We start from the raw sequence: 111,974 nt of genomic DNA, 5'->3' as shown, positions 1-111,974 counted from the left end.
CCGCCGAACAGCTGCGCGACACGCTCCGGGAATCGGTCGAGGAAGCCATCAACCGCTTCGCCGGCGCGACCGACGAAATCCGCCGCTCTGCGCAGGATATCCGCCGCGAGCTGGATACGACCCGCACCGAACTCAAGCGCGGCGCCTTCGACCTGCCGGAAGAGGCCAAGGAAAGTGCGGCCGCCATGCGGCGTGCCGTCGCCGAGCAGATCAAGGCGCTGCAGGACATCTCGGCTCTGGTCGGTCGCTCGACGCAGAACTTCGAGATTGCCGAACCTTCGGCACCACGCCAGGCGCCTGCTCCGCAGCCGGCTCCTGCCCGCCAGCAGCCACAGCCTGCCGCCGCAGCCATCCAGCAACCGGCTCCGCCTGCGCCACGCAACGATCCCTATGCTGGAAACGCCCTGCGTGGCACGCTGCCGCTCGATCGGCAGGCACAGGCGCCCGTCGCCCGCGCACCGGAGCCACGCGGCACCGATGGCGGCTGGATCAGCGACCTGCTGCGCGGCGCATCGCGCGACGAGGTGGCGGAGGCACCGCCGGCGCCCCGTCAGCAGCCGCAGCCGGCACCACGTGCCGCCGAACCGGCCCCCGCTCCGCGCGGCAACGGCGACAACCGCAACCCGCGCCATATGGTGGAATCGCTGAATTCGCTGTCGGTCGATATCGCCCGTGCGATCGACCATGACGCCTCGGTCGACCTGTGGCGGCGTTACCAGCGCGGCGAGCGCGACGTGTTTACCCGTCGCCTCTACACGCTGAAGGGTCAGCAGACCTTCGACGAGATCAAGCGCAAGTACGACCGCGAACCGGAATTCCGCACCGCTGTCGACCGCTATATCGCCGATTTCGAAAAGCTGCTCGCCGACGTCGCCCGCACCGACCGCGACAAGACGGTAACCCAGAGCTACCTCACCTCGGACACGGGCAAGGTCTACACGATGCTGGCCCACGCCGCCGGCCGGTTCAACTAAGAACTGGATTGGAACTGCGCGAAGTTTAAAGCCGCCCTTTCAGGGCGGCTTTTTTGCTGGCGGATCGGTGCAGGTTCAGAAATCTTGAGTTGCCGGGACGGGCAGCGTCCCCAAGGACCGGGAAAGCTATCATTCCCGACGGGCTTCTAGGTGGCCGGTCCATCCCTGTGAACGATATGCTTCATCTCTTCCGGAATCGCGGTGAGAAGGCTGCGGAGGGGCAGAGGCTTCAGGTCAAACGCGTCCAAGTTATCGAGCGTCGGCAGCACCCAGCGAAACTCCAGATCGGTTTCACCGTCACGGCTGCGATGGATGATCTCGCGTTCGTCGAAAGCAAGGGGCCGAGACAGTTCAGCCTCGAAATAAAAGCCGATCTCATGAGCTTTTCGACCGCCGAGTTCAAAGAAGTTTTCGATCACGAAGCGAAGTGGCCCGATGCGGGCTTCACAGCCGATTTCTTCTTCGATCTCGCGCGCCAACGCATCGGCACCTGCCTCGTGAAATTCGACGCGTCCGCCGGGCAAAGCCCAAAAGGGATCGCTCACGGCGCGGTGAATCAGGATATGCCGGTTGGACCAGATCAGCGCACCAGCCCTGAATTGGAAGCGCGACGAGCCACGGTCAAGGACTATCATCGTTCTGCCGTGGTCATCCATAACTTCAACACCTGATTTTTTAGATCGCGGAGTCGATTGCCAGCCGGTTCCAAGGCGGATCAGCGACCGCAAGCTGATTCGATGCGAGCCAAGGTATTACCTACCGCCGAAACCAAAACGTCCTGCGAGCATCACATCGACTTCAGCGACCAGTCGACGATCTCGGCGCCGACCTTGGCGAAGGCGCGATCCAGGGCCTCGATGAAATCGCGGTTCTCGGCGCCCGAGACCGGTGCGGTTGCCTTGAACACGCTCTGGGCGCGCACGGTGCCGTTGCGGTCGTTGAGGATCTTTGCCGAGATTTCAACGTTGGCCAGACGCGGGCTGCCGGCCGTGACCTCGAAGGCGCGGATATCGGTCACGACCTGATAGTCGATCGCGAGGCCCTGCCCCGGCTTGCCGACGCCGCCGAGGCGACCGGAATTCTCGAAGGCCTCCACCAGCTTAGACTGGACGAGCGCCGGCAGGCGGTCTCCCCAGCGGGAATCGGCGAGATACTGGATTTCGGAAGCTGAAACGCGCACCACGACCTGTTCGCTGTTCAGCAATTTCAGCGCCGTCGGTTCGGGCACCAGGATCTGTCGGTTGCGGGCAGAGACGCCCTGGCCGGACGGGGTGATCGACAGGTCGAACGTGTCGTTGTTGGCCTTGCTGCCGCAGCCGCCCAACAGCGCCGCGACAAGCGGCAGCGCAAGCAGAACCGGGGCACGGGCCGCGCGTCGCATCAGAACCTCAGAACCGGTCATCAAAATCCCACTCTTTCCATCACTGAAAATGCCCCGCCTACCGCCGCGTTCTGCCGTCATATTCCTTCACCGTCTCGCCGCCGAAAATCAGCCGCTGCGGGTTCTGGTCGAAATTGGTGATCGTCTGGTCGAGCGACTGCACCGTGCGGCGCGCATCGTTGACCAGCGTCTGGATGTCCCTCAGGCCGCCTGCCGAAAAGCGCGACAGGTTGTCGGCGATCGGCCCGACCCTCGCATTGATGTTATCGGCAACGGTGCGGAAGGATTCCAGTGTCTTGCGCGCCTCGGCGAACAGGCCTTGCGAATCGTCGCTGGAAACGAGCCCGTCCACCTTGGCAAGAATGCCGTCGACGCGGCTCGAAGCGTCATTGAGTTTCTTTGCCAGATCGGTGAAATCGCCGATCGCGCGGTCGATATCGTCCTTGCGGTGCGCGAAATTGTCGACCACGCTGCGGGCTGAGCCGATGGTCTGGCGGGCGTCCTCGGAGGCGGCGGTGATATTGCGGATCGTCGTCGCGACCTGGTCGGTATTGACGGCACCCAGCACGGTATCGGCGCGCTTCAGAAGAACCTGGGCGTCCGCTCCCGCCTTCTCGAAATTGGCGGCGGCGTTGCGGACATTGGTCACCAGGTCGTCGAACTTATCCGAGGCCGTGGCGATATTGCGGGTGGCGCGCTCCGTGTTGGAGACCACTGCGTTGATCTTTTCCGCATCGATCGCGCTCACCAGCCGTTCGGCGGCTGCAAGCGTCGAGTTCAGCGTTCCGGAAACCCGGTCGATCGTCGTCGAAAGCGTCGAGAGGCTGTTCAGGAACTTGTCGATGCTGGCGGAATTCTGGGCCAGCGCCGAGGTGAAGGTTTCCACATTGCGGATCGTCTGGGTGAGCGGACCTCTGGCATCGGCGACGAAGCCTTGAATATCGCTGATCGCCGCGTCTGCCCGGTCGAGGATCTTGTCGGCGGTGGCGAGCAGGTTGGTGACGCTCGACTGCTCGGCGATCAACACGGCCGGCCGGCCGCTCTCGATCGATTTCTGGAGGATGTTCTCCTCCCCCTTGGCGCCGCCGGAAAGCTCGATATAGGCGGCCCCCGTCAGGCCCTGCACTTCGAGTGCAGCCTGGGTGGACTGGTAGACGGGCGCATCGGCCCGCACCTCGGTGAAGGCGATCGAATAACGGGGATCGTCCGGGTCGATCGTGAGGCTGCGCACCGAACCGACCGGAATGCCGTTGAAGCGAACCGGAGAGCCGACCGACAAGCCGTTCGCCGAGCCCGGGATGCGGATCGCCAGTTCGGCCGTCGGTCCGCCGCGGCCGGATTGCGCCATCCAGTAGACGAAGCCGAAAGCGGCAGCGATCACCAGCAAGGTGAAGAAACCGACAAGGGCGTAGTTGGCTCTGGTTTCCATAGATTACGTCACTCTTCTACTTCTGCCGCAGGCTGCTTTTCTTGGACCACGACTGACCGCGCCCGCTTGCCGCGGAAATAGGACTTTACCCATGGATCGTCACAGGCAAACATATCCTCTAGCGTACCCTCGACCAAGACCCGTTTCTCTCCAAGCACAGCAATTCTGTCGCAGACCGAGAAGAGACTGTCGAGGTCGTGGGTCACCATGTAGACGGTCAGGCCCAGCGTATCGCGCAGCCTGGCGATCAGCGCGTCGAAATCGGCAGCGCCGATAGGATCGAGGCCGGAGGTCGGCTCATCGAGGAAAACGAGGTCCGGGTCGAGCGCCAGGGCACGGGCAAGCGCAGCGCGCTTGATCATGCCGCCCGACAGTTCGGATGGATATTTGTCGGCGGCGTCAGGCGGCAGGCCGACCATCTCGATCTTCAGGTAGGCGAGCTCGTCCATCAGCGACTGCGGCAGATCGAGATATTCGCGCATCGGCAGTTGAATGTTTTCCTTCACCGTCAGGGCCGAGAACAGCGCTCCGTGCTGGAAGAGCACGCCAAGCCGCGTGTCGAGCGCCATGCGCTCGTCTTCCGAGACGGTGTCGTAATCGGCGCCGAGAATATGGATCGTGCCGGAACGGTGCGGCAGAAGGCTGAGGACGGTGCGCATCAACACCGATTTGCCGGTGCCGGATGCACCGACGAAACCCAGGATTTCGCCGCGATAGATGTCCAGGTTCAGGTGGTCGAGCACCAGCTTTTCGCCGAAGCCGACCGTCAGGTCGCGGACCGACAGCACCACCTGCCGGCCATTCGACTTGTCGTTGATCGTGGTCTGCTGCGCCTTTTCCAAACCGTTCTCCATCAGAAATCGATCGCGGAATAGAAAAGGGCGAACATCGCGTCTATGAAGATGACGGCGAAGATCGATTTCACCACCGAGGTGGTGACGTGCTGGCCGAGCGATTCGGCGCTGCCGCCGACCTTCATGCCCTCGACGGCGGCGACGATGCCGATCGCCAGCGCCATGAACGGCGCCTTGATCATGCCCGAGGCGACGGAGGTATGGTCGATCGCCTCATGGAGGCGCGACAGATAGGTATCGAAGGTGATGCCGGAATAGGCAAGAGCAACGACGGCCGCTCCGAACAGGGCCGAAAAGTTGGCGATGATCGTCAACAGCGGCAGCGCCACGGTCAGGGCCACGAGGCGCGGAAAAATCAGCACGCCGACTGGATTGAGACCGATCACCGTCAATGCGTCGATCTCCTCGCGCATCTTCATCGACCCGATCTCGGCGGTGATGGCGCTGCCCGAACGGCCGGCGATCATGATCGCGGTCAGCAGCACGCCGATCTCGCGAAGCTGCAGGATGCCGACCAGATCGACGACAAAAATCTCGGCCCCGAAATACCGGAGCTGGAAGGCGCCCTGCTGGGCGATGATAGCGCCGATCAGGAAGGACATCAGCACGATGATCGGCACCGCGCGCACGCCCATGCGGTCGATATGGGTGACGACCGAGGCCGGCGACACGCCGGCACCACGGCCGAATTTCATCTGCGCACCGCGAACCGCCGAGCCGAGAATATGCATGGCTGCGTAGAAATCGCCGCCGAGCGAGACCATCACTTGGCCGACCGGAGCAAACAGGCGTTCGAACAGGTTTCCCTTAGCTCCGCCGTCCGCAGGCGGCGCAGGAACGTGTTCCGGCAAGACGCCGATCAGTTCCCGGATGGGGCCTTCGCCGCCCACCAGGGCCGCTTCTCCGCCCTGCCCGCCCTTGGCGGTCATCAGCCGCCGGATAAGCCAGGCACCGGCTGTATCGACGCCGGTGATCCCGGAAAGATCGATCTCCACCTTGCCCCGGTTTGCGGCATTTTCGAACCGCTCGAACTCCTTGAGCACAGGTGCTATCGTCGGGCCGCGCCATTCGCCGGCCAATACGTATCGTTCACCGCCATCGCCGGGCATATTTTCGGCCTTGATTTCGGCTGGCTGGAACGTCACGTGTTTCTTTCGCGCTTAAGCTTGTCAGAAGTTTCAATACGATGCGGTTGATCGCACTTTCGAGACCGGCAATATAGCTGCGTCATAGGGATTTGCCACAACGGGACGCGTAAAACCATGAGCCGTCACCTCGAAGCCACAATAGAGACGTTTCCAATCTCCGGTTCGTTCACGATCTCCCGCGGCTCGAAGACCGAGGCGGAAGTCATCACCTGCGCCGTCCGTGAAAACGGCGTTTCCGGCCGCGGCGAATGTGTGCCTTACAAGCGTTATGGCGAGAGCCTGGACAGCGTGATGGCGGAGCTCGAAGCGGTCTCCGATGCCATCCGCGCCGGTCTGAGCCGTGCAGAACTGCAGAGGCGGATGAAGCCCGGCGCCGCCCGAAATGCCGTCGACTGCGCTCTATGGGACCTCGAGGCGAAGCTAAATGGGCAGCGCGTTGCCGATATGATCGGCGCCATCAGCCGCAAACCCTTCGTCACCGCTTTCACACTGTCGCTGGGCGAACCGGAGGACATGGCGGCCGAAGCTGCAAGGAACGCGCAACGTCCGCTCCTCAAGGTCAAGCTCGGAACGAACAACGACGAGGCGCGGCTGAGGGCTGTTCGCGACGCAGCACCGGCCGCGCGGATCATCGTCGATGCGAACGAAGGATGGACCGAGGAAAACCTCGCCCACCACATGGCGATTGCCGCGGAAACCAATGTGTCGTTGATCGAACAGCCATTGCCTGCCGGCCGGGATGCGGCGCTCGGCCGTATCCGCCGCCTCGTTTCCGTCTGCGCCGATGAAAGCGTGCACGCCACGGAGGACCTGGAAAGCCTTCGCGACCGGTACGACGCGGTCAACATCAAGCTCGACAAGACCGGCGGACTGACCGAGGCGCTGGCGATGAAGGCGGAAGCACAGCGGCTCGGATTTGCCGTGCTGATCGGCTGCATGGTCGGCTCGTCGCTCGCCATGGCGCCGGCCGTGCTGCTGGCCCAGGATGCCGACTATGCGGATCTCGACGGGCCGCTGCTGCTTTCCCGCGACCGGCCGGACGGGCTGCGTTACGAAGGTTCCCTCGTCTATCCGCCGGAAGCGACCCTCTGGGGCTGAATTCTTGCCGCAAGCGCGATGATCGACAGGCCGACCAGCGCCAGAACCGACATCGCCACATAGCTCGTCGGGCCAAACTGGCGGTAGAGTACGCCGGAAAGCACCGTCGCAAGCGCCAAAAAGACGCCGTTGTAAAAGACATAGGCGCCCTGCATCGAGGCTTCCTGGTCTTCGCGCACCGCCTCGACCAGCCGGTGCTGGATGCCGATATGGACGAAGGCGAACGTGAAGGCGTGAGTGGCCTGCAGCGCCAGATATCCCCAGAAATCGAGCGGCATCGGAAAGAGCGTCCAGCGGACCACCGCGACCGCGCATCCGACCCGCATCAGCGTCCAGGGAGAAATCCGTCTGGCGATCCAGCCCGCCGCGAAAAAGACGATGATCTCCGACACGACGGCCGCGCTCCACAGGACGCCGATCGAGCCGCTCGAAAACCCGATCTGCTGCCAGTGGATGGTGCCGAACGTATAGAACATGCCGTGCCCTGCCTGCGCCACCGACGCGCCGATCATCAGCACGTGCAGGTCGAGCCTTCTGAGCGAACTCGGCTGAGGCATCCTGTCCGGGTCCGGCCTTGCAACCGCCCGGCCGAGCTTCGGAGCCGCGAAGGCAACGGCGACGGTCAGGAGAAAACCGACCGCTATCGCCCACGGAATAGCCTGGAAACCCCAGAAGCCGCGCAGTTCGCCGACGAGGAGCGCCACCGCCACGAAGCCGACTGATCCCCAGACGCGCATCGAACCATACTGAAAACCCCAGCGCCGGACCCCGCTGACGGCGATCGATTCGACGATCGGCGCATAGGGCGCGAAGACCGCCGCCTGAACGGCGATGACGATGAGAACCGGCCAGAAGTCGCGGGTGAAGAACATCGCGAATGCCGTCAACAACGACAACGCGCCGGACCAGGCGAGCATCAGGGTCCGTTCCGTCATGCGGTCGGCAAGCAGGCCGGCAACCGGGGCGGCGGCCACCCGCAGGAAAAGCTGGGCTGCGAGCACGAGGCCGATTTCGAATTCGGTAAAGGCAAGCCCGTCGAGCCAGACGGGCAGATAGGGCAGAATCACGCCGTTCACCCCGAGCGGCGCCCCATAGGCGATCGCGCAGCGCAACTGGAAGAACCGGGGCGCTGTCTGCGCCGTATTTGAGGGAATCACGATTTCACGGGTGGGTTGCTGAAGTTTCAGCTTACCTAACACACACCCTTGTGCCTGCCTATGGCAAGATATAGCCCTCTGGCAGGCCGGTCCATCTGTTGCAGGCCGCTCAGGCGGCCCGCATGTCCTCGATGGATTGCGGCGCCGGCAAGGACTTGATTTCCGCCGTGGCGGCCATGTTCTGCCAGGAAATCAATTCCAGCGTGCCGTCGAAATTCTCGGCAATTGCCGTGCAGCTTTCCACCCAGTCGCCGGTATTGACGTAGTGGATGCCGTCGATGTCCTCCATGACGGCGTGATGGATATGGCCGCAGATGACGCCATCGACATTGTTGCGGCGGGCTTCGTCGGCGACGACCCGCTGGAACTCGCCGATGAAATTGACCGCGTGCTTGACCTGCAGCTTGGCCCAGGCGGAGAAGGACCAGTATGGCATGCCGAGGCGGCGGCGGATGGCGGCCAGCCCGATATTGATGACGATCGCCGCGTCATAGGCCCAGTCGCCGAGATAGGCGAGCAGGCGGGCGTTGCGGACCACGACGTCGAATTCGTCGCCATGCAGGACCAGGTATTTCTTGCCGTCGGCCATTTCGTAGATTTCGCGCTCGGCGACTTCGATGCCGCCGAAATGCGTGCCCGGGAAGGAACGCAGGAATTCGTCGTGGTTGCCGGGGATGTAGACGATGCGGGTGCCCTTGCGCGCCTTGCGCAGCAGCTTCTGGACCACGTCGTTGCAGCCCTGCGGCCAATACCAATTGCGCTTCAGCCGCCAGCCGTCGACGATGTCGCCGACCAGGAAAATGGTATCCGCTTCATGATAGCGCAGGAAATCCAGGAGGAAGTCCGTTCGGGCTGCCTTGGAGCCCAGATGAACGTCCGAAATGAAGAGCGTTCTGAAATGTCTTGTATCCATCTCACCGGTCACGAAGTCGTCCTTTCGCTGCCGCTTCTGATGGCTTCAAAACCAGACTCGTGTTTCAGGATGATGACAGGATGCCGCATGACTACCTCATCTCCCGCTTGGCGCGGGTCGCAATCGCGATATCCGGGCGATCGGTGGTGAAGCTCGCCATACCGAGATCGAACATCCGCGTTGCCATCTCGATGTCGTGCGCGGCCCATCCGTGGATGATCACGCCGCGGTCGCTCAACGGGGCAATTGCGAGCGCGGAGATCATTTCGGCACGAATGCCGATCTCGAAAACTCCATAGGCGGCCAAGGCGGCGTCAACGCCGACCCAGCCCACCTGGCGGATGACTGCCGGCGAGCAGAGCCATACGAAGCCGAGAAGCTCCGAAACATTGTGGCCGGCCGCCTCAAGCGCCTTTCGGAAGGCGTCGAGCCGCTCCAGCGAGAAACTCGTCACCATGCAGCGGGAAAACATGCCGCTGGCGACCAGCCGCTCGACAATCGCCTCCTCCATGCCCTCGTATGCGGTCCCGTCCGGCCGTGTCTTGATCTCCAAGCGCAGGTCGACCGGCGACGGCGCGAAGATGTCGATCACTTCGTCGAGGGTCGGAATGATTTCGCCTGCCGCGCCGACGATGACGAATTTCGACAGTTGATCATAGGTGAGCCTGCCGATCTCGCCCTTGCCGTCCGTCATCCGGTCGATCGTCGCATCGTGATGGACGACCAGGACCTTGTCGGCGGTGTGGTGGACGTCGAATTCGACGAGCTCGACCGGCAGCGCGGCGGTCTGGCGGAAGGCGAGCCTGGAATTTTCCGGCCACAGATGGGTGCCGCCGCGATGGGATGCGATCTTGGTCATTCGAAACCTCACTTGATGCCGCCGAGACCCGCGCCCTGCACCAGCTGGCGTTCGGCAAATAGGAAAAATACGATGCTCGGCAGCAGGACTACACAGCTCGCCGCAAGGATGAGAGGCCAGTCGGTAAACGGCTGTTCGCGTACCGATGCCTGAAGATTGGCGAGCGCGATCTGAACGGTCTGCGTGTCGCCGCGCAGCACGATCAGCGGCCAGAGATAGGAATTCCACTGGGCGATGAAGGCAAATAGCGCCATCGAGGCGATCGCCGCCCAGCTGATCGGCACGATGACGTCGACCAGGATCTTGAAATGGCTGGCGCCGTCCAGGCGCGCCGCCTCCTCGTAGACCTTTGGCACGCCCATGAAATGCTGGCGCAGGAAGAAGGTCACGAAACCGGAGGCAAGCTGGGGCAGCACCGCCGCCCAGATGCTCGGCACCAGCTTCATCTTGGCCATCAGCAGGTAGTTGGGAATGATGCAGATCAGTTCCGGAATGGTAAGCGTGCCGAGCACGGCCCAGAACAGCATGTTGCGGCCGCGGAACTCCATGCGGGCAAAGGCATAGGCCGCAAGGATCGAGGTGATCATCGTGCCGACCGTGGTCGACAGCGCGATGATGATCGAATTCATGAAATAGGCGCCGAGCCCCGCCTCCGTGAACACCCGCAGATAATTGTCCGGATGCAGCGACCATTCGGCGACATTGGGATTGAGGAGATCGGATGGGGCGAGCAGCGAGGCGCCGATGCCGATCAGGAAGGGGAAGACTACGCCGAAGCCGAGCAGCGCCGCTCCCGCCCAGCCGAGGAAATGAAGGAGACGATCAGGAAAGGTCATAATTCACCTTGTCCCTGGCAAAGGCGAGCTTCGCGAGCGTGATAGCGACCAGTCCGAGGAACAGCAGCACGGCCAACGCCGATCCGGTCGAGATATCAAACAGGGTAAAGCTCAGGTAATACAGATAGTTCATCAGCACATCGGTGCCGTTGGCCGGACCGCCGCGGGTGATGACGTTGACGAGCGTGAAGATCTGGAAACTGTCGATCACCGAGACCACGAGCAGGAACAGGGTGGTCGGCGCGACCAGCGGAAAGGTGATATCCCTGAACCGGCGCCAGCGCCCTGCCCGGTCGATGCGCGCGGCTTCGTAATAGTCGTCGGGAATGGCGTTGAGCCCGGCGATGAACAGCAGCGTGTCGTAACCGAGCTGCTTCCAGATCGCCACGATGCCGACGGCGACCAGCGCCAGGTTGACGTCCTGCAGCCACGGAACCTTGCCGATGCCGATGGCGCCGAGCGTCAGATTGATGAAGCCGATATCGGTGTTGAACATCCAGCTCCAGATCACCGAAATCGCCACGGAACTGGTGACATAGGGAAGGAAATAGACGCCCCGCAGCAGCCGCGCGAAAGCATGGCTTTCCCTCAGGAGATGGGCGAGCGCCAGCGCCAGGATCAGCCGCGGCGGCACGCTCACCAGCATCAGGAGAAAGGTCACCCAAATGGAATGATGGAACTGGTCCGAGCCGAACAGCTCAAGATAGTTGTCGAAACCCACATATCTCGAGCGGCCATTGAGGATATTGGTCTGATGGATGCTGAGCCAGGCGGAATAGACGATCGGCCAATAGATGAAGAGGCCGAGCAGCCCGACACAGGGCAGAAGATAGAGATAGGGTCTCAGTATCCGCATCGCATTCCAACGTTTTCTCCGTGTCACACTCTGCCTTAGCGGCCCAGTACGAAAGTCTCGTGACGTTCTCCACTGCCCGGCGTCATTCGCCTGTAACGTGCCCTTCCTACCCTTTCGCGATAGCGGTTGCCGGCCGTCAAACCGGCATTTCAACCACAAGGAGAGAATGGGATGTTGAGGAAACTGCTTATCGCGGCAGCCGTCGCGGTGCTTGCGGGCCAGCCGGCTCTTGCCGCCCCCGTCGAAATCACCTTCTGGCATTCGCTCGCCAAAAAGGGCACGGACGCGGTCAATCAGATCGTCGGCAAGTTCAACGCCTCACAGAGCGAATACAAGCTGAAGGCCGAATATACCGGCAATTACGACGACACGACCACCAAGCTGCAGGCCGCCATCCCGGCCGGCCAGGCGCCGGACCTGATGATGCTGGAAGTCACCCGCTACGGCCTGTTCGCCGATTCCGGCGTGCTCGAGCAGCTCGATCCCTATCTCCAGAAGGAAGGCGCCGAGTTCCTCGATCAGTACCAGCCGTTCGCGCTCGAAGGCCCGAAATATCTCGGCAAGTCCTACGTGCTGCCGTTCAACGTCTCGACGCCGGTCATGTACTACAACAAGGACGCCTTCCGCGCTGCGGGTCTCGACCCCAACGCACCGCCGAAGACCTGGGACGAACTGCGCCAGATGTCCGCCAAGCTCACGGTTCGCCAGGGCAATGACGTCAAGCAGTGGGGTGTCATCGGGCTCGGCCAGTTCGTGCGCTGGGCCTTCGTTGCACAGGCCGGCGGCGAGTGGGTCAGCCCCAAGGACAATTCCGTGCTGATGGATAGCGATGCCTCGATCGGTGCCTACACCTACATGGCCGACCTGATCCGCAAGGACAAGGTTTCGCCGGAAGCAGCGGCGATCAACGAAAGCCTGGGCAGCCAATATTTCACCAGCGGTCAGGCTGCGATCAATTTCGACTCGACCGGCGGCTTCGGCGCACTCCGTGGTGCCGTGAAGTTCGATCTCGGCGTTGCCCCGCTGCCTTGCGGCGTCAAATGCGCAGCCCCGATCGGCGGTGCGACGATCGGCATCAACTCGGCCTCCGACGAAGCCCATCGCAAGGGTGCCTGGGCATTCCTGAAATTCATCTCGCGTCCGGAAATCAATGCGATCACCTTCGTCGAGACCGGCTACCTGCCGATTATGAAGAAAACCGCAGACATCGACATCGCCAAAAAAGCGATCGCCGAAGAGCCCGGTTATTCGGTTGCCATCAAGCAACTCGACGTAGCCTTTGTGCGCTCACGCCCGCCGGCAATGCCGGCAATCCGCGCCAAGGAACCGTCGGTCTGGGAAGCGATCGTGCTCGGCAAGACGCCGGAAGCACAGGCCCTGAAGACCTTCGGCGCCGAAATGCGCACCATGCTGTCGAAAAGCGGCGGCTGATACCAAGAGAGTGACTTAAGGGCCTTGACCCAAACGACGAAAAGCCTGGAGAGGCCAAGCGCCTCTCCAGGCTTTGTTTTATTCGGCGAGGCCAAATATCTGGGATGGACCCCCGTTCGATTTGTTGTATTGAGGAACCCATTCCCGAGAAAGACGCCGAGGTCGCAATGACATCGAACATGCCCGTAACTTCCCCAGCCAATGCCGATCTCGACGAGCAGGCGCTGTTCTTCCACCGCTATCCGCGGCCCGGCAAGCTGGAGATCCAGGCGACCAAGCCGCTCGGCAACCAGCGCGACCTGGCGCTTGCCTATTCTCCGGGCGTTGCCGCCCCATGTCTGGCGATCCGCGACAACCCGGATCTGGCCGCGGACTATACCGCCCGCGCCAACCTCGTCGCCGTCGTCTCCAACGGTTCGGCCGTGCTTGGGCTCGGCAATATCGGTCCGCTGGCCTCCAAGCCGGTCATGGAAGGCAAGGCCGTCCTCTTCAAGAAATTCGCCGGCATCGACGTTTTCGACATCGAGATCGACGCGCCCGGCATCGAGGCGATGGTCTCGACCGTTTCGGCGCTCGAGCCGACCTTCGGCGGCATCAACCTCGAAGACATCAAGTCGCCGGAGTGTTTCGAAGTCGAGCGCCGGCTGCGCGAAAAGATGAACATCCCGGTCTTCCACGACGACCAGCACGGCACCGCGATCATCGTTGCCGCCGCAGTCCTGAACGGGCTGGAACTTGCCGGCAAGAACATCGCCGACGTAAAGATCGTGACGTCGGGCGCGGGTGCCGCAGCACTCGCCTGCCTGCATCTCCTCGTTTCGCTCGGTGCGAAGAAAGAAAATATCTGGGTCCACGACATCGAAGGCCTCGTCTATGACGGGCGCAATACGCTGATGGACGAGTGGAAGGAAATCTACACCCAGAAGTCAGACAAGCGTGTGCTTGCCGACAGCATCGGCGGCGCCGACGTATTTCTCGGCCTGTCCGCCGCCGGCGTGCTGAAGCCCGAACTCCTGGCACAGATGGCCGAAAAGCCGCTGATCATGGCGCTTGCCAATCCGACGCCGGAAATCATGCCCGAGCTTGCCCGCGCCGCCCGTCCCGACGCGATGATCTGCACCGGCCGTTCGGACTTCCCGAACCAGGTCAACAACGTGCTGTGCTTCCCCTACATCTTCCGCGGCGCGCTCGATTGCGGCGCCCGGACGATCAACGAAGAAATGAAGATGGCGGCGGTCAAGGCGATCGCAGCGCTTGCCCGCGAGGAAGTTTCCGACGTCGCGGCGCGCGCCTATTCCGGCGAGTCGCCGATTTTTGGCGCAGACTATCTGATCCCCTCGCCCTTCGATCCACGCCTCATCCTGCGCATTGCGCCTGCGGTCGCAAGGGCCGCTGCCGAGACCGGCGTCGCCGCGCGGCCGATCCATGATTTCGAGGCCTATCTCGACCAGCTGAACCGCTTCGTCTGGCGCTCCGGTTTCGTCATGAAGCCGATCTTCAGTGCCGCCAAGGTCTCCGAAAAGAACCGGGTGATCTTCGCCGAGGGCGAGGACGAACGGGTGCTGCGCGCAGCCCAGGTTCTGCTCGAGGAAAAGACCGCGACGCCGATCCTGATCGGCCGCCCGTCGGTTATCGAGGCGCGACTGGCGCGTTTCGGCATCCGTATCCGGCCGAATGTGGATTTCGCGGTGGTCAACCCGGAAGACGATCCGCGCTACCGGGACTATGTCGATGAATATTTCACCCTGGTCGGTCGCGAAGGTATCAATCCGGAAGCGGCACGCACCATCGTGCGCACCAACAATACGGTAATCGGTGCACTGGCGGTCAAGCGCGGTGATGCGGACGCGCTGATCTGCGGCGTCGAGGGCCGTTACGACAAACATCTCAGCGACGTAAACCAGATCATCGGCAAGCGGCCGGGTGTCTGCGCCTTCTCGGGCCTCAGCCTGGTCATCTCCCAGCGCGGCGCGATGTTCTTCACCGACACGTTCGTCAACTACAACCCATCCGCGCAGGAGATCGCCGAGATCACCATTCTGGCGGCAGAGGAAATCCGCCGGTTCGGCATCGCCCCGAAGGCGGCGCTGATCTGCCACTCGAACTTCGGCTCGCGCGATTCCGAAAGCGCCCAGAAGATGCGGGCCGCCCTGAAGCTGGTCCGCCAGCGGGCGCCGGAGCTGGAAGTGGACGGCGAAATGCAGGGTGGCTCGGCATTGTCGGAAACGCTGCGCAAGCGGGCCATGCCGGACAGTTCGCTGACCGGCGAAGCCAACCTGCTGGTTTTCCCGAATCTCGATGCGGCAAACATCTCGCTCGGTCTGGTCCGCAATCTCACGGACGCACTGCATGTCGGCCCGATTCTTCTCGGGGCGGCCGAGCCGGCGCATATCCTGTCGTCCTCGGTGACGTCTCGCGGCGTGGTGAACATGGCGGCGCTTGCCGTCGTGGAAGCCTCGCAGCCAAATCTGCAGATTCAAGCCTGAGTTGCCGATCTTCTCCTGCTTTGGTTCGAGCCCCGTTTAGGGCTCGAACGGCACGCGGGCTTGAATTCACCGTGCGGTGATCGCGGCTTTATGAGATTATCAACCGGCACGTTCCATGATGCCATCTCCCATTAGGAGAGGATGCCGGAATTGCCGATACCGCTTCGCGGCCTGCTGACCATATCGCTCTTGCTTCTGCCTGCCGCAGCGCTGGCGGGGGACCCTGCCGTTTGTGCAGCCCTTTACCGGAAACTTGGAAACAGCCCGCAGATCATCGGCAACACGTCCGCGGCGCGCAGCTACGCCCAGCAGCTTGGCGAATACAATGCCGATATCCGGGAATTGCGGGTCGACATGCGCCGGGCCGGCTGCGGCAATGGCAGCGTCGTGGTTCTGGGTGGCCCGAATGCCGAGGTCTGTGGTCAGATGCGGGATGCGCTGGAAAGAATGGAACAGAGCCGCGACGCGCTGGCGGCGGAACGGAACAGTTCTCGGCAGATGATCCTGCCCTCGGAAGAGCGGAATGCCATTCTCGCCGCCATTCGCGAACAGCGCTGCATCCCCTCCTTCGAGCCGCTGCCGCCTGTTGTCGACGACCGCCGAAAGGTGCCGGGCATCGAACTTCCGAGAGAAGAGCAACCGTATTCCGGGATCACCAAGCTGCCGACCCGCCCGCAAAAGCCGCAGGCCGCGGTCCAGCCGCCGGTGCTCACGCCGCCGCCGGAGCGGCCATACGATCCAAACAAGAAGGTGCGCACCGTTGGGCCGGCTTTCCTGCCCGAAGCGGATATCGACCTCAGCAATCCGAAATCGGCAGGACCACAGCCGCAGCAGTGATCAACGGTTATCCCAGCGATCCTGAAAGATCAGCTCGTCCAGGGCCAAGCGCTGGCGCCAGCCCTTGAGCGCCAATTCCGGCTCGGCGTAGAGCCGGTCGGTATAACCGAGGCAGAGCCAGGCGACGATCTCGACGCGGTCGGGAATGCCCAGCAGTGCACGCACGTCCTCCTCGCGAAAGATGCTGACCCAGCCGACACCGACGCCCTCGGCCCTTGCCGCAAGCCACAGGTTCTGCACGGCGCAGACCGTCGAATAGACGTCCATGCGCGGGTTGTGGGTACGGCCGAGCACGACCGGGCCGGCACGATCCGGATCGCAGGTGACGCAGATCGACAGCGGTGCCTTGACGATGCCTTCGAGCTTGAGGCTGCGATAAAGGTCGCGGCTCTCTTCCGGAAACATCTCCACGGCTTCGTCATTGGCGCGCGAGAAGGCGGCGCGAGCCGCCTCCCGCACCGAGGGATCGCGGATGAGGATGAAATTCCAGGGCTGCATGAAGCCGACCGAGGGTGCCGAATGCGCGGCGCCAAGCAGCCGCCTTACTAGGTCGTCCGGCAGCGGATCGGGCAGGAACTGGTCGCGCGTGTCGCGGCGCGTCTCGATCGCCCTGTAGACGGCCGCGCGCTCGGCCTTCGAAAATTCACCGGCAGGCAGCAAGGCATGCGCGAAAGGATCAGGCTGCATCGTTTGTCCCCAACAATGCCGTCGCTCCCTTGCCTTTCAGAAGCAAGGAGAGGTCAGAAACCTTTCCGCCGTCCGCGCGGGCTGGTCTATCTTGTCAGGCCGGTCTTCTGACTTGGCTTCGTCCGCCTCCACCGCCGCCTTCCCGGTTTCCCAGTGGCTTATCCTGCGGCCGAGCGTCCACCTCACAGCGTTGGGCACGTTCCGGCTCCACCCCGGATTCCCGATTCTCCGGCTTGTGGCCGGCACCTGACAGGATCGGTTATGCCCTTACGCGATCCTCGGCGCAAGGCGCTCATGCGACGGGGAAGTAGCGCACATAGGCAAACTCATCGCCATCCGGCGACCAGTTCGGTGAGTTCATCGTGCCCTGCCCGCCAAAGAGCTCGAACAGCGTTTCGACATTGCCGCCGTCCATGTCCATCAGCCCGACGCGGACGTCGAGATCGCGCGGGTGGTCGAAGACATCGGCGTCGTAGGAGACGAAGACGATCTTGTCACCCCTTGGTGATGGATGCGGAAACCAGTCGCCGTAACCGCTGTCGGTGATCCGCTCGGCCACGCCGCCGGCGGCCGGGACGCGCCAGATCTGCGTCAGCCCGGTGCGACTGGAATTGAAATAGATCCATTTCCCATCCGGCGAATAGTCCGGCCCGTCGTTGCGGCCCTCGCCGAACGTCAGCCGCGTCTCGTTGCCGCCTTCGATGCCGATCGAATAGATATCGAACTCGTCGCCGCGGATGCCGCAATAGGCGAAGCTTTTTCCGTCCGGCGACCAGCCATGCCAGTAGGACGGCAGGTTCCCGGTCACCAGCCGCGGCACGCCGCCGCCCGCGGGCAGCACATAGATCGCCGACTTGCCGAACTCTACCTTGTCGGAAATGGCGATCAGCGAACCGTCCGGCGAAATGCCGTGGTCGTTGTTGCATTGGCGGGCAAAGCCGGTATCGACCAGTTCAGGCCCATCATCACCCGCCGGTGACAGACGATAGATCAGGCCCTCGCTGTTGAGCATCAGGTAGCGCCCGTCGGGCGACCAGTTGGGCGCCTCGAACAAGGCTTCCGTCTGCCAGACCACCCGCATCGTCCTCGTCCGGATATTGAAGATCTCGACCGAGCTGCGCAGGGCCATGATCCTCTCCTACCGATCGCGGAAACGGTTGGTGATCGGATAACGCCGATCGCGGCCGAAGTTCTTCTTGGTGATCTTGACGCCCGGCGCCGATTGGCGCCGCTTGTATTCGGCGAGATAGAGCAGGTGCTCGATCCGGTGAACGGTCGCGATGTCGTGGCCGCGGGCAACGATCTCCTCGGTCCCCATCTCCAGCTCGACCAGGCATTCGAGGATATCGTCGAGCACCGGATAGGGCGGCAGCGAATCCTGGTCGGTCTGGTTGGGCCTGAGTTCCGCGGACGGAGCCTTGGAGATGATGTTCTTCGGGATCACCTCGCCGCTCGGGCCAAGAGCCGTCGGCGGCAGATGATCGTTGCGCCAGGCGGCCAGCGCATAGACCTGCATCTTGTAGAGGTCCTTGATCGGGTTGAAGCCGCCATTCATGTCGCCGTAGAGGGTCGCGTAGCCGACCGACATTTCCGACTTGTTGCCGGTCGTCACCACCATCGAACCGAACTTGTTGGAGATCGCCATCAGGATCGTGCCGCGCGCGCGGCTCTGGAGGTTCTCCTCGGTGATGCCCTCCTCGGTTCCTTCGAACAGCTCGGCCAGCGCCGACGAAAAACCGTCCACCGGCTCGGCGATCTGCACGATGTCGTAGCGGCAGCCGAGCGCCTTGGCGCAATCGGCCGCGTCCTTCAGCGAATCCTCGGAGGTGTAGCGGTAGGGCAGCATCACCGTGCGCACCCTCTCCTCGCCCAGCGCATCGACGGCGATCGCCGCGCAGATGGCACTGTCGATGCCGCCGGACAGGCCGAGCACAACCGACTTGAAGCCGTTCTTGTTGACGTAGTCGCGGAAGCCCAGAAGGCAGGCGCGATAGTCCGCCTCCTCCTTTTCCGGAATGCGCGCCATCGGCCCGCGGGCGCAATGCCAGGTCTCGCCAATCCGTTTCCATTCGGTGACGGCCACGGCCGGCTCGAACTGGCTCATCTGGAAGGCGAGCGACTTGTCGGTGTTGAAGCCGAAGCTTGCGCCGTCGAAGACCAGTTCGTCCTGGCCGCCGAGCTGGGCGGCATAGATCATCGGCAGGCCGGTCTCGATCACCTGCTTCAGAACGACCTGATGGCGGATGTCGACCTTGCCGCGAAAATAGGGCGAACCGTTCGGCACGAGCAGGATTTCCGCCCCGCTCTCCGAGAGCGTCTCGCAGACGCCGAGATCGCCCCAGATATCCTCGCAGATCGGGATGCCGAGCCGGACGCCGCGGAAATTGACGGGGCCAGGCATCTCGCCGGCGATGAAGACCCGCTTCTCGTCGAACTCGCCATAGTTCGGCAGATCAATCTTGTCGCGCACCGCAATCACCTTGCCGCCGTCGAGCACGGCGATCGAATTGTGCCGGCCTTCCGCGCCCTGACGCGGGAAGCCGATGATGACGCCGGGGCCGCCGTCTGCCGTATCGGCCGCAAGCTCCTCCACCGCCTTCAGGCAGGCGTTGAGGAAAGCCGGTTTCAGGACGAGGTCCTCCGGCGGATAACCGGACAGGAAGAGCTCGGTGAACAGGATGAGATCCGCCTCTTCGCGGGCGGCATCCCTTCGGGCTTCTCGGGCCAGCGCCAGGTTGCCGGCGATATCGCCGACGGTCGGGTTGAGCTGGGCAACGGCGATGCGGAGTGTCTGGCTGATGTCCTGGGTCATGGTATCGATTTAACGTTCCGTGCGAGAGGTCGCAACGTTGTTCCCGAGAGATTTTTCGTCCGCATCAAAAATGTTCCCGATTCGCGAACCCGGCCGCCCCCCCCGCAAGAGCATGCAGCGCCCCACCCGAACAGCAGGAAATTGTGGATTGGAAGTGTAACCTATGGGCGTACGTTAAGTATTCTTTAGATTTTCGCGCCGATTATATTAGGGATAACTAACTCAACAATGGGGCGCATCGATGGGGTTTTTATCACTGATAAGATGCAAATCCGGAGGTTCAGCCGTCGAGTTCGCCATCGTCGCTCCCATCCTCTTCCTCACACTGTTCAGCCTGATTGCCTACGGCATCTACCTGAGTGCCGCACATGCGGTGCAGCAGATCGCCGCGGACGCCGCGCGTACTGCGGTGGCTGGCCTGAACGATACCGAACGCAAGCAACTGGTGCGCGACTTCCTCAGCCGTTCCACCCTCAATCACGCGCTGCTCGAGGTGAAGAACTTCACGCTCGACGTCAAGGAGGATCCGAAGAACCCCAATCAGTTCACGGTCTCCGTCGACTACGATGCGAGCCATCTGCCGATCTTCAACCTCTACAGCTACGCCATGCCCGACGCGCATATCCGGCGTTTCTCCACGATGCGGATCGGAGGCATCTGAAATGAACCGGCTCCTTCATCGCCTCTATCACAACAAAGCGGGCAATATCGCCATATCCGCCGCCATTACCATGCCGCTGGTCGTTGTCAGCCTGGCGCTCGGGGTTGACTACGGTCACTTGACGCTGCAGCAGCGCGAACTGCAGAACACCGCAGACTTGGCTGCCATCGCGGCGGCCGGACGCCTGAGCGAGCCGGAAAAGGCGGTACTCGACTATTTCATTCTCAACAGCGAGAACTTCGTGGTGCGGACTGCATCCGGGCTGCTGACGGCAGATGGTGAAATTCCCTTCAACGAGGCAAGCGTCTACCAGGACTACACCGCCTATGCGCAACTGACGAAAGGCCGGTACGTGGCCGATCCGTCACGCCCGGTGGAAACCCGTTTCCAGGCCGGGGCAACACCCACCGATGCGATCCGCGTGACCATGCACCAGAAGGGGCAGATCTTCTTTGCCGGCAGCTTTGCAGAGGCGCCGGAACTTGGCGCCACCGGTACCGCCAGTGCCGACAAGCTCGCCGCCTTCTCGATCGGCTCGCGGCTCGCCAGCCTCAACGACGGCATCGTCAATGCCCTTCTCGGCAAGCTGCTTGGCACGACGATCTCACTGAAAGCCATGGATTATCAGGCGCTCGTCGATGCAAATGTCAACCTTCTGCAGACGCTCGATGTCCTTGCGATCAATCTGGGCGTCACCGCCGGCACCTATTCCGAACTGCTCGACATGGAGATCACCTACGGACAGTTTCTGGATGCACTCGGCAAGACGGCCGGTCTCACGCCCTCCGTCCGTGCCGTCCTCGATACGCTCGAGAAAACCCTCAACCACACCCAGGTCAAACTGAAGCTGGAGGAAATCCTGGCCCTCGGGCCGCTTTCGGAGAACCTGATCGGACAGGGTAACGGTCTTAACGTCAGAGCCAGCGTGATGGACATCGTCTCGGCGGCCGCCGTTGCCGGCAGTGGCGGCAAGCAAATCGCCGTCGATCTCGGCGCGACCATCCCAGGAGTTGCGTCGGTCACGCTTGACATCGCCATCGGCGAGCCTCCGGTCGGCACTCCACCGAACGCGGTCGGGAGGCCTGGCACCATCGTGCGCACCGCCCAGACGCGGGTGGCCCTCCACGTCGTCGTCGATGGCCTCGCCGGGATCGCCGGCCTCAAGGTCGACGTGCCACTCTACCTCGAAGTCGCTCATGCGGAAGGGCGCCTTGCGGATATCCGCTGCGGCGGCGGTTCACGCAGCAACGGCACCGTCGATGTCGAAGTGGTTCCAGGCGTGGCTGCGATCGGGCTCGGCACTGTCAACCAGGCCGCGTTTGAAAATTTCGGTACCACGCCACGCGTCACGGAAGCCAGTCTTCTTGACTCCGCCCTGATCAAGATTTCCGGCAAGGCCGATATCAACGCCGGCAATCTCGCCAAAAAAACGCTGACCTTCTCGGCCAGTGACATCGCCTCCGGCAAGATCAGAAGCGTATCGACGAAGGATACGTTGACCAGCCTGGTCACCTCGCTGCTGAAACGCCTGGAACTCGATATCAAGCTTGGGCCGCTGGCTCTCGGCACGCCGACACTGATCCAGGCGGCTTTGGCCGACACGCTGACCGGCCTGACGAAACCCCTCGACACGGTCCTCTACAATATCCTGCTGACGCTCGGCGTGAGGATCGGCGAAGCGGATGTCCGTGTCGGCGACGTCGCCTGTCGCAACCCCGTTCTCGTCCAATAGGCTCGGTACCTGGACGAGAAACGAAGAAGGCCGGCGTTCCCCCGCCGGCCTTCTTCAATTTCCAACGATCGCGCGCGACGGTTCAGCCGTTGACGACCATCCGCTTTTCGTCGCGGCCGCTCTTCATCCGCTCGGCGAGCAGGAAGGCGAGCTCCAAGGCCTGGTCGGCGTTGAGGCGCGGGTCGCAATGGGTGTGGTAGCGGTCCTGCAGGTCGCCGGCCGAAACCGCACGGGCGCCGCCGGTGCATTCGGTGACGTCCTTGCCGGTCATCTCGATATGGATGCCGCCCGGATGGGTGCCTTCCGCACGATGGATCTGGAAGAAGCTCTCGACCTCCGACAGGATCCGCTCGAACGGCCGGGTCTTGTAGTTGTTGAGGGTGATCGTGTTGCCGTGCATCGGGTCGCAGGACCAGACCACCTTTTTGCCTTCGCGCTCGACGGCGCGGATCAGCTTGGGCAGGTTCTCGGCAACCTTGTCATGGCCGAAACGGCAGATCAGCGTCAGGCGGCCGGCTTCGTTGGCCGGGTTCAGCGCGTCGATCAGCTCGATCAGGTTGTCGGGCTGCAGCGACGGACCACACTTGAGGCCGATCGGGTTTTTGATGCCGCGGAAATATTCGACATGCGCATGGTCGAGCTGACGGGTGCGGTCGCCGATCCACAGCATATGGCCCGACGTCGCGTACCAGTCGCCCGAGGTGGAGTCGACGCGGGTGAACGCTTCTTCGTAACCGAGCAGCAGCGCTTCGTGGCTGGTGAAGAAGTCGGTCTCGCGCAGGCTCGGCTGGTTTTCCGAGGTGATGCCGATCGCCGTCATGAAGTCCATCGTCTCGCTGATACGGTCGGCGAGCTTGCGGTAACGTTCGCCCTGGGGGCTATCCTTGACGAAGCCGAGCATCCATTTGTGGACGTTTTCGAGATTGGCGTAGCCGCCCATCGCGAAGGCGCGCAGCAGGTTGAGGGTCGCCGCCGACTGCCGGTAAGCCATCATCTGGCGCTCCGGATCCGGCGTACGGGCAGCCTCGGTGAACTCGGTGCCGTTGACGATGTCGCCGCGATAGGTGAGCAGCGTTTTGCCGTCCTGGGTCTCGTGCGAATTGCTGCGCGGCTTGGCGAACTGACCGGCGATGCGGCCGACCTTGACGACCGGAAGCTGGGCGCCATAGGTCAGCACAACCGCCATCTGCAGGAACGAACGGAAGAAGTCACGGATATTGTCCGCACCGTGTTCGACGAAGCTTTCTGCGCAGTCGCCGCCCTGCAGCAGGAAGGCATTGCCTTCCGCGACGCTGGCGAGCTGCTTCTTCAGCCGGCGGGCCTCACCGGCAAACACGAGCGGCGGAAAGGTGGCGAGCTGAGCTTCAGTCGCTGCCAACGCAGCCTTGTCCGGGAATTCCGGGAGCTGCTGGATCGGTTTTTGCCGCCAACTGCTCGGGGTCCAATTCTGTGCCATCTCGCTCACCTGTTTCAGCCTCGGCCATCTTCTGCCGGGCAAGTCTTTAAAATCGAGGCGGCTTATAGACCTTAACAGCGGCGTTGCATAGCCGTTTTGCCCGCCTTCACCGCCGGCCCGTCCCCCGCGAAAGGCCACGAATATCAAGCTGACGCCGTACCCGGGCGGATCGTATGCAGTATGAAATCAGGACATGCCTTGAATTTTAATCCCGTTCTTAGCCACAATTTCATGAATTTGCGCGACGTTCCTGCAGGGTTTTCTTGCTGGGGAGCAGGCGATGCATCCGATGACACGTTTCTGGAAGGATCGCGGCGGCAATTTCGGCGTCATGACTGCCTTTCTACTGGTTCCGCTGATCGGAACGGCCGGCCTGGCGCTCGATTTCGGCCACGCGCTGACCGTGAAGCAGCAACTCGTCGGCGCGGCCGATGCGGCCGCCGTCGGCGCGATTGCCGAAAAGTCGAAGGCTGTCGCTCAGGCGATGCAATTGCAAGGCGACGGAAGCGTGGCGCTCGATCCGGCCGAGGCCCGAAGCATCTTCCTCGGTCAGATGTCCGGCGAGCTTTCCACCCTGCCGGTCAACGTCGATATCGCGGTCGCGAAGAACAACGGCATCCTGACCTCGCGCGTATCGTTCAGCGCGACCTTGCCGACCACTTTCATGACGATCCTCGGCAAGGACGACATCACCGTTTCCGGCCAGGCCACCGCGCAATACCAGACGCCGTCGTTCCTCGACTTCTACATGCTGCTGGACAATACGCCTTCGATGGGCGTTGCGGCCAACTCGCAGGCCATCGAACACATGAAATCCGCAACTCGCTACGGTTCGGATGGCAAGGGCAAGGACAAAGAGTGCGCCTTTGCCTGCCATATCGTCGATGAGGACGGCGACGAAGACCCGAACAGCTATTACAACGTCGCCAAGCAGAACCGCATCCCCATTCGTATCGATGTCGTCGCCGAAGCAACCGAAACTTTGATGAAAACGGCAACGGATACCCAGACCGTACCCGGCCAGTTTCGCATGGCGGCCTACACTTTCGGGGAACGGGCGCAGGACGCACAGCTCTTCAAGGTCGCCGAACTGAACGAAAACCTCACTACGGTCGGTGAGGCAACTGAAAAAATCAAGCTGATGAGCATTCCAAAGCAGAACTATAACAGCGATCAACAAACCAGCTTTGATGACGCTCTCACGCGCATTGGGAATGAGATCCTCAGTAAGCCAGCGTATGGCCTACCGGGAAACGGCACGAGTAAGGCCGACCGCCAGAAGATTGTCTTCCTGGTGGCAGACGGTGTGGGAGACAGCTACAAACCGGACGGCTGCACCAGCGTGGAAGGTCTGGTGACGAAGACGGCGGGCCGTTGTATCGAGCCCATCGATACAAAATTCTGTCAGAAGCTGAAGGAAAAGAACATCCGTATTGCGGTTCTCTACACCACCTATCTGCCGCTACACAGCAATAACTTTTGGAAAAAGTGGGTAGAGCCGTTCGATGACAGCATTTCCACGAAGATGAAGGAATGCGCGAGCCCCGGTTATTTCTTCGAGGTCTCGCTCGAACAGGGCATCGCGGACGCCATGAATACCCTTTTCCACAAGATCGTCGCCACGCCACGGATCACCAGTTAGCCCGGCGCCGAAGCCGGGAGCGCGTCAGACGCGCTCGCCGTTCTTCACCCGGTAGCTCGGGTTGTACATGGTCACGAGCTCTTCCGAAGCCGTCGGATGGACGGCCATGGTGCGGTCGAAATCATCCTTGGTGACGCCGGCCTTCAGCGAAATTCCGAGAAGCTGCGCCATCTCGCCAGCATCGTGGCCAAGGATGTGGGCACCGACCACCTTGCGGCTTGCCGCGTCGACGACCAGCTTCATGATCATCTTCTCCGACCGTCCCGAAAGCGTCGCCTTCATCGGCCGGAATTCGGCGCGGTAGACCTCGATCTCCGGATAGCGTTTGGCGGCCTCCTCTTCCGACAGGCCGACCGTGCCGATCTCCGGCTGCGAGAAGACGGCGGTGGCGATCAGGTCGTGGTCCGGAGCGGTCGGATTGCCCTTGTACTCGGTTTCGATGAAGCACATCGCCTCGTGGATCGCCACGGGCGTCAGCTGTACCCGGTCGGTGACATCTCCGAGCGCATAGATATGCGGCACGCTGGTGCGGGAATATCTGTCGACGACGATGGCGCCACGCTCGTTCATCTCGACGCCCGCGGCCTCCAGGCCCAGCCCCTTGGTATTCGGATCGCGCCCAAGCGCCAGCATGATGGTGTCGACGGCAATCGTCTCGCCGTTCAGGGTCCTGGCAACAAGCCCACCGGCCGGCGCCTTGGTGACCTCCTCGATCACATCGGTCAGCACGATGCGGATGCCCTTTTCGACCATCGCCTTGTGCAGCCCCTGGCGCATGTCGTGGTCGAAGCGCGACAGGATTTCCTTGCCGCGATAGATCAGCGTCACGTCGACGCCGAGGCCGTGGAAGATGTTGGCGAATTCCACCGCGATATAACCGCCGCCGGCGATCAGGATGGAGCGCGGCAGCTCGGGCAGATCGAAGGCTTCATTGGACGAGATGCAGAGCTCATGGCCGGGCAGCGCCGCATGCGGGTTGGGCGCGCCGCCGGTGGCGATGACGATCTTTTCGGCGGTCACGGTCCTGCCGGTCTTCATGAGCCGGATCGTATGGGCATCGACCAGCTCGGCGCGGGTCTCGAGGATTTCCGCACCGTTGTTTTCGAGACCCTTGCGATAGAGGCCTTCGAGGCGGGCGATCTCCCTGTCCTTGGCGGCGATCAGCTTCTTCCAGTCGAACGTGCTCGCCCCGACTTCCCAGCCGTAACCAACCGCGTCCTCGAAATGTTCGTGATATTGCGATGCGTAGACGAAGAGCTTCTTCGGCACGCAGCCGCGAATGACGCAGGTGCCGCCGAAACGATATTCCTCGGCGATCGCCACCCGCTTGCCGAGCGATGCCGCCACACGGCCCGCCCTCACGCCGCCCGATCCGCCGCCAATCACGAAGAGATCATAGTCATAGGCGGTCATGGTATTCTCCTTGAGAGCAGGCGGCTGGATGTGGCTCACATATAGGGATGAGAGGCCCAAAAGGAAAAGCCCGGATTGCTCCGGGCTTCCTTAAAATTCGACGGGCCGACGATGTTATCAGGGCTTCGGCGCGGGCGCCGGGGCCGGCTTGGCAGCCGGGGCGGCGGGCTTGGCCGGAGCGGTGGCGGCCGGAGCAGCGGGCTTGGCCGCAGGTGCAGCAGCGGGCTTGGCCGGAGCCGGCGGAGTAGCAGGTTTTGCCGGTGCGGGTGCAGCGGCCTGTGCTTCCGCCGGAGCCGGATCGACGACCGGCGCCTGGATCGGATTTGCGTCGATGATGCCGCGCAGCTTTTCCGAGCTGTGGTTGGTCAGGTCGCGGGAAATCCCGTTTGCCCAGATTTCAGCGGCCTTGGTCAGTTCACGGCTGACGAGCGGCTGGTTGGTCAGCAGCTTCTTGCCGGTCTCGGTGTTGAAGAAGGTAGAAATCGACTTCAGTTCATCGACCGAAAAGCTCTTGGCGTAGATGGTCGCTGCTTCCTTCTCGAGATCGGCGCGGCGCGGCGCGAGCACGAGCGCCTGCTCGTCGACGACGTTGGAGATCTGGCCCTGGAAGTTCGGGGAGGCCTGGATGAACTGGGCCTTCAGACGCTCTGCCAGGTTGGGCAGGATATTGTCGTAACGATCCGTGACGTTGAGCGACGCGATCGCATCGCGCGCAGCGGCAAGCTGGGCTTCCGAAACTTCCTGCGCGCGAGCCGATACCGTGAAGGCGCCGGAGAAGAGGATGGCCACAGCGGCGGCACGGCCGAAAAGCGCGAATCTGATCATGAGTTGGTTGCTCCTAGTTTACTTCGCCTCAAGCGTCCGCGCTCCAGCCTCACCGGCAATGATCGCTAAGGACGCCATATGAATGAACAGCCCGTGTTCCACGACACCGGGAATGAAATTAAGCTCCGCCGACAGTGCGTCTGCATCAGGAATGCGGCCAAAAGATGCGTCGAAAATGTAGTGGCCGCCATCTGTCGTGAAGACTTCAGCCCCCGATTTCCGCAGCTTCAACTCACCGGTCAATCCTAACCGGGAAGCGGCCTTTTCGATGGCAATCTGCGTCGCCGTCTGGCCGAAGGGATTGATCTCGATCGGCAGCGGATAGGCTCCGAGCATATCGACCAGCTTGCTTTCGTCGGCAATCACGATCATGCGGGCAGACGCCGCGGCGACGATCTTTTCGCGCAGCAATGCACCGCCGCCACCCTTGATCAGGGTCAGGTTGGCATCGACTTCATCGGCACCGTCGATCGTCAGATCGAGTTCCGGAAGCTCTTCCAGCGACTTCAGCGGAATGCCGAGTTCTACGCAGAGCCTCGCGGTGCGCTCGGATGTCGGCACGCCTTCGACCTTGAAGCCGCCGTGGACCTTTTCGGCAAGTAGCCTGACGAATTCGTCCGCCGTCGAACCGGTGCCGATACCCAGCCGCATGCCGTCCTCGACATAGGCCAGTGCCGCTTGCGCCGCCTTGACTTTCATTTCCCGGGCGTCCATCCGCCAAAAGCTCCCCGCTGTTTTCGCCGACCCGCTGTTTACACGCCTCTCCCCACAAACGAAAGTCCCCTCGCGGCGGGTTTTACGAAGCCATGGGTTTTACGAAGGTGGGCGAATCTCGCATATTTGCTTTTCACGGCAGCATTGCTTAATCCGGGGCATCTCCCGAACGACGCTCACGAGGTTCCATTGACCGCTCCACTCGTCATTTTCGACCTCGACGGCACGCTGATCGACACCGCACCGGATCTTATCGACAGCCTCAACTATACGATCGAGGACGAAGGTCTCCAGCCGGTGACCTTCGAGGACCTCACGCATCTCGTCGGCCAGGGCGTGCGCGTGATGATCCGCCGCGCCTTCGAACTTCGCAGGGTTCCGCTCGACGAGCCGACGGCGGCCAGGCTGTTCGATCGCTATATGGAGCACTACGAGGCGCAGATGCCGGGCAGAAGCCGCCCCTATGACGGCGTCGTCGCGTGTCTCGATCGCCTGTCGGCAGCCGGGATGCGGCTCGCGGTCTGCACCAACAAGTCCGAACGGCTCGCCTTCCCGCTTCTCGAAAAGCTCGGCCTTTTGGATCGCTTCGTCGCGATGACCTGCGGCGATACCTTCGCCGTCCGCAAGCCGGATGCCCGGCACATTTTCGGTACGATCGAACGGGCCGGCGGAAATCCGGCGACGAGCGTCATGATCGGCGACAGCGTCAACGATATCCTTGCCGCGCAGAATGCCGGCATTGCCTCCGTCGCCGTGACCTTCGGTTATTCCGACGTCGCAGTCGATACGCTCAACCCGGATCGGGTGATCGGCGGTTATGACGAGCTGACCGTGGAGATGGTGGAAACGCTGATTTCCGCCGACGTGACGCGGCTGGCGGCTGCCAAATAAAAAGCGGCCCGGAGGCCGCCTTCTTCTGCAATCCGAAACTCATCCTCAGCTCAAAACTCAGCTCTGGGCCGCCCGGACCTTGGTGGTTGCCACGAAAGCCTTCACCGTCGCATTGTCGCGGCCATAGACGTCGTCGAAATACTCGACCTTGCCGTCCTTGTTCGGCCAGGCGGTGAAATAGGCGACGTAGACCGGGATCCTGACCGGCACCTTGGCCGAGACGTTCTCGCCGGCAGCGATCCGTCCGTTCACATCGTCTATCGTGGTGCCGAGGACGGCAGCCGCCATCTTGCGCGGTTCGGCAAGACGGACGCAACCGTGGCTCAGCGCCCGCATGTCGCGCTGGAAGAAGCTTTTCGAAGGCGTGTCGTGCATGTAGATCGCGTGGCTGTTCGGGAACAGGATCTTCAGGTCGCCGAGCGCGTTGTCACCCGACGGCGGCTGACGCACGGAGATCTTCTCGGTGGAGCCGAACCAGTTGATGCTGCTCGACGAGACCGCCCTGCCGCCGACCGACACCTCATAACCCATCCGGTCGAGGTAGCTCGGATCCTGGCGCAGGTGCGGCAGCATCTCGTTGATGATGATCGACTGCGGCACGCCCCAATAGGGATTGAACTCGACGGTTTCGATTTCGTCCTGGAAGAAATAGGTCTGGTTGGACTTGCTGCCGACCACGACGCGCATCGAAAACTGTTCGGCACCACGGTCATGGTAATAGACCGTGAAGGCCGGCTGGTTGATGAAGACGTAACGCTGGCCGAGATCGTCCGGCAGCCAGCGCGCCTGTTCCATGGCGACTTCGACCTTCTCGATCTTGTCCTTCGACGTATGGCCGACCATCTTGCGCACCGTCGCATTGCCGATGACGCCATCGGCCTTGAGACCGACTTCCGTCTGGAAGGACTTCACGACGTCGACGAGCTCCGGCGTGTAGTCCGGGGTCTGCTGATAGGCCGTCAGCGTCGCCGCATGCTTGGTCTTCAGCGCTTCCGAGCCGGTGTGCTGGATTGCGGCGATGATGCTCGCCATATCCGCGCTGCTCTTGCCCGGCTTCAGGAGAATGTCGCTCGGCAGCGAGATCTGCGGACCGTCATTGGCCGCTGCGGCGCGCAGCGTTGCAAGCTCAGCTTTCAGCGCCTGGAATTGAGGGCTCTGCGGGGCGAGGCCTTCGAGGTAGGCCGCCACATCCGTACCGGTCTGCGCGAAAGGCAGGACGAGCGGGAGCTTGACGTCCTTGCGCTTGAAGTCGTGGTAACCAGACACCTTGTTCGGGTCGATGCGACCACGCATCATGTCCTGGGCGAAGGTCAGCACCTTTTCCGAAAGCGCCAGTTCGAACTGCATCAGCGCGCGATCGTGGCTGTCGGCGGCGGAAACCGGCTCAGATGCCGTTGCGGAGACATTGATGGGGGCCGCCGCATCCGTCGGGGCCGCGACGCTTGCCGTGGTCAGCGCCGGGACCGGCAGGATGTAGTCGGCCGGTTCGAGCCCGTATTCGCCGGCCCGCTCGAAGAGCGATAGCACGCCCCTCGCCTTCTCGTTGACGTCGCCGGCGGTGACCCAGAGAGGCTCCGCGGCCTTGCTGTAGAAGGCTTCGAGCGCGGTCGCGATTTCCGCCGGCGCCGAAACCTTGGCCTCGGCGATGAGGCGCGTGCCGTCCGTCGCGGATGCTGCTGCGAAGGCGGTCGTCTTCACGGCCCGCTCGGCATCCGGCTTGTAGGTGTAATATCGAGGACCGGAGACTTTCGGCAGCGGCTCGGGATCGGCGAGGCTGCGCTCGGTCGGCATGCCGTTATTGCCGCCGACGCCCGGCAGGCCGTTATCGTACCGCCCTGCCCGTTCCGCGCCGGGACCGCCGCGCAGGAGGTCGAGAAGTGTCACGGCATGTGCGGGAACGACCGCACCGGTAAACATCGAGATGCCGGAGACGAGCGCCAATGCGATCGAAGTTCTTTTGTGTTTGTACTGCAATGTCGTCCCCGTCACCTGCATCCGCGTCTTGATCCGCGGGCTCGAATATATATCACGCCATCTAACCGATCGCGTGAGGGATGGAAAGAAACGCCCGAGCGGCCGGCGGGTTTCGGCTCCGCCGGAAACAGCATCGGTGCGCAGCCGGAAGGTTAAGAAACTATTCGTTAAATTTTTACTGACGACCACCGACAAGCACCCGGCCAGAGGGCGGATTCCGCTGTATAATTCCGCTGTCCGTGTCATAAAAGGCACGACGAAAGCCTGCCAAAAAGCCTGTTCGGCCGGCTTGCGGACGTTCACCAATCGTATAGTAATGCCGCCGGCCGGCTCCGACGCGGTAACGCGTTGTTGATCTTTAAGGACACCGGCAGCGACCACGAGCAAAAAGAGGCAGCGAAGATGGCATCGACCCGCACCGAAACCGATACGTTTGGCCCGATCGACGTGGCGAGCGACCGTTATTGGGGGGCCCAGGCGCAGCGCTCGCTCGGCAACTTCAAGATCGGCTGGGAAAAACAACCGCTCGCGGTCGTGCGTGCGCTCGGCATCGTCAAGCAGGCCGCCGCCCGCGCCAATATGGAACTGGGCGGCCTCGACGCTTCGATCGGCAAGGTCATCGTCGAAGCGGCCCAGGAAGTCATTGACGGCAAGCTCGACGACCATTTTCCGCTGGTCGTCTGGCAGACGGGCTCCGGCACCCAGTCGAACATGAACGCCAACGAGGTGATCTCCAACCGCGCGATCGAAATGCTCGGCGGCGTGATGGGCTCCAAGAAGCCCGTGCATCCGAACGACCACGTCAACATGAGCCAGTCGTCGAACGATACCTATCCGACGGCCATGCACATCGCCTGCGTCGAAACCATCGTGCGCCACCTGATCCCGTCGCTGAAGCAGCTGCACGAAGCGCTGGAGGTGAAGGTCAATGCCTTCTCCCACATCATCAAGATCGGCCGCACCCACACGCAGGATGCCACCCCGCTGACGCTCGGCCAGGAATTCTCCGGTTACGCGGCGCAGGTCGGCTCGGCGATCGCTAATATCGAACTGACGCTGCCGGCACTTTCCAAGCTCGCCCAGGGCGGCACGGCGGTCGGCACCGGCCTCAACGCCCCGGTCGGCTTTGCCGAAAAGGTCGCCGAGGAAATCTCGAAGATCACCGGCCTGCCTTTCGTCACGGCCCCAAACAAGTTCGAAGCACTCGCCTCGCACGACTCGATGGTGTTTGCGCACGGCGCGATCAACGCCGCCGCCGCCGCTCTCTTCAAGATCGCCAATGACATCCGTTTCCTGGGCTCCGGCCCGCGTGCGGGCCTTGGCGAACTGTCGCTGCCGGAAAACGAGCCAGGTTCGTCGATCATGCCGGGCAAGGTCAACCCGACCCAGTCGGAAGCGCTCACCCAGGTCTGCGCCCATATCTTCGGAAACCATGCGGCTCTCACCTTCGCCGGCAGCCAGGGCCACTTCGAGCTCAACGTCTACAATCCGATGATGGCCTACAATTTCCTGCAGTCGGTGCAGCTGCTCGGCGACGCCGCGGTCTCCTTCACCGACAATTGCGTGGTCGGCATCGAAGCCCGGGAAGACAATATCAGACGCGGCGTGGAAAACTCGCTGATGCTGGTCACCGCCCTTAACACCAGGCTCGGCTACGACATCTGCGCTAAGATCGCCAAGACAGCCCACAAGAACGGCACGACGCTTCGTGAAGAAGCGGTCGGCGGCGGATACCTGACGAACGAGGAGTTCGACCAGTATGTCCGCCCCGAAAACATGATCGGCCCCAAATAAGGCGACCTGACTTATAATATAACGAGGAAGCCCGCCTCCCGAAAGGCGGGTTTTCTCTGTCGGTCGGCCTAAACTGGTTAATTCCGACAATATATCAACATTCTAGAAGTGAATATCTTTTCGGGCTCGAAGTCTGTAAACCCATTAGTTTTGAGGGAAAATCGGGTATTTCAGAAATGCGAAATAAATTTAAGAATAAGCTCTTCAGTTCGCACCCCTTAATTCTTTTCGAACATTTTTCACATACTACTTCCTTTTATAGCATGCAGGTGGGATCTAGTGGGGATCGTCGATGACGACGGCAGCGGCGCCGAGAGCGCAATCTAGCGATCTGATCGGCCAGATCATCTACGCGGTGCGATCGATGGGCGTCGCCCCGATCCCTCGCAATTATCAGCTTTTTTACGAGGCCTATATCGGTTCCAATCCCGACCTGACCCGTGATCTGGCGGGGCTCGGAAGCCGTGCCACGCAGGAGGAGCTGGACGCGCTTTCGCATCGTTACCTTGGAACCGGCCAGGTGGCGGTCATCGAAGACGCCCATACCAGGATTCTTGGCGAACTCGACGCGCTCCTGAAGCTGCTGCGTCAGGAGCAGAACTCGCTCGAGAGCTACGGCAAACTGCTTGGAGAAACCGCTCAGCGGATCAACTCCAAGAGCAGTTTTTCCAACGACCTGCTGACCAGCGCGCTGGCGCTCTTGAGCGAGGCGACGGGCAGCACCATGGCGCATGGCGAAAAGACCGTCGGCGGCGTCGTCCAGCGCTCGCAGGAAATGGACCAGGTCCGCCGGGAACTCGATGAATACAAGCGTATCGCCAACACCGATTCGTTGACCCGGATCGCCAACCGCCGTGCCTTCGACGAGCGCCTTGCGGCGACTTACGACAATACAGCCCTGCTGCCAGTCACCGCACTGGTACTGGCCGATATCGACAACTTCAAGAAAATCAACGACAGCTACGGCCATCCGGTCGGCGACAAGATCCTCGCGACGGTTGCTTCCGTGATCCGCTCGAACGTCCGCAAGGATGTCTTCGTCGCCCGCTCCGGCGGCGAGGAATTCGCGATCATCGTCGAAGGCAACACGCCGGAAGAGGTGATAATCATCTGCGAGCGGGTCCGCCGCGCGCTGGAAACCCGCATCTTCCGCAATTCGCGCTCCGGCATCGACTACGGCCCGGTCACCATTTCGCTCGGCTTTGCGATGGCCTCGCAGGCGAGCGATCCCGGAGAACTCTACGCCAATGCCGATACGGCCCTCTACAACGCCAAGAACTCCGGCCGGAACCGCTCTGTCATCTTTGATGACAGCATGAAGAAGGACTATGTCGGCAAGAGCTGGCTGATCTACAGGAAGTAGAATTCCTTCAGTCGCAGGCCGAGACGCCTGCGGCGCCAGCGATGGCCAGCAGTTCCGGGCGGTATTCGAAATGCATGGTGTCGTAGTGATACCAGCGACCGCCCCAGATAAAGCCATGGCGCTCGAACGCCGCGACGATCTTCATCGGAAAGCGGTTTTTGTAGTTCGGGACATTGCCGGGCTTGCCACCCGACCACAGCCAGTAATCGGCGTGTTTCGTGTTGAGATCGATCGCCGCGCCAAAACTGTGGACCGAGAGATTGGTCTGTCCGGCAACCTTGCGCCAGTTGAAGACGCCGGCCGACGGCGTCAGGTAGGTCTTCAGGCCCGGGTCGGCGGCAAGCTCATCGCGGACGGCGGCGAGCGCCTTGTCGACCCCGTTACGGCTGGTAACGCGCAACGTCTCCCCGAACCATGCGACCGGCACGAGGCTCGACTGCACGGCATTGGCGCTCGCGCCATAAAGGCGCTTCATCAACTCGTCGCTGCGGATACGGCCCGGATCGGAATCGACCGGCGGGCGGTATTCGCATGCGCCCGGCCGATACGCCTGAGACAGGCTGTCCTCGACGTCGCCCTCGGCCAGCATTTGCGCATGGTTGCGCCTGATCCCGTCGTCGATCGGAATCGGCGCCCCCTCCTTCATGATCAGCCTGCCGTCGCGGCTGGCCGCGATCATGTCGGGATAGGCCTTCACGAGGGCCGCGATCTTTTCCTCCAGGCGCAATTCGCGCGCCTCGCCCGGGCCGCAGACGAGAACCGACAGCATCACGGCTGCGGCCCGGAGGAACGGCCTGTCAGTAGACCAGGACATTGACGTAATCGCCGCGAGGCCCTCGAAAGATCTGCACGTTGATCATGACATTCCCGCGAACGACGGCGTTGCGGGCGGCCCGATCGATGGTGCCACGGCTGATCATGCGCTCGACGAGTTCCCGATTGCCGGCATCGTCGAAGAAGCTGTCGCTCTGGTCGCCGCGCTGCGAGACGCCGAAGCGATGAAAATTCGCGCGATCCTGGCGGACAATCTGCCAGGGCTCCTGCAGGCGCACATTGTTGGAATTGTACAGGTCGTCCTCGCCGATGAAGGCCGTATATTCCTCGATCAACTGGTCCGCACGCGCCGCTTGGGCGCCGAACATCGTCGCAGCCAGGACCACCGCCGCAAAGCCGGTTCCAAACTTCATGAAATCCCCCGTGCCCGTCCCCTATGGCGGGTCGATTCGATTGTCGCCTCGAGCGCTGGAAATGTCCATGAGGACGCCGACTAGGCATGTCTTCTTCACGAAGAAAACGCCGGTACGGCGTCTACCACATGGTCTTGGCGGCGCGCTCCGGCCATTCCCGGTCATAGGTCTCCTTATCGAAGTCGGCCTTGGCCGCCTTCAGCAGCGTTCCGGGCGTCGGCAAGCTCTTCGGATCGGCGAAATGCTCCGGGTTCCAGAGTTCGGCACGCATCAGGGCGCGGGCGCACTGGAAATAGACCTCGTTCACGGTGATCACCGTGACGCTGCGCGGATGCCGGCCGTCCATCTCGAAGCTTTCGAGCAGCGCGGGCTCCACCGAGATCACGGCGCGGCCGTTGATGCGCATCGTCGTGTTCGAGCCAGGCACCAGAAACATCAAAGCCACGCGCGGGTCGCGCACGATATTGATCAGCGAATCGATGCGGTTGTTGCCGCGCCAGTCGGGCAGAAGCAGCGTCGAATCGTCCTCGATACGCACCGCCCCGCCAAGGTCGCCGCGCGGCGAGCAGTCCAGCCCTTCCGGTCCCACGGTCGCGAATGCGAGGAAAGGCGAGGCCTCGATCATCTGCCGGTATTCCGGGGTCAGCGTCTTCGTCACCTTAGCGAGCGAAGCCTCCGAGACGCCGTCATAGATCGCCTTCAGTTCCTCGACGGATGTGATGATGGTCATGGCTCGCCCCTCTGGTATCGGCGGGCCTTAGCCCGCGCGGGCGACACTATGATGACGTCCCCTGTGGATCAAGCAGCAGCGTCGTTGCCGGGCTTGGCGGCGATGGAGGTTTCGCGCAGCGGCCCGCGGTCGTTCGTCAGGAAGGCGGCAATGGTCTCGATCACGCCGCGGTCGCTGACGATGCGGCGATGCCCGAGCCCGTTCGCCCATTCGAGCCGTGCCGTGGCAAGCCCCTCGAAACGGCGGGCGTGGTCGGCGGCAACCTCCTTGTCCTCCTCGGCATGTACGACCAGCAGGGGCGTCCCCAGCCGCGCGGCGCTTGCCACCGTGTCGAAGTCGTCGAGCGAGGCACCAGCTACCTTCTCCGCCTGCCGGATCAGCTGCGCCTTGACGCGCGGCGGCAGGCCGACCATCCGCGAAAAGTCATCGAACAGCCAATGGATATGGCTCGGCGCTCCGATAACCACCAGTTTCGAGGGAGAGATCGCGCCGACTTCCTTCATCACCCCGCCGGCGGCGAGCATCATGCTCGCACCGCCGAACGAATGACCGACCGCCGCATCGAAATGACCGAACCGGTTCTCCGCCGCAACGATCGCCTCGACGGCCTGGCGCATGTTGAGGCTGCGGCCGCTGGAAAGCCCATGGCCGGGAAAATCGAGCACCACGACCTCGGCGCCGGTTTCGGCCAGGCCCGCCGGCAGCGCAGCGATATAGGCGGCATTGGAGCCCCAGCCGTGCACGACCAGGTAACGGGGCCGGCCGGGCTTGCCGTCGCCGTTGAAGCGATAGGCCATCACCGTCGAGCTTCCGACAGTGAGCGGGATCTTCTGGGCGGCCGAGAGCCGCTCCCGTCCCTCATTCTCCATCGCCCTCGCCTTGCCGCCCTTGGGACGTCGCGAGGGCGTCAGGCAGAAGAGCCGAAAGGCGAGCCCGGCTGCGGCATTGGGGAAAGGCCGCCCCATGGCGGCAAATCCGAAACGGATGACCTTGAGTGCAAAGGATGGCATAGTGAGAAAACCCAATAATGTTCAATGCTGAACAATAAAGTACAATGATGAACAAAAATCAATCCCTCCCCTGGGATCATCCGCGTTTTCGCAGTTGGATTGCCGTCGCCCGCGCCTGCCAGTTGATGCAAACCGTGCTGACCCGCGAGCTCACCGAACTCGATATCAAGCCGCCGCATCTCGACATCCTGATCAATCTCTACCGGTTCGAGGGGATCTCCCAGCAGGAGCTCGCCCACAAACTGCTGGTGGGGCGTTCCAACATGAGCATGGCGCTGCCGCAGATGGAAAAGCGCGGGCTGATCGAGCGGCGCGGCGATACGAAGGACAAGCGCGTGCTGCGCCTCTACCTGACCCGGGAAGGCCGCTCGGTGACGGAAAAGGCGATGGCGATCCAGACGGCGCTGATCGAGCGGACGCTCTCCTCCGAGCCGCTGGATCAATGCATGGCGATGGCGGAGTCCATGGAGCGGCTGATCGTCACCCTGCAGTCGGAGATCCGGGAGGACAGCCGCGAGCCGGCCTGACCACCGCTTGACGCCTACCGCGTTCTCTGCGGTGGATCGCGGGAGAGGCCCTTCTCAGTGAGATCGCGCTCATAGTCGGCAAACAGCTCGGCTCCGCGTTCGCCGAGTTCGCGCAAATATGGCCAGGTGAAGATGCCGCTGTCATGGCCGTCGTCGAAGCGGATTCGCACCGCGTAGTTGCCGGCCGGCGTGATCGCCGCAATGCCGACATTGCGCTTGCCGGGCACGGTGACCTTCTGGCCGGGACCATGCCCCTGCACTTCCGCCGAAGGCGACAGCACGCGCATCGTTTCGGCCGGCAATGGAAAAGCCGCGCCGTCGCTGAAGGTGACGTTCAGCGTGTGGCGGTCCTTGGAGACCCTAAGTTCCGTCGGCCAGATGTCGCTCATGCTTTTCAGGCTCCCGATTGTCATATGCCTGGCGGAGGATTATGAGCTACGGCGTTTCGCCGCAAGCGGTTTTGCGTCCGTCGCTGTACTATCTGGATCGATGTCATACACTTGACGCGACGGCTCGAAACCCCCACTTTCCGGGTAAGGGAGATTATCACGTGAACAGTTTCGCAGGACCGGTCGGAGGAGCAGCGCCGATCATCGCCGACCAGGCACCGATGATCGATCCGTTCGGCCGTGCGGTCACCTATCTGCGTGTCTCGGTCACCGACCGCTGCGATTTCCGCTGCACCTATTGCATGGCGGAAAACATGACCTTCCTGCCGAAAAAGGACCTGCTGACGCTGGAGGAGCTGAACCGGCTCTGTTCCGCCTTCATTTCCAAGGGCGTCCGCAAGATTCGCCTCACGGGCGGCGAACCGCTGGTGCGCAAGAACATCATGTTCCTGGTGCGCGAGCTCGGCCAGCACGTCAAGGCCGGCGCTCTCGACGAGCTGACGCTGACAACCAACGGGTCGCAGCTCGCAAAATATGCCGACGAACTTTATGACAGCGGCGTGCGCCGCATCAATGTCTCGCTCGACACGCTGAACCCCGAGAAATTCAAGGCAATCACCCGCTGGGGCGATTACCACAAGGTCATGGAAGGCATCGACGCCGCCCAGAAGGCCGGGCTGAAGATCAAGCTGAATGCCGTGGCGCTGAAGGAATTCAACGAGTTCGAGATCGCCGACATGCTGCGTTTCGCGCATGGCCGCGGCATGGACATGACGGTCATCGAGACCATGCCGATGGGTGAGATCGACGAGGACCGCACCGACCAGTATCTGCCGCTCTCCAAGCTGCGCGCCGATCTCGAAGAACAGTTCACGCTGAACGAAATCCCCTACAAGACCGGCGGCCCCGCCCGCTATGTGGAAGTGAAGGAAACCGGCGGCCGTCTGGGCTTCATCACGCCGATGACCCATAATTTCTGCGAGAGCTGCAACCGCGTGCGTCTCACCTGCACCGGGACGCTCTACATGTGCCTCGGCCAGAACGACGCGGCCGACCTGCGCACCGCGCTGCGCGCCTCCGAAAACGACGGCTACCTGTCGGCCGCGATCGACGAAGCGATCACCCGCAAGCCCAAGGGCCACGATTTCATCATCGATCGCACCCACAAGCGCCCCGCCGTCGCCCGCCACATGAGCGTCACCGGCGGGTGATATCCGCGCCGGCGACCGCTGCTGCCGCCTGGATTATCGCGAAATATCGACATGATGCACTCCGTGCGGCAAAGCCACTCGCCCGATCCATCGCAGCGACGGCGTATCGCCCCTGATCACCTTGAAGACTTCAAGCCCCGCCCCGGTCTCGGGGCCTGCACCCTCATGTCCCTCGAAAACGGTTGCGAGAAGGTGATCACCCGTCAGGTCGAAGGTTCCGCCTTCGGGCAAAACGCCCTCGAACGTATAGTCGCCAACCTTGTGCAGCCTGCCCGCGGCCGGATCGAACGTCAGGAGCAATACGGCCGCCTCGCGGCCATGACGCGGCGACCCGGGCGGAAAGGACGTGCCGCGCATATTGATCGTCGCGACAAGCCGGCCATCCGGGCTCACCGCCATTCCTTCGGCCGAAACGCCGGTGTCGACCGTCATCAACCGCTCGTGCCGGGCTTCGGACGCCTCGGGATCTGCCAGCCGGACCACGCTCATGGTGGAGGACGCATTCGGGATGCGGCCTTCAAGGCTGGTCGCGGTGAAATCGCGCCCCCAGTTCGATGTCAGATAGTGGCGGCCATCCGGCGTGAAGCGGCCGACAAAGGAATCCCTACCCACCTCCACGGTGTTTCCCCAGGGCTGCAAGGCAGGCTTCTGATCGCTATCGGCAAATTCGAAGAACGCGACACGGTTCTGCGTGTTGATATTGGCCGCCAGAAACCGCCCGGAAGGATGCCATTGAACATTGGTCGCCGTCACGCCACCCCGCGGAGCGTCCAGCGATCCGGTTATGCCGAGTTCGGCCAGATCGAAGCGGGCGACCTCACTGAATTGCCCATCGGCAAATTCGACGATCTGAAGCAGGGCCGCATCGGCGGTGTTGGAGATGACCGCCACCCGCTGCCCGTCCGGGCTGACGGCCAATGCCTCCGGATTGATGCCGATCTCCACCGTATCGGCAAGCTTCGGCGTGGATGGGTCGGAGAGATCGACGGCAAACAGCCGTCTGCCGGGCGGCAGATCCCTGACCGTTCCGCCGCCATCCGGCCGCTCGCCCAATCGTTCGGTCACGAATGCCGTGCGCCCATCCGGCGTCAGTTCCAGGATTTCGGGCGCCGCGGTCACCGAGTTCGAGACGGGGAGTGAACCTCTCGTCACGCGGCCATTGGCTATCGAAAGAATGGTGAGCACGTCCCTGTGCCCGGCCTCCTTCGGAGCCAGTACGGAATCGGCATAGGTGCGCGCCAGATAGTCGCCGTCGGAGATGACGGCGACGCGACCGGCCGATATCGCGCCGAGGATATCGGCCGATTGTGCAGCAGCAGTACCAGACGCGACGGTAACCAACGAAAGGGCCGTGCCCGCGAGAAAAGCCAATGCCTTCATGATCCATTCTCCTTCCGAGAAGCGGCGTCACCTGCCGCCTATTGCCTGAAGGGAGGATAGGGTCCAGTCTGATAGAGTTCCAATCGGAATTCCATTATCTGTGATAGGCAAAATACATCAGGAATGTCGATGGATATTCGCTCCATGGCTTGCTTCGTGGCGGTCGCCGAAGAATTGCATTTCCGCCGGGCGGCCGAGAGGATGCACCTCACCCAGCCCTCGCTCAGCCAGCGCATCCGCGCCCTCGAGCTGGAGATCGGCACGGACCTCTTTGCGCGCGATCGCCGCAGCGTCGCGCTGACGCCGGCCGGCCAGGCGTTCCTCGAACCCGCCCGCCGGGCGATCGAAAATGCCGACGTTGCCCGGCAGCAGGCTCTACGGGCGTTTCGCGGCGAAGTCGGCCGGCTGCGGCTGGGTTTCACGGTCATCGCCTTCTACGGCATCCTGCCGGAAGCAGTGCAGGCATTTCGGAAGCGCTATCCGCAGGTCGAGATAGAGCTTGTCGAGCTCAATTCCCCGTCACTCGAAACCGCACTGATGACGGGAACGATCGATCTGGCGGTCCTGCATCCGCCGCTCGCCAATCCGGAACTCGCGATCCATGAACTGCCGGCCGAGCCTCTGGTCCTGGCATTGCCGGAAGGCCACCCGCTTGCTGTGCGAAGCGAGATTCGGCTCTCCGACCTGGCCGACCAACCCTTTCTTCTCGCACCCCGCTCCATCGGACCGAGCATCTACGACAGGGTCATCGCTCTCTTCCGGGACCAGGGCATCAGTCCGCGCATCGTGCAGGAGGTTACGCCGATGACCACACTTGCAGGCCTGGTGGCGGCGGGGGTCGGAATGGGGTTCGTCACGGGCGGCCTGTCACGCCTGCCGCGTCCCGGCGTCGTTTTCCGACCGGTCACGCCGACGCCGCCATCGTTGCCGATGGCGGCGTCCTGGTTGAAACCACAGCTTTCCGCAATCGGGCAGCGCTTCCTCGAAACGGTCTCGGCGCTTGCCTGACTGTCCAGGCCTCAGGCAGCGTCGCTGCGACGGAAGCCTGAGCGCCGTTCGTTGGCGCCGGCATGGAAGTTGACGTTGGGATCGCGCGTCTTGAAGCGCTCGATCTTCTCGGACAGCGTCTCCACACGTTGGCGCAGGCCGTGAATCTCGGCGTTGTTTTCCTCAACCATCGCCGCGTTACGCTGGGTGATCAGCTCGACCTCCTGCACCGCCTTGGTGACTTCGTTGATACCGGTCGACTGCTCGCCGGTGGCCGCCGAAATCTGGGACACCAGTTTGCGGACATCGGTGATGTGCGTGATGATCTCGGTGAGTGCCGTACCCGTCTCCTCGACCAGATGCACGCCGTTGCTGACCTGGGTCGAGCTTGCCGAAATAAGGCCCTTGATCTCGCGGGCAGCACCGGCGCAGCGCTGCGCCAGTTCGCGGACTTCCTGGGCGACGACCGCAAAGCCGCGGCCTGCCTCACCGGCACGGGCCGCCTCGACGCCGGCATTCAGCGCCAGCAGGTTGGTCTGGAAGGCGATCTCGTCGATGACCCCGATGATCGTCGCGATCTTTTCGGAAGAACGGCTGATCTCGCCCATGGCATCGACCGCGCGGGATACGACCTCGCCGGAGCGGACCGCGAAGTCTTCCGTCTCGTTGACCGAGACGGATGTCTGCTTGGCGCTTTCGGCCGTCGAGCGGACGATTTCGCTCAGATGGCGCAGGGCGCGCGAGCTCTGTTCGAGCGCTGCCGCCTGCTGTTCCGTGCGGCGGGCAAGATCGTCCGCCGAAGCGGCGAGATTGCCGGTGCCGCCGTCGATCTCTTCCGCGGTCGAGCGCACGTCGGCGAGCGTGGCGCGGAGCGCCTCGACAGCCTGGTTGTAGGTGCGCGCCATCTCGATGAAGTCTTCCGGCAGGTTTTCGTCCATGCTGCGCTCGAGGTCGCCCTCGGCAAGCTTGCCGAGCATGTCGTTGAGCGCGGTCAGCGCCTGGCGTTGTTCGCCGGCAATGCGGGCACGCTCGGAGGCGCGGCGCTCGGACTCGGCGGTCGAGAGCTCGCGGGCTGCGGCGGCATCCTGCTCGAGACGGACATTTTCGACCGCCGCATCGCGGAAGACGGTAACAGAGCGAACCATGTCGCCGATTTCGTCGCCACGTTCGCGGCCTTCGATCTTGACCTCGAGATCGCCGTCAGCGAGCCGCTTCATCACTTCGGTGACGCGACGCAGCGGGCCGCGCAGCGTTTCCACCAGCATCAGGCCACCGGCAATGGCAAGCAGCGTGCCGACCACCATGGCGATCAGCGACAGCTGGGCGGAACGTTCGCTGTCTTCCTTGCCGACCTCCTGGGCCTGGGCTACGAAATTCTTGAGGCCGGCCATGCCGCCCGTCAGCGTTTCGCCGGCGGCGGCGCGCGCCTTTTTCCAGTCGGCGGCGATGGACAGAAGTTTGGCGGTATCCTCCTCGATCGATTTCAGGCGGGGCTGAAGCGTCGTCGAGAACTCGCGCATGGCGGGGTTTCTGGCGAGTTCGGACACTTCCCCGCTGGCGGCCCTCAGCTTTGCCATGACGTCGAGGACGACCTTGCGCGCGTCCTCCGTCTGGTTGGCGCGCAGCCGCTCGACGTAGAGCTGCATGGCGTCGATCAGGCGCAACGATTCGGCGCTGCGGTCCAGAAGCGTGCGCAGGCTGGCGACCTCGCCCTCGATGCTGGCGAAACGGCTGGCCGCGTTGCCGGCCTTGCTGGTGACTTCCGCCTCCATTTTCGCCTGCAATTTCTCCATGCCGGCGACGGTGTCACGCACCGCCTTCGCCTTTTCCGGAACCTCCTGATTGCCCTTGATGGTGGCGGCAAGTGCGCTGATCGCGTCATTGATCGGCTTCAGCTGCTTGATGCCGTTCGGTGTAAGGAAGGCCTGAACTTCCTGGAACGTCTTGTCCAGAATGCCGAGATACATGTCGGCGGTGCTGATCGCACCGTCGTCCGTGCCTGTCTCCTTGACGGAATTGCGAAGCTCGCCGATCTGTTCGGCGATCGCCTTGTAGGCATAGGCTTCCAGAACCATGCCCTTGGCGAACTTTTCCTTGCCTTCGAACTGCTTGCGGACGTTGGCGACCTGATCCGAGACTCCTGTCGCGACGGTGCGAACATTGTCGATGCTGTCGTCGAGCGCAGCGGCGTTTTCGTCTCGCCTCTGCTTTATCTTCCAGAGCACGTCCGTATCGGCGCGCATCTTGGGCGCAAGCCCGGTCACCACGGCGATGCGCTCGCGGTCCCCGGCCGTCACGAGCAGCCCGCCGAGCACGCGGACGCCGCTCTCCTGCTTGTCGATCGCAGCCTTCAAGGCCGCAAGCGATGCATTGTCGGGCTTGCTGTTGAATTCCTGGAGGACCGCCTGAAGATTTTCAAAGTCGCCGATGTTTTCGATCGTCGCACGCGTCACGGTCATATGGCCGTTCAGCATGCTGGCTGTGTAGTAGCCGGCAAGACCGACGCCGGCGATCAAGAGCACCAGCGGGATGACGAAAAGAAGGACCTTGGTGACGATCCTGCGGCTCTGAAGAAGACGATCGATGAAAGACATTTTTCCCCCAACTGCAAACCAGATGCGACTTTCGCGTCTGCGGCATCGCGAAACGGCAACGGCACGATCCCAGCTTCATGCGGGAATGAATGGGTTCACAATGGTCAAATTCGGTTGAACAACGGTTAATTCGGGACCCTTACATTTCGTTTTATTACACTGTATCGGATATCGGAATTTCCCGCCGCTACCCAAAAGAGTACCGCCCGGGAGGCAATCGGGCTGGCGACGCGTAAGCCGTTGCTTTAAGAGACCCGGTACCGGAGGAATCTCGCAGATGGCATGGTCTGAAAATTCGCGGGGCGCACTGTTCATGTCGCTCGCCATGGCGGCTTTCACCTGCAACGACGCGCTGGTCAAGTCGGTCACCCCGGAGCTCAGCATCCCCCAGATCATGGCAGTACGCGGCGTCATGGCGACACTGCTGATCTACTGTGTGGCCCGCTACATGGGCGTGACCCTGTCGGCCAAGGCGGTCATGCATCCGCTGGTGCTGCTGCGCACTTTCTTCGAGCTCGGCGCCACCCTGACCTTCCTCTCCGCGCTTGCCCATATCGAATTTGCCGCCATTTCGTCGATCATGCAGGCATTGCCGCTTGCGGTGACGCTGGGGGCGGCCCTTTTCCTGAGCGAGCCCGTCGGCTGGCGGCGCTGGACGGCGATCGGCATCGGCTTCCTCGGCGTGCTCATCATCATTCGTCCAGGCCCGGAAGGCTTCACGCCGGCAGCCCTGCTCGCCGTCGTCGCCTGCTGTTTTACGGCATGCCGCGACCTCACCACCAAGCGCATCCAGGCGGACATCCCTTCGTTGACGGTGACGCTCTTCACCTCCCTCGCCAACACGGTTCTCGGAGCAATCCTGATCGTGCCGATGGGCGGATGGCAGCCGGTCAGCACCTTTGCGCTGGGACATCTGGCAATGGCTTCCGTGCTGGTCTTCGCAGGCTACCAGGCGGTCATCCAGTCGATGCGGACGGGCGAGATCTCCTTCATCGCGCCCTTCCGCTATACCGGCCTGCTCTGGGCTCTGGTCATCGGCATTTTCGCCTTCGGCGAACGTCCGGACGCCTATATGCTCGTGGGCGCGGCGGTCGTTATCGGTTCCGGCCTTTATACTTTCTATCGCGAGCGCAAGCGGCAGGGCATTGCCACCGGCAAGGCAGCCGCCGCCCCGCCGGCCTGAGGAAGGGCCGGATTGAAAGGGCCGAAAGGCAGGCGTGAAAGGACGAGACGACGTGCAGCAAAGCCGATTTCTGGATAGACGAACCCCGCCCCATATCCTGACGCTCGTCGTCTGCGCCGGACTTGGCGCCCTATCGCTCAACGTCTTCCTGCCGTCGCTTTCCGCCATGGCAATCCATTTCGGCACCGACTACGCCGTCATGCAGCTCGCCGTCTCCGGTTATATCGCCGGCACCGCCTTGCTGCAGCTGGTACTCGGTCCGCTTTCCGACCTTTTTGGACGCCGCCGCGTAATGATCGGCAGCATCCTGATCATGCTGGTCGGCACGGTGATCTGCCTGATGGCCGCAAACGTCACCGTCTTCATGATCGGAAGGCTGCTGCAGACCGCAGTGGTCGCGGGCTTCGTGCTGCCGCGCGCGATCATCCGCGATACGGTGCCGATGGAGAGCGCCGCCTCGATGATCGCCTATGTGACCATGGGCATGTCGCTGGTGCCGATGATCAGCCCGACGATCGGCGGCGTGCTCAACGACATGTTCGGCTGGGAGGCGAATTTCGCCTTGATACTCGGTCTCGGCCTGTTGACCCTGACGCTCGTCTTCACAGATCTCGGCGAAACGAACCACGCGCCGGCCGCCAGCTTCACCGCCCAATTCCGCAGCTGGCCGGACCTTTTCCGCTCGCGGCGCTTCTGGGGTTATACGTTTACTTCCACTTTCTCGTCGGGCGTGTTCTTCTCGTTCCTCGGCGGAGCGCCCTTCGTCGGCACGGCAATCTATCATCTATCGCCGACCATGCTCGGCGTGCAGTTCTTCCTGATCGCGGCCGGCTACATGATCGGCAACTTCATTTCGGGCCGCTATACCCGCCAGTTCGGCACGATGAACATGATGATCTCAGGCAGCCTGGTCAGCCTTGTCGGCGTTCTCATCACCGCCGGGTTCCTCGTCGCGGAAGCGCCCTGGCCGCTCGCCTTCTTCGCGCCCCTGGCGCTGACCGGCGTCGGCAATGGCCTCACCCTGCCGAGCTCCAATGCCGGCATCGTCAGCGTGCGGCCGCACCTCGCCGGCTCCGCTTCCGGCCTCGGCGGCGCGATCACCGTCGGCGGCGGCGCCGCGCTGTCGACCCTTGCCGCGGCGTTACTCAAGGAAGAGAGTGGCGCCATGCCGCTTCTCGTCGTCATGGGCGTCACGACCATCCTGGCGCTCGTCGCAACCGCCTATGTCCGGCAGATCGACCGCCGCGAAGGCGCCATCCCGACAAAGGATGAGGACTGATGACCACGCCCGCCGCTCCTCCCATCCGGCCTCCGGGCCTGGTCCTTGCCGGTGGCAAATCGAGCCGCATGGGCACCGACAAGGCTTTTCTCACCATCGGCGGCGACACGATCCTCGGCCATGTGGTGCGGCGGCTCCTGCCCCAGATCTCGGAAATCACCCTCAACGCGCCGATGGGCTTCACCAATCCGCTCGGCTTGCGCCTGCTGCCGGACTTGGTTCCCGGCCAGATCGGCCCGCTTGCCGGCGTACTCGCCGGCCTGCGCGACATCCAGGCGCGCGGCCTTCAAGCAACCCATCTCCTCACCGTCCCCTCCGACAGTCCCTTCGTACCCGCCGATCTCGCGCGCCGGCTCGAGGCTGAGGCGGACGATCCGAACGCGATCGTCATCCCCGCCTCGGACGGCCGCGATCATCCGGTCTTCGGGCTCTGGCCGGTTTCCATCGCCGACGATCTGGAAACCTGGCTTTCCGATCCGGGCAACCGGCGGATCAAGGCGTTCCTCGACCGTCACCATACGGTGACCGTCGAATTCCCGGTGACCGAGACGCCGCAGGGGGCGCTCGATCCCTTCTTCAACATCAACACGCCCGAGGATCTTCAAGAGGCGCGTCGTTTCGCCGAGGAGCTGTCATGACCCCTCCCCGCGTCTTCGGCATTTCCGGCTGGAAAAATTCCGGCAAGACGGGCCTGGCAGTGCGGCTGGTGGCGGAATTCACCCGCCGCGGCTACGCGATCTCGACGATCAAGCACGCGCACCACGATTTCGACATCGACAAGGTGGGGGCCGATTCCTTCCGCCACCGGCAGGCCGGTGCCCACGAAGTGGCGATCGTTTCCGGCACCCGCTTTGCGATCATGCACGAGTTGCGCGGCGCGCCGGAGCCGAGCTTCGAGGAAATCCTCTCCCGCCTCGCCCCCTGCGATCTGGTGCTGATCGAGGGCTACAAACGCGAGCCCGTCCCGAAGATCGAAGCCCGCCGCCTTGAGGCGAGCAACCGCGAACCGCTGGCGCCGAGCGATCCCCACATCGTCGCGATTGCCGCCGACCACCCGGTCCCGGATGCCACCATCCCGGTCTTCGACCTCGACGATACGAACACGATCGCCGATTTCATCGCACAGGTGACGGGGCTTCCCCACAAATAAAAAACCGCCGGATCGCTCCGGCGGCTTTGGTTTCAGGTGCCCTGAACCTTACTGGTTCGAAGCGACCGGTTTGACCAGCGGCGTGATGCGGCGCACGGTTACGCGGCGGTTTTCCTGTTCGGGGCCGTCGGTGCGGACCTTGAGGTAACGTTCGCCGTAGCCCTGCGTCGCCAGGTTTTCCGGCGGGATGCCGAATGCGTCGGTCAGCACCCGGGCAACGCTTTCAGCGCGTTCGTCGGAGAGGACGAGGTTGCTGTCGTCGGCACCGACTGCATCCGTATGACCTTCGATAAGGAAGGTTTCGGAAGGATCCCGCTTCAGGACCTTGCTGATCGCGTCGGCGACCTTGCGCAGCGAACTCGCCTGGTTCATCGGGATTTCGGCACTGCCGGTGGCAAAGGTGACCGTATCCAGGTCGATACGCGGCACCTTGTCCCGGATGCGGGCGGAGTAGCGCACTTCGTCCATCGAATAGACCCGCTCGACCCGCTCGACCGGCGGCTGTTCCAGGAACTCGTAATAATCCCGGTCCGGCTCGGTCGAGGTGTCGATGATGTAGTTGTCGAGCGGCACGCTCAGCCGCATCGGCGGCAGGTCGTCACCCGGATCGCGCCAGACGTAGTCGCGACCACGGCGGTTATCCATCAGCTCCGGTGAGTAATAGAGGACGTATTCCTCGCCGCCCCTGACGATACGCGAGCGCTGGACGATCTCGCCATAGCTGTTACGGACGGTGACGATCCGCGTACCGTCGTCGCGCACGATGACTTCGCGCACCCGGCCGTCGCGGAGCTGCTCGTATTGCGGCGCCCGATCGCGATCGTTGTAGAAACGACGGCTGTCGTCATGGCGAACCACGGTCTGGTTGTCGATCGAGATGATCACGCGGCCGCCATCGCGGTCGCGACCGCCGTTACGGTCACGGCTGCCGCCGAGGCCCGCTGCGTCGCGGAAATCCCAGCCTCGGGGCCGTTCGAACTGCGGACGCTGGTCGAGGCGCTGGCCGCGCTCTTCCGACAGCTGACGAAACTCCTGCAGCTGCTCGCGGGTGGCACGCGTGCTGCCCTGAGCCTCTGCGTCGGTTTTCGGCGGTGCAAGCTGCTGCTGGTCGGCCTGCTGTGGAGCTTGGCGGCGCGGACGCTCTCCATCCCGCGGCGGACGTGCAGAGGGCGCCTCCTTGGCGCTGTCGAGCACGGCAGCCCCGTTCTGAACGGGCAGTACGACCTGCTCGCCGCTCTTGGCCGCGGCCGGATCCTTCGCAAGCTCCTTGGCGCGTTCGACCTGCTGAGGCGTGGTCGCCGTCTGGGGCGCGGTCGGCTGGGCCGCCGGTGCTCCAGTCGCCTGCTGGTCCTGCGGCTGACCCGGCACCGGCTGGCCCGAAGGAGCCGCTGGCGGCTGTCCTTCCGTCGTCTGACGGCGCGGCGTTTCGCCGGCAGGCGGCTGACCCGGCGCGGCCTGGCCATTTGCCGGCGGCTGCTGATTGCGCCTGTCCTGCGCGGTTCCGGTGCCCGGAGCCTGTCCAGGGACCTGAGCCGGCGCCTGGCCGGTGGCGGTGCCGCTGGCCGGCTTTTCAGGCGCTGCTCCCGGAGCCGTGGCGCGATCGGTAGCCGGCGGCTGTGTCGGCTTTGGTGTTTCGGCCTGCTTTTCAGCGGGAGCTGCCTTGGGCTGCTGGGCAGTGCCGCTGGCCGGCTTTTCAGGTGTCGCTTCCGGCGTCGCGGCACGATTGGTGGCAGGCGGCTGCGGCTTGGGTGTTTCGGCCTGCTTCTCGGTCGGGGCTGCCTTCGGCTGCTGGGCGTCGCGGCGCACGGGTGCCTCAGGTGCTGCTTCCGGGGTTGCGGCGCGATTGGTCGCGGGCCGTTCCGGCTTCGGCGTTTCGGCCTGCTTTTCTGCAGGAGCTGCCTTCGGCTGCTGGGCTTCCCTTGCGGCCGGCGGCTCGGTGCGGGGTGTCGCCTGCTCGCGCTGGCGGCGCGGCTGGGCGTCGTTTCCGCCTTGACCCTGGCCGGTCTCCTGCTGCTGACGGCGCGGGCGTTCCTGCGCGGGCGCCTCGGCTGCCGGACTCTCGGCCTGCGGAGCCTGACGGGGTGCTGCTTCGCGCGGAGCAGCCTCACGCGGCGCGGCTTCCGGCTCGGCCTTGCGCTGGCGCTGCGGCTGTTCCTGCTGCTGAGCCTGGGGCGGGGCCTGCGGCCGTTCGGCCTGCGGAGCCTGCTTTTGCTCCTCCTGCGGCTTGCGGCGCGGACGCCCCTCGCCTTCCTGCCCTTCCGGAGGGACGATGATCTGCTGCTGGACTTGGACGATGCCCGGCATCTGGGCGGCCTCAACGGCGGGTCTCGTCTCCATAGCGGGTTTCAAGGGGACAGCACCGGCCGGCTGAAGCATCAGCGGCAGCGACACGAAAGGTGCTGCGACGCTGGCGAACAGTCTGAATTTTTTCGACATGGACATTTCCTCTTCTAGGGTGTCATCCCTTTCATGCGCGTCCTTTATTGCCTTTTTCGGCGGACTTACGCGGCGGCTCAACTGTATTGCACCAAAATGGTTCCGTTGCAGCCTGTTGCGGATGGCCTGAACCTCGCATGAATGTGTTGTTCATCAGCTGGTGGCAACCAGACGTGCACGTAAAATGCCGTTGCAATTTTTCCCGAGCAGGTATCTAAAAATCCACTCGGAGCCCGCCTGCATGCGTGCCCCGTCTCCCTGCGGCCGAAAAAGACCAACACCGCAGGTTGCCAACAGAGAGGATCAAAATGAACATCTCCACCCGATTCCTTGCTGCCGCCTCGATCGCCGCCCTGTCGCTTTTCGCCGGTTCGGCGATGGCTCAGGAGAAACTCGTGATCGGCACCGAAGGCGCCTACCCGCCCTTCAACAACCTGGAAGCCAACGGTCAGCTCACCGGTTTCGACGTCGATATCGCCAAGGCGCTCTGCGACGAGATGAAGGTCACCTGCACCTTCGTCACCAATGACTGGGACGGCATCATTCCGGCGCTGCAGTCGAAGAAATTCGATGCGATCATTGCTTCCATGTCGATCACCCCCGAGCGGAAGGAGCAGGTCACCTTCTCGAAGAAATACTACAACACGCCGCCCGCCATCGCCGTCCCGAAGGATTCGCCGATCAAGGAAGCGACCGCCGCCGGCCTCAAGGGCAAGACGATCGGCGCGCAGGGCTCCACCACCCATTCGAACTATGCCGAAAAGCATATGCCCGACTCGGAGCTGAAGCTGTACCCCACAGCTGACGAATACAAGCTCGACATCACCAACGGCCGTATCGATGCCGTCATCGACGATATCGTCGTGCTGTCGCAGTGGATCAAGTCGGATGCTGGCAAGTGCTGCAAGATCCTGTCACCGCTGCCGATCGACGTCGAGATCAACGGCGAAGGTGCGGGCATTGCGGTCCGCAAGGGCGAAACGGCGCTTGCCGACAAGTTCTCGGCCGCCATCGTCGCGATCCGCGCCAACGGCAAGTACAAGGCCATCAACGACAAGTATTTCGATTTCGACGCCTACGGCCAGTAATCGACCGGAGAACCCGGTTACCGCGCGGCGGGAGGCTTGCCCTTCCGCCGTTTTTCTTTTTAATGGCGTTAACACAAGACAAAAGCGGCACACAAAAAGGCCGCAGGGGAAAACGACCTTATGAGCGGATTCTTTTCCGCCCTCTTTTCGGTGCTTGATCCGCTTTGCGGGCCTGTCGGGCTTTTTTCACTATTCGGTTCCGGTAGCATCGTTGCCTGCGGCGAGGCCGGCTGGGGCGACGAGATCGCCTTCGGCGTCAAGGTTACGATCACGCTCGCCCTCGCCACCCTGCCCGTCGGGCTGGTCATCGGCTTCCTGATCGCGCTGGCGGCGCAGTCGGAGGACAAGCTGCTGAGGCTTGCCGCGGGCATCTACACGACGATCTTCCGCGGCCTGCCGGAATTGCTGACCCTGTTCATCGTCTATTACGGCCTGCAGATCCTCATCCAGGCTGTGCTCGCCTCCTTCGGCTATGCCGGGCGCGTCGAGATCAACGCCTTCATTGCCGGCATGGCGGCGCTCGCCGTCGTCTTCTCCTCCTATTCTTCCGAAGTCATGCTGTCGGCCTTCAGGGCGATCCCGCGTGGCCAGTACGAGGCAGGCGATGCGCTCGGTCTCCACCGCTCGCGCACCATGCTTCTCGTCATCCTGCCGCAGCTCATCCGCATCGCGCTGCCCGGCCTTACCAATCTCTGGCTGATCCTGCTCAAGGACACGTCCTATGTCTCGGTGATCGGGCTTGCCGACATCCTGCGCCAGACCGGCATTGCGGCGCGCGTCAGCAAGGAAGCCTTCTTCTTCTACGGCATAGCCTGCCTGCTCTATCTGATCCTCGCGATGATCTCGTCCGTCGGCCTCGGCTTCGTCGAGCGCTGGGCGAAACGTTCGGAGGGGCATCGATGAGTTACGTCAAGGAACTGATCCCGCCCCGCGTGCCCCCGGCCCTGATCCAAAAAACGCTGGCGCCGGCGCGCATTGCCGGCATCGTCGTGCTGGTGGTCTGGGCGGCCCTTGCGATCGCGCTTGCCTTCATGATGATCAATGGCTGGAACGAGGACAAATTCCTGCGCTACGGCCCGCGTTACCTCCACGGCCTCTGGACGACGATCTCGCTGGTCGGCCTCGCCGTCGTCCTCGGTGCCGTCCTGTCGGCGCCGATCGCCTTTGCACGGATGTCGAGTAACAAGGCGCTGAACGCCATCGCCTACGCCTATGTCTACGTGTTCCGAAGCACGCCGCTGCTCGCCCAGCTCTTCCTGATCTATTACGGGCTCGGCAGTTTCCGCCCGCAGCTGGAATCCGTCGGCCTCTGGTGGTTCTTTCGCGAAGCCTGGTATTGCGGCCTTTTTTCGCTGACACTCAACACCGCCGCCTACCAGGCGGAGATTCTGCGCGGCGCAATCGAAAGCGTCCCGCGCGGCCAGCACGAGGGTGCCGCCGCGCTCGGCCTTTCGAAACGCAACGCCTTCCGCAAGGTCATCCTGCCTCAGGCCCTGATCGTCGCATTGCGCCCCTACGGCAACGAGATCGTGCTTCTGATCAAGGGATCGGCCGTCGTCGCGATCGTCACCGTCTACGACCTGATGGGCGAGACGCGTTATGCCTTCTCCCGGACGTTCGACTACCAGAGCTATCTATGGGCGGCGATCTTCTATCTCGCCATCGTCGAAGCGCTGCGGCACCTCTGGGCCTTCATCGAGGCGCGCCTGACGCGCCATCTGAAGCGTTAGCAGCACTCGGAAATCATAGCTGCTAACATACTGAAAATTATCACAAATGTGCTCTTAAAGCGCAATTGTAAAGCTTCGGTTAAACATGGCATGTTCTCCTATCGAATGACGCAACGACGTCAGTTCGAAACAACAAACGGGAACTGCTTGCATGTCTGAAATGGAACTGATGCTGAAAGGCTACGGGCTGACGACCGCCCAGATCTTCTACCACCTGCCGGACCATCCGGCCCTGCTGCAAAGCTATGTCTGGCAGAACTACGACCTCGCCCCGGACTTCCCGGAGATGAACGGTTTTCTCAAATTCTGGCAGGAGAAGCTCGACGGACCGCTGCATTCCGTCCGCTATGTCCACCGCAAGCTGATCTCGGCCAGCGAGTGGCGGGCCGTAAAGGGCGAGATCATCCTGCACTAAGAAACAGCGGTCTACGGCGCGTCCATTTTAATCGTGTCATATCCGGCTGCTGCGAAGTGCCGATGATAAATGCCTTATGCGCATCCAGCCTGAAGCCAGAACGTCGGCCTTGTTTGCCTGCGGTCAATTGCCCCGTCGCGCATTGGCGATCCGGGCAATCATCCTCTTGGTTGCTGTTTTGGTTTGATTGACTTCACACGTTTGACGTGAAAACCTAGGTTTCTGCATAACGGCTGTTAATGATGAAAGTGCTCTTCGAGGCGTTACTTCGCGGGAGGTGTGGCAGGTTTTGAGGCGTCCGGAGAGTGCTCCGCTGGCGCCGGTGCGGAGGGCGACCTTCTTGCTGCGCACGTCGCCACTTTCAGGCAATGGGCTGTCTTGCTCAATACCCAGCCATTCCTCCATTCACGTGACAACGGGCTCCAACATCAAGGCGACGGATCGATTGATGAAGGCGGCAGAAGCGAGGTTTGTGGGTGGAGCGTACACTTTAAATTAAGAAATGAAATGGTGGTTTAATTGGGAGTAAGAGTAAAATTTATGAAGATCTTTGGCCGCACTCTTCTAATTTCAATCTCGTTTTTCCTCATGTATTACTCAAGTCAAACTAGAAAATACTTTTTAGTTATGCTGTCTTGTTATTTTTTTTCGAAAATCCTTGATTACTCAGTTAAAATCTCCAACTCCGGTAGAATTCCAAACGCCTACAAGACTTTTAATTTGCTTATTGACTGGATATGGAACGGATTTCGAACAAAGGAATAGCGTAGATGTCTGATTTGCCAACGTGAAGCTTGCAAATTATTATCTTCTGTTGTGCTCGAATTGGATATGTGGCGACATTTCTAGAGGTTAAAAATGCCCAAAATCGATAACGATAAAATATTCCCTTTCCAATATAAAGATCATCCTCAGCTTCAGAGCTACATAAATATTACGATAATATCATCGATAATAATCGTCACATCTGCAACATATTTGCTGGGATATTTTTTCTCTATTGGATATTTTGATAGATTGCTATTTTCAACCTTGAACTTAAGTAAGTCATTTCAAGCTAGATTTGAAGGTTTGAACAAGTATGACAATATTTCGGGGTTCTATTATGTTGCCGGATTGATAAATTATTTTGTCGGGAGTACTGTCCTATTTTTTGCTGCGATTATTGCTTATTCGAAACAAAAAACATTAAATATTGCCGGTGGATACAATAACGGAATGATAATTGGGACAGGAATCTTTTATATGATCACTTTATTCATGACGAACATATCGTTCTTCCATCACGTTGGGATTTCTGAAGAAAAATACGTTGGAAAATCTACTTTATTTACGGCATCTTCTTTTCCATTTTACGTGGGGTTGTCTACTTCCTTTTTCTCTCAAGTGTGCGCCTTTTCAACCGCAGCGTTATTTCATCGTATGAAGGCCCATTAGGAGCTTCGGTTGGCGGGCTCGCATTCGGCAGCCGCGCGTTTCAGACGTGCACTTCGCCATGGGCGAATTCGCCGTCGTCCGGCTCGCGATGCAGGGCTGAGAAAATCACGGCAGCATAAAGGACCGCGACGAGCGCAATCACGCTCCATCCCGGCAGCGGACCGAGCGCGGCGTTGTTGACCGCCTCCGACCATGAGAACACGACATCCGCCTGAGTATCGTTGGGCAGGAGTTTGGGCGTCGAGATCTTCAGAAGCCACGCCATCAGCAGGATGGCGTACATCCAGACATAGTTGCGCCTCACCCGGCGAAACAGCGCTTCCCGGTAGCTGATCAGGAAACAGGGATTGCGCAGGCTCGTGGCGATCGCCTGCGCCCAGTCGGGCTTTAGGTCCGCCTGCGGATAAAGCGCCTGCGCGAAATAATGGCGTTCCAGCTTGCGAACCCTTGCGCGGTAGACGTCGAAGAAGCGGTAGCGCCGTGCTTCGATCAGGAGAAGCAGCGAGATCAGCAGCATCGCAAACAGAACCACGCCGTGATGCGACGTCGGCGTCGACAGCGAGACCGATAGCAGCGCCGCCACCACCGTGATCGACCAGTTCGAGGTGCGGTCGATGCGGTCGCGCCAGCTGGTCATCCGCCCGAGTTCGCCGCGGTAATAGTGGATGATCACATTGGCCTTTTCGGCGGAGGTCATCGGCAGCGACGGCGCGCGCCGCTCGACATTCTGCTCCAGCACGCTCTTGCCCTCATCGGCTGGCATGACCTTCTCCCGGAGTGGTTCTCAAAAAAGCCGTTCTGCTTTGACTTTTCAACGAATGAGCACCCGCCGCGTTCCCCCTGATGGACAAATGCCGGCCAGCGGCTTAAAGCCGCTTGCAAAAAGAAGGACGCTGGCCATGAAGAAGATCGACGAGGAAGCCCTGGCAGAGGCCTATAACCGCGCGCTGGCGCTGGAGAAGGCGGGCGATATCGACGCAGCCGTCAAGGCCTACGAGCAGGTGCTCGAACTCGATCCCGAGGACCACGGCGGTGCCGCCGTGCGCATCGCAGCCATGGGCCGCGGCGAGACGCCCCCCAAGGCGCCGGACGCCTATGTGGAAACCCTGTTCGACCAGCACGCCGAAAGCTTCGAGGACATTCTCGTCGAGCAGCTGGGCTACGCCGTGCCGGTGATCGTGCGCCAGCGCCTGCAGGAGCTGAAGCTCGGGCCGTTCAAGCGCATGCTCGATCTCGGCTGCGGCACGGGGCTTACCGGTGGCACTTTGCGCGACATGGTCGACGACATCACCGGCATCGACATTTCCGAGAATATGGTTGAAATCGCGCACGAAAAGGATCTCTACGAGACGCTTTACGTGGCGGAAGTCGAGGATTTCCTCGAAGACAACGACGACGAGCCCTTTGACCTGGTAACCGCCACCGACGTGCTGCCCTATCTCGGCGCGCTGGAACCGCTGTTCTTCGGCGCGGCAGAAAACATGGCTCCCGGCGGCCTGTTCGTCTTCTCCTCGGAGACCCTGCCCGACGAGAGCTTTGCCGGCCGGCCCTACATCGTCGGCCCGCACCAGCGTTTCGCCCATTCGGAAACCTATGTCCGCGAACGCCTCGCCGCCACCGGCTTCGAGCTTCTCGAAATCTCCGACATCAACGTGCGGATGCAGGACGGCAATCCGACGCCGGGCCATCTGGTGATCGCGCGGCTGATTGTAAAGTCGTGATTGCAGGTTGAGAGCGCAATAGCAATTCTCGGCGCCGTTACAGGTCGTGACAGGCGCCGACAGCGACCAAGTGAAATCATCCTAGTGTTCGCGAGCCATCTTCTCATCGTCCCTCTTCATCGATAGTTTGCCTCCGCAACGGAGGGATTCGGATGACGCCGCAGCGCTATCTTCTTGCCCAGGCCTATAACAACGCGTGGGCCAACCACCGGCTGCTGAAAGCCTGCGGAGAGCTTTCGCGCGAAGAGCTGGATGCGACGCGGGTCAGCTTCTTCCCGTCGATCATCCATACCCTCAACCATATCCTGACCGTCGATTGGCTCTATATCAGCGCCCTCGAAGGCAATTGCCTCGGTCCCGCCGCCTTCGAGCCGGAGATTCCCTGTCCGCTCTTCGCCGATCTCGATCGCGAACAGCGCGCCGCCGATCGCCGTCTCATCGACCACTGTCGAAGCCTGGATGAGAAAACGATCGCCGAGGACATCCGTATTCCCCGGCGCACCTTCGTGCAGGTCGAACCTGCCGATCGGCTGCTGATGCATCTTTTCCAGCACCAGATCCATCATCGCGGCCAGGTTCACGCCATGCTGTCGGGAACCACCGTTCAACCGCCGCAGCTCGACGAGTTCTTCTGCATGGGCGAAGACCAATTGAGAAAACAAGATTTTGCCGAACTGGGCTTCACCGAAGCCATGATCTGGAGTTGACCATGCTGTATTTCGTTATCAAGGCCCTGCACATTCTGTCCGACTTCCTGCTGATCGGCGGCATGCTGATCAACGCTTTTGTCATCGGCATGGTGCCGCCGACCATCCGCACCGGCGTCATTTCGGCGCTCAGGAAATACGACCGCACCGTCACCACGGCCGCACTCGGCGGCGCCTGGCTTTTCGGCCTGTGGCTCGCCTTCGGCTACGGTTTCTATACTTCCGGCTGGTTCGGCTTCAAATTCCTGATCGTCCTCATGCTGTCGGCGCTGCACGGCATGCAGGGCGCCTGGATGCGCCGCATGGAAGCCGATCCGCATCTCGATCCTCCGGCCTTCGTGCGCGCCGGCCTGCCGATCGTCCTCGGCTCGGTCGTCGTCATCGTCGCGCTCGCGGTAATCAAGCCGTTCTGAACCAAGCGCAGCCAGGGGAGCGCAGCTGCCTCGAAGGGTGCGCCCCTCCGAAACCGAAATCTGCGCTTTTCCGGAGGTCCGCTTTGCTCTAATCCTCTGGCAACAAAATTCTGGAGGTTCAGCATGGCGAAAGTGGCATTCATCGGTCTCGGGGTGATGGGTTATCCCATGGCCGGGCATCTCAAGGTCAAGGGCGGCCATGACGTCACCGTCTATAACCGCACGGCTGCCAAGGCCGAGGACTGGGCGAAGAAGTTCGGCGGCAAGGCCGCCGCCATGCCGGCCGAAGCGGCCAAGGATGCCGATTTCGTGTTCGTCTGCGTCGGCAACGACGACGATCTCCGCTCGGTGACAATCACCGAGACAGGCGTTCTCGCCGGCATGAAAGCGGGCGCCATCCTGATCGACAATACCACCGCCAGCGCCGAAGTCGCCCGCGAGCTCGATGCCGCGGCACGAGAAAAGGGCGTCGGCTTCATCGACGCGCCGGTTTCGGGCGGCCAGGCCGGCGCCGAAAACGGCGTGCTCACCGTCATGTGCGGCGGCGACGAGGCGACATTCGAGAAGGCCAGGCCGGTGATCGACGCCTATGCCCGCATGGTCGGCCTCATGGGTCCGGCAGGCGCCGGCCAGCTCACCAAGATGATGAACCAGATCTGCATCGCCGGCCTCGTCCAGGGGCTGGCCGAATCGATCCATTTCGGCAAGCAGGCCGGCCTCGACATCGAGAAGGTCATCGAGGTGATCTCCAAGGGTGCGGCTGGCTCCTGGCAGATGGAGAACCGCTACAAGACGATGAATGCCGGCAAATACGATTTCGGCTTTGCGGTCGACTGGATGCGCAAGGATCTCGACATCGTGCTGACCGAAGCCCGCCGCAACGGCGCCAAGCTGCCGGTCACGGCCCTCGTCGACCAATTCTACGGCGACGTGCAGGCGATGGGCGGCAAGCGCTGGGATACGTCCTCGCTGCTCGCCCGGCTCGAAAAGAAATAGGCCGGTCATGATCGGCCCCTCCTCCGACGTCGCCGGGATCATCGCGCATCTCGAAACGCTGCGGTCGGAGGAGAACATTTTAGGGATGGCCCGTTTCGGCATTGTCACTGACCGGGCGATCGGCATCTCCAATCCCGAGATGCAGAAGATCGCGCGGGCCGTCAAACGCGATCACGGCCGGGCGCTGGACCTCTGGCGCACCGGCATCCGCGAAGCCCGCATGCTTGCGATCTACACCGCCGATCCCACAGCGCTGACTCCGGCCGAGGCGCGCGGATGGGCGGAGGATTTTGCCTCCTGGGAAATCGTCGACACCGCCGCCGACCTTTTGACTGAGACGCCGTTCTGGCAGCAGCTCGTCGCCGATTTCGCCGAGGACGACCGGGAGTTCGTCCGCCGCACCGCGTTCGCGATGATCGCCGGCGCCGCCGTGCACCGCAAACAGGAGCCGGACGAAACCTTCATCGCCTATCTGCCGCTGATCGAGGCGCATTCCGCCGACCCGCGCAATTTCGTCAGGAAGGCGGTCAACTGGGCGCTCCGCAATATCGGCAAGCGCAACCGAACCTGCCACGCCCCTGCCCTGGCACTTGCCGAAAAGCTCGCCGCCTCGCCGGACAAGACCGCCCGCTGGATCGGCAAGGATGCCGCGAAGGAATTGTCGGGCGAGAAGCTTCTGGCGCGACTGAGGGCCTAGCCGGCTTTACCCATCCGGTATTGCCGCGGCGTCGCGCCCGCAAAGGTCCGAAACGCCTTGATGAAGGAACTCGTGCTTTCGAACCCGCAAGCGAGGCCGATTTCGGTGATCGACTCCCGGCCGGCGAGCAGCATCTCCTTGGCCCTCACCATCCGCGCCCGATGCCGGAAATCGCGAAAACTCATGCCGAGCTCCGCATCGAATTTTCGTGCCAGCGTCCGTTCCGAAAGTCGGGCAGCCTCCGCAAGGGAGCCGAAATCAAGATCCTGGTCGAGATCTTCCAGCATCCGCGCGACGGCGACCGCCATGCCCGGCGACTGCGGTTTCGGCAACCACGTCTCGTCCTCGTCCGCAGCCAGATCCCGCGCGACGGACGCAAGCGCCTTGAAGAAGGCATTCGCGGTTTCGTCGCCTGAGGGGCGCCCGGCATCCCAATGCATGACATGCAGGATCATCTGCCGCGCCAGATCGGAAAGGCCGAAGACCCGGCAGACCGGCAGCGGCGCGTCGAATTCGCTATCGCCGAACAGCACAGAGGACGCCGTGGCTTGCCCCTTGCTGCGCACCGCGATTACCGTTCCCCTTGCGATCAGCGCCGCCCTTTGCGGTGGCAGCATCCAGCGGCGGTCGCCGATGTCGAGAATGAAGGTGCCGGTCGAGGCGTAAAGCAGGTAATCGGCATCGAAGGCCCGTTCGATTTCGAACGGCTCGTCGAACACCCGATGATAGGCATGAGAAATCGTCGCCATCGCTGCCGGACTTGCCCTATGCCGCCTGCTGTCCCTGCATCTGCTTTAGCAGTTCGGCGGTGTCGAGCAATGCGGAATGATGGACGATCTTGCCGTCCTTCAGGACGAAGGTCCGATAGGCGCGCACGCGGATGGGATTGCCGGAGGGCTCGACGCCCTTGAAAGCCGCCTGGTGCGTGCCGCGCAAGGTCAGCTCGCATATGACGCCATCGTCCTCGGCGGCCATCCGCTCAATCGTCCAGACAGCATCCGGCATGATCCGCTTCTGCACCGCCACCATGGCGCAATGCCCTTCCGAACTGGCCGGCGAATAGGCGGCCTCTTGATAGTCGGCTGCGAAAAAATTCCCGAAGCGCTCGATCAGGCCACGGTTCCAGATCTCTTCGATATATCCGCGGATGATCGCTTTATTGGCCTTTGCCTGCTCCTGCATGTCGAGCTCCATCTGTTTCGATGAAACCCAGATAAACCCAAACGGGCCGTTTCAACTCGGCCCGTCCTGCCAGAAAATGATCCCGATCCGCCAAACGGCGAACTATTCCTCGCCTGATTTCTGGTTGTCCAGCGTCATGTAGTCGAGCGGCAGTTCGGTCGTGTACTTGATCTGCTCCATCGCAAACACCGACGAAACATCGCGGATTTCGATCTTTGCGATCAGGCGCTTGTAGAAGGCGTCATAGGCACCGATGTCCGGCACGACGACGCGCAGCAGGTAGTCGACGTCGCCGCTCATGCGGTAGAATTCGACCACTTCCGGGAAATCGACGACGACTTCCGAAAACCGCTTCAGCCATTCGATCGAGTGGCTGGCAGTGCGGATCGAGACGAAGACCGTGACCTTGGTATTGACCTTGACCGGATCGAGCAGCGCCACGCGGCGACGGATGACGCCATCCTCTTCCATCTTCTGGATGCGGCGCCAGCAAGGCGTGGTCGACAGGCCGACCTTCTTCGCGAGGTCCGCGACGGCGAGAGTGGAATCTTCCTGCAGAATGCGCAGTATCTTACGGTCGAGGCGGTCCATCAGAGTCCTTTCGAAATGATTTTTCGTTATACACCGAATTCGCGGCAGTTAACCGAAATTTGTTTCTCGTATCAAGCTATCCACATGCTGTCGCAGCACCGGCAGCAGATCCGCCTCGAACCACGGATTCTTTTTGAGCCAGCCGGTATTGCGCCAGCTCGGATGCGGCAGCGGCAGTATCCTCGGCCCCTGGTTGGCGAAGACATAGTCTCGCCAGTTCTCTACCGTTTCCGTCATGCCCTTGCGTCGCCGGTTCCCCAGATGCCAGCCTTGAGCATAACCGCCGACGGCTAGAACCAGTTCGATCTGCGGCATCGCGGCGATTACCCTGGCGCGCCAGAACGGCGCGCATTCGAGCCGCGGCGGCAGGTCGCTGCCCTTGGCATCATAGCCAGGAAAACAGAAGCCCATCGGCACGATCGCAAACTTCTGCGGATCGTAGAACTCTTCGCGGGTCACCGCCATCCAGTCGCGCAGGCGGTTGCCGGAAGCGTCGTTGAACGGCAGCCCGCTCTCGTGCACCCGAAGCCCCGGCGCCTGGCCGGCGATCAGCACCCTCGCGGTCTTCGACAGCACGGCGACCGGCCGCGGCTCATGCGGCAGCCGGTCACCCTCGCCTTTCGCGGGCGCGTCGCGACAGATGCGGCATGCCCTGATCGCGCGGGCCAGGTCGCCGATATCCTCCTCGCCGTCGGCGATGTCATCCCTGCTCATTGCCAGGCCGTTACCCGTTTCATCCAATCCCAAAACACCTCCACCAGGCTGAAATCGTCCATCATGCCGCGGCTGGCGCGCCAGTCCCGCGGGCTTTCGAACTGGCCGGCCCACAGCCCCAACCGTTCGCGCCGCGCTTCCACCTGTTCCTGTGCATAACGCCCGGAGGCGACCGCGAGGCCTTGCCGCACCAGCGTGCCGTTGACGCTCGTGGCGCCCGAACGGCAGCGCACCAGAAGCCGGCGATATTTGTCGCGCTCGCGACCGAGGCATTCCGTCTCACCGCCGGCGACGAGCCGTATCAGCAGCCGTCTCGCCTCTTCCCCACAGGCCCATGACCTGCCGCGGCCGTCTTCGCAGGTCTGATCGAGCTCCGGCGCATCCATGCCCTGCAGCCGCAGGCGTTCGCCGCCCACCGCCAGCGTGTCACCGTCGATCACGTGGAACGGACCGCGCACGGTGCTGTCGGCCGCCTCGTCCAGCTTCGCGGCGATCAGCACCAGAAGGATGAAGAAGGCCGCGAGAACCGCGCCATCGCGAAAAACCCTGAACGTTCGAGCCACAATCCAGCCTTATTGGAAAACGGAAGCTTCAGGAAAATGGCAAACAAAACCTTTCCCGGCAGTACTCTCTTAAGGATTTGGCCATACTCTCTCAACACCCGGGGTATCAGTTCAGTGGCCATGAGTAGCGGCGTCAGCACATCGACCGACAAGAACATCGTTGATCGCTCGCGCGGCCACCGTAACAAGGCTGTGTCGAAAGCCGTTCGCGCCACCCGGGAACGCCTGCAATCCAGCTCTCAGGGCAATCAGGTCTTCGACCGCGACATGATCGCCATGCACGTCAATGCCGTGCTGCAGAGCGCATCGGTCATGCCGATCTTCATCGTCGTGGTGACGGCGATCGGTGTCTATCTCAATCCGAACGCCAATCTCTTTGCCTGGGCTCTGCTGATGTTCAGCGTCCATGCGATCAACGTGCTGCTCGCCCGCCGGGCGAGCCGCGCGGACATCGCCTCGGCCGAGGTCCAGAAATGGCGCCGCAGGCTGCTCGCCGCGCAGGTGATCGTTGGCGCCGGCTGGGCGCTGTTTGCGCTGCAGAACTGCGATGCCTGTTCCGGCGACAGCTATTATTTCTACAAGGGCGCCGTCCTCCTCTTTGCGATCTCGATCACCGCGATGAGCAGTTTCATGCTGCGGCTCGGCGTGCTGTTCGGCTTCCTGCCGATGATCCTGGCGCTGCTCGCCACCGCCATCCTGTCGCGCAATGTGCTCGATATCGGCATGACGGCGATCTGCGCCACCGCGGTCGTCTTCTTCCACTATATCGCCGACCGGCTCTATCGCTCCAACCTGACGCTGATGTCCTATCAGTCCGAAAAGGACGACCTGATCGCCGAGCTGGAAGTGGCGAAATCCATGTCGGACGAGGCCCGCCGCCGCGCCGAGGAGGCAAACCTTGCCAAGTCCCGGTTCCTCGCCTCCATGTCGCACGAATTGCGCACGCCCCTCAACGCCATCCTCGGCTTCTCCGAAGTCATGAGCTCGGAGGTCCTGGGGCCGCTCGCCAATCCGACCTACAAGGAATATGCCGGCGACATCCACCGTTCCGGCCAGCATCTCCTCAACCTAATCAACGAGATCCTCGACCTGTCGCGCATCGAGGCCGGCCGTTACGATCTCGCCGAAGAATCGCTGTCGCTGCTGGAGATCGCCGAGGATTGCATCGGCATGGTGCAGCTACGCGCCAGTGCCAAGAACATCTCGATCGGCCAGCAGTTCGAATCACAGCTGCCGCAGGTCTGGGTGGATGAAAAATCGATGCGCCAGGTCCTCCTGAACCTGCTCTCGAATGCGGTCAAGTTCACGCCCCAGGGCGGCGAGGTCACCGTCAAGGTCGGCTGGACAGCCGGCGGCGGCCAGTATGTGGCGATCAAGGACAACGGACCCGGTATTCCGGAAGAGGAAATCCCGGTCGTGCTGTCGGCCTTCGGCCAGGGCTCGATTGCCATCAAAAGCGCCGAACAGGGCACCGGCCTCGGCCTGCCGATCGTCCAGGCGATCCTTGCCAAGCACGACGGCCAGTTCATCCTGCGCTCCAAGCTACGCGAAGGCACCGAGGCGATTGCCATCCTGCCCGCGACGCGCGTGCTGCAGAGCGTGCCGGCCGTCGCGGACGCACAGACCGTCGCCCGCCGCCGCAAGAGCTTCGCCTGAGGCGATCGACCTCTTTTGCACCGGCTGGTTTCGGTGCATAATGCTGCCATGACCAAACTTCTCGACCGTGCCATCGAAGCAGCCAAGGAACTCCCTGCCGAAATGCAGGATGAGATCGCCGCGATTCTTCTGAGCTTCATGGGTGAGGATGGCGGGGAGGTCTATCAGCTTACGCCGGAGGAAGAGGCCGACCTGGAAGAGGCCGATCGCGAAATTGAGCGCGGAGAGATTGCGACCGAGGAAGAAGTCCGTGCCATGTGGGCAAAGTACGGCCTGTGAAACTTCGCTACACGGCCAAAGCTCTCCACGAAATCGACGAGGCTATCTCCTATATCGGCAGCCATTCTCCGCAAGGTGCAGACAATGTCGCTGCCCGCATTCGCGGAGCGTTGATGTTCTTGAGCGAGCAGCCGTTCGCGGGCAGTATCACGCCGAGAAAAAATACCCGCCGCTTCTTTCTCAAACCCTATCCTTACACGGTCTATTACCGGGTTGGTGCTGACGAAATCATCATTCAGCGCTTCCGCCACACATCTCGCAAAAGTTAGTAATGGCTAATCGTCACCGCGCTGAACACGTAAAGCGCGGCCCGCCGTTGCCGACCGTCGCCCGCCGCCGCAAGAGCTTAGCCTGAGGCCACCGACCTCTTTTGCACCGGCGGGTTTCGGTGCATAATGCGGCCATGACCAAACTTCTCGACCGCGCCATCGAAGCAGCCAAGGAACTCCCTGCCGAAATGCAGGATGAGATCGCCCGTGTCATGCTTAGCCTGGTGGGCAAAGACGAGCCGGTGCATCAGCTCACTCCCGAGGAGGAAGCAAGTTTCACCAAATCGCTGGGCCAGGCCGCTCGGCGTGAATTTGCGCCAACCGAGCAGGTTCAGGCCATCTGGTCGAAATACGCGCAGTGACGATCCGCTTCACCCCTGAAGCCGCCATCGAACTTGAGGATGTCCTTCGCTATCTAGCCGCTCATTCACCGGAAGGCTCCCGCAATGTGGGCGCGCGGATTCAGCAGGTTTTGAGCAATCTCTCGGAGTATTCGCTGACCGGTATGCGCACCAGCCTTGAACCGATGCGGCGGGTGGCAGTGACGCCTTACCCATATCTCATATTTTATCTGCCCGGCGATGATGAGATCATTGTGGTCGGCATACGCCACGCTGCACGCGATCCATCTTCGATGCCGGATCAACTGTAACGGGCGGTTATGCCCACAAGCTCCCGGCCACCACATAAACCACGAAAAACCCGTTGGCGCAGAGCAGGCAGAACACCGCGAAGGAGCCGAGATCCTTGGCGTGGCGGCCGACGGTGGAGATTTCCGGGGAGATGCGGTCGACCAGTTCCTCGATCGCCGTGTTCAGCGATTCGACCGCAAACAGCACCAGCATCAGGATGGCCAGGACGAAATAGTCGAGAGCGCCGGCGCCGACGATCGCAAACACCACGATGGCCGCCGCGCTGGCGACTACCTCGTGGCGAAAGGCTTCCTCCTGCCACAGGCGCACCAGCCCCTGCATCGAATAACGGAAGGCCGCGATCACCCGGCGGATGCCGGTCGCCCTTTCGATATTGCTGTCGAGCGGCGTCTTCTCCATCAGGGCTCAGTGGCTCTTGTTGCTGACGCCGGCCTGTTCGAAGGTCGCCATGCCGGAATGGCAGGCGGCGGCGGCTTTGACGATGCCGGCCGCAAGTGCCGCACCGGTGCCCTCGCCGAGCCGCATGCCGAGCGCCAGGAGCGGCGTCTTGCCGAGCTTTTCGATGGCGCGCAGATGTCCCGGTTCGCCGGAGACATGGCCGATCAGGCAGTGATCGAGCGCTGCCGGATTGGCGGCCTTGAGGATCGATGCCGCTGCCGTCACCACGTAACCGTCAAGCAGGACCGGAATCTTCTCGACCCGCGCGGCAAGGATGGCGCCGGCGATGGCGGCGATCTCGCGGCCGCCGAGGCGGCGCAGGATTTCCAGCGGGTCGCTCAGATGGTCCTTGTGGAATTCGACTGCCGCCTTCACCGCCGCGATCTTGCGCTCCATGAACTCGCCATGCGAACCGGTGCCGGGACCGACCCAGTCCTCCGCCTCGCCGCCATAAAGCGCGAGGTTGATGGCGGCGGCGATCGTCGTATTGCCGATGCCCATTTCGCCGATGCAGAGAAGGTCGGTGCCGCCGGCGATCGCTTCCATGCCGAAGGCCATGGTCGCGGCGCAGTCGCGCTCGGACAGGGCCGCCTCGCTGGTAATGTCGCCGGTCGGGTAGTCGAGCGCTAGATCGAAGATTTTCAGGCCGAGGTCATGGGTGACGCAGATCTGGTTGATCGCCGCACCGCCGGCCGCGAAATTCTCGACCATCTGCTGGGTCACCGACGACGGGAAAGGGGTCACGCCGTGGCGGGTAACGCCATGATTGCCGGCAAAGATCGCCACAAGCGGGCGGTTGACGGCCGGCGCCCGGCCCGTCCAGGCGGCCAGCCAGAAGGCGATTTCCTCGAGCCGCCCCAAGGCGCCCGGCGGCTTGGTGAGCTGCGCGTCGCGCTCGCGCGCCGCAACCAACGCCCGCGGGTCCGGCCCCGGGAGGTTCTGCAGCAGGACACGGAAATCATCGAAAGGCAGGCCGCTCACGCTCATGAAAGTCTCTCTTGTATCTCGGTCTCGCATATTTGCGGGAAAACTTGTCTTTTCCCGCAAATCGCGCTTGTGTGCGCAAACTCATAGTCGGGTCGAGACGGAGGAACAACTGCCAAACGCAACGGAATTCATCGCGGATCTCGCCCGTTCGGTCGGGTTCCTCAGCCGTGTGCCGGTCCCGGACCGGTTCTTCCGCGGCCATGACGGCACGATTTCGCGGGCGGTGCGGGCCTTTCCCGTCGCAGGGCTGATTGTCGCGGCCCTGCCCGCGGTTGTTCTCCTCCTCCTGAAGTCCGGCGATCCGCTGCTCGTCAGCCTGCTTTCGCTTGCCGCGCTGACGGTTCTGACCGGCGCGCTCCACGAGGACGGTCTTGCGGATGCGGCGGATGGTCTCGGTGGCGGGCGCGACAAGGACCACGCGCTTCTGATCATGAAAGACAGCCGCATCGGCGCTTATGGCGTCGTGGCGCTGGTGCTGTCTTTTGGCCTGCGAGCCTCGGCGCTCTCGGCACTGCTTCGGCAGGACGCCGTCACGGCGGCGCTCGCCGTGCTTGCCGTTGCAGCCGTCAGCCGCGCGGTGATGGTCGCCCATTGGCGCGCCTTGCCGTCGGCCCGGGAAAATGGCGTCGCTGCCGGCGCCGGCTTTCCGGAGGATGGCGCCCGCAATATCGCGCTGTTTTCCGGCGCCGCCATCGCTCTCGTCCTGCTCGTCCCCGTTCTCGGCCTGCCGAAGGTCCTATTGTCGCTGATCGCCGCGGCACTCGCGGGCTTTGGCTTCACCCGTTTCGTGCGCCGCAAACTCGGCGGCCATACGGGCGATACGATCGGCGCTACTCAACAATTGAGCGAGATCGCTATGCTCGCCACTCTTGCTCTTGCCGCGTGAAACCCCGATATACTGAGGCATGATTTCGCCCTGTACCCTTGTCTGCTCGATCGACCTCAAGACCGGCTATTGCTTCGGCTGCGGACGGACCCGCGACGAGATCGCCGCCTGGATGGACTATACGGATATCGAGCGCCGTGCGCTGATGGAAGCCTTGCCCGCAAGGCTTGAAACTGTCGAGCGAAAGCCAAGGCGGGAGACGCGCCGGCAGCTTTTGGCGCAGCGGAAAACCAAGGAACGCGACACGGCATGAACGCGCTCACCGGCATCCTCATCGTCCTCGGCATCGGCCTGGCGTTCCTGATCTTCAACCACGATGCCGGGCAGACCTTCGGCATCGACAACAGCGATTTCGGTCAGATCATCTACCTCCTGCCGATCGCCGGCCTGCTCGCCGCCGGGATTCTCGCCGGCCGGCGCGGCAATGCCGGCGAGGTGCTCCGCAATATCGCCCTCTGGCTGCTGATCATCCTCGCGCTGGTCACCGCCTACCTCTACCGCGCCGACGCCCGCAATATCGCCGCCCGGGTGACCGCGGGCCTGCTGCCCGGAACGGCCGTGATTTCGACGACGAGCGAAGGTCTCAACGAAGTCATCATTCACAAGACCCGGGGCAGCCATTTCCAGACCAATGTCAGCGTCCAGGGCAAGGTCCTGCCGATGCTGGTCGATACCGGCGCTAGCACCGTGGTGCTTTCCTACGACGATGCCCGCGCCATCGGCCTCAATCCGCAGAGCCTCGATTTCTCAGTGAGCGTGATGACCGCCAACGGCCGGGCGATGGCGGCGCCCGTCCGCCTCGACGAGATCTCCATCGGCCCGATCGTGCGCAAAAACGTCCGGGCGATGGTGGCGGAAGACGGACGGCTCGGCGAAAGCCTGCTCGGCATGAGCTTCCTCTCCACCCTCGGCTCCCTGCAGATGCAGACGGACGAGCTCAGGCTCCGGGACTGACGTCAGCCGAAATCCCGGATGCCGCCCCCGCCCTCGCCGCCATTCTTCCGGAAGTGGCTCGGCGGCGTGCCGATGATGCGTTTGAAGGCGCGGCTGAAGGAGGCCTCGGCATCATAGCCGAGCCGTTCCGCGACCGTCGCAACGCGTTCGCCGTCGCGCAGCCATTGCCGCGCCTGGTGCATGCGCACCCGCGCCACGTAGCGCGCCGGCGTTTCGCCGACCACGCGCAGAAACCGTTCGGCGAAACCCGACCGGGAAGCGCCCATCAGCCGGGCAAGCGAGGCAATGTTCCAGTCACGGTCGGGCTGAAGATGAATGGCGGCCAGCACCCGGCCGACCTCGGGATTGCGCACCGCGGCAATCCAGCCGGTCGTGTCGCCGCAGCCATGTTCGACCCAGGTGCGGATCAGCGTGGCGGTCAGGACGTCGGCGAGCCGTGCGAGAATACCACCGGCGCCAACGCGGTCCATATCCACCTCGCGCGCCATGGCATCGAGAAGATGCGGGATCGACGGCTCGTTCCTGGCGAGATCGCTGGTCAGCATTGTCTCGGGCATCAGTTGCAGCAGCGGATGCAGCTTGTCGATGTTGAAGCGCATCGAGGCGGTCAGCGCCACGGTGCTGCCGCAGGCATCGGCGCATTGCACGTCGAACACGCCCTGGCAGACTTCCTTGCGCCCGAACCGGTCGAAGGGCAGCGGCGCCAGGCCCGGGAGGCTTGCGATCACATGTGCATCGCCGCGCGGCAGGAGGGCCGCATCGCCAGGCCGCAGTTGCAGCCATTCGCCCGACGGCGTTTGCAGCCATGCGTTGCCAGACGAAATGAAATGGAACCGTGCCGCCTCCTGCGCCGGGAAGGAGGTCGCCCAGGGCTCAGCGAGCCGGCAGCGCCCGTATTCGACGCCGTCGAGCCTTAACCCCCGCAGCATCTCGGTGAGCGGATCGGAGACGTCTAGTGGCGTTTCTTTGGACGAACGGTCAAGCATATCGGATTTTCTAGCATGGAAAGTACAGGCTGTCACGCCTAAGTCTGGTCCATCCTCCCGGTGCGGTCTTCCGTGCCACCTCCCAAGACAGGACATGACCATGACTGACAGCACTTTCGAAGAGGACGATGTCGTGCGCGACACATCGTCCCCGAACACATCGGCCAAGGCCCGGTGGGACGCGGTCATCGCGCTCACCCTCGGCGTCTTCGGCCTCGTGACGGCAGAGTTCCTGCCGGCGAGCCTGCTCACGCCCATCTCCGCAGATCTCGGCATCAGTCCCGGCGTCGCCGGCCAGACGGTGACGGTGACCGCCGTCGTCGCAGCATTCGCCGGCCCCGCTGTCGTGATCGGCACCCGCAGCTTCAACCGCCGCTGGACGCTGTTCGGGCTGACCGCCCTTCTCATCCTCTCCTGCGCACTGGCCGCCCTTGCCAACGGACTGACCGTACTGCTCGTGTCGCGCGTCCTGCTCGGCGTCGGGCTCGGCGGCTTTTGGGCCATGGCCGGGGCGCTTGCCATGCGGCTCGTGCCGATGAACCACCTGCCGCGCGCCATGGCGATGATCTTCACCGGCGTCTCGGTGGCGACCGTGATGGCCGCACCGCTCGGCGCCTATATCGGCTCCACCCTCGGCTGGCGGGCGGCCTTCGTGCTCGCCGGCGCGGTCGGCGTGCTGGCGTTGCTGGCGCAGGCCGTTACCGTCCCTTCGCTGCCGCCTGCTGGCCATGCCGGGCTCGGCACGCTGGCGGAGGTCCTCAAGCGGCCGAAGATCCGGGTCGGCCTGATCGCGACGCTGCTCATCGTCGCCGGCCATTTCGCGGGCTTCACCTATATCCGCCCCTATCTGGAAGATGTTCCGCGGCTTGACGTCGAGATGGTCTCGCTCGTCCTGCTCGCCTATGGCATCGGCGGTTTCTTCGGCAATATCGCCGGGGGCATGATCACCGAACGCAGTTCGACGCTCGGGGTCGTCTTCGCCTCCGGCCTGATTGCCGTGTCCGCCGTGTTCCTCGTTACCCTCGGGGCCTCGACGGCGGCAGCAGCGGTTGCCATCACGCTCTGGGGTTTTGCCTTCGGCGCCCTGCCGGTCAGCATCCAGAGCTACATCACCCGGGCCGCACCCGACGAAGCGGAAAGCGCCGGCGCCCTGCTGCTGACGACCTTCCAGATCGCCATATCCAGCGGTGCCGTGCTCGGCGGCCTGCTGATCGACGCTCAGGGCCCGCTCGGCGTCATGACCTTCCTCGGCATCGCCTCCATTCTCGGAGCGTCCGTTATGGTCATGCGCGGCGGCCGCCAGGTCCAGCTCAGCCAGGGCTGAGCCCGCTTCAAACCGTTATCGGCTGCGGTCAGTTGCGCAGCCGATAACCCGTCTTGAAGATCCAGCCGAGGATCGACAGGCAGATGATCAGGAACAGGCCGATCATGCCGAGGCTGATCATCGGATTGACGTCGGCGATCTCGTAGAAACTCCAGCGGAAGCCCGAGACGAGATAGAGGACCGGATTGAAATGGCTGACCGTCTGCCAGAAGGGCGACAGCATGTTGATCGAATAGAAGCTGCCGCCGAGGAATGTCAGCGGCGGCACTACCAGCATCGGGATGATGTTGAGCTGTTCGAAATTCTTCGCCCAGATGCCGATGATGAAGCCGAACATGCTGAAGGTGATCGCCGTCAGCACCAGGAAAAGCACCATCATGAACGGATGTGCGATCCGGATTTCGACGAAGAAGGACGCGGTGGCGAGGATGATCGCGCCGATGATCAGCCCCTTGGTCGCAGCGGCACCGACATAGCCGATGATGATCTCGGTCATCGCCACGGGCGCGGAAAGAATCTCGTAGATCGTGCCGGTAAATTTCGGGAAATAGATGCCGATCGAGCCGTTGCTAATGCATTGCGTCAAAAGCGTCAGCATGATCAGGCCGGGCGTGATGAACGACCCGTAGGAAACCCCCTCGACCGTCTGGATGCGCGAACCGATCGCGGTGCCGAAGACGATGAAATAGAGCGAGGTGGTGATGACCGGCGAGATGACGCTCTGCAGCAGGGTGCGCTGCAATCGAGCCATCTCGAAGACGTAGATCGACTTGATCGCTTCGAAATTCATGCGTCTTCTCCGACTTTCTGTCCCACCAACGCCACGAAAATGTCCTCGAGCGAGCTCTGCCGCGTGGAAAGATCGCGGAAATGGATGTCTTGCGCAGCAAGCGTCGACAGCAGCGAGGCGATCGTGCCCTGCCCTTCCTCGCCCTGGTATTCGTGGACCAGCGCCGTTCCGTCGTCGGAAAGCGTTAGGTTGTAAGCGCTCAGGCTTTCAGGCAGCGCCTTCAGAGGCTCCGACAGTTCGAGCCGGAGCTGCTTGCGGCCGAGCTTCTTCATCAGCGCTGCTTTCTCTTCGATCAGCAGCAGCTTGCCGCCGTTGATGACGCCCACCCGGTCGGCGATTTCTTCCGCCTCCTCGATATAGTGGGTGGTGAGGATGATGGTGACGCCGCTTGCGCGCAGCTTCTCGACAAGCTGCCACATCTCCCGGCGCAGGTTGACGTCGACGCCGGCGGTCGGCTCGTCGAGGAACAGGATTTTCGGCTCATGGGCGAGCGCCTTGGCGATCATCACCCGCCGCTTCATGCCGCCCGAAAGCTCGCGCAGCATGCTGTCCTTCTTGCTCCACAGCGACAGTTCCTTGAGGATGCTTTCGACCAGCGCCGGATTCGGCTTTTTGCCGTAGACGCCGCGGGAAAAGTTCACCGTGTTCCAGACTGTCTCGAACATGTCGGTCGTCAGTTCCTGCGGCACCAGCCCGATCTGCGAACGCGTCTGGCGGAAGTCCCTGATGACGTCGTGGCCGCCGACCAGCACCTTGCCGGTCGAAGGATTGACGAGACCGCAGATGATCGAGATCAGCGTCGTCTTGCCGGCTCCGTTCGGGCCGAGAAGCGCGAGGATCTCACCCTCCTCGATCTCCAGGTCGACGCCTTTCAGCGCCTGGAACCCGTTCTCGTAGGTCTTGGTGAGTTTATCTATGGAAACAACGGAGGCCATGCGGGACGGTCTTCTCAAGGAATCGATTTGCGGGATGCGCCGCGAATATAGGCACGCAAACCTTCGAAACCATCCCTTGTGGAAGAATATTGCTGACGGTTTCAGAGGATAATCGACAGGAAGAACTGTGCCGAGATGACGATCAGGAAGATGCCGAAGCCGATTTCGAGCTGCCGCTTCGACATCACATGCGCAAGCCGCACACCGATCGGCGCCATGTAGAGCGTCACCGGGATCAGCAGCGCCACGGCCAGCCAGTTGATATAGCCGGTCGAAAACGGCGGCAGGCCGGGCTTCCCCCAGCCGCCCCAGAGATAACCGGCGAGCCCCGGCAGCGAAATCAGCACGCCGACGCCCGAGGAGGTCGCCACTCCCTGATGGATCGAACGGCCGTAGAGGGTCATGAACGTGTTGTTGAGGATGCCGCCGCCGATGCCCATCAGGCCGGACAGGATGCCGATGCCGGTGCCGACCAGGAATTTGAGGGGATTGCCCGGCAGATCGTCGCCAAGCTTCCAGCTGGCGCGATTGAAGATCATCCGGAAGGCGAGCACCAGGGCAATGACCGCGAAGATCAGCTGCAATTCCGCGCTGGTCGCCTTGGCGGCGATGACGGTCGCAACCAGCGTGCCGAGGGGCACCGCGACGATCCAGCCCTTGAGCAGATCGGTATCGACCGCGCCGCGCTGCCGGTGCGCCATATAGGAGCGGATCGAGGTGGGCACGATGATCGCCAGCGACGTGCCGAGCGCCAGCTGCATGCGCACGTCTTCCGGAACGCCGAGCAGCCCGAAAACATGAAAGAAGATCGGCACCAGGATCGCACCGCCGCCGATTCCGAACATGCCGGCGAGAATTCCAGCGACCGCGCCGCCGGCCAGAAGCGCCAGGATGAAGGGAAAAAGCGCTGCGATCGACAAATTCGGTCTCCGGTCCGACATCGGTCGGAAGGACATCGGGTCGGAAGAAGGAGACACATCCACTGCCGCTGTCATTTTCCCGTGACGTTCTTACAGCATTGTCCCCACCAGGCAAGCAACGGTCCCGCCTTTTACGCCGCACGTAACCTCTCGCGCGACCGTCATGACCAGAGCGTTTCAGTCCTTTTCATTTCCGCTTGCCGCATGTGTACTGTTTTCAAGTATAAGTTCTTGCGTAACCGGAAGCACGGCTCCTCCCCGCGAGCCCCACCTCCACCCTCGCCGGCTCCCTGAGCCGGCTTTCTTTTTTGAAGGGTGGTTCAAGCCGACCCGGTTCAGGTGCTTGAGTGAGACCCGGCGCACTATGGGCTTGGTCAGCGCGCCGGGTCCCGTTGCCGCAGTAGGGGTAAGGCCGCGGGGGGCGGACTGCGGCGTCGTCACTCTTGCGTCGCCGCCGCTTATGGTTCCAGTTTCGTTGCCGGATATGGTTTATGGTCGATTAATGTCCACAGGTTAACCGCTGCCCCTTGTCTCGGGTGTATCGGGCCGGGGCAGTTCAGGCGCGGCGTTTGCCGGGAAGCGCATGCCGCCACGCCGTTTCCAGCGCATCGCGGAGATCCGGCTCTTCGAATTCCGAGAGAATCGCCGTCGTCCATCCCTGACGGCCCCAGGCGTTCTGGACCGGCGAAAAGGCGTTTGGCAGCATCTCGCATTTGATCTGCTGCTCGTCCGGCGTGAACTTGAAATTCGCGGTCAGGCCATCGGCCGCCAGCGTCACGTAGATGCGCCGGACCTTGAACGCCGCCCTGTCGAAATGCGGCGCTTCGGAGGTCCCTTCCAGGGAGAGGGCCAGATTGCGGAGCATGTCGGCATCGGCCATCGTCGAACCTCAGTTGCAGTAGCGCTTGCCGCTCCTGCGGGAGCGCAGGTCGAAGTGGAAATGGTTCCAGTGTTCCGCATTGCTGCCGGGACCCAGCACCGTGTTGAAATATTTGCAGCTGTCGTTGCGCACCGCCTTCAGGAGACCGCCTTCGCGCATCGAGAACAGGCCCTTCTTGCGCACGTCGATCTCATGGCCGTCCTTCAGCACGATCTGGCCGATGTCGATGGCATTGCCCTTGGCATGCTCGGACATCGGGTTGTTGCGCTGATTGCTGTTGTTCATCCGGCGGCAGGAATAACCGCCCATCGGCACGATCTTCTGGATGCCGGTGAGATAGCGGTAACGGGCGGAAGGGGCGAGCTCGTTCCTGACCCATTTGGCAAAGGCGAGCGTCGTCTGGCAGTTCAGCGTGACCGCCGGCTTGACGTCGATATTGCCGGACAGGCCGGAGAGCTTTACCGGATAAGGCACCCTGCAGCTCGGGCCTGCGTCGATGGGCGGCCGGTCGTCGAATTCGACGCCGAGGCGCTTCAGTTCCGCGCGGCAGCTCACCTCCGACCGCGGCATCACATCGCGCTGCCAGGGCATGTCGCGTTGGCTCATCGGGCCGCTGTCGTTCATCGGATTGTTGGGCCGCAGCATCGCCACCTGCTGGTTGCCGGCAGGCGCCCTGCTTGGCGGAATGACGCGCGACCCATCGCTCCACGTCATCTCGTTGTTCGTCAGGTCGCCCTGCAGGCCGGCGCCCTGGCGTTTCGGCGGCACGAGCACGCGGTCGTCGTTCATGGACTGGGGCATCTGCTGCGAGATCGGCTGGCGGCGTGGCTGCAGAGCACGCGGATTGTCGGTGCCGATGCCGTCGACGACGGGCTGGTCGCCCACACCTTCGGCGATATCGGAATCCTCCTCCTCGGCAAGTCCCGTCACGTCGCTCTCGTCGGGGCCGAAACCGAGTTCGGCGTCGATGTTGACGCCCCCTTCCGGAATGGTCATCGGTCCGGCATTCCGGGTCGTGTTGCGGCCTCCGACGGATGCCTGCTGCTGCATCGCCTCGTCGCTGTCGATCATCGGCAGGCGGCCCTGGCGGGCGCCGGATGGCTGCTGCGACACGGGTGCGTTCAAGGGCGCATTCTGGGGCGCATTCTGGGGCACGGACTGCACCTGAGCCGGTGCCCGAAGGTAATGGCTGCCGTCATTGGCGCTGGAACCAGGATAGGCCGAATTGGGATAACCGGTGCCGGCGAGGTTTGGCGTGTTCGCGTAGTCGACACCGCCTGCCTGCGAAACCGGCGCGGGGCTCGTCGGATAGGCCTGCTGGGAAACCCGTTCGCCCGGGATGTCGCGCATCGGCTGGATCGCCCCGACCCGGCCATTATCGATCGGCGCGGGCGGAACGAGATCCCCGGCGGAACAGGCAGCCAGCATTGTCGGGATGATCAGCGAGCCGATCACCCGCCGAGAAAGGGGAGCATACGCCATACCAGTTGCCACTCTTCCGGTGCCGAAATGACACACGCATGGAGTTTAGGCAAAGTCGGTAAATGAACCTTTGAGAAATCAAGGCCCTTTCGTGACCTTTCGATGCAATTTGCGATCGTTTCAGGACGCACGCCTTCCCGTGGCCGCCATTCTGGCGACCCATTTCGCGCCATCGAAATTCCCGGCATTGACCTTGCCCACCAAAGTCGAGCGTACCGGGCGGATGCCGGCGAAATGCAGGATGCCTATTTTCAGCGCCTTCAGGCTGTGGCAGCCGTAGACGACCCTGTAATACCAGGCGGGCATGCCCATGGTGATCACCACCCGCGCCGACTTGCCGCTCAGAAGGCCGCTGTCGAACGGCCCCCGGGACGTATCGTAGGCAAAGCCCGGCCGCGCCACCTGTTCCAGGAACGCCTTGACCAGCGCCGGCATGCAGCCGAGCCAGAGCGGATAGACGAAAACGAGATGATCCGCCCGTCTGATCTTCACCTGCGCGTCGTGGATCGGCGGGCAGAGCGTCCCGTGTTGCTGTTCCTTCTGCGAGGTCAGGAACGGCACGCCGATGCGGGCGAGTTCGATGCGTTCGACCGTATGCCCGCCGGCCTCGGCTCCCTTGGCATAGGCGTCGGCCAGCGCATGACAGAGATGCGGCTCAGAGGCGTCCGGGTGTCCCTGGATGATCACGATCCTCGTCATCATATTCTCCGTTGAAGGTGCCCCAGCGTTAGGGACAACGGAGGCCCGCATATTTGACCCAGGTCAATGCGGCCGGCATCAAAAGGCCGCCGGGCTTGTCGCGCCGGCGGCCTCTGTTTCTTAGCAGTGATCAGTGCGGATCAGGCGGCGCGGGCGCGCGACACATGACCGGAGGTCGCCCCACGGCCGCCGTCAGCGAGCCTGAAGGCCGAAAGAAGGCCCTGCAGGTGCAGGCTCTGCTCGGCAAGCGTCTGGCTCGCCGCGGTGGTTTCCTCCACCATCGCCGCGTTCTGCTGGGTCATCTGGTCCATGTGGTTGACGGAGGAATTGATCTCCTGAAGCCCAGTCGCCTGTTCGCGGGCGGCCGTCGCAATCGTGTCCACATGGGCGTTGACCCGCTCGACCAGGGTGGCGATCTCGACCAGCGCATCACCGGTGGAGCGCACCAGCGCCACGCCGCCTTCCACCTCGCGGGCGGAATTGCTGATCAGCGTCTTGATCTCCTTGGCCGCATTGGCGGAGCGCTGCGCCAGTTCGCGCACTTCCTGCGCCACGACCGCAAAACCGCGTCCCGCCTCGCCTGCCCGCGCCGCCTCGACGCCGGCATTCAACGCAAGCAGGTTGGTCTGGAAGGCGATCTCGTCGATCACCGAGATGATCTGGTTGATGCGGTTGGAGCTCTCCTCGATCCGGCCCATGGCGTCGATCGCATTGCGGACGATCTCGCCCGAACGGCCGGCGCTGTCCTTGGTCTCGCTGACCATGGTGCGGGCCTCGACCGCCCGTTCCGACGCGGTGCGGACGGTTGCGGTGATCTCGTCGAGCGCTGCTGCGGTCTCTTCGAGTGCCGCCGCCTGCTGTTCGGTGCGCTTGGACAGGTGGCCCGTCGCTCCGGAAATGTCCGAAGCGCTGTCGCGTACGACAAGGCTCGTCTCGGAAATCGCCGCGATCGCCTGATGCAGCGAACTGACCGCGGCGTTGAAGTCGTGGCGGAGTTTTGCATAGTCCTCGCCGATATCCGAGAGCGCCACGGAAAGATCGCCCCCGGCCAGCGCCTCGAGCGCCCGGCCGAGCTCGCTGATCGCGCGTCCCTGGCGTTCGGCGGCGGCCGTCATCGTGCGCTCGTTGTCGGAGCGCTCGCTGGCGATCATGCGGGCCTGTTCGGCCTCGCGCGCCTGCAATTGGGCACGGTCGTCGACCGAATCGCGCAGCACGGAGAGTGCCCGGGCCATTTCGCCGATCTCGTTGTTCTGTTCGGTGCAAGGCACGGTGACACGCGCCTCGCCCGATGCGATCGACTGCAGAGCCTGCTTGATCTTGCCGATTGGGCCGGTAACCGTCTTGACCACGAAGGTGGCGCCGGCAATCAGCACCAGCGCGCCGATGCCGAACATCGAGGCGAAGTTGATCGCATCGCGCCGGAACATGGCGTGCAGGTCGTCCACATAGACGCCGGTGCCGACGATCCAGCCCCAGGGGGCGAAACCGGCGACGTGCGAATATTTCTCGACCGGCTGCTCGGCGCCGGGCTTCGGCCAGTAGTAATCGACGAAGCCCTTGCCGGTCGAGTTTGCCTTGACGGCGTTGACGAACTCGACGAACAGGAACTTGCCGTTCGGATCCTTGTCGTTCGACAGGTCCTTGCCGTTCAGCTCAGCCTTGATCGGATGCATGATCATCCGCGGATGCATGTCGTTGATCCAGAAATAGCCGCTGCCTTCGCCGTAACGCATCACCGAGATGACGGCCTTGGCCTCGCTCTGGGCCTGCTCGCGGGTCATGGCACCCGAAGCCTCGAGAGCCTGGTATTTCTTGAGTACCGTCAGCGCCACATCGTTCATCTGGGCAAGGCCCGCCTTCCGTTCCCGTTCCGACGAAGCGTAGCTCTGGAACAGGCTGAAGGTCATGGCGCCGCCAAGAATGACGAGCGACAGGAGCACGAGACTATAAAGGCGCCAGGAAATGGCGAGACGTTGCATGGGACCCCCCTTATGTGCAATTCGCCTTAAATTCTAACGGTCGTTGGTTACCAGGTGGTGAAGCCCTCGCAAATCGCGGCGCACGCGCATTAGTTCAGCCTAAATTATTGATGTTGAAGCGCTTTTTATCGGAGTTTCCTTCCTCCTCGCCTCCGGTTAGTCTCGCGGCGGGAGGAGTCGCCCAGCAAACCGCTTCGAAAGAGAGATGACGATGACCGAAAAAGCCAAGCCGACCGGCGAACTGACGCTCCGCACCCTGGCAATGCCGGCGGATGCCAACGCGGCCGGCGATATTTTCGGCGGCTGGGTGATGGCGCAGATGGACTTGGCGAGCGGCATCCGCGCCGCCGAGCGCGCCCGCGGCCGCGTGGTCACCGCGGCGGTCAAGGAAATGGCGTTCGAACTCCCGGTCAAGATCGGCGACACGCTGAACATCTACACGGAAATCACCCGCGTCGGCCGCTCGTCGATCACCCTTATGGTGGAAGCCTGGGCGCAGCGGGCGCGCCACCGGATGATCGAGAAAGTCACCGCAGGGACCTTCATCATGGTCGCTCTCGACGAGGAGGGCCGCCCGGTTCCGGTGCCGGCCGAGGAATAAAGCGAGGAACAGCGATGGACGCCGCCGTAACCGCCGCCGAAACCTTCACGCATATCCGCGTGGTCATGGGCATGGTGGTGAGCCTCAGCCTGGCGCGGCTGCTGAACGGCCTCGCCGGCATCGTCCAGCATCCGCGCGCCGCCCGCATCTACCCCGTCCATCTCGGCTGGGTGGCGTTCCTGTTCCTGTTTCTGGTGCATTTCTGGTGGTGGGAATACCGGCTGCACGCCCTGCCGGTCATCGGATTTGCGGCCTATCTCTTCCTGATCGCCTTTTGCGCGCTGTTCTTCTTCCTCTGCGCCCTGCTCTTTCCGACCTCGATGCAGGATTACGACAGCTACGAACATTATTTCCTGTCGCGGCGGACCTGGTTCTTCGGTTTCCTGGCGGCAATGCTCGTCACCGACATCATCGATACGGCGCTGAAGGGATGGGATTATTTCCTGTCGCTTGGCTACGAATATCCAGCCCGCACCGTGGTCTATATCGTGCTCGGCATCATCGCCGCGATCACCACCGACCGGCGCTACCACGCGGCATTCGTCATCTTCGCGCTCGCCTACCAGTTCTATTGGATCTTTCGCGTCTACGACATCCTGACATAGCGCAACCCCGCCCGCCTACCCCCTCAGATAGGCCGAGGACGTATCGAAACTCAGGCCGGGAAAGACCTTGGCGGTGAGAGTGTCCGGCTCGATGCCGAACTGCCTGTAGAGCATGGCGGCGGCGACCTCGCGCACGTCGCCGGTCGGCATCAGGTCACGGCGGTCGAGCAGCTTGTCTTCGGAAAGGCCCGGCCATTTGCCCAAAACCTTGCCGCCGGGGATCGCTCCGCCGGCGAGCACCGCTAGCCCGCCGGTTCCGTGGTCGGTGCCCTTGGTGCCGTTTTCGCGTGCCGTGCGGCCGAATTCGGTCATCGCCAGCACGACTGTCTTCTTCCAGGCGTCTTCGCCGAGCGCTGCCTTCAGCGTGAGGATCGCGGTTGAGAGATCGCCGACCGCTTTTTTGAACTGCCCCTGCTGGCCCACATGGGTGTCCCAACCGTTGATCGAGAAGCTGGCGATCCGGTAGTCCTCGCGCAACATGCCGCCGGCAAGCCGCGCGACGTCGGCAATACCCGCGCCACGCTTGCTGTCGGCGTAAAGGGAGTCCGCCGATATGTCGGTCTTCTTCGCCTCCTCCATGGCTTTCGCAAACGCCGGATCGCCGGCATAGAGGCGGTCTAGAAAGGCGATCTCGTCTTCGGCAAGCGCGAAGTTGCTCTGGGACGACCAGGAGTCCGCCTCGTTCGGACCGCTGAGGATCAGTTCCATCGAGGTATTGATGTCGATCGCCTTGCGGGCGTTCGAGCGCGGGATGACCGCGAGCGTGCGGTTCAGCCAGCCGGTGCGCTCGCCCTTGCCGTTGCCGCCGGTCTCCAGCATGTCCTGACCATCGAAATGGCTGCGCTGGTCCCGATAGGGCGTAGAGACCGCGTGCACGAAGGAGAGTTCGCCCGCCTGCCACAACGGCATTAGCGCGGAGGCCGCCGGATTGAGCCCGAAGAAACCGTCGAGATCGATGAGGCCGGTATCGGGCCTCAAGCCCAGCTTCGGCCTCAGCGCCGCATAGGCCGGATCGCCGTATGGCTGGACGAAATCGAGCCCGTCCATGGCGCCGCGCAGGATGATGGTCACGAACCGGTTGTCGCCCGGCATCGCAGCAAAACTCACCGGCGTTATGATGGAGGCCCCCGCCGCGCAGCAGGCGCCGGCCAGAAATCCGCGGCGAGACAAAGGAAAGCCGTGTTGAAAGCTCATTTCCTATCTCCTGTTGAATTCAGGGGACGCCAGCACCATCGTGATGCCGTGAACCTTGTTGGGTGCTTGCGCAATGATCCCGCTGGTCTCCGGATGCGCGGCATCGGCAAGTGCGGCCTGAAGGAAGACGGAAGGCTCCATCTTCTGCCCGAAGATACGCGCAACCATTCGCGACCATGAAATCCGCTCGCTCAGTTGGCTCGGGGTCAGCCATACGCCGGCTTCGTCCGCAAAACCTGCGGGGCTCGGCGGCTGCCAGATCGGCTGGCCCATGCGCTGCAGGGCGCCGAGCGTCAGGGCATTGGCGCGCCCCGCCTTCTTCTTGGTGTCTTCCCGCGCCGCCATGCCGGTCAGGTCCATGGCTTTCTGGACCGGGTTCTCGTCTTCGTCGCCGTCGTCCATGTCGCGCAGCAGATTGCCGAAATTCCTCTCCGGCAGATCGAGCGCGCGGAAGCCGGAGACCACGAATTCGAACGGCTGCTTGATCTTCCGGCCGGGATCCGACCAGGCACGCGGATGGGCGAGCATGGCGCGATAAACCTCGGTCAGATTGCCGCGGCTCTTCGTCCAGGCCACAACCATCGCCGCGACCATCTCCGCGGGCGCGTCGTCGGCGACGAAATGGCGGACGAGCTTGCCGCAGATATGCTGCGCGGTCTTCGGGTTGGCGGCCAGGTCTTCGAGCATCAGCACGTGGTCCTGGCCATCGCCCTCGTCGTCCCGATAGGTCCGGCCGAGCAGATTGACGGGTCCCGCCTCGGCGAACCGAGGCTGATAGACGACCTGCATGGCGCGATTGTCGACGGAAAGTCCCGTCAGGATCAGCGCTGCGGCCCGAACGTCCTCCTGGGTATAGCCGCTGCCGGCGCCCAGGGTGTGGAGTTCGAGCAGCTCGCGGCCGAGGTTTTCATTGAGCCCGCGGCCGTTCTTGCGGGCGGCAACGGAGTCAGGCCCGACGCTCTGGTCCTGGTCGAGATAGATCAGCATGGCCGGATGCAGGATGGCGGCGGACAGCAGCCTGCTGAAGGAGCCGCCGAGATTGGGGCGGATCGCCTGCGCTTCGTAGAGCGGCACGATCATCCGCATCGGCAGCGACTTCATTACGCTGGTCGAGAAATGGTCGACCCAGAAACTCGCAAGGCGCTCATAGAAACCGAGCGGCGAATGGATCGCCTGGGCAAGCCGCGCCATCGCATCCTGCCGGTAGATGCGCCGCGCCTCGCTCTGGGTCGCCTTGCGGACGTCTTCGTTCGGATTGCCGGCCTTGCGGGCTTTCGCCTCGGCGGCAAGGAGCGAAACGACACGGGTTGCCGTGTCTAGCCGGCCAGCTATACCTTCGCGCGGAAAACGGGGCTTTCCGGAAGCCCCTTCCTCGATCTGTCCCAGCAGCGCCTCGACATCACGGGGCGGCTCTTCGCCGGGACGAAGACCATAACCGTACCGGATGGCGGCCAGGGTCGGGGTGGGAAGAGCCATTGAATCACTCCTCGTTGGACCCCCTTAGAGTCCCGAAAAAATGTGGTGGAAACCAACAGGAATTGCGGCCATTTCGTGACATGGACAATTTGTAATTCGTGACAGCGACGGAAGTTCCAGCGCTACGGGAGAAATCGAATCTACGGCACTACCGGGCTATCGGAACAATCCAAGAGCATCCGCCCAATATTGAGGCGCCACGAACGGCCGATTACCTTTTCATTCAGGATAACCCGGTTGGGTTGAAGAAGATCCCTCGAATGCAAGACTTTCTTATCGCCGCCATTGGATACTGCCGGCATCGGAACTCCAGCACAAGCAGATCGATGGAAGCCGAACTCAGAACAGGTCAAATCGACCCGGCCCTCGCACTGGACGTGAAGCGAGCACAGGCTTCGACCATGCTCGAACGCCTGACCTCGACGCTTGCCACCAATGCCGCGATATCCGCTTCGGCGCTTTTCGTCACCACGATCGACCGTGGCCTGACCCTTTCGGCCGGCCTCTGGTTCACGGCGGTGATCGCAAGCCTGGTCCTGCGTGTCGCACTGGCCTCGATCCTGACGCGTTGGGAAACCGTGGAACATGCTCCGCAGCAGGCACTGGATGTGCTGACCTTCGGAGCGCTCGTCAGCGGCCTCGCCTGGGCGGCTCTTCCGCTGACCGTGCCCGATTTCAATGCGCTTGGCGGAGATAGCGGCCTCTATCTGATCATGTGCGGCATGGCGACCGGCGCGGTCCTCATGGGCGTCGGACACAACCCGGTTTCCCTCGCCTTCGCGATACCGCCCAACATCTCGGTGATGGCCTCGCTTGCCGTCAGCGGCGGCGCCGGCGGCTGGCTCCTCACCATCGACGTCGTGGCGCTGACGATGGTACTGATCCGCAGCAGCCGCACCAGCGAGGCGACATTCGTCGGCAACGTGCTTGGCAAACTGAAGGCGACGGCGCTTGCCGATTCCCTCTCCAGTGCCAATTCGAACATCCTGCGCGCCAACTACCGGCTGGAAGTGCTCGCCAATTGCGATCCGCTGACCGGGCTCGCCAACCGAGCCGCCTTCAATACCGCCCTCGATACCGGAATTTCCGCCGCCCGCGCCGCGGAGGAGCAACTGGCCCTCCTCATCCTCGATCTCGACCGCTTCAAGACGGTCAACGATACGCTCGGTCACAGCGCCGGCGATGCCCTGCTCGTCGAGGTCAGCGACCGGTTGCGCTCGGCCGTCGACGGCCGGGGCACCATCGCCCGGCTCGGCGGCGACGAGTTCGCGATCATTCTCGGCGGCTCCGATGCGGGGAAACGCGCGCGCGACCTGGCGGCAGGCATCCTCGATCGCAGCCGGCAGCCGGTCATGCTCGAAGGCCAGCCGACCGTGGTCGGCACCTCGATCGGGCTTGCGTTTTTTCCGCTGCATGCGGATACCGCCGAAGACCTGTTCATCAGCGCCGACATGGCGCTCTACCGGGCCAAGGACGGCGGCCGGCGCCAGTGGCGCGAATTCGAGCCCGCCTTCCGCTCCCAGGCCGACCGCCAGAACCAGATCGAGCACGAACTCGCCGACGCGCTGGATGCCGGCGACGTCGAAGCCTGGTTCCAGCCGCAGGTCGACCTCGCCTCCCAGGAGATCACCGGTTTCGAGGCGCTGGTGCGCTGGCACCATCCCTATCTCGGGCCGATCGCGCCGCCGGAAATCGTCGCCGCAGCCCAGGCCGCCAATCTTGCCGACCGGCTGACCGCGACCATCGCCGAAGCGGCCTGCGGCCTGCTGACCCGCCTGCCCGCGCTCGGCCTGCCGCGGGCGACCGTCGCCATCAACGTCTCGCCGCGCGAGTTCGACCTCTACTCGGTCACCGACGTGCTCGACCGCATCACCGCCGCCCACCGCATCGATCCGGCGCTGTTCGAGATCGAGATCACCGAAGAGGCGATCCTCGACACGCTGGTCGCCGGCGAGCAGCTGAAGCGCATCGAGCGATCCGGCTACAAGCTCGCGGTCGACGATTTCGGTGCGGGCCATTCCTCGCTCGCCTATCTGGTGGCGCTCAAGGTCGACCGGCTGAAACTCGACCGCCGCTTCATCACCAACGTCCATCTCAGCCGCCAGAACCAGGAAATCGTCGGCGCCATGGCCGGGCTCGGCCGGGCGCTGTCGATGGAAGTGGTGGTCGAAGGCGTCGAGAGCGAGGAGGAGGCCAAGGCGCTGAAAGCGCTCGGCTGCGAATTCGCCCAGGGCTATTTCTTCGGCCGCCCGATGCCGGCCGAACGCATCCCCGGCTGGATCGAAAGCCGCCGCGCCGTCATCCAGCGCCAGGTGGCGTAGGAAAACTGTCCAAACCTCATAACAAGCCCTTGAGGTTGGCCGGAACCTAACGATAGGTTTGGCTCAATCAGGTATGGACACGGTATGGTCAAAGCCATTTTCTATCACAAGCCCGATAGCGCCTATAAGGATGTAACCGGAGTCCAATATCACTTTCCGAAGATGTACTTATCCAGGGTGCTCCAAACTGTCGGGGACTGGATTGTCTACTACGGCCCGATCCCCGGGATGGGCAGCCGCTATTATTCCGGCCTTTCTCAGGTCGTTGCTGTTGAACCCGATCCGGATATGCCTGACCATCACTATGCGTTCCTCTCTGGCTACATGGATTTCGACAGGCCAATCGGCTACGTCGAGCGGGGCGGCTTCGAGAAAAACTCGTCATGCCTGACGGCTCGATCAACAGCGGCCGAAGTGTCCAAGCCGTGAGGCTCATCGAGGATCGAGAATTCGCAGCCATTGTCGCAACTGGATTATCTGACCCAGACGAATGGCCGCAACGGACCGACTCGATCGATGGAGCCCACTCACCGGACGCGATGGAAGAGCCGGAACAAGCGCCCTATCTGGCAGGCGCCTATGAACGCCCAATCATCTCGCAGACCATCAACCGTCCATTCCGGGAGGCGAAGTTCCGCCAACATGTACGCAAAATCTACGACCGAACATGTGCTTTTACCGGCCTACGCCTCACCAACGGCGGTGGGCGCCCCGAAGTTGAAGCAGCTCATATCATTCCGGTAGAACGTGGAGGCAACGATTCCGTGCAGAACGGCATCGCGCTCTCCGGCACCGTCCATTGGATGTTCGACCGTGGTCTGTTGTCGCTTTCGGACGAGTATCGGATACTCTGCTCGCGGCAACTGAACGCGGATGTGTCCCATCTCCTTGTCAGCGACATGATAGCAAGAGTTCCGTCGGAGAAGCGGCTTCGGCCTCATCCGCACTATCTTGAATGGCACCGCGGGAATGTCTTCAAGCAATAGGCTTCAGGGCCGACGAACGCCGGCGGCTTGCCGTCTTGCCCCAAAAATCCGTTTCCCTTTTGTACTCGTTTTGTGACCTGCCCCTCTTCACTTTCGCGACGAGTCTCTCCATATTCGCGGCATGGCCAGATCACCGAAAAAATCGCCCGCCTCGAACCCGAAAAATCACAACGGTTTCGAGGAGGCCCCGCAATCGTCGTTCGAAGGCGCGCCTCTGCAAGGCAGCGTATCCGACTGGGTGAAGCAGCTCGAGGCGGAGGCGGAAGCGTCGGGCGTCGAGACGCAGCGCGAGATTGCCTCCAAGGCCGGCAAGCATCGCAAGAGAATAGAGATCGCGGCGCGTGAGGAAGCCATCAAGGCCGCCAAGTCGGCCCCGACGACGGCCAAAAACACCACTGCCTCGAAGACCGCCCGCGGCGTGTCGATCGGCGCCTCGTCGGATCCGAAGACGCGGGCCCGCGCCGGGCTCAACCCGGTCGCCGGCATGGATACGTCGCTGGAGGATGCCGAAAACCTCGCCTCCGGCGCGGTCACCGCCACCGTGGAAGCGCTGTCGGCGCTGATCGAGAGCGGCAATCCGCTGTTCAAGGACGGCAAGCTGTGGACGCCGCACCGCCCCGCCCGGCCGGAAAAATCCGAGGGCGGCGTCACCATCCGCATGGCGTCCGACTACGAGCCGGCCGGCGACCAGCCGACCGCCATCCGCGACCTCGTGGCAGGCATCAACGACAACGAGCGCTCCCAGGTCCTGCTCGGCGTCACCGGCTCGGGCAAAACCTTCACCATGGCCAAGGTAATCGAGGCGACCCAGCGCCCGGCCGTGATCCTGGCGCCCAACAAGACGCTGGCGGCGCAGCTCTATTCCGAGTTCAAGAACTTCTTCCCGGACAACGCGGTCGAATATTTCGTCTCCTATTACGACTATTACCAGCCGGAAGCCTATGTGCCGCGCTCCGACACGTTCATCGAGAAGGAATCGTCGATCAACGAACAGATCGACCGGATGCGCCACTCCGCCACCCGTTCGCTGCTGGAGCGCGACGACTGCATCATCGTCGCCTCGGTCTCCTGCATCTACGGTATCGGCTCGGTCGAGACCTATACGGCGATGACCTTCCAGATGTCGGTCGGCGACCGATTGGATCAACGTCAATTGTTGGCAGACTTGGTGGCCCAGCAATACAAGCGCCAGGACCTGAATTTCGTGCGCGGCTCGTTTCGCGTGCGCGGCGACACGATCGAGATCTTCCCGGCCCATCTTGAGGATGCCGCCTGGCGCATCTCGATGTTCGGCGACGAGATCGATGCGATCACCGAGTTCGATCCGCTCACCGGCCACAAGGTCGGCGACCTGAAATCGGTGAAGATCTACGCCAATTCGCATTACGTCACCCCGCGCCCGACGCTGAACGGCGCCATCAAGGCGATCAAGGAAGAGCTGAAGCTGCGCCTCGCCGAGCTCGAAAAGGGCGGCCGCTTGCTCGAAGCCCAGCGGCTGGAACAGCGCACCCGCTACGATATCGAGATGCTGGAGGCGACCGGCTCCTGCGCCGGCATCGAGAACTATTCGCGTTATCTCACCGGCCGCAATCCCGGCGAGCCGCCGCCGACCCTGTTCGAATACATCCCCGACAACGCCCTGCTGTTCATCGATGAAAGCCATGTCTCGGTCAGCCAGATCGGCGGCATGTACCGGGGCGACTTCAGACGAAAAGCGACGCTCGCCGAATACGGTTTCCGCTTGCCGTCGTGCATGGACAACCGGCCGCTGCGCTTCGAGGAATGGGATGCAATGCGCCCGCTCACCGTCGCCGTCTCGGCGACGCCCGGCAACTGGGAGATGGAACAGTCCGGTGGCGTGTTCGCCGAACAGGTGATCCGCCCGACCGGCCTGATCGACCCGCCGGTGGAAGTCCGTTCCGCCCGCTCCCAGGTCGACGACGTGCTCGGCGAAATCCGCGAGACCGCCGCCAAGGGGTACCGGACGCTCTGCACCGTGCTCACCAAGCGCATGGCCGAAGATTTGACCGAATACCTGCATGAACAGGGGGTTCGCGTGCGCTACATGCACTCGGACATCGACACGCTGGAGCGCATCGAGATCATCCGCGACCTGCGCCTCGGCGCCTTTGACGTCCTGGTCGGCATCAACCTTCTGCGCGAGGGCCTCGACATTCCCGAATGCGCCTTCGTCGCCATCCTCGACGCCGACAAGGAAGGCTTTTTGCGCTCGGAGACGTCGCTGATCCAGACCATCGGGCGTGCCGCGCGTAACGTCGACGGCAAGGTCATCCTTTATGCCGACAAGATCACCGGCTCGATGCAGCGCGCCATGGACGAAACCGCCCGCCGCCGCGAAAAGCAGATGGAATACAACACCGCCAACGGCATCACGCCGGAATCGGTGAAGGCACGGATCTCCGACATCCTCGACTCGGTCTACGAGCGCGACCACGTCCGCGCCGACATTTCCGGCGTCTCCGGCAAGGGTTTTGCGGATGGCGGCCACCTGGTCGGCAACAACCTGCAGGCCCATCTCAATGCGCTCGAAAAATCGATGCGCGACGCCGCCGCCGACCTCGACTTCGAAAAGGCCGCGCGCCTGCGCGACGAAATCAAACGCCTCAAGGCCGCCGAACTCGCCGTCATGGACGACCCGATCGCCCGCGACGAAGCCCGCGCCGTCGAAGGCGGCAGTGGCAAGGGCGGCAACGGCAAGGGCGGAAACGGCAAAAGCGGAGCAAAACCTCGCCGCGAGTCCCCTTCTACCCAAGGGGGAGAAGGTGCCCGAAGGGCGGATGAGGGGGAAACCACACCCTCGACCTCCCTTTTCGCCAAACCCAACCTCGACGACATGGGCCGCGACATCGCCGAACCCGCCAAGCCATCGCTGTTCCGCAAGAACGACCTCGACGAAATGACCGTCGGCCGCACCGAAAAACCAGTCACCGGCAAGCTTCCGCCGAAACCGTCATCCTCAACCTCTCTGCCGTCATCCTCGTCCTCGGGTTCAACCCGAGGATCCACCGACGATCCCCGCCCCCTCGTGCGCGGCAAGGTCGGTGCGGGAAGTTATGAGGATGCGGGCGAACAGAAGCGGAAGAGCCGGACCAAGGGGAAGACGGGGCGGCCGGGGCGGTAAGCCGCGTGAACTTTAGGGACCAAGAAATTCAAAAGCAATGAGTGAGGCGGTATGCCTCCAACAGCATAACAACATCAAGGCTAATGCTACTTTTGGATTGAAAGAACTGCGCAAAATTGCAATATGCTCCCCCACATCCCGAAGTAGCAGAGGACGTTTCGTGGTCGAGCATAAAACGGTGTCAATGCAGGAATCTACAACGGGCGCCGTTTCACAGTTTCTCGACTACGAGGGATGTGAATGTCTCCAATCAATTAAACTGCTGGCTTTTCTCTCTGGCGCGCTTCAGCGCTATGAAGAAGAAGGCGTCGTCTTAAATCCAAAACTCGTGCTGTGTAACAGCATTGCTGATTTCGCAAAGGCGCTGCCTGGCGGGAAGTTCATTGTAATTGGAGAAGATTCTTACTCAGGGGAGTCCGGCAAAAAAATATTGAAGCAATGTGCCAATCTAGCGGCGGCTGGATGGGTAATTTTTGTGGAGCGGAGAGAGGACGGAAGCAATGTTAAATTTGGAGTTCTTTCCTTTCTTGAAAGTCCTACATCACTTGATTTAAGAGAGATGGTCTCCCTGAGCGCGCAGCCCGGTTTCGTTGTTGTCATTGAAAAAATAGACCCTAAGACGGTGCTCATGACGGGAGCTCGCGGCAATACCCTCAGGATCGCTTTTTCAACAACACGCACCGCAGATGAAGAAGGCTTAGCCCTGCAGAAATTCAGTATCGCGTGCACTTCAAATACCACTACTGATGGATTTTCGGTATATTTTCGAAATTTACTAAATAAATCCCTGAATATGAGCCATGGAAGCATTCTCGTATGCCGTCAAGCAAACGACATAAACAAGGTTAGGGGGATGAATGATGCAGTGAAGATTACCCCTCCTCTTAATCTACATGCGGCCTTTAATTCCTACAGAACAATAAATAGCTCCGAATCTATACTTGAACTTCAGCGATCGGAAGCTTTGCTGGTTGGAATGATGCAATCTGATGGAATAGTTGTGTTCGATGAAGAAGGACAAGTAACTGCTTATCGCGTCTTCTATAAGGAAGTTGCTAAAAAGCGCGGCGAAAAGGATGCCAAGACGACGCCAGTTGGAGGTGCACGGCGTCGAGCATTTGAGGGCGTTAAGAGTCTTGTGGGTTCCGAACTAAAGTGCGCTCTATTTAGATCTCAAGATGGTTTGACCGTTTATCAGGGAGCACAAAATGCCCAATGATCAAATTGCTCTCTGGAAAGCGAACAATGCCCCAGCAATTCTTGATTCGGTATCTGACCCACAACAAATAACCGCCCGCGCGCTCCAATTACGGGACCGAGAGCGGCATCAAATCGCAACTAATTTTGCAGCAGAGAACTTCGAAGTCGCTTCCACGTATGTTTGGACGCGGACCATGGCTCTACTTAAGCGGCAACTCAGTGCTCTTGGCTCTGAATTTATAGGCGAATTGCTTCAGCGGCCGGAAATCGGTGAGTTTACGGATATTGCAACCGCCATCTCCGACTCCGAAGCAATTTCCTTGGCGCTCGACCTCGGAATGATTAGCCCGCTTCAGAGCAAGCGTCTCTTTCACTCGCAGGAAATCGTAACTTATTTCGCAGGGCTGAGTGGGCATGAAGAAAATGGCTACGAAGAAGAAATAATGACTAGGGAGGACGCTATCTCATGCCTGCGAGTATGCGTTCAAGGGGTATTGGGCCATGAAAATATAGGTGCAGCCGAAGATTTCAAATTATTCAGGAATAAATTGGCTTCAGAGACTCTTACGGTTGATAGCCCCGAGCTTATCCGTCTACGCGCCTCCCCATATTTCTTTGTAAGGACAGCAGTCAGCGTATTGATGTCCCTGTTTAGATCGGCAAAGGGTGCGCAACTTGAGCATACTGCCAGGAATGCATTGCTGATTGTGCCGGAGTTTTGGCCGAATCTTAAAGATCCAGAGCGGTGGCAGATAGGTCAGGTTTACGCTGAAGAGTACAATGAAGGTCGAAAAGACAGCCTAAAAGGGCTTCATACCGTCCTCGTTAGAGTATCGGGATTTGACTATGTTCCTGAAAATCTCCGATCTTCAACATTTATGAAAGTTGCGGCAAGTGTAATTGCCGCTCACGAAGGCCATGACAATTTTTACAATGAGCCCGCTCCAATGCGCGAACTGGCAAATCTCGGGAGCTCCATTCCCGGACCGGCATTTGCCGCATGTATGACAGCTGCTCTTTGCGTGAAACTTGGGAATCGCTGGGGTCTTTCCCGAGCTGCCCAGGGCTCTGCGGACCTTTTACTTGAAGGTATTTCACCAGAAAGGTGGCTGCACTACTTCGATGGGCGCTTAGAGGAGGATCGACGCATTCTCTATAAGCTTGATGAAGACAAACCCGCAAGACGTTGGATAGATCTAATAGCGTCTTTGAACATCGACGTAAGTAGCATCAAGTCGAAATCGGTGAAAAGGCTCCTCAAAGCGACGCAGGATGGACAGATACCCCGGGTAGCGGAGATATCACGTGGCATGTATCGATCGGCGATTGGGATGAAACAGTAAACGCTTAGTTGAAATTTCAATCCGAATGTTGCTAACCAGCTAATAGACTGGATGGGAAGGTAACAGCCCTTGAACGTAACCTTTAATACTCACTCCCCCCTATCCTTCCACCCCTCCATCCCCTAATCATCTCCTTACATCCAAACGGGAAACGACTCACCCATGCGCATGCCGGCCATCGTTTTCGGACTGCTGTTTTCCCTGCTGGCTGCGGCCGGCGCCGAGGCGCGGGTCTACAAGTCGCCGCAGGCCCTGATCAAATCGCTTTATGCCGACACGATCGACCCGGCCGAGGACGATGCGCCCTCGCCCTATTCCGCCTATTTTTCCGATGCGCTCAACGAGAGCCTGACGGCGAATGGCGGGGCGGTGGATTTCGATCCGATCCTGGCCGGACAGGATGGCGTCGCCAGCAATATCCAGCTTTCCCCGCCGATCGTTTTCGGCGACACGGCCGAGCTGGAAGTGTCCTTCCGCAACGGCAAGCTGTCGGCGACGCTCTTCTATACGCTGGTGCGCGAAAACGGCGGCTGGAAGGTGGACGACATCGCCGACCAATCCGGCGACGAACCCTGGAGCCTTCGCGACCTGCTGGGGCAGTAGGGGGCGATCTGGCGCAGCCACACGTCCCCTCATTCCTGTCCTTGTGACAGGAATCCAGCAGCGCCGTCTCGGTGGTGCAGGGGCCGCGTATGCCGCACCGCCCCCGGCCCTTCGCTTTGGCTCAGGGCGTTCGAGGCTCAAAACGCTCCACTGGAGCGTTTTGCCGGCCGCAGGCCGTCGCCTCTCACCCCACAAATGCCCGTTCGATGACGAACTCGCCGGGCTTGTTGTTGGAGCCTTCGACGAGGCCGGCCTTTTCGAGCAGGTCCTTGGTGTCCTTCAGCATCGCGGTCGAGCCGCAGATCATGCCGCGGTCGACGGCCGGGTCGAGCGCCGGGACGCCGAGATCGGTGAACAGCTTGGCCGACTCGATCAGGTCGGTGATGCGGCCGCGATATTTGAAATCCTCGCGGGTCACGGTCGGGTAATGCTTGAGCTTGGTGCCGACGATCTCGTGCAGAAATTCGTGGTTGTTGATCTCGTGCACCAGGTCGAAACCGTATTTCAGCTCGGCGATGTCGCGGCAGGTATGGGTGAGGATGACCTCGTCGAACTTTTCGTAGGTCTCGGGGTCGCGGATCAGGCTGGCGAAGGGCGCGATGCCGGTGCCGGTCGAGAACATGTAGAGCCGCTTGCCGGGCGTCAGCGCATCGAGCACCAGCGTGCCGGTCGGCTTCTTGCGCATCAGCACCGTGTCGCCCGGCTTGATCGCCTGCAGGTGCGAGGTCAGCGGTCCGTCCGGCACCTTGATCGAGAAGAACTCGAGTTCCTCGTCCCAGGCCGGGCTGGCGATCGAATAGGCGCGGTAGACCGGCTTGTCGCCGACCATCAGGCCGATCATCGCGAACTCGCCGGAGCGGAAGCGGAAACCGGCCGGCCGCGTCATGCGGAAGCGGAACAGGCGGTCGGTATAATGCTCGACGGCGAGCACCGTCTCGGCATAAACGCCGTCCGGAATCTTTGCCTGAACCTGGGCCACTGCGAATTCTTCCGTCTTTGCTGGAGCGTTCATGCCTATCGGTCTCTTCGTCTCGTCGTTCTTCGCAAAAGCGAAATATACCATCTGGTCCCGCATTTGAAGGCATCCGCGTGCCTTTGTCGCGGGCCTTTCAGAAAATATGTGCGGGAAATTCACCTTTCGGCCGGTCGTTCCCCGGCCTCAGGCCGTCACGGTGCGGCGCCGCCAGCTGTAGCCCTCGCCCTTTTCGGCGTGGCGGGCCGTCGGCTGGTAGTGTTCGGCGATGCCCGGCAGCCGGCCCTCCTCGAGCCGCTTCAGCGCCGTGGCGTTCTTCACCGAAAAGCTGTCTATGCCACAGCGCAGCATCAGCGGCACCTGGTCGATCAGCACGTCGCCGACCGCGCGCAACTCGTTCCTGTAGCCGAGCCGGTCGCGCAGCAGCGAGGCATGCGAAAAGGCGCGGCCGTCGTTGAAGGCCGGGAAATCCACCGCGACGATCTCGATGCGGTAGAGATAGGGTTCGAGCTTGCGCACGTCGTCCGCCGGGCGGATCAGCACGCCGAGGCCGACGTCGTTGCTCTCCTCGGCGCGGGCGATCATCTCGTCGAGCGGCAGCAGCACCTTCTGGTCCTCGGTCGCCGTCACCTCTTCGGTCTCGATCACCCAGGGGTCGTTTTCGACGAAGCCGGTTTCTCTCCAGAGTCTGGTCATCACGCCGCCTCCGCCTTGGCATCGCCATAGAGCGCTTCCTTGAAAGGCTGCGGCCCGACACGGCGATAGGCTTCGAGGAAGGTCTCCTCCTTGGCGAGGCGAAGGCCGAGATAGGTGTCGACGATGGTTTCCACCGCGTCGGTCACCTTGTTCGGCTCGAAACCGCGGCCGATGATCTCGCCGATCGAGGTGTTCTCGTCGCCGGAACCGCCGAGCGTGATCTGATAAAGCTCGGCACCCTTCTTCTCGACGCCCAGGAGGCCGATATGGCCGACATGGTGATGGCCGCAGGCATTGATGCATCCGGAAATCTTGATCTTGAGCTCGCCGATCTCGGCCTGGCGCTCCGGCGATCCGAAGCGGGTGGAGATCTCCTGCGACAGCGGGATCGAACGGGCATTCGCCAGCGCGCAATAGTCCAGCCCGGGACAGGCGATGATGTCGGTGATCAGCCCGGCATTGGCGGTCGCGAGATTATGGGCGACCAGCGCCCTGTACAGCGGCTCGAGATCGGCCAGCGCCACATGCGGCAGGATGACGTTCTGCTCGTGGCTGATGCGGATCTCGTCGAAGGCGAACTCTTCCGCCAGATCGGCGATCGCGTCCATCTGCACGTCGGAGGCGTCGCCCGGAATGCCGCCGATCGGCTTCAGCGAGATGGTGACCATGCCGTAGTCGGGATGTTTGTGCGGCTTGACGTTTTGATCGACCCAGCGGGCGAAATTCTCGTCGGTCTTTTTCCAGCCGGCGAGCTGCGGCCAGCCTTCGGCCCGGTCGGGAAGAGCCGGCGGCGCGAAATAGGCGGCGATCGCCTGGATGTCTTTCTCCGGCAGCTTCAGCTCGGTGCCCTGCAGGTGGGAGAATTCCTCCTCCACCTGGCGGGCCAGTTCCTCGGCGCCGGTCTCATGCACGAGGATCTTGATGCGCGCCTTGTACTTGTTGTCGCGGCGGCCGTGCAGATTGTACACGCGCATGATCGCGGTCGTGTAGGAGAGCAGGTCTTCCTCGGGAAGAAAATCCTTGATCTTCTTGGCGATCATCGGCGTACGGCCCTGCCCGCCGCCGACATAGACCGCAAAACCGATCTGACCATCCTCGCTCTTCTTCAGGTGCAGGCCGATGTCGTGCACCTGGATCGCGGCGCGGTCGCGGTCGGCGCCGGTGACGGCAATCTTGAACTTGCGCGGCAGATAAGAGAATTCCGGGTGGACCGAAGACCACTGGCGCAGAATCTCGGCGTAAGGCCTGGGATCGGCGACTTCATCGGCGGCAGCACCGGCGAAATGGTCGGCGGTGACGTTGCGAATGCAGTTGCCCGAGGTCTGCAGCGCATGCATCTCGACGCTTGCGAGCTCGGCCAGGATATCCGGCGTGTCGGAGAGTTTCGGCCAGTTGTACTGGATGTTCTGGCGGGTGGTGAAATGCCCGTAACCGCGGTCATACTTGCGGGCGATATGGGCGAGCATCCGCATCTGCTTGCCGTTCAGCGTCCCGTAGGGGATCGCGACGCGCAGCATGTAGGCGTGAAGCTGGAGGTAGACCCCGTTCATCAGGCGCAGCGGCTTGAACGCGTCCTCGGCCAGCTCACCGGCGAGGCGGCGGCCGACCTGATCGCGGAACTGCTCCACGCGGCTCGAAACAAAAGCGTGGTCGAATTCGTCGTAACGGTACATGACTTCCTCAAACTGCGATGAAGGCCGGATCGGCGGGGCGGTAACCGGCAGCATATTCCATGGTCGGGCCCTGGGCACGAATACGTTCGCGAAGACGCAGCGGCCAGAGCTTGCCGTCCTGCTCCTGCACGTCGATGACAGCGACGTCAACAACCAGGTTTTGCGCAAAATCGCGCTTGCCGATCGCTTCCAGCGAGGCCACGGCCTCGGGATGGCGCGCGACGATCGCGTCCTGCAGGTTTTCCACCCACTGGCCGTTCGCATCGAGCCAGACGGCGATGCCGTCGGAAAGGCGGTTGGCGGTCAAAACCTTGTCGGTCATCTTGTCTGTTCCATTTCCTCGCGAACCGGCATCTTACCATGGGAAAGCGGTTCGGACTTTTCGAAATTCGCACCGGCGACGGCTTCGCCGATGATCACCATGACCGGGCCGGAAAGATCGTCGCGCGCTTCCAGGTCCGGCAACTCGCGAAGAACGCCGTGGAAGAGCCGGCGGTCGGCGCGGCTGGCGTTCTCGATCACGGCGACGGTGGTTTCCGGGGCAAGGCCGGCGCCCATCAGCCGTTCGGCGACGGAGGCGGCGACCGTGCGGCCCATATAGACGGCGATCGTCGCGCCGGAGATCGCAAGGCTCGCCCAGTCGGGCAGAACGTCGCCGGTCAGGTCATGGCCGGTGGTGAAGATCAGCGACGAGGCAACGCCACGCAGCGTCAGCGGCAGCTCGAAATCGGCAGCTGCGGCAAAAGCGGAGGTGATGCCCGGTACGATCTCGTAAGTGACACCGGCGTCGCGGAGCGCTGCCATTTCCTCGCCGGCGCGGCCATAGACCAGCGGATCGCCGGACTTGAGGCGCACGACGCGCTTGCCTTCGCGGCCGAGCCTGACCAGCAGCTTGTTGATTTCGTCTTGAGACTTCGAATGGCAGCTTTTGCGCTTGCCGACCGACAGGCGCTCGGCATCGCGGCGGCCCATGTCGACGATCGCCTGCGGCACCAGCGCGTCAAAGACGATCGCATCGGCTTCCATCAGCACGCGCTGGGCACGCAGCGTCAAAAGATCCTCGGCACCCGGGCCGGCCCCGACCAGCCAGACATGACCTGCGGCGCGACCGGTGGTCGACAGCAGCGCATTGGCCGAGCGGCGGGCGGTGGCGATATCGTTGGCATCGACGGCGCTTGCGACATCGGCCGAGAAGAAGCGGCGCCAGAAGATCCGGCGCGATACGCCGCGCGGCACCAGGCGTTCGGCGGCATCGCGATATTCCGCGGCGAGACGGGCGAGAACGCCGAGCGATGGCGACAGCATCTGGTCGATGCGGGCGCGGATCATCTGGGCGAGAACCGGGCCGGCGCCCTCGGTGCCGATGGCGATCGCCACCGGCGCGCGGTTGACGAGGGCCGGCGTGTAGAAGTCACAGAAATCGGGCTGGTCGACGGCATTGGCCGGGACCTTTTCGGCGCGGGCCGCAGTGACGATCGAACGATCCAGGGCCGCGTCGCCGGTTGCGGCAAACACCATCACCGCGCCCTTGACCTGATCTGCGAGCTGATCCGGCGAGAAATCCGAATGACTGGTTTCGATGCCCTGAGCGGCCAGCCAGCCGGCATAATCCTGATCAGGTGCGGAGACGTAAGCAACGATGTCCGCATCGGTGTTGCGCAGCAGCCGGGCCTTGGCATAGGCTTCGTCGCCATTGCCGAACACGACAACGCTCCGTCCGCTGACGCGGAAGAAAGCCGGGAAGACCGACAGGCGTTGTTGGCTTGGAGACATGCGGTTATCCTGAATCATATAACTGCAATATCCACAATAAGGCATCGGAATTGAAGGAATGGATATGCGAAGTGGATTGGGAGCCGGTATTTCTGTTTTACGATCAACCGGTTCTTGAGCAAAAGCCACCACAGACGATATTTCTCCAGTATTTCTGTAGACTACAGTGTTTTTTGCCCCGATCCTTTCGTTCCGCGCCATAAACTGCCTAGACACCTTGCAATAAAGAGTTCCCATGACAATCGCCGCCCGCCTTCTCGACGTCATCGAAAACGACATCCTGCCCCTGACGGAAAAAGGCGTCGCCGCCGGCAACAAGGTTTTCGGCGCGGCGATCCTCAAGAGATCCGATCTGTCGCTGGTGATTGCCGAAACCAACAACGAGCTCGAAAATCCGCTGTGGCACGGCGAGGTGCACACGCTGAAGCGCTTTTACGAAACCACACGAGATCTTCCCACCAAAGACCTGATTTTCCTCTCGACTCACGAACCTTGCACGATGTGCATGTCGGCGATCACCTGGGCCGGTTTCGACAATTTCTACTATTTTTTCAGCCACGAAGATTCGCGCGACGCCTTCGCCATCCCGCATGACCTGAAGATCCTCAAAGAGGTTTTCGGCCTGGAGCCCGGCGGTTACCGGCGCAACAATGCCTTCTGGCATTCCTACGCAATTGCCGATCTGGTCGAGAGCGAAGACGAGCCGCTCCGTGCCGGTCTCAAGACCCAGACCAGCCGGATCAAAGCCCGATATGACGGGCTTTCCGGCGTCTACCAGTCCGGCAAGGACAAAAACACCATTCCGCTCGCCTGACATCCGGCATTGAAGGACAAGATGATGGAAGCATCGAAGGATATTTCGCGGCTGATCGAGATCATGGCGGCGCTCAGGACACCCGTCACCGGCTGCCCCTGGGACCTCGAACAGAATTTTTCGACCATCAAGCCCTATACGATCGAGGAGGCCTATGAGGTCGCCGATGCGATCGAGCGTAACGACATGAACGATCTCTGCGAGGAGTTGGGCGACTTGCTGCTGCAGGTGGTCTTCCACGCCCGCATGGCCGAGGAAGCCGGCGAATTCTCTTTCGGCGACGTCGTCCAGGCGATCACCGAAAAGATGATCCGCCGGCATCCGCATGTCTTTGCCGTTTCGGATGCCGCGACGCCGGATGCGGTGAAGCTGCAATGGGACGACATCAAGACGGAAGAGAAGCGCGAGCGGGCAGAGCGGCGGGCACGACGGGGCATTACGGAAGATTTCAAGGCCGGATACCTGGGCAGCGTCCACCGCAACCAGCCGGCCCTGACCGAGGCGTTGAAGCTGCAGCAGCGGGCGGCAAAGGTCGGCTTCGACTGGTCGGCGGCCGAACCGATCCTCGACAAGATCGAGGAGGAGATCGGGGAACTGCGCGAAGCTCTGCGCGACGGAAACCAGGACAAGGTTACCGACGAACTCGGCGATCTCATCTTCGCGCTGGTCAATATCGGCCGGCATGTGAAAGCAGATCCGGAAGAGGCGCTGCGCGGCACCAATACGAAATTCAGGCGGCGATTCAATTATATAGAAACATCTCTTCAACAATCGAATGAGACGCTGGAAGCTGCCACGCTGGAACGCATGGAAGAACTCTGGCAGGCCGCCAAGGCGATCGAACGGAAGCTCGGCTGACGGTCCCGCCCGACCTCTTGATCGCCGCAGCAAGGAGATTACCTACTTCCCGATCATATCAGATCGGGACAGTGACATGCAGGAGCAAAGCAATCGGCTCGGCCTGCGAACGGCCAAGATCACCGCAATCTTCATGGCCTTCCTGGCAATCCTGATATTCGCTTGCGCGGGCACGTTGGACTACTGGCAGGCCTGGCTCTACCTGGCGAACTTCACCGCCTGGACGATCGGAACCGGCTGGTATGTGGTGACGCACAGCCCCGAGCTTGCGGAGAAACGGCTGAGCGCCGGGCCGGGTTCGGAAACGCTGCCCGCGCAGAAGCGCATCCAGGCTTATAACAGCGTGGTAATGCTGACGCTCTATGTGGTCTCCGCTCTGGATTACCGTTTCTCATGGTCGTCCACGCCGGTTGCACTCGTCATTGTCGGAAACATTCTGACCGCTCTCGGATTTGCGGGCTGTCTCGCCGTCTTCCGGCAGAATTCCTATGCCTCGGCGACCGTGGGCGTACAGCCCAGCCAGAGCGTCGTCTCCGACGGTCTCTACGGTCTTGTGAGACATCCGATGTACAGTTCCGCCATGTTTCTTTTCTCAGGCGCCCCGCTTGCGCTCGGATCGCTCTGGGGACTGCTACTCGTGCCGCCTATCGTCGGCGGACTGGTCGCCCGACTGATCGATGAGGAAAGGCATCTGCGGGCCGAATTGGAGGGCTATGCCACCTATTGCGAGCGCGTCAGATACAGGCTGGTTCCGGGGGTCTACTAGGCCGCTATCTGCGGCTCCCTACGCTGTTCGGCCGGCGGCGACGACTTTCTCCATCCGGTTCTGGAAGAGACGGTTGAGCGCCGTTCGGGAGGGTTTTTCCACCAGGTAGAAGCTGGCGAGTGCGGCCAGCACGGCGGCTAGGATCAGCAACGGGGTCGGTGCCGCGCCCTCGCGGTAAAGCTTGTAGAAGGGCTGCTGCCACAGATAAAGCGAATAGGACCACAGGCCGGCATAGGTGAGCACCTTGGCCGACAGCATCTTGCGGAAGACCGGCGCCGCGCTGTCGATCGTGGTGATCGACAGTGCCAGCATGGCGGTCGACAGGCCGAAGGAGAGGACGTGAAACGGCATCCCCTTCGCCACGACCGCAATCAACAGCGCCAGCGGCGAGACCCACCAGGGAGCCTGGCGGTTGCGCAGGAATAGCCAGAGGCCGCCGGCGATGAATATGCCTGCCACGGAGACGTCGCTGCGCCAGTGGGTATAGAGAACGCTTGCGCCGAGTTCCGTGCGAATGAGGCCATTCAGCATGGCCGCAGCGCCGAGTGCGACGATCAGAGCCCCGACAGGAAACAGTCTGCGGCGCGACAGGAACGCGACGCCCGCCAGAAGAACATAGGCATGTTCTTCGACGCATAGCGACCACAGGTGATCAAGCAGCGCCACCGGATGGGTATAGACCATGGCGTAGTTGATCGTGAACGTCAGCGCCAGCAATGCCGCGACAGGGCCGTGCGAAATCTCGGTGCCCTGGAAGGCAAGGGTCGTGATGACGACGAACGCGAAGAGCGCCGGATAAATTCTTGAGAAACGCCTGAAAAAGAAGGTCGGCAGTTCCGCCCGCTTGACGAACAGAATTTCCGACATCAACCGCCCGGACAGAACGAAAAACAGGTCCACCCCGAAGGTACTGACGCCGGGCCAGAAATCATCGATCCAGAAATGGCCCACTATCACGAAGAGTACCGCAATACCTCTCCACCCATCCAGGTAGTCCAGGTGTGCTCCGGTCTCTTCCCTCGGTGGATTTTGTATCATCGCGAAACCCGTTTTTGCTGCCCGCGGATGATAATACCGCAAGAATCGTGGCCGTCCTCGTCGGCTCATGTTGCACCGCAAAAAACCGGCAACATCATGACGCTGCCGGCGGTTGCCGAAGTTGCGCGCAGCGCGCTCCTATCGCTCCCAGTCTTCCTTGTCCGGTTTCAGGCCATTGCCGAGCTTGCGCTCCAGTTCGGCTGCCTCGGCCTCGGACATGCGGACATCCAGAGTGACGGAGCCGTCCTCGTTGTCCTCACGGCCGTCGACGACGGAATTGCTGTAGACCCAGGAGACGAGGCCGAGCTTTTCCGGCGGGATGGTGATCGAGGTTTCGGTCAGCACGCCGGAGAGACGTTTCGAGATCTCGTCCATCAGGGGCTCGACGCCCTCGCCCGTGATCGCCGAGACCGCCATGACGTTCTCGCGGCCGACGGCGCGTTCGGCGATCGCCTCATGGGCTTCCGGGTCGAGCCGGTCGATCTTGTTCCAGACCTCGATGATGCGGGCTGCCGCTTCCTTCTCGTCGATGCCGAGATCGGCAAGGATGCGCATCACGTCGCCGGCCTGGGCGGCATTGTCCGGGTCGGACATGTCGCGCACATGCAGGACGAGATCGGCCTCCAGCACCTCTTCCAGCGTGGCGCGGAAGGCGGCGACCAGATGGGTCGGCAGATCGGAGATGAAGCCGACCGTATCGGAGAGGATCACCGTGCGGCCATGCGGCAGCTTCATGCGGCGCAGCGTTGGATCGAGCGTCGCAAACAGCATGTCCTCGGCAAGCACGCCGGCGCCGGTGATGCGGTTGAACAGCGTCGACTTGCCGGCATTGGTATAACCGACCAGCGCCACGATCGGGTGCGGCACCTTGCGGCGTTTGGCGCGGTGAAGCTGACGGGTGCGCACGACCTGTTCGAGTTCGCGCTCCAGCTTGACGATGCGTTCCTGAAGCAGCCGGCGGTCGGCCTCGATCTGGGTTTCGCCGGGGCCGCCCATGAAGCCGGCACCACCGCGCTGGCGTTCAAGGTGGGTCCAGCTGCGGACCAGGCGGCCCTTCTGGTAATTGAGATGCGCCAGATCGACCTGCAGCGTGCCTTCCTTCGTGGAAGCGCGGCGGCCGAAGATCTCGAGGATCAGGCCGGTCCGGTCGATGACCTTGGCCTGCCATTCCTTTTCGAGATTGCGCTGCTGCACCGGGGTCAGCGGATGATCGACGATGACGAGGCCGGCGTCGTGCTCGTCGAGCAGCGCCTTGATTTCCTCTATCTTGCCGCTGCCCATCAGCGTTCCTGGGCGCGGCTGGCTGATCGGTACGATCAGCCCCTGCACGATCTCGAGGTCGATCGCCTTGGCAAGGCCGATCGCCTCTTCGAGGCGGGCTTCGTTGGAGCGCTGCGGCGCGGGTGCCTGGCTAGAGTCGCCCTGCCCCGCCTTCGACCGTGCCTGCTTGAGGACCGGCACGATGACGAGTGCGCGCATATCGTCCCGGCGCTTTTCAGCCTCCGGGACCATGGATTCTTTAGACGTATCGCGATTTGAAATCTGTTCTGTCCTGTTAGGCCGCATTCTCTTCGGTTTCGAACATCTGCATGGGCTGGCCCGGCATGATGGTCGAGATCGCGTGCTTATACACGAGCTGAGAGTGGCCGTCACGGCGAAGCAGGACGCAGAAGTTGTCGAAAGAGGTCACGACACCTGTCAGCTTGACCCCGTTGATCAGGAAAATCGTCAGGGAAATCTTCTGCTTGCGAACGGTATTAAGAAATAAATCCTGCAGGTTCTGAGAACGTTCCGCCATAGCGCCGCTTCTTTCTTTTTTGCCGGCCAATAAGCCGGGATCATGATCAAGCTTGATAAGAGGCGACCGGAAAGCGCCCCGTGCTTCCCTTCCCCGATGTTTGACTATCAAATCGTCGTCTTTTCCGCAACGTCGAAAAAGGTGTCGCGTATACTTGACGATACGGTGCCCGGATGGCCATTGGCCACTGGCTTGTTGTCGATTTCGACGATCGGGACGCAGATCCCGGTGGCGGAGGTGAAAAAGACCTCGCGCGCCGCCAGCATCTCTTCCGTCTTGAACTCGCGCTCGACCACCTTGAGCCCGAGCTTTTTGGCGACATCGATGAGGGTCGTGCGGGTGATTCCCTTGAGAATGCCGTGTTCGGCCGGCCGGGTGACCAGCTCGCCATCCCGCGTGACGATCCAGACGTTCGAAGAGGCACCTTCCATGACGATGCCGGAACGATCGATGAAGATGGCGTCCTGAGCGCCGGCCTCCTTCGCCTGCTGCTTGGCAAGCACGTTCGGCAGCAGGCCGACCGTCTTGATGTCGACGCGGTCCCAGCGGTTCTCAGGCAGGGTGATGACCTTGATACCACTGGCATATTTTTTGGCGGCGGCCGAAGGATCGGTGCTCTTGGCGGTGATCGTGATGGTCGGCGGCGTGCCCTCGGCGGGGAAGTAGTGGTCGCGGCGGGCGGCACCGCGGGTTACCTGCATGTAGAAGATGCCGTTCTTCACCCGGTTGCGGCGGAGAACTTCTCGGATGACGAAGGTGAGCGCCGCGCGGCCCATCGGCGCTGCCATCCTCAGTTCACCCAGCGACCGGTCGAGGCGGTTGAGGTGGCGGGTCAGGTCGACGATCATGCCGTGGCGCACTTCGCAGACCTCGTAGACGCCGTCTGCGAACTGGAAGCCACGATCCTCCACATGCACCGCGGCGTCGGAATGGCGAACATATTGTCCGTTCACATAGGCAATTCTCGACATCGATATCCCCTGCTCTTTTCGGAAATGCTGGTCAGAAATACTGGATGGAGACGCGGAAAAGCTGCTCCACATGACGCACGGCTTCGGCGGTGGCAAAGAGCACGACCCGGTCGCGCGCCTTGATCTTGGTGTCGCCGTTCGGGCGGATGACGGCCTCGCCGCGGTAGATCGCGCCGACACGGATACCGTCCGGAAGGTCGAGTTCGCGGAACGGCCGGCCGACCAGCGGCGAGGTTTCGAGCGCCTCGGCCTCGATAATCTCGGCAGCGCCGTTCTGCACCGCATAGACGGAACGGATGCGGCCCTTGCGGACATGCTGCAGCACGCGCGAGATCGTCACCGCGCGCGGATTGATCTGCGCGTCGATGCCGAGCGCGTCGGTGACCTGATGGAACGAGGTGGAGTTGATCAGCACCAGGTTCGACTTGCAGCCGAGCGATTTCGCCAGGACCGCGCCGAGGATGTTGATCTGGTCGCTGTTGGTGAGGGTTATCATCAGGTCGGTATCCTGGATATCGGCCTGGGTGAGGATATTCTGGTCGAGCGCCGAACCGTGCAGCACGATCGTATTGCGCAGATGCTCGGAGACGATCAGCGCCCGCTCGCGGTCGCTCTCGATGATCTTCAGCCGCGTCCTCGGCTGGTGTTCCTCGATAGTGCGGGCGACGTAATATCCGATATTGCCGCCGCCGGCGATGATGATGCGGCGGGCCTCCTGCTCCTCGTGACCGAACAGGCCGAGCGTGCGGCGGATGTGTTCGCGCTGGCAGATGACGTAGGCGAGATCGCCGACTTCAAGCTGATCGACGGAGCGGGCGACGGTCAGGATCCCATTCCTGAAGATGCCGACCACCGTCGCCATCAGGTCGGGAAAGAGGTCCGAGAGCTGATGCAGGGGCGTGGCGACCACCGGGCAGTCTTCCATGCACTCGATCGCCACCATGGCGATGTGATCGTCGGCGAAGCGGACGACATCGGTGGCACCGGGAAAGGAAATGCGCCGAAGCACCATCTTGCCGACCTCGATCTCCGGCGAGATCGTCACGTCGATCGACATGTTCTGGCGGCTGAAGAGGTCGGCATATTCCGGCTTCAGATAGCTCTGGGCGCGGATGCGGGCGATCTTGGTGGGCACGGAAAACAGGGCGTGCGCCACTTCGCAGGCAACGATGTTGACCTCATCATAGAGGGTCACCGCGATGATCATGTCGGCGTCTTTGGCGCCCGCCTTTTCCAGCACGTCCGGATGAGCGCCGTGGCCGACGTAACCCTTGACGTCGAGCGTCTCGGTGATCGCAGCGATCAGCGTCGCCGAGGTATCGATGACGGAGACGTCATTGTCCTCCTGGGCGAGCCGCTCGGCGATGCCGTAGCCCACCTGTCCCGCGCCGCAGATGATCACCTTCATATGTCAAACACCGAGCGATTTGAGCTTGCGGTGGAGCGCCGAGCGCTCCATGCCGACGAATTCCGCGGTGCGGGAAATGTTGCCTCCAAAACGGTTGATCTGGGCGATCAGGTAGTCGCGCTCGAACATTTCGCGGGCCTCGCGCAGTGGCAGCGTCATGATGTGGTAGTCGCCCTTGGCGGAAACCTTCGGCAACATGTCGCCGAGATCGGTCGGCAGCATGTCGGCGGAAATCGGCGAATCCGGACCGTCGGAACGGGCGAGGATCATCAACCGTTCGATATTGTTGCGCAGCTGGCGGATATTGCCCGGCCAGTCATGGGCCTGGAGGACGGCCATGGCATCCTCGCCGATCTTGCGGGGGCGGATGCCGGCCTGTTCGGAGATCTGGCGCATGAACATGTCGACCAGGAAAGGAATGTCCTCGCGACGCTCGGCCAGCGCCGGCACCTTGACCGGCACGACGGCGAGACGATGGTACAGATCCTCGCGGAACGAACCGTCGGCGATCAGACTTTCGAGATTGTAGGCGGTCGAGGAGATGATGCGGACATCGACCTTGACGCGCTTCGACCCACCGACGCGCTCGAACTGCTGGTCGACCAGCACGCGAAGAATCTTGTTCTGCGTCTCGCGCGGCATTTCGCCGACCTCGTCGAGATAGAGGATACCGCGATGGGCCTCTTCCAGTGCGCCGATCTTGCGGGCCTGGCCCGGAGCACCTTCCGTACCGAACAGTGCCATCTCCATGCGATCGGGCGTGATCGTCGCGGCGTTCAGCGCCACGAACGGACCGGTCACGCGAGACGACCGCTTGTGGATCATCCGCGCCACCAGTTCCTTGCCGGAGCCGGAGGGGCCGAGGATCATCACGCGGCTGTTGGTGGGCGCGACCTTCTCGATCGTCTGGCGAAGCTGCGAGACGGCAACCGACGTGCCGACCAGCTCGGCCGCGTCGCCGGTGCGCTTCTTGAGCTCGGTCACCTCGCGCTTCAGCTTGGAGTTTTCGAGCGCCCGCTCGGCGATCAGGATCAGCCGGTCGGCCTTGAACGGCTTTTCGATGAAGTCGAAGGCGCCGCGCTTGATCGCCGAAACAGCGGTCTCGACATTGCCATGACCGGAGATCATCACCACGGGCAAATCGGGGTGGCGGCTCTTGACCTCGTCGAGCAGCGCCAGGCCGTCGAGCCTGGAGCCCTGCATCCAGATATCCAGGAAAACCAGCCGCGGCACGCGATCGGATATCGCTGCCAGCGCGCTGTCGCTGTCGTGGGCCGTGCGGGTTTCATGACCCTCATCGGACAAAATACCTGAAACGATATCGCGAATATCCGCCTCGTCATCTACGACCAGAATATCAGACGCCATAAGCCAATTCCTTGTTATTATCCGTTCCCGGCACCGCCACCTGTTCCAGATGTGGCAGCAGCACCCTGATCATGGCGCCCTTGCCATGATCGAAATCGGCGGGAGCATCGTGCAGTTCAAGCTGCCCGCCGTGTTCTTCAATGATCTTCTTGACGATGGCGAGCCCCAGACCCGTGCCCTTGTCGCGCATGGTCATGTAGGGCTCGAGGATGCGGTGCCGGTTTTCGGTCGGCAGGCCGCTGCCGTTGTCGATGATGTCGACCACATAGGTGTCGCGCTCCGCGTCGTAGACCGAGCGCACCTTGACCTTGCGGCCGTCGCGCTCCTGATCGCTCGGGACCGCCTCGATCGCCTCGACGGCGTTCTTGATGAGGTTGCCGAAGGCCTGGCCGAGCATGCGTGCATCGAACATGCCCTTCAGCGGCTCGTCGCCAAGTTCGCGGATGAAATCCACATGGGTCGTGCCCATCTCGCGCAGGAAGATCGCGTCGCGCAGGATATCGCGCAGATCGGCCTCCTCCTTGGCGGGTTTCGGCATGCGGGCAAAGGAGGAGAATTCGTCGACCATGCGGCCGATATCGCCGACCTGGCGCACGATCGTATCGGTGCACTGGTCGAAGACGGCGCGGTCGTCCTCGGCGATCTGCTTGCCATAGCGACGCTTGAGGCGTTCGGCCGAAAGCTGGATCGGGGTGAGCGGGTTCTTGATTTCGTGGGCGATGCGGCGGGCAACGTCCGCCCAGGCGGTCGAACGCTGGGCGATGACGAGATCGGTGATATCGTCTAGCGTCACCACATAGCTGTCGTGCGCGGCGCGCTGTTCCTCGCGGGTGACCTGAACCGACAGCGTCCGCTCCTTGCCGCCGCGGATCAGGTTCACCTGCTTGCGGAACTCACCGCGGGCTCTGGTGCGCGCTTCGGTGAGGACGTGGTCAATCTCGGGCGCGACATCCTCAAGCTTCTCACCCATCAGCTGTTCGGCGGGAACGCCAAGGAAATGCTCCGCCGACGGATTGACGATGGTAATGCGGCGGTCTTCCTCGACGCCGATGACGGCGGCGGTGACGCCGGACAGCACCGCCTCGATGAACCGGCGGCGGTCGTCGACTTCATCCTTGGCCTCGAGGATCTCGTCGCGCTGGCTGCGGATCTCCGAAATCATCTTGTTGAACGTGCGCGACAGGCTGCCGACGTCGCCGTCGGCGGCGCGCACCGGCACGACGACATTGAGATTGCCGGTCGCCACGCTGTCGGCGGCGCTGATCAGCAGCCGGATCGGCCGGACGATGCGGTCGGCGACCGCGATCGCCGTCCAGATCGCCGCGAGCAGCACGATCAGCGCGAAGCCGAGATAGAGCACCGCAAAGGCAATCTGCAGCGATGTGCGGCCGGCTTCCATCGCCTGGTATTCGGCGGTGTTCTCCTCCATCAGCCGCATCGCCGAGATGACCTTCGGGTCGACGGCGCGGATCGTATAGAGATAGGAGCCCGGAATGGCGTCGAGCTTGATGACGGCGCCGACGAGGTTGGTGACGCCTGGCGGGATCAGCGTCGGCTGGCCGGCGGCCGCCGTCTTCAGTGCATCCTCCGGGATCGCCGGCAGCGGCTTTTCGGTCTTGATGTCGGCCTGGACGATCGCCTGACCGTCTTCGCGCACCAGGAAGGCTCCGAGCATTCCGCGACCCCGCGCCTGGCGGGTCATCAGGTCCACGAACCCCGTACGGTCGAGATAGAACATCGGCCGGTTGCGCTCGAGGTCGTTCGACATCGACACGGTCTGGCCCTGAAGATAGCTGGCATTCTCGAGCATATAAGCGCGGGCGACGTCCTGGGACGACTGCACGATCGACTGCGTCCGCAGCGAGAACCAGCGGTCAAGGCCGACATTGAGTGTGAGGCTCGCGAAAATCGCCACCAGAACCGCCGGCGTGATTGCCACGATCGAGAACAACACGACGATGCGGACATGCAGGCGGGCGGCGGCACGGCCGCGGTTGCGCGCCTTCACCAACCGGACGATCTCGCGGGCGATCAGATACATCAGGCCGAGGATGAAAAGCGAATTCAGCGCAGCCGAGGCGATCACGACATTGGTGGTCGGGGCGATCGGCGTCAGGCCAAGCAGGATGAACAGCGTCACCGACGCGCAGATCAAGGCTCCGCCGGCGAGCAGAAGGCCGGGGAGCGCAAACGACGCGCGCCGATCCTGCACTGACACCGCTGGCTCGTCTTCGGCCATCGGCGCTGTTACGCCTTCCGTCATCGAATCCACTCCGATCCCCAAAACCCTCGCGGGAGATCGATCCAACCCGGTCAGACCGGGCGAAGCGACAGCCACTTTCCAGAAAAGGGCTGGCCTACCCCCATCGACGGCCGCCACTCCGTCGAGCATTCACCAAACCCTGCGTGACCTTTAAGCAACGCAATGTGGCGAAAATGCAACGATGAGCGGAAGCTGTCAAGCAGTCGGGAACAAACTAACCATCAAGCGCCGCGAGAGCTGCGATAGACCGAGACGCCCAGTTCCCGGATCTTCTTGCGAAGCGTGTTGCGGTTGAGGCCGAGCAGATCGGCCGCCTTGATCTGGTTGCCGCGGGTGGCCGTCAGCGCCGCCAGGATGAGCGGATATTCCAGCTCCGTCAGGACGCGATCGTAGAGACCCGGCGGCGGCAGGTTTTCGCCGAAGCTCGCGAAATAGCTGCGCATGTTTTCTTCCACGGCCTGCGCGATGGTGAGCGAGCCGCTGCGGGTGCCCATCTTGTCGATCGGGCTGTCGGGAACATCCGAGCGCAGCTCCGATTCGATGATCTCGCGGCTGATGACCTCCTGCGGATAAAGCGCCATCAGGCGGCGAACGAGGTTTTCCAGCTCGCGCACGTTGCCCGGCCAGGCATAGGCCTTCATCAGATCCAGCGCCTCGCTGTCGAAACGCTTGGCATCAAGTCCTTCCTTCTCGGCCATCTGCATGAAGTGGCGAACGAGGTCCGGAATGTCCTCGGCACGGTCACGCAAGGGCGGCAGGCGCAACGGCACGACGTTGAGGCGGTAATAGAGGTCCTCGCGGAAGAGGCCCTGGTTGATCAGGTGCTTCAAATCCTTGTTGGTGGCCGCGACGATGCGGACATCGGTGCGGATGGGCGTACGGCCGCCGACGGTCGTGTATTCGCCCTGCTGCAGGACGCGCAGGAGACGCGTCTGGGCGTCCATCGGCATGTCGCCGATCTCGTCGAGGAAAAGGGTTCCGCCCTCGGCCTGCTCGAAGCGGCCGGTGGAGCGGTTCTGGGCGCCGGTAAACGCGCCCTTCTCATGGCCGAAAAGTTCCGATTCGATCAAGTCGCGCGGGATGGCGGCCATGTTGATCGCCACGAACGGACCGTTGCGCCGCTTGCCATAGTCATGGAGCGCGCGGGCGACCAGTTCCTTGCCGGTGCCGGACTCGCCGGTGATCATCAGCGTCAGGTCGGTCTGCATCAGACGGGCCAGCACGCGGTAGATTTCCTGCATGGCGGCGGAACGGCCGACCAGCGGCATGCCGTCCTGCATGTCATCGTCGAGGCGAGCGGGCTTGCGCTTCGGCTCGGCAAGCGCCCGGCCGATGATGGCGATCAGCTCGGTCAGGTCGAACGGTTTCGGCAGGTAGTCGTAGGCACCCTTTTCCGAGGCCTTGATGGCCGTCATGAAGGTGTTCTGGGCGCTCATGACGAGCACCGGGAGCTCGGGCCGCGCCTTCTTGATGCGCGGCAGCAGGTCAAAGGCGTTCTCGTCCGGCATGATCACGTCGGTGACGACGAGATCCCCCTCGCCGGCCGAAATCCAGCGCCACAGGGTGGCGGCATTGGAGGTGATACGTACTTCGTAGCCTGCCCTGGTCAAGGCCTGGTTCAGAACGGTGCGGATGGCCGCGTCGTCGTCGGCGACAAGGATCGTGGCAGTCATTTTACGTTTCCTGTGGAGTTCAAGGCGCGGCCGTCCGTGGCCTCTTCCTTGTGCATGGGCATCAGAACACGGAATATCGTCCGGCGCGCCTGGCTGTCGCATTCGACGATGCCGCCATGGCCGCCGATGATCTTGGCGACGAGCGCCAAGCCCAGGCCGGAGCCGTTCGTCTTCGTGGTGATGAAGGGATCGAAAAGATGCGGCACGAGATCGGTCGGAACGCCCGGTCCGTTGTCGATGACGCAGAATTCGAGCGGCAGGGAGATCTTGTCCCGGGTGCCAGCGACCGAAAGCTTGATACCGGGGCGATAGGCGGTGGTCAGCATGATTTCGCCGTCCGGCTGATCGCCGACGGCTTCGGCCGCATTCTTGATGAGGTTGAGGAAGACCTGCACCAGCTGGTCGCGGTTGGCAAAGACCGGCGGCAGCGACGGGTCGTACATTTCGGAGATCTTGATCTTGCGGGCAAAGCCGGCCTTGGCGACCGCCTTCACGTGATCGAGCACCGAATGGATGTTGAGGGCTATGCGATCGACCGGCCGTTCGTCGGAGAAGACTTCCATGCGATCGACCAGCGAGACGATGCGGTCGGTCTCGTCGCAGATCAGCTGGGTCAGCGCCCGGTCGTCGTCGGGAACGACGCTTTCCAGAAGCTGGGCGGCGCCGCGGATGCCCGAGAGCGGGTTCTTGATCTCGTGGGCGAGCATGGAGGCCAAACCCGTCACCGAACGCGCGGCTGCGCGATGGGTGAGCTGGCGGTCGATCTTGTCCGCCATGGACCGCTCCTGGAAGACGACGACCACCGAGCCCGGTTCGCTGACCACGGGTGCGACATAGAGATCGACCAGCTTGTCCTGGCCGAGGCGCGGCGAAGACAGGTCGACACGGTATTCGTTGACGGGCGCTTTACGCTCGCGCACCTGGTCGATCAGGGCGAGAAGCGGGCTGCCGAACGGGATGAAGGTGGAGATCTTGTTCTTGGCGAGATGGGGAGCGCTGGCGCCGAAGAAGGCCTCCGCCTCCCAGTTCGCGAACGCGACCTTGCCCACCGCATCGACCAATATCACCGGGTTCTGCACCGAGTTGAGGACAGCCATGGCGAGCGCGTTGCCAATCGTGGCATCCTGCGCCGGGGACTTGCTCATGCGGCCTCCTTCTGAGCGTCGACGGGCTGGCCGCCGAGCGCTGCAATCATCCGGCGCGAAACATCGGCCGGGTCTTTCGAAATCATGATGGCGGCCTTTTCTGTAGCGGGCAGGTCTGCCGCATAGCGGTCGAGATACCAGCCGAGCTGTTTTCGCGCATGGCGGAGGCCGGCCTCGCGGCCGTAGAGTTCCAGCATCGCCTCGTAATGTTCGATGACCAGATCGGCGATTTCGGCCTGCGACGGCGCGGCGTGGCCGGCGAGCCAGCCGACATGCCAGGGCCGTCCCTGGGCGCCGCGGCCGACCATGACCGCATCGGCACCGGAGCGCGCCAGGATAGCTTGGGCGTCCTCGGACGATTCGACGTCGCCATTGGCGATCAGCGGGATGGAGATCGCGTCGCGCACCTGGCGGATCGCATCCCAGTCCGCCCTGCCCTCGTAGAACTGCATGCGGGTGCGGCCGTGGATGGTCACCAGTTGGATGCCCGCCTGTTCCGCACGGCGGGCGATCTCAGGCGCATTGATGGAATTCTCGTCCCAGCCGAGCCGCATCTTCAGCGTCACCGGCACGCTGACGGCGTTGACCGTCGCTTCGATCATGGAGAGCGCATGATCCGGATCGCGCAT

The 111,974-nt window shown here is 62.3% G+C and carries 108 protein-coding genes, 1 pseudogene and 1 riboswitch (2 of these 110 only partly in view); of the genes and pseudogenes, 49 read left to right on the top strand and 60 right to left on the bottom strand.

Features of this window, described 5'->3' with window-relative positions:
• Positions 1–974: the final stretch of an apolipoprotein A-IV repeat region-like domain-containing protein gene (locus ACSQ3G_RS07995; RefSeq protein ID WP_436109620.1), read on the top strand. Its footprint begins 5,410 nt before the window's first position; 974 of the gene's 6,384 nt are visible here — the last part of the coding sequence; the start codon falls outside the window, past its left edge; its stop codon occupies positions 972–974.
• 146 nt (positions 975–1,120) lie between these two features.
• Here ACSQ3G_RS07995 and ACSQ3G_RS07990 read toward each other — a convergent pair whose 3' ends face one another.
• The 5 genes from ACSQ3G_RS07990 to ACSQ3G_RS07970 form a co-directional block, all read right to left on the bottom strand.
• A complete protein-coding gene (locus tag ACSQ3G_RS07990; RefSeq protein ID WP_436109619.1) occupies positions 1,121–1,630 on the bottom strand; it encodes an NUDIX hydrolase in 510 nt (169 codons plus the stop codon).
• 131 nt (positions 1,631–1,761) lie between these two features.
• Entirely contained in the window at positions 1,762–2,376 is a 615-nt protein-coding gene (locus ACSQ3G_RS07985) for an ABC-type transport auxiliary lipoprotein family protein (protein WP_105401343.1), read from the bottom strand.
• A gap of 37 nt (positions 2,377–2,413) precedes the next feature.
• Positions 2,414–3,784, bottom strand: a complete 1,371-nt coding sequence (locus tag ACSQ3G_RS07980) for an MlaD family protein (RefSeq protein WP_436109618.1) — start codon at positions 3,782–3,784, stop codon at positions 2,414–2,416.
• Positions 3,785–3,792: 8 nt separating this feature from the next.
• The gene (locus tag ACSQ3G_RS07975) at positions 3,793–4,638 is read right to left on the bottom strand and encodes an ABC transporter ATP-binding protein (RefSeq protein ID WP_436109617.1); all 846 of its coding nucleotides are present in this window, start codon (positions 4,636–4,638) and stop codon (positions 3,793–3,795) included.
• A complete protein-coding gene (locus tag ACSQ3G_RS07970) occupies positions 4,638–5,747 on the bottom strand; it encodes an ABC transporter permease (RefSeq protein ID WP_105401459.1) in 1,110 nt (369 codons plus the stop codon). Before ACSQ3G_RS07970 ends, ACSQ3G_RS07975 begins: the two co-directional genes overlap by 1 nt.
• A gap of 153 nt (positions 5,748–5,900) precedes the next feature.
• Here ACSQ3G_RS07970 and dgcA point away from each other — a divergent pair, with 153 nt between their 5' ends.
• Positions 5,901–6,884, top strand: coding sequence for an N-acetyl-D-Glu racemase DgcA (gene dgcA / locus ACSQ3G_RS07965; RefSeq protein ID WP_105416185.1), 984 nt, complete (start codon positions 5,901–5,903; stop codon positions 6,882–6,884).
• Here dgcA and ACSQ3G_RS07960 read toward each other — a convergent pair.
• From ACSQ3G_RS07960 to ACSQ3G_RS07940, 5 genes are all read right to left on the bottom strand, one after another.
• Positions 6,854–8,041, bottom strand: a complete 1,188-nt coding sequence (locus tag ACSQ3G_RS07960) for an MFS transporter (RefSeq protein ID WP_046669587.1) — start codon at positions 8,039–8,041, stop codon at positions 6,854–6,856. The genes dgcA and ACSQ3G_RS07960 overlap by 31 nt on opposite strands.
• A 109-nt stretch (positions 8,042–8,150) precedes the next feature.
• Entirely contained in the window at positions 8,151–8,954 is an 804-nt protein-coding gene (locus ACSQ3G_RS07955; protein WP_172717146.1) for a UDP-2,3-diacylglucosamine diphosphatase, read from the bottom strand.
• Positions 8,955–9,045: 91 nt separating this feature from the next.
• A complete protein-coding gene (locus ACSQ3G_RS07950; protein WP_436109616.1) occupies positions 9,046–9,813 on the bottom strand; it encodes a glycerophosphodiester phosphodiesterase family protein in 768 nt (255 codons plus the stop codon).
• 8 nt (positions 9,814–9,821) lie between these two features.
• The gene (locus tag ACSQ3G_RS07945; protein WP_436109615.1) at positions 9,822–10,649 is read right to left on the bottom strand and encodes a carbohydrate ABC transporter permease; all 828 of its coding nucleotides are present in this window, start codon (positions 10,647–10,649) and stop codon (positions 9,822–9,824) included.
• Complete coding sequence (locus ACSQ3G_RS07940) at positions 10,636–11,505, bottom strand: carbohydrate ABC transporter permease (RefSeq protein ID WP_436109614.1); 870 nt, start codon at positions 11,503–11,505, stop codon at positions 10,636–10,638. Before ACSQ3G_RS07940 ends, ACSQ3G_RS07945 begins: the two co-directional genes overlap by 14 nt.
• A gap of 171 nt (positions 11,506–11,676) precedes the next feature.
• On the opposite strand from ACSQ3G_RS07940, the gene ACSQ3G_RS07935 reads away from it, so the two are divergent.
• The 3 genes from ACSQ3G_RS07935 to ACSQ3G_RS07925 all read left to right on the top strand — a co-directional run bounded on the left by ACSQ3G_RS07935 (position 11,677) and on the right by ACSQ3G_RS07925 (position 16,259).
• A complete protein-coding gene (locus tag ACSQ3G_RS07935; RefSeq protein ID WP_436109613.1) occupies positions 11,677–12,936 on the top strand; it encodes an ABC transporter substrate-binding protein in 1,260 nt (419 codons plus the stop codon).
• 179 nt (positions 12,937–13,115) lie between these two features.
• The gene (locus tag ACSQ3G_RS07930; protein WP_436109612.1) at positions 13,116–15,422 is read left to right on the top strand and encodes an NADP-dependent malic enzyme; all 2,307 of its coding nucleotides are present in this window, start codon (positions 13,116–13,118) and stop codon (positions 15,420–15,422) included.
• Between the two features lie 150 nt (positions 15,423–15,572).
• A complete protein-coding gene (locus ACSQ3G_RS07925; RefSeq protein WP_436109611.1) occupies positions 15,573–16,259 on the top strand; it encodes a hypothetical protein in 687 nt (228 codons plus the stop codon).
• Here ACSQ3G_RS07925 and bluB read toward each other — a convergent pair whose 3' ends face one another.
• From bluB to ACSQ3G_RS07910, 3 genes are all read right to left on the bottom strand, one after another.
• On the bottom strand, positions 16,260–16,946 hold the full coding sequence (bluB, locus tag ACSQ3G_RS07920) for a 5,6-dimethylbenzimidazole synthase (protein WP_436109610.1): 687 nt from the start codon (positions 16,944–16,946) through the stop codon (positions 16,260–16,262).
• Between the two features lie 80 nt (positions 16,947–17,026).
• Positions 17,027–17,211, bottom strand: a riboswitch (cobalamin riboswitch).
• A 27-nt stretch (positions 17,212–17,238) separates the two neighbouring features.
• Positions 17,239–18,069, bottom strand: a complete 831-nt coding sequence (locus tag ACSQ3G_RS07915; RefSeq protein ID WP_436111686.1) for a TolB family protein — start codon at positions 18,067–18,069, stop codon at positions 17,239–17,241.
• Between the two features lie 15 nt (positions 18,070–18,084).
• On the bottom strand, positions 18,085–19,758 hold the full coding sequence (locus ACSQ3G_RS07910) for an NAD+ synthase (protein ID WP_436109609.1): 1,674 nt from the start codon (positions 19,756–19,758) through the stop codon (positions 18,085–18,087).
• A 241-nt stretch (positions 19,759–19,999) separates the two neighbouring features.
• Between ACSQ3G_RS07910 and ACSQ3G_RS07905 the strand changes: the two genes are divergently transcribed.
• Positions 20,000–20,419: a TadE family protein gene (locus ACSQ3G_RS07905; protein WP_105440528.1), complete on the top strand. Its 420-nt coding sequence runs from the start codon at positions 20,000–20,002 to the stop codon at positions 20,417–20,419.
• Position 20,420: 1 nt separating this feature from the next.
• A complete protein-coding gene (locus ACSQ3G_RS07900) occupies positions 20,421–22,151 on the top strand; it encodes a pilus assembly protein TadG-related protein (protein ID WP_436109608.1) in 1,731 nt (576 codons plus the stop codon).
• Positions 22,152–22,233: 82 nt separating this feature from the next.
• Here ACSQ3G_RS07900 and ACSQ3G_RS07895 read toward each other — a convergent pair whose 3' ends face one another.
• Positions 22,234–23,607 carry a class II 3-deoxy-7-phosphoheptulonate synthase gene (locus ACSQ3G_RS07895; protein WP_436109607.1) on the bottom strand — a complete coding sequence of 458 codons (1,374 nt, stop codon included), beginning with the start codon at positions 23,605–23,607 and terminating at the stop codon, positions 22,234–22,236.
• A 280-nt stretch (positions 23,608–23,887) separates the two neighbouring features.
• Between ACSQ3G_RS07895 and ACSQ3G_RS07890 the strand changes: the two genes are divergently transcribed.
• On the top strand, positions 23,888–25,249 hold the full coding sequence (locus ACSQ3G_RS07890) for a TadE/TadG family type IV pilus assembly protein (RefSeq protein WP_436109606.1): 1,362 nt from the start codon (positions 23,888–23,890) through the stop codon (positions 25,247–25,249).
• A gap of 24 nt (positions 25,250–25,273) precedes the next feature.
• Here the strand turns inward: ACSQ3G_RS07890 and gor are convergent, their stop codons facing one another.
• The 3 genes and pseudogenes from gor to rpiA all read right to left on the bottom strand — a co-directional run bounded on the left by gor (position 25,274) and on the right by rpiA (position 28,201).
• A complete protein-coding gene (gene gor / locus ACSQ3G_RS07885) occupies positions 25,274–26,662 on the bottom strand; it encodes a glutathione-disulfide reductase (protein WP_436109605.1) in 1,389 nt (462 codons plus the stop codon).
• 246 nt (positions 26,663–26,908) lie between these two features.
• Positions 26,909–27,487: pseudogene (locus ACSQ3G_RS07880) on the bottom strand (DUF2059 domain-containing protein); the annotation flags it as partial.
• 18 nt (positions 27,488–27,505) lie between these two features.
• Positions 27,506–28,201 carry a ribose-5-phosphate isomerase RpiA gene (gene rpiA / locus ACSQ3G_RS07875; protein WP_105401328.1) on the bottom strand — a complete coding sequence of 232 codons (696 nt, stop codon included), beginning with the start codon at positions 28,199–28,201 and terminating at the stop codon, positions 27,506–27,508.
• Positions 28,202–28,390: 189 nt separating this feature from the next.
• Here rpiA and ACSQ3G_RS07870 point away from each other — a divergent pair, with 189 nt between their 5' ends.
• Positions 28,391–29,092, top strand: coding sequence for an HAD family hydrolase (locus ACSQ3G_RS07870; protein ID WP_436109604.1), 702 nt, complete (start codon positions 28,391–28,393; stop codon positions 29,090–29,092).
• 57 nt (positions 29,093–29,149) lie between these two features.
• On the opposite strand, the gene ACSQ3G_RS07865 is transcribed toward ACSQ3G_RS07870, so the two are convergent.
• The gene (locus ACSQ3G_RS07865; RefSeq protein ID WP_436109603.1) at positions 29,150–31,087 is read right to left on the bottom strand and encodes a L,D-transpeptidase family protein; all 1,938 of its coding nucleotides are present in this window, start codon (positions 31,085–31,087) and stop codon (positions 29,150–29,152) included.
• Between the two features lie 381 nt (positions 31,088–31,468).
• On the opposite strand from ACSQ3G_RS07865, the gene fumC reads away from it, so the two are divergent.
• Together fumC and ACSQ3G_RS07855 are read left to right on the top strand one after the other, a co-directional pair.
• A complete protein-coding gene (gene fumC / locus ACSQ3G_RS07860) occupies positions 31,469–32,860 on the top strand; it encodes a class II fumarate hydratase (protein ID WP_436109602.1) in 1,392 nt (463 codons plus the stop codon).
• Between the two features lie 292 nt (positions 32,861–33,152).
• Complete coding sequence (locus ACSQ3G_RS07855; RefSeq protein WP_436109601.1) at positions 33,153–34,223, top strand: GGDEF domain-containing protein; 1,071 nt, start codon at positions 33,153–33,155, stop codon at positions 34,221–34,223.
• Positions 34,224–34,230: 7 nt separating this feature from the next.
• On the opposite strand, the gene ACSQ3G_RS07850 is transcribed toward ACSQ3G_RS07855, so the two are convergent.
• From ACSQ3G_RS07850 to ACSQ3G_RS07835, 4 genes are all read right to left on the bottom strand, one after another.
• Positions 34,231–35,037: a M15 family metallopeptidase gene (locus ACSQ3G_RS07850; RefSeq protein WP_436109600.1), complete on the bottom strand. Its 807-nt coding sequence runs from the start codon at positions 35,035–35,037 to the stop codon at positions 34,231–34,233.
• Positions 35,021–35,410 (bottom strand): hypothetical protein, encoded by a 390-nt coding sequence (locus ACSQ3G_RS07845; RefSeq protein ID WP_046669606.1) that lies wholly within the window; start codon positions 35,408–35,410, stop codon positions 35,021–35,023. The genes ACSQ3G_RS07850 and ACSQ3G_RS07845 overlap by 17 nt, the downstream gene beginning before the upstream one ends.
• A gap of 121 nt (positions 35,411–35,531) precedes the next feature.
• Entirely contained in the window at positions 35,532–36,140 is a 609-nt protein-coding gene (locus tag ACSQ3G_RS07840) for a pyridoxamine 5'-phosphate oxidase family protein (protein WP_436109599.1), read from the bottom strand.
• A 68-nt stretch (positions 36,141–36,208) separates the two neighbouring features.
• Positions 36,209–37,150 carry an alpha/beta hydrolase gene (locus tag ACSQ3G_RS07835; RefSeq protein ID WP_436109598.1) on the bottom strand — a complete coding sequence of 314 codons (942 nt, stop codon included), beginning with the start codon at positions 37,148–37,150 and terminating at the stop codon, positions 36,209–36,211.
• 47 nt (positions 37,151–37,197) lie between these two features.
• On the opposite strand from ACSQ3G_RS07835, the gene ACSQ3G_RS07830 reads away from it, so the two are divergent.
• Positions 37,198–37,677, top strand: coding sequence for a MarR family winged helix-turn-helix transcriptional regulator (locus tag ACSQ3G_RS07830; protein ID WP_105401455.1), 480 nt, complete (start codon positions 37,198–37,200; stop codon positions 37,675–37,677).
• A gap of 14 nt (positions 37,678–37,691) precedes the next feature.
• Here the strand turns inward: ACSQ3G_RS07830 and ACSQ3G_RS07825 are convergent, their stop codons facing one another.
• Positions 37,692–38,066, bottom strand: coding sequence for a gamma-butyrobetaine hydroxylase family protein (locus tag ACSQ3G_RS07825; RefSeq protein WP_046637634.1), 375 nt, complete (start codon positions 38,064–38,066; stop codon positions 37,692–37,694).
• 221 nt (positions 38,067–38,287) lie between these two features.
• Between ACSQ3G_RS07825 and moaA the strand changes: the two genes are divergently transcribed.
• Positions 38,288–39,277 carry a GTP 3',8-cyclase MoaA gene (gene moaA, locus ACSQ3G_RS07820; RefSeq protein WP_436111685.1) on the top strand — a complete coding sequence of 330 codons (990 nt, stop codon included), beginning with the start codon at positions 38,288–38,290 and terminating at the stop codon, positions 39,275–39,277.
• Positions 39,278–39,310: 33 nt separating this feature from the next.
• On the opposite strand, the gene ACSQ3G_RS07815 is transcribed toward moaA, so the two are convergent.
• Entirely contained in the window at positions 39,311–40,657 is a 1,347-nt protein-coding gene (locus tag ACSQ3G_RS07815) for a lactonase family protein (protein ID WP_436109597.1), read from the bottom strand.
• A 129-nt stretch (positions 40,658–40,786) separates the two neighbouring features.
• On the opposite strand from ACSQ3G_RS07815, the gene ACSQ3G_RS07810 reads away from it, so the two are divergent.
• On the top strand, positions 40,787–41,665 hold the full coding sequence (locus tag ACSQ3G_RS07810; RefSeq protein WP_436109596.1) for a LysR family transcriptional regulator: 879 nt from the start codon (positions 40,787–40,789) through the stop codon (positions 41,663–41,665).
• An 11-nt stretch (positions 41,666–41,676) separates the two neighbouring features.
• Here the strand turns inward: ACSQ3G_RS07810 and ACSQ3G_RS07805 are convergent, their stop codons facing one another.
• Positions 41,677–44,238: a methyl-accepting chemotaxis protein gene (locus tag ACSQ3G_RS07805; protein ID WP_436109595.1), complete on the bottom strand. Its 2,562-nt coding sequence runs from the start codon at positions 44,236–44,238 to the stop codon at positions 41,677–41,679.
• A 277-nt stretch (positions 44,239–44,515) separates the two neighbouring features.
• Between ACSQ3G_RS07805 and ACSQ3G_RS07800 the strand changes: the two genes are divergently transcribed.
• Genes ACSQ3G_RS07800 through mobB form a run of 4 tightly spaced genes read left to right on the top strand, consistent with a single transcriptional unit; the run spans position 44,516 to position 47,850 of the window.
• Positions 44,516–45,421, top strand: coding sequence for a DMT family transporter (locus tag ACSQ3G_RS07800; RefSeq protein WP_436109594.1), 906 nt, complete (start codon positions 44,516–44,518; stop codon positions 45,419–45,421).
• 52 nt (positions 45,422–45,473) lie between these two features.
• Positions 45,474–46,700: a multidrug effflux MFS transporter gene (locus ACSQ3G_RS07795; RefSeq protein WP_105416232.1), complete on the top strand. Its 1,227-nt coding sequence runs from the start codon at positions 45,474–45,476 to the stop codon at positions 46,698–46,700.
• On the top strand, positions 46,700–47,338 hold the full coding sequence (gene mobA, locus ACSQ3G_RS07790) for a molybdenum cofactor guanylyltransferase MobA (RefSeq protein ID WP_105416234.1): 639 nt from the start codon (positions 46,700–46,702) through the stop codon (positions 47,336–47,338). The genes ACSQ3G_RS07795 and mobA overlap by 1 nt, the downstream gene beginning before the upstream one ends.
• Entirely contained in the window at positions 47,335–47,850 is a 516-nt protein-coding gene (gene mobB / locus ACSQ3G_RS07785) for a molybdopterin-guanine dinucleotide biosynthesis protein B (RefSeq protein WP_436109593.1), read from the top strand. The genes mobA and mobB overlap by 4 nt, the downstream gene beginning before the upstream one ends.
• 48 nt (positions 47,851–47,898) lie before the next feature.
• On the opposite strand, the gene ACSQ3G_RS07780 is transcribed toward mobB, so the two are convergent.
• Positions 47,899–50,286 (bottom strand): OmpA family protein, encoded by a 2,388-nt coding sequence (locus tag ACSQ3G_RS07780; protein ID WP_436109592.1) that lies wholly within the window; start codon positions 50,284–50,286, stop codon positions 47,899–47,901.
• A 308-nt stretch (positions 50,287–50,594) separates the two neighbouring features.
• On the opposite strand from ACSQ3G_RS07780, the gene ACSQ3G_RS07775 reads away from it, so the two are divergent.
• From ACSQ3G_RS07775 to ACSQ3G_RS07760, 4 genes are all read left to right on the top strand, one after another.
• Entirely contained in the window at positions 50,595–51,374 is a 780-nt protein-coding gene (locus tag ACSQ3G_RS07775; RefSeq protein WP_046637642.1) for an ABC transporter substrate-binding protein, read from the top strand.
• A gap of 120 nt (positions 51,375–51,494) precedes the next feature.
• Positions 51,495–52,277 (top strand): ABC transporter permease, encoded by a 783-nt coding sequence (locus ACSQ3G_RS07770; protein ID WP_105416245.1) that lies wholly within the window; start codon positions 51,495–51,497, stop codon positions 52,275–52,277.
• The gene (locus ACSQ3G_RS07765; RefSeq protein WP_436109591.1) at positions 52,274–53,104 is read left to right on the top strand and encodes an ABC transporter permease; all 831 of its coding nucleotides are present in this window, start codon (positions 52,274–52,276) and stop codon (positions 53,102–53,104) included. Before ACSQ3G_RS07770 ends, ACSQ3G_RS07765 begins: the two co-directional genes overlap by 4 nt.
• Positions 53,105–53,255: 151 nt before the next feature.
• Positions 53,256–53,519, top strand: a complete 264-nt coding sequence (locus tag ACSQ3G_RS07760) for an usg protein (protein WP_046623966.1) — start codon at positions 53,256–53,258, stop codon at positions 53,517–53,519.
• 123 nt (positions 53,520–53,642) lie between these two features.
• On the opposite strand, the gene ACSQ3G_RS07755 is transcribed toward ACSQ3G_RS07760, so the two are convergent.
• Positions 53,643–53,924, bottom strand: a complete 282-nt coding sequence (locus ACSQ3G_RS07755; protein WP_436109590.1) for a hypothetical protein — start codon at positions 53,922–53,924, stop codon at positions 53,643–53,645.
• Between the two features lie 453 nt (positions 53,925–54,377).
• On the opposite strand from ACSQ3G_RS07755, the gene ACSQ3G_RS07750 reads away from it, so the two are divergent.
• Complete coding sequence (locus tag ACSQ3G_RS07750) at positions 54,378–54,956, top strand: hypothetical protein (protein WP_436109589.1); 579 nt, start codon at positions 54,378–54,380, stop codon at positions 54,954–54,956.
• A 40-nt stretch (positions 54,957–54,996) separates the two neighbouring features.
• On the opposite strand, the gene ACSQ3G_RS07745 is transcribed toward ACSQ3G_RS07750, so the two are convergent.
• The gene (locus ACSQ3G_RS07745; RefSeq protein ID WP_105440509.1) at positions 54,997–55,719 is read right to left on the bottom strand and encodes a DUF2270 domain-containing protein; all 723 of its coding nucleotides are present in this window, start codon (positions 55,717–55,719) and stop codon (positions 54,997–54,999) included.
• Positions 55,720–55,855: 136 nt separating this feature from the next.
• Between ACSQ3G_RS07745 and ACSQ3G_RS07740 the strand changes: the two genes are divergently transcribed.
• From ACSQ3G_RS07740 to ACSQ3G_RS07720, 5 genes are all read left to right on the top strand, one after another.
• Positions 55,856–56,677: a class I SAM-dependent methyltransferase gene (locus tag ACSQ3G_RS07740; protein ID WP_037082404.1), complete on the top strand. Its 822-nt coding sequence runs from the start codon at positions 55,856–55,858 to the stop codon at positions 56,675–56,677.
• A 152-nt stretch (positions 56,678–56,829) separates the two neighbouring features.
• The gene (locus ACSQ3G_RS07735) at positions 56,830–57,384 is read left to right on the top strand and encodes a DinB family protein (RefSeq protein ID WP_436109588.1); all 555 of its coding nucleotides are present in this window, start codon (positions 56,830–56,832) and stop codon (positions 57,382–57,384) included.
• A 2-nt stretch (positions 57,385–57,386) separates the two neighbouring features.
• Positions 57,387–57,797: a CopD family protein gene (locus ACSQ3G_RS07730; protein ID WP_046630484.1), complete on the top strand. Its 411-nt coding sequence runs from the start codon at positions 57,387–57,389 to the stop codon at positions 57,795–57,797.
• Positions 57,798–57,893: 96 nt separating this feature from the next.
• On the top strand, positions 57,894–58,793 hold the full coding sequence (locus tag ACSQ3G_RS07725) for an NAD(P)-dependent oxidoreductase (protein WP_436111684.1): 900 nt from the start codon (positions 57,894–57,896) through the stop codon (positions 58,791–58,793).
• A 7-nt stretch (positions 58,794–58,800) separates the two neighbouring features.
• The gene (locus ACSQ3G_RS07720) at positions 58,801–59,490 is read left to right on the top strand and encodes a DNA alkylation repair protein (RefSeq protein WP_436109587.1); all 690 of its coding nucleotides are present in this window, start codon (positions 58,801–58,803) and stop codon (positions 59,488–59,490) included.
• Here ACSQ3G_RS07720 and ACSQ3G_RS07715 read toward each other — a convergent pair.
• The 5 genes from ACSQ3G_RS07715 to ACSQ3G_RS07695 form a co-directional block, all read right to left on the bottom strand.
• On the bottom strand, positions 59,487–60,239 hold the full coding sequence (locus ACSQ3G_RS07715; RefSeq protein ID WP_436109586.1) for a helix-turn-helix domain-containing protein: 753 nt from the start codon (positions 60,237–60,239) through the stop codon (positions 59,487–59,489). The genes ACSQ3G_RS07720 and ACSQ3G_RS07715 overlap by 4 nt on opposite strands.
• Positions 60,240–60,255: 16 nt before the next feature.
• The gene (locus ACSQ3G_RS07710; RefSeq protein ID WP_436109585.1) at positions 60,256–60,672 is read right to left on the bottom strand and encodes an ester cyclase; all 417 of its coding nucleotides are present in this window, start codon (positions 60,670–60,672) and stop codon (positions 60,256–60,258) included.
• Positions 60,673–60,774: 102 nt separating this feature from the next.
• Positions 60,775–61,263, bottom strand: coding sequence for an Lrp/AsnC family transcriptional regulator (locus tag ACSQ3G_RS07705; RefSeq protein WP_046637655.1), 489 nt, complete (start codon positions 61,261–61,263; stop codon positions 60,775–60,777).
• Positions 61,264–61,311: 48 nt separating this feature from the next.
• The gene (locus tag ACSQ3G_RS07700) at positions 61,312–61,977 is read right to left on the bottom strand and encodes a uracil-DNA glycosylase family protein (RefSeq protein WP_436109584.1); all 666 of its coding nucleotides are present in this window, start codon (positions 61,975–61,977) and stop codon (positions 61,312–61,314) included.
• Positions 61,974–62,540 carry a thermonuclease family protein gene (locus tag ACSQ3G_RS07695; protein ID WP_436109583.1) on the bottom strand — a complete coding sequence of 189 codons (567 nt, stop codon included), beginning with the start codon at positions 62,538–62,540 and terminating at the stop codon, positions 61,974–61,976. Before ACSQ3G_RS07695 ends, ACSQ3G_RS07700 begins: the two co-directional genes overlap by 4 nt.
• 120 nt (positions 62,541–62,660) lie before the next feature.
• Between ACSQ3G_RS07695 and ACSQ3G_RS07690 the strand changes: the two genes are divergently transcribed.
• The 5 genes from ACSQ3G_RS07690 (at position 62,661) to ACSQ3G_RS07670 (ending at position 65,396) form a co-directional block, all read left to right on the top strand.
• Positions 62,661–64,196 carry a sensor histidine kinase gene (locus ACSQ3G_RS07690; RefSeq protein WP_436111683.1) on the top strand — a complete coding sequence of 512 codons (1,536 nt, stop codon included), beginning with the start codon at positions 62,661–62,663 and terminating at the stop codon, positions 64,194–64,196.
• Between the two features lie 48 nt (positions 64,197–64,244).
• Positions 64,245–64,475 carry a hypothetical protein gene (locus ACSQ3G_RS07685; protein WP_105416689.1) on the top strand — a complete coding sequence of 77 codons (231 nt, stop codon included), beginning with the start codon at positions 64,245–64,247 and terminating at the stop codon, positions 64,473–64,475.
• Complete coding sequence (locus ACSQ3G_RS07680) at positions 64,472–64,744, top strand: type II toxin-antitoxin system RelE/ParE family toxin (RefSeq protein ID WP_436109582.1); 273 nt, start codon at positions 64,472–64,474, stop codon at positions 64,742–64,744. The genes ACSQ3G_RS07685 and ACSQ3G_RS07680 overlap by 4 nt, the downstream gene beginning before the upstream one ends.
• Before the next feature lie 134 nt (positions 64,745–64,878).
• Positions 64,879–65,106 (top strand): hypothetical protein, encoded by a 228-nt coding sequence (locus tag ACSQ3G_RS07675; protein ID WP_436109581.1) that lies wholly within the window; start codon positions 64,879–64,881, stop codon positions 65,104–65,106.
• Complete coding sequence (locus tag ACSQ3G_RS07670) at positions 65,103–65,396, top strand: type II toxin-antitoxin system RelE/ParE family toxin (protein ID WP_436109580.1); 294 nt, start codon at positions 65,103–65,105, stop codon at positions 65,394–65,396. Before ACSQ3G_RS07675 ends, ACSQ3G_RS07670 begins: the two co-directional genes overlap by 4 nt.
• Positions 65,397–65,403: 7 nt before the next feature.
• Here the strand turns inward: ACSQ3G_RS07670 and ACSQ3G_RS07665 are convergent, their stop codons facing one another.
• Positions 65,404–65,796, bottom strand: a complete 393-nt coding sequence (locus tag ACSQ3G_RS07665) for a diacylglycerol kinase (protein ID WP_436109579.1) — start codon at positions 65,794–65,796, stop codon at positions 65,404–65,406.
• Positions 65,797–65,802: 6 nt separating this feature from the next.
• The gene (gene cobT / locus ACSQ3G_RS07660; protein ID WP_046608866.1) at positions 65,803–66,822 is read right to left on the bottom strand and encodes a nicotinate-nucleotide--dimethylbenzimidazole phosphoribosyltransferase; all 1,020 of its coding nucleotides are present in this window, start codon (positions 66,820–66,822) and stop codon (positions 65,803–65,805) included.
• Between the two features lie 109 nt (positions 66,823–66,931).
• Between cobT and ACSQ3G_RS07655 the strand changes: the two genes are divergently transcribed.
• The 3 genes from ACSQ3G_RS07655 to ACSQ3G_RS07645 are packed head-to-tail and all read left to right on the top strand — an operon-like array spanning position 66,932 to position 68,662.
• Positions 66,932–67,708: an adenosylcobinamide-GDP ribazoletransferase gene (locus ACSQ3G_RS07655; protein ID WP_436111682.1), complete on the top strand. Its 777-nt coding sequence runs from the start codon at positions 66,932–66,934 to the stop codon at positions 67,706–67,708.
• A gap of 19 nt (positions 67,709–67,727) precedes the next feature.
• Positions 67,728–67,961 (top strand): DUF1289 domain-containing protein, encoded by a 234-nt coding sequence (locus tag ACSQ3G_RS07650; RefSeq protein WP_105401294.1) that lies wholly within the window; start codon positions 67,728–67,730, stop codon positions 67,959–67,961.
• Positions 67,958–68,662: a TIGR02281 family clan AA aspartic protease gene (locus tag ACSQ3G_RS07645; RefSeq protein WP_436109578.1), complete on the top strand. Its 705-nt coding sequence runs from the start codon at positions 67,958–67,960 to the stop codon at positions 68,660–68,662. Before ACSQ3G_RS07650 ends, ACSQ3G_RS07645 begins: the two co-directional genes overlap by 4 nt.
• Before the next feature lie 2 nt (positions 68,663–68,664).
• Here the strand turns inward: ACSQ3G_RS07645 and ACSQ3G_RS07640 are convergent, their stop codons facing one another.
• Positions 68,665–69,648 (bottom strand): AraC family transcriptional regulator, encoded by a 984-nt coding sequence (locus ACSQ3G_RS07640; protein ID WP_436109577.1) that lies wholly within the window; start codon positions 69,646–69,648, stop codon positions 68,665–68,667.
• Positions 69,649–69,748: 100 nt separating this feature from the next.
• Between ACSQ3G_RS07640 and ACSQ3G_RS07635 the strand changes: the two genes are divergently transcribed.
• Positions 69,749–70,972 carry an MFS transporter gene (locus tag ACSQ3G_RS07635; RefSeq protein ID WP_245440539.1) on the top strand — a complete coding sequence of 408 codons (1,224 nt, stop codon included), beginning with the start codon at positions 69,749–69,751 and terminating at the stop codon, positions 70,970–70,972.
• 28 nt (positions 70,973–71,000) lie between these two features.
• On the opposite strand, the gene ACSQ3G_RS07630 is transcribed toward ACSQ3G_RS07635, so the two are convergent.
• The 7 genes from ACSQ3G_RS07630 to ACSQ3G_RS07600 form a co-directional block, all read right to left on the bottom strand.
• Positions 71,001–71,762 (bottom strand): ABC transporter permease, encoded by a 762-nt coding sequence (locus ACSQ3G_RS07630; RefSeq protein WP_436109576.1) that lies wholly within the window; start codon positions 71,760–71,762, stop codon positions 71,001–71,003.
• Positions 71,759–72,697, bottom strand: coding sequence for an ABC transporter ATP-binding protein (locus ACSQ3G_RS07625; RefSeq protein WP_436109575.1), 939 nt, complete (start codon positions 72,695–72,697; stop codon positions 71,759–71,761). The genes ACSQ3G_RS07630 and ACSQ3G_RS07625 overlap by 4 nt, the downstream gene beginning before the upstream one ends.
• Positions 72,698–72,798: 101 nt before the next feature.
• Positions 72,799–73,638, bottom strand: coding sequence for a sulfite exporter TauE/SafE family protein (locus ACSQ3G_RS07620; protein ID WP_436109574.1), 840 nt, complete (start codon positions 73,636–73,638; stop codon positions 72,799–72,801).
• Between the two features lie 535 nt (positions 73,639–74,173).
• A complete protein-coding gene (locus ACSQ3G_RS07615; RefSeq protein WP_105427658.1) occupies positions 74,174–74,497 on the bottom strand; it encodes an MmcQ/YjbR family DNA-binding protein in 324 nt (107 codons plus the stop codon).
• Positions 74,498–74,506: 9 nt separating this feature from the next.
• On the bottom strand, positions 74,507–75,979 hold the full coding sequence (locus tag ACSQ3G_RS07610) for an extensin-like domain-containing protein (protein ID WP_436109573.1): 1,473 nt from the start codon (positions 75,977–75,979) through the stop codon (positions 74,507–74,509).
• 120 nt (positions 75,980–76,099) lie between these two features.
• Positions 76,100–76,678, bottom strand: coding sequence for an NAD(P)H-dependent oxidoreductase (locus ACSQ3G_RS07605; RefSeq protein WP_436109572.1), 579 nt, complete (start codon positions 76,676–76,678; stop codon positions 76,100–76,102).
• Between the two features lie 140 nt (positions 76,679–76,818).
• Positions 76,819–78,657 carry a methyl-accepting chemotaxis protein gene (locus ACSQ3G_RS07600; protein WP_436109571.1) on the bottom strand — a complete coding sequence of 613 codons (1,839 nt, stop codon included), beginning with the start codon at positions 78,655–78,657 and terminating at the stop codon, positions 76,819–76,821.
• Between the two features lie 211 nt (positions 78,658–78,868).
• Here ACSQ3G_RS07600 and ACSQ3G_RS07595 point away from each other — a divergent pair, with 211 nt between their 5' ends.
• Together ACSQ3G_RS07595 and ACSQ3G_RS07590 are read left to right on the top strand one after the other, a co-directional pair.
• Positions 78,869–79,258, top strand: a complete 390-nt coding sequence (locus tag ACSQ3G_RS07595; protein ID WP_046637759.1) for an acyl-CoA thioesterase — start codon at positions 78,869–78,871, stop codon at positions 79,256–79,258.
• A 14-nt stretch (positions 79,259–79,272) separates the two neighbouring features.
• Positions 79,273–79,863: a hypothetical protein gene (locus tag ACSQ3G_RS07590; RefSeq protein WP_436109570.1), complete on the top strand. Its 591-nt coding sequence runs from the start codon at positions 79,273–79,275 to the stop codon at positions 79,861–79,863.
• Positions 79,864–79,878: 15 nt separating this feature from the next.
• Here the strand turns inward: ACSQ3G_RS07590 and ACSQ3G_RS07585 are convergent, their stop codons facing one another.
• Positions 79,879–81,057, bottom strand: a complete 1,179-nt coding sequence (locus tag ACSQ3G_RS07585) for a DUF1501 domain-containing protein (RefSeq protein WP_105440487.1) — start codon at positions 81,055–81,057, stop codon at positions 79,879–79,881.
• Positions 81,058–81,060: 3 nt separating this feature from the next.
• Positions 81,061–82,533 (bottom strand): DUF1800 domain-containing protein, encoded by a 1,473-nt coding sequence (locus ACSQ3G_RS07580; protein WP_436109569.1) that lies wholly within the window; start codon positions 82,531–82,533, stop codon positions 81,061–81,063.
• Positions 82,534–82,859: 326 nt separating this feature from the next.
• On the opposite strand from ACSQ3G_RS07580, the gene ACSQ3G_RS07575 reads away from it, so the two are divergent.
• From ACSQ3G_RS07575 to ACSQ3G_RS07545, 7 genes are all read left to right on the top strand, one after another.
• Entirely contained in the window at positions 82,860–84,854 is a 1,995-nt protein-coding gene (locus tag ACSQ3G_RS07575; RefSeq protein WP_436109568.1) for a putative bifunctional diguanylate cyclase/phosphodiesterase, read from the top strand.
• A gap of 84 nt (positions 84,855–84,938) precedes the next feature.
• Entirely contained in the window at positions 84,939–85,283 is a 345-nt protein-coding gene (locus tag ACSQ3G_RS07570) for a hypothetical protein (RefSeq protein WP_436109567.1), read from the top strand.
• Positions 85,238–85,840: an HNH endonuclease gene (locus ACSQ3G_RS07565; RefSeq protein WP_436109566.1), complete on the top strand. Its 603-nt coding sequence runs from the start codon at positions 85,238–85,240 to the stop codon at positions 85,838–85,840. The genes ACSQ3G_RS07570 and ACSQ3G_RS07565 overlap by 46 nt, the downstream gene beginning before the upstream one ends.
• A gap of 121 nt (positions 85,841–85,961) precedes the next feature.
• The gene (gene uvrB, locus ACSQ3G_RS07560) at positions 85,962–88,982 is read left to right on the top strand and encodes an excinuclease ABC subunit UvrB (protein ID WP_436109565.1); all 3,021 of its coding nucleotides are present in this window, start codon (positions 85,962–85,964) and stop codon (positions 88,980–88,982) included.
• 37 nt (positions 88,983–89,019) lie between these two features.
• Positions 89,020–90,201 (top strand): hypothetical protein, encoded by a 1,182-nt coding sequence (locus ACSQ3G_RS07555; RefSeq protein ID WP_436109564.1) that lies wholly within the window; start codon positions 89,020–89,022, stop codon positions 90,199–90,201.
• Complete coding sequence (locus tag ACSQ3G_RS07550; RefSeq protein ID WP_436109563.1) at positions 90,191–91,525, top strand: hypothetical protein; 1,335 nt, start codon at positions 90,191–90,193, stop codon at positions 91,523–91,525. Before ACSQ3G_RS07555 ends, ACSQ3G_RS07550 begins: the two co-directional genes overlap by 11 nt.
• 162 nt (positions 91,526–91,687) lie before the next feature.
• Positions 91,688–92,128 (top strand): YqhG/Tai3 family protein, encoded by a 441-nt coding sequence (locus ACSQ3G_RS07545; RefSeq protein ID WP_436109562.1) that lies wholly within the window; start codon positions 91,688–91,690, stop codon positions 92,126–92,128.
• Between the two features lie 184 nt (positions 92,129–92,312).
• Here ACSQ3G_RS07545 and ACSQ3G_RS07540 read toward each other — a convergent pair whose 3' ends face one another.
• The 5 genes from ACSQ3G_RS07540 to cysG form a co-directional block, all read right to left on the bottom strand.
• Positions 92,313–93,140, bottom strand: coding sequence for a ferredoxin--NADP reductase (locus ACSQ3G_RS07540; RefSeq protein WP_436109561.1), 828 nt, complete (start codon positions 93,138–93,140; stop codon positions 92,313–92,315).
• A gap of 147 nt (positions 93,141–93,287) precedes the next feature.
• Positions 93,288–93,797, bottom strand: coding sequence for a DUF934 domain-containing protein (locus tag ACSQ3G_RS07535; RefSeq protein WP_436109560.1), 510 nt, complete (start codon positions 93,795–93,797; stop codon positions 93,288–93,290).
• Entirely contained in the window at positions 93,797–95,470 is a 1,674-nt protein-coding gene (locus tag ACSQ3G_RS07530; protein ID WP_436109559.1) for a nitrite/sulfite reductase, read from the bottom strand. Before ACSQ3G_RS07530 ends, ACSQ3G_RS07535 begins: the two co-directional genes overlap by 1 nt.
• Before the next feature lie 7 nt (positions 95,471–95,477).
• The gene (locus ACSQ3G_RS07525) at positions 95,478–95,792 is read right to left on the bottom strand and encodes a DUF2849 domain-containing protein (RefSeq protein ID WP_105401274.1); all 315 of its coding nucleotides are present in this window, start codon (positions 95,790–95,792) and stop codon (positions 95,478–95,480) included.
• Positions 95,789–97,243 (bottom strand): siroheme synthase CysG, encoded by a 1,455-nt coding sequence (cysG, locus tag ACSQ3G_RS07520; RefSeq protein WP_436109558.1) that lies wholly within the window; start codon positions 97,241–97,243, stop codon positions 95,789–95,791. The genes ACSQ3G_RS07525 and cysG overlap by 4 nt, the downstream gene beginning before the upstream one ends.
• 235 nt (positions 97,244–97,478) lie before the next feature.
• Between cysG and ACSQ3G_RS07515 the strand changes: the two genes are divergently transcribed.
• From ACSQ3G_RS07515 to ACSQ3G_RS07505, 3 genes are all read left to right on the top strand, one after another.
• Entirely contained in the window at positions 97,479–98,057 is a 579-nt protein-coding gene (locus tag ACSQ3G_RS07515) for a deaminase (RefSeq protein WP_105401273.1), read from the top strand.
• Between the two features lie 24 nt (positions 98,058–98,081).
• A complete protein-coding gene (gene mazG / locus ACSQ3G_RS07510; RefSeq protein WP_436111681.1) occupies positions 98,082–98,915 on the top strand; it encodes a nucleoside triphosphate pyrophosphohydrolase in 834 nt (277 codons plus the stop codon).
• 76 nt (positions 98,916–98,991) lie between these two features.
• Positions 98,992–99,681, top strand: coding sequence for a methyltransferase family protein (locus tag ACSQ3G_RS07505; protein ID WP_436109557.1), 690 nt, complete (start codon positions 98,992–98,994; stop codon positions 99,679–99,681).
• A gap of 18 nt (positions 99,682–99,699) precedes the next feature.
• On the opposite strand, the gene ACSQ3G_RS07500 is transcribed toward ACSQ3G_RS07505, so the two are convergent.
• From ACSQ3G_RS07500 to dusB, 10 genes are all read right to left on the bottom strand, one after another.
• A complete protein-coding gene (locus tag ACSQ3G_RS07500; RefSeq protein WP_436109556.1) occupies positions 99,700–100,719 on the bottom strand; it encodes an acyltransferase family protein in 1,020 nt (339 codons plus the stop codon).
• A gap of 138 nt (positions 100,720–100,857) precedes the next feature.
• Positions 100,858–102,231 (bottom strand): GTPase HflX, encoded by a 1,374-nt coding sequence (gene hflX, locus ACSQ3G_RS07495; RefSeq protein WP_205412913.1) that lies wholly within the window; start codon positions 102,229–102,231, stop codon positions 100,858–100,860.
• Positions 102,232–102,274: 43 nt separating this feature from the next.
• Positions 102,275–102,517, bottom strand: a complete 243-nt coding sequence (gene hfq, locus ACSQ3G_RS07490; RefSeq protein WP_007757453.1) for an RNA chaperone Hfq — start codon at positions 102,515–102,517, stop codon at positions 102,275–102,277.
• A 107-nt stretch (positions 102,518–102,624) separates the two neighbouring features.
• On the bottom strand, positions 102,625–103,488 hold the full coding sequence (locus ACSQ3G_RS07485; protein ID WP_436109555.1) for a D-amino-acid transaminase: 864 nt from the start codon (positions 103,486–103,488) through the stop codon (positions 102,625–102,627).
• 31 nt (positions 103,489–103,519) lie between these two features.
• Positions 103,520–104,896 carry a Trk system potassium transporter TrkA gene (gene trkA, locus ACSQ3G_RS07480; RefSeq protein ID WP_436109554.1) on the bottom strand — a complete coding sequence of 459 codons (1,377 nt, stop codon included), beginning with the start codon at positions 104,894–104,896 and terminating at the stop codon, positions 103,520–103,522.
• A gap of 3 nt (positions 104,897–104,899) precedes the next feature.
• Entirely contained in the window at positions 104,900–106,264 is a 1,365-nt protein-coding gene (gene ntrX / locus ACSQ3G_RS07475; protein WP_105401269.1) for a nitrogen assimilation response regulator NtrX, read from the bottom strand.
• A complete protein-coding gene (locus tag ACSQ3G_RS07470; protein ID WP_105416317.1) occupies positions 106,254–108,527 on the bottom strand; it encodes a sensor histidine kinase NtrY-like in 2,274 nt (757 codons plus the stop codon). The genes ntrX and ACSQ3G_RS07470 overlap by 11 nt, the downstream gene beginning before the upstream one ends.
• Before the next feature lie 221 nt (positions 108,528–108,748).
• Positions 108,749–110,200: a nitrogen regulation protein NR(I) gene (gene ntrC / locus ACSQ3G_RS07465; RefSeq protein WP_037087225.1), complete on the bottom strand. Its 1,452-nt coding sequence runs from the start codon at positions 110,198–110,200 to the stop codon at positions 108,749–108,751.
• Positions 110,197–111,345 carry a two-component system sensor histidine kinase NtrB gene (locus ACSQ3G_RS07460; RefSeq protein ID WP_046637687.1) on the bottom strand — a complete coding sequence of 383 codons (1,149 nt, stop codon included), beginning with the start codon at positions 111,343–111,345 and terminating at the stop codon, positions 110,197–110,199. The genes ntrC and ACSQ3G_RS07460 overlap by 4 nt, the downstream gene beginning before the upstream one ends.
• Positions 111,342–111,974 carry the 3' portion of a tRNA dihydrouridine synthase DusB gene (gene dusB / locus ACSQ3G_RS07455; RefSeq protein ID WP_436109553.1) on the bottom strand. The gene runs 366 nt beyond the window's last position, so 633 of the gene's 999 nt are visible here — the last part of the coding sequence; its start codon lies off the right edge, out of view; its stop codon occupies positions 111,342–111,344. Before dusB ends, ACSQ3G_RS07460 begins: the two co-directional genes overlap by 4 nt.

The sequence above is a fragment of the Neorhizobium tomejilense genome (assembly GCF_964254135.1).
In the GTDB taxonomy this organism is placed as follows: Bacteria; Pseudomonadota; Alphaproteobacteria; order Rhizobiales; family Rhizobiaceae; genus Neorhizobium; species Neorhizobium tomejilense.
Note: the sequence above shows the minus strand (reverse complement) of the source record. Positions and strands in the feature narration are given on the sequence as shown.

Coding starts and splice junctions, on each gene's coding strand:
- ACSQ3G_RS07485 (WP_436109555.1), bottom strand. CDS start 103,488: ATGTCGAGAATTGCCTATGTGAACGGACAATATGTTCGCCATTCCGAC.
- ACSQ3G_RS07630 (WP_436109576.1), bottom strand. CDS start 71,762: ATGAATTTCGAAGCGATCAAGTCGATCTACGTCTTCGAGATGGCTCGA.
- ACSQ3G_RS07775 (WP_046637642.1), top strand. CDS start 50,595: ATGAACATCTCCACCCGATTCCTTGCTGCCGCCTCGATCGCCGCCCTG.
- ACSQ3G_RS07590 (WP_436109570.1), top strand. CDS start 79,273: ATGGACGCCGCCGTAACCGCCGCCGAAACCTTCACGCATATCCGCGTG.
- ACSQ3G_RS07635 (WP_245440539.1), top strand. CDS start 69,749: ATGACTGACAGCACTTTCGAAGAGGACGATGTCGTGCGCGACACATCG.
- ACSQ3G_RS07815 (WP_436109597.1), bottom strand. CDS start 40,657: ATGAAGGCATTGGCTTTTCTCGCGGGCACGGCCCTTTCGTTGGTTACC.
- moaA (WP_436111685.1), top strand. CDS start 38,288: ATGATCGATCCGTTCGGCCGTGCGGTCACCTATCTGCGTGTCTCGGTC.
- ACSQ3G_RS07690 (WP_436111683.1), top strand. CDS start 62,661: ATGAGTAGCGGCGTCAGCACATCGACCGACAAGAACATCGTTGATCGC.
- ACSQ3G_RS07990 (WP_436109619.1), bottom strand. CDS start 1,630: ATGGATGACCACGGCAGAACGATGATAGTCCTTGACCGTGGCTCGTCG.
- ACSQ3G_RS07930 (WP_436109612.1), top strand. CDS start 13,116: ATGCCCGTAACTTCCCCAGCCAATGCCGATCTCGACGAGCAGGCGCTG.
- ntrC (WP_037087225.1), bottom strand. CDS start 110,200: ATGACTGCCACGATCCTTGTCGCCGACGACGACGCGGCCATCCGCACC.
- trkA (WP_436109554.1), bottom strand. CDS start 104,896: ATGAAGGTGATCATCTGCGGCGCGGGACAGGTGGGCTACGGCATCGCC.
- ACSQ3G_RS07605 (WP_436109572.1), bottom strand. CDS start 76,678: ATGACGAGGATCGTGATCATCCAGGGACACCCGGACGCCTCTGAGCCG.
- ACSQ3G_RS07940 (WP_436109614.1), bottom strand. CDS start 11,505: ATGCGGATACTGAGACCCTATCTCTATCTTCTGCCCTGTGTCGGGCTG.
- ACSQ3G_RS07735 (WP_436109588.1), top strand. CDS start 56,830: ATGACGCCGCAGCGCTATCTTCTTGCCCAGGCCTATAACAACGCGTGG.
- ACSQ3G_RS07500 (WP_436109556.1), bottom strand. CDS start 100,719: ATGATACAAAATCCACCGAGGGAAGAGACCGGAGCACACCTGGACTAC.
- ACSQ3G_RS07700 (WP_436109584.1), bottom strand. CDS start 61,977: ATGAGCAGGGATGACATCGCCGACGGCGAGGAGGATATCGGCGACCTG.
- ACSQ3G_RS07780 (WP_436109592.1), bottom strand. CDS start 50,286: ATGTCGAAAAAATTCAGACTGTTCGCCAGCGTCGCAGCACCTTTCGTG.
- ACSQ3G_RS07565 (WP_436109566.1), top strand. CDS start 85,238: ATGCCTGACGGCTCGATCAACAGCGGCCGAAGTGTCCAAGCCGTGAGG.
- ACSQ3G_RS07975 (WP_436109617.1), bottom strand. CDS start 4,638: ATGGAGAACGGTTTGGAAAAGGCGCAGCAGACCACGATCAACGACAAG.
- ACSQ3G_RS07705 (WP_046637655.1), bottom strand. CDS start 61,263: ATGGACCGCCTCGACCGTAAGATACTGCGCATTCTGCAGGAAGATTCC.
- ntrX (WP_105401269.1), bottom strand. CDS start 106,264: ATGGCGTCTGATATTCTGGTCGTAGATGACGAGGCGGATATTCGCGAT.
- ACSQ3G_RS07615 (WP_105427658.1), bottom strand. CDS start 74,497: ATGGCCGATGCCGACATGCTCCGCAATCTGGCCCTCTCCCTGGAAGGG.
- bluB (WP_436109610.1), bottom strand. CDS start 16,946: ATGCAGCCTGATCCTTTCGCGCATGCCTTGCTGCCTGCCGGTGAATTT.
- ACSQ3G_RS07545 (WP_436109562.1), top strand. CDS start 91,688: ATGCGCATGCCGGCCATCGTTTTCGGACTGCTGTTTTCCCTGCTGGCT.
- uvrB (WP_436109565.1), top strand. CDS start 85,962: ATGGCCAGATCACCGAAAAAATCGCCCGCCTCGAACCCGAAAAATCAC.
- ACSQ3G_RS07900 (WP_436109608.1), top strand. CDS start 20,421: ATGAACCGGCTCCTTCATCGCCTCTATCACAACAAAGCGGGCAATATC.
- ACSQ3G_RS07825 (WP_046637634.1), bottom strand. CDS start 38,066: ATGAGCGACATCTGGCCGACGGAACTTAGGGTCTCCAAGGACCGCCAC.
- ACSQ3G_RS07650 (WP_105401294.1), top strand. CDS start 67,728: ATGATTTCGCCCTGTACCCTTGTCTGCTCGATCGACCTCAAGACCGGC.
- mobB (WP_436109593.1), top strand. CDS start 47,335: ATGACCCCTCCCCGCGTCTTCGGCATTTCCGGCTGGAAAAATTCCGGC.
- ACSQ3G_RS07805 (WP_436109595.1), bottom strand. CDS start 44,238: ATGTCTTTCATCGATCGTCTTCTTCAGAGCCGCAGGATCGTCACCAAG.
- ACSQ3G_RS07470 (WP_105416317.1), bottom strand. CDS start 108,527: ATGACGGAAGGCGTAACAGCGCCGATGGCCGAAGACGAGCCAGCGGTG.
- ACSQ3G_RS07530 (WP_436109559.1), bottom strand. CDS start 95,470: ATGTACCGTTACGACGAATTCGACCACGCTTTTGTTTCGAGCCGCGTG.
- ACSQ3G_RS07665 (WP_436109579.1), bottom strand. CDS start 65,796: ATGGAGAAGACGCCGCTCGACAGCAATATCGAAAGGGCGACCGGCATC.
- ACSQ3G_RS07750 (WP_436109589.1), top strand. CDS start 54,378: ATGCCCAAAATCGATAACGATAAAATATTCCCTTTCCAATATAAAGAT.
- ACSQ3G_RS07595 (WP_046637759.1), top strand. CDS start 78,869: ATGACCGAAAAAGCCAAGCCGACCGGCGAACTGACGCTCCGCACCCTG.
- ACSQ3G_RS07970 (WP_105401459.1), bottom strand. CDS start 5,747: ATGCCCGGCGATGGCGGTGAACGATACGTATTGGCCGGCGAATGGCGC.
- ACSQ3G_RS07850 (WP_436109600.1), bottom strand. CDS start 35,037: ATGTCCTGGTCTACTGACAGGCCGTTCCTCCGGGCCGCAGCCGTGATG.
- hfq (WP_007757453.1), bottom strand. CDS start 102,517: ATGGCGGAACGTTCTCAGAACCTGCAGGATTTATTTCTTAATACCGTT.
- mobA (WP_105416234.1), top strand. CDS start 46,700: ATGACCACGCCCGCCGCTCCTCCCATCCGGCCTCCGGGCCTGGTCCTT.
- ACSQ3G_RS07640 (WP_436109577.1), bottom strand. CDS start 69,648: ATGCTTGACCGTTCGTCCAAAGAAACGCCACTAGACGTCTCCGATCCG.
- ACSQ3G_RS07840 (WP_436109599.1), bottom strand. CDS start 36,140: ATGACCATCATCACATCCGTCGAGGAACTGAAGGCGATCTATGACGGC.
- ACSQ3G_RS07675 (WP_436109581.1), top strand. CDS start 64,879: ATGACCAAACTTCTCGACCGCGCCATCGAAGCAGCCAAGGAACTCCCT.
- ACSQ3G_RS07460 (WP_046637687.1), bottom strand. CDS start 111,345: ATGAGCAAGTCCCCGGCGCAGGATGCCACGATTGGCAACGCGCTCGCC.
- ACSQ3G_RS07765 (WP_436109591.1), top strand. CDS start 52,274: ATGAGTTACGTCAAGGAACTGATCCCGCCCCGCGTGCCCCCGGCCCTG.
- mazG (WP_436111681.1), top strand. CDS start 98,082: ATGGAAGCATCGAAGGATATTTCGCGGCTGATCGAGATCATGGCGGCG.
- ACSQ3G_RS07570 (WP_436109567.1), top strand. CDS start 84,939: ATGGTCAAAGCCATTTTCTATCACAAGCCCGATAGCGCCTATAAGGAT.
- rpiA (WP_105401328.1), bottom strand. CDS start 28,201: ATGGACGCCCGGGAAATGAAAGTCAAGGCGGCGCAAGCGGCACTGGCC.
- cobT (WP_046608866.1), bottom strand. CDS start 66,822: ATGAGCGTGAGCGGCCTGCCTTTCGATGATTTCCGTGTCCTGCTGCAG.
- ACSQ3G_RS07620 (WP_436109574.1), bottom strand. CDS start 73,638: ATGTCGGACCGGAGACCGAATTTGTCGATCGCAGCGCTTTTTCCCTTC.
- ACSQ3G_RS07740 (WP_037082404.1), top strand. CDS start 55,856: ATGAAGAAGATCGACGAGGAAGCCCTGGCAGAGGCCTATAACCGCGCG.
- dgcA (WP_105416185.1), top strand. CDS start 5,901: ATGAGCCGTCACCTCGAAGCCACAATAGAGACGTTTCCAATCTCCGGT.
- ACSQ3G_RS07890 (WP_436109606.1), top strand. CDS start 23,888: ATGCATCCGATGACACGTTTCTGGAAGGATCGCGGCGGCAATTTCGGC.
- ACSQ3G_RS07610 (WP_436109573.1), bottom strand. CDS start 75,979: ATGGCGTATGCTCCCCTTTCTCGGCGGGTGATCGGCTCGCTGATCATC.
- cysG (WP_436109558.1), bottom strand. CDS start 97,243: ATGTCTCCAAGCCAACAACGCCTGTCGGTCTTCCCGGCTTTCTTCCGC.
- ACSQ3G_RS07535 (WP_436109560.1), bottom strand. CDS start 93,797: ATGACCAGACTCTGGAGAGAAACCGGCTTCGTCGAAAACGACCCCTGG.
- ACSQ3G_RS07555 (WP_436109564.1), top strand. CDS start 89,020: ATGAGTGAGGCGGTATGCCTCCAACAGCATAACAACATCAAGGCTAAT.
- ACSQ3G_RS07715 (WP_436109586.1), bottom strand. CDS start 60,239: ATGGCGACGATTTCTCATGCCTATCATCGGGTGTTCGACGAGCCGTTC.
- ACSQ3G_RS07935 (WP_436109613.1), top strand. CDS start 11,677: ATGTTGAGGAAACTGCTTATCGCGGCAGCCGTCGCGGTGCTTGCGGGC.
- ACSQ3G_RS07625 (WP_436109575.1), bottom strand. CDS start 72,697: ATGGCCTCCGTTGTTTCCATAGATAAACTCACCAAGACCTACGAGAAC.
- ACSQ3G_RS07730 (WP_046630484.1), top strand. CDS start 57,387: ATGCTGTATTTCGTTATCAAGGCCCTGCACATTCTGTCCGACTTCCTG.
- gor (WP_436109605.1), bottom strand. CDS start 26,662: ATGACCGCCTATGACTATGATCTCTTCGTGATTGGCGGCGGATCGGGC.
- ACSQ3G_RS07745 (WP_105440509.1), bottom strand. CDS start 55,719: ATGCCAGCCGATGAGGGCAAGAGCGTGCTGGAGCAGAATGTCGAGCGG.
- ACSQ3G_RS07575 (WP_436109568.1), top strand. CDS start 82,860: ATGGAAGCCGAACTCAGAACAGGTCAAATCGACCCGGCCCTCGCACTG.
- ACSQ3G_RS07865 (WP_436109603.1), bottom strand. CDS start 31,087: ATGCAGGTGACGGGGACGACATTGCAGTACAAACACAAAAGAACTTCG.
- ACSQ3G_RS07810 (WP_436109596.1), top strand. CDS start 40,787: ATGGATATTCGCTCCATGGCTTGCTTCGTGGCGGTCGCCGAAGAATTG.
- ACSQ3G_RS07540 (WP_436109561.1), bottom strand. CDS start 93,140: ATGAACGCTCCAGCAAAGACGGAAGAATTCGCAGTGGCCCAGGTTCAG.
- ACSQ3G_RS07770 (WP_105416245.1), top strand. CDS start 51,495: ATGAGCGGATTCTTTTCCGCCCTCTTTTCGGTGCTTGATCCGCTTTGC.
- ACSQ3G_RS07710 (WP_436109585.1), bottom strand. CDS start 60,672: ATGCAGGAGCAGGCAAAGGCCAATAAAGCGATCATCCGCGGATATATC.
- ACSQ3G_RS07905 (WP_105440528.1), top strand. CDS start 20,000: ATGGGGTTTTTATCACTGATAAGATGCAAATCCGGAGGTTCAGCCGTC.
- ACSQ3G_RS07945 (WP_436109615.1), bottom strand. CDS start 10,649: ATGACCTTTCCTGATCGTCTCCTTCATTTCCTCGGCTGGGCGGGAGCG.
- ACSQ3G_RS07515 (WP_105401273.1), top strand. CDS start 97,479: ATGACAATCGCCGCCCGCCTTCTCGACGTCATCGAAAACGACATCCTG.
- ACSQ3G_RS07855 (WP_436109601.1), top strand. CDS start 33,153: ATGACGACGGCAGCGGCGCCGAGAGCGCAATCTAGCGATCTGATCGGC.
- ACSQ3G_RS07525 (WP_105401274.1), bottom strand. CDS start 95,792: ATGACCGACAAGGTTTTGACCGCCAACCGCCTTTCCGACGGCATCGCC.
- ACSQ3G_RS07845 (WP_046669606.1), bottom strand. CDS start 35,410: ATGAAGTTTGGAACCGGCTTTGCGGCGGTGGTCCTGGCTGCGACGATG.
- ACSQ3G_RS07800 (WP_436109594.1), top strand. CDS start 44,516: ATGGCATGGTCTGAAAATTCGCGGGGCGCACTGTTCATGTCGCTCGCC.
- ACSQ3G_RS07830 (WP_105401455.1), top strand. CDS start 37,198: ATGAACAAAAATCAATCCCTCCCCTGGGATCATCCGCGTTTTCGCAGT.
- ACSQ3G_RS07835 (WP_436109598.1), bottom strand. CDS start 37,150: ATGCCATCCTTTGCACTCAAGGTCATCCGTTTCGGATTTGCCGCCATG.
- ACSQ3G_RS07585 (WP_105440487.1), bottom strand. CDS start 81,057: ATGAGCTTTCAACACGGCTTTCCTTTGTCTCGCCGCGGATTTCTGGCC.
- ACSQ3G_RS07760 (WP_046623966.1), top strand. CDS start 53,256: ATGTCTGAAATGGAACTGATGCTGAAAGGCTACGGGCTGACGACCGCC.
- ACSQ3G_RS07950 (WP_436109616.1), bottom strand. CDS start 9,813: ATGACCAAGATCGCATCCCATCGCGGCGGCACCCATCTGTGGCCGGAA.
- ACSQ3G_RS07645 (WP_436109578.1), top strand. CDS start 67,958: ATGAACGCGCTCACCGGCATCCTCATCGTCCTCGGCATCGGCCTGGCG.
- ACSQ3G_RS07550 (WP_436109563.1), top strand. CDS start 90,191: ATGCCCAATGATCAAATTGCTCTCTGGAAAGCGAACAATGCCCCAGCA.
- ACSQ3G_RS07685 (WP_105416689.1), top strand. CDS start 64,245: ATGACCAAACTTCTCGACCGTGCCATCGAAGCAGCCAAGGAACTCCCT.
- ACSQ3G_RS07955 (WP_172717146.1), bottom strand. CDS start 8,954: ATGGATACAAGACATTTCAGAACGCTCTTCATTTCGGACGTTCATCTG.
- ACSQ3G_RS07505 (WP_436109557.1), top strand. CDS start 98,992: ATGCAGGAGCAAAGCAATCGGCTCGGCCTGCGAACGGCCAAGATCACC.
- ACSQ3G_RS07755 (WP_436109590.1), bottom strand. CDS start 53,924: ATGGAGGAATGGCTGGGTATTGAGCAAGACAGCCCATTGCCTGAAAGT.
- fumC (WP_436109602.1), top strand. CDS start 31,469: ATGGCATCGACCCGCACCGAAACCGATACGTTTGGCCCGATCGACGTG.
- ACSQ3G_RS07580 (WP_436109569.1), bottom strand. CDS start 82,533: ATGGCTCTTCCCACCCCGACCCTGGCCGCCATCCGGTACGGTTATGGT.
- ACSQ3G_RS07985 (WP_105401343.1), bottom strand. CDS start 2,376: ATGACCGGTTCTGAGGTTCTGATGCGACGCGCGGCCCGTGCCCCGGTT.
- hflX (WP_205412913.1), bottom strand. CDS start 102,231: ATGGTCCCGGAGGCTGAAAAGCGCCGGGACGATATGCGCGCACTCGTC.
- ACSQ3G_RS07600 (WP_436109571.1), bottom strand. CDS start 78,657: ATGCAACGTCTCGCCATTTCCTGGCGCCTTTATAGTCTCGTGCTCCTG.
- ACSQ3G_RS07980 (WP_436109618.1), bottom strand. CDS start 3,784: ATGGAAACCAGAGCCAACTACGCCCTTGTCGGTTTCTTCACCTTGCTG.
- ACSQ3G_RS07910 (WP_436109609.1), bottom strand. CDS start 19,758: ATGACCCAGGACATCAGCCAGACACTCCGCATCGCCGTTGCCCAGCTC.
- ACSQ3G_RS07895 (WP_436109607.1), bottom strand. CDS start 23,607: ATGGCACAGAATTGGACCCCGAGCAGTTGGCGGCAAAAACCGATCCAG.
- ACSQ3G_RS07720 (WP_436109587.1), top strand. CDS start 58,801: ATGATCGGCCCCTCCTCCGACGTCGCCGGGATCATCGCGCATCTCGAA.